Consider the following 101,198-nt stretch of genomic DNA (forward strand, 5'->3'; position numbering starts at 1 on the left):
AGATTGTTGGAAATTGTTCCACAGTGTTTAGTTTCTCACGAAAGGTCTCGTAGAAGTCTTCTTTGTTATTGCCTTCGTTATCTGAAAGGTCTTGGATATTGATATTGTTGAAATCGCTCATTTATGTTCCCTCCTAATTTTGATATAATCAATAATTGTACCTATTGTGAGTACTGACGTATTGACCTTTTCTTTCGGTAAGCTGAATTTTGAATCGATATGCTAAATTTTTTTTGCGTTATCCAGTTAGTTGCTAAAACAATTACCTTGCTTTTTTTGCTGCGTTTATCTCAAAAATGGGTTTTATCCGAAGTAAATAGGGTATTATTTTAGTAAAAAAATGTTGACAAAAGTGTCAGTCTGCTAAATATATTTAGTAGATTGCTTTTTTTAGCATTGGGTATGAAAAAACGAGTATTAATTAGCGATATCGCAAAAGCATTAGGCATTTCAGTGACAACGGTTTCCTTTATTTTAAATGATAAGGCAAAAGAAAAACGGATAAGTGACGCGTTAACCAAACGGGTTTTAGATTATGTAAAGAAAGTTGGTTACAAGCCCAATCAGCTTGCAAAAAGTTTAAGAACAGGCCAAACTAAGATATTAGGTTTGTTGGTCGAAGATATTGCGAACCCTTTTTTTTCTAATGTTGCTAAATATATCGAGAGGCAAGCCTACGAAGCTGGTTATCATATAATCTATTGTAGTATGGATAATGACGAATTGAAGGCCAAAGAGTTGATTCAGCTCTTTATGGATCGACAAGTGGACGGCTTTATTATTACCCCGTCCGAGGGATTAGAATCTACAATCCAGAATATTAAACAAAATAATACCCCGTTAGTCTTGTTTGACAGATTTATGCCGAATGTGGAAACTAATTATGTTGTGTCGGACAATAAGCGTGGTGCTTATGACGCTACAAAACATTTGCTGGAAGCTAAAAATAAAAGGGTGGGATTGATCTCATTATACTCTAACCAAACACAAATGAGAGATCGCCTTGATGGTTATATGGAGGCTATGGATGAGTTTCGTACGCAGTCTTTTGTAAAAAAGTTGGATCTAGATAGTCCAGATGAGGAATCTAAAGCGCAAATTTTAGAATTTGTTGTCGACAATAATTTGGATGCAGTTTTGTTCGCGACGAATTATTTAGCAGTCGACGGTTTAAAAGCGCTTAAAGAGAATAAGATTCCGTTGCCGAAAATGGTTGCTTTTGATGAACATACTTTGTTTAAGCTGCATGATCCTTCAATTTCTGTCGTATCTCAAGATATCGAACGTTTAACTAAGGAGTTGATTTCGACACTAATATCCGAAATCGAAGGGAAATTGAAAGAGGTTCGTCAGCTTACTATTCCTTGTAGTCTTATTGTTAGGGAATCGTCTATTTAGTTGATGGTATAAATTTCATTGAGAGCGAATTTACACAATGGCGCGTATTTTTTTTCGTAAATCGTTCGCCTTCGAAGACATGCCCAAGGTGTCCTCCGCATTTCGCGCATAGAATCTCCTCACGTCTGCCATCAGCGTCTACTTCATGACGTACAGCGCCTGCAATCTCGTCGTCGAAACTTGGCCAGCCACAGTGCGACTCGAATTTGGCACTAGAGTTATAGAGTGGAGCGTCACATCGCTTACAAACGTATGTGCCTTCGGATTTATTTTCCAGTAACTCCCCAGTAAATGGTCGTTCGGTGCCCTTGTGTACAATTATGTACTCTTCTTCTGGTGTAAGTTTATTGTATCTCGTTGTATCACTCATCTCTAGTTGTTGTGTGTTTGAAATTGTGTTGGCTCCACTGGTGTGCGGGTATTGACAGGACATGAAAACATAAAGAGCAATGACACCAATAATGTAGTATTTATACATGCTTACTAAGTTCGGAATTATTTTTAAATTCTTTGTAGATTGTTTGTCAAGAAATTGCAGGTAAATAATACCATTTTTTATCTAATTTCTTCTCTTAATTGTCCTGTAAAAAGGTGTTTTAATGCAGTTTTAAGCAAGTTATTTAGAATGGTTTTAAATTGATAATTTGAGTCATTAAATTGTCAGGGATTGCTTAAATAGTTATACTTTTGTGCATTGTTTGAAGGGATTAGACCGTTTGAACGACGTGTTTTAAATGTTTTATATCACAAATAAAAAGTATAAAGTGCTAAATATGAGAAATGTCTCATCTGTTTTGGGAAAACTTGCAAAGACGATGTCAATCAGTTTGATGTTGTTGTTTGCCGTTACTATGGCGCACGCGCAGGATATTAAAGAGGGGCAAACGCTCTTTAAGTCTAAATGTACAACGTGTCATGCGGTGTCTAAGAAGTTGGTCGGGCCGGCGTTAGCTGGAATGTCGGAAAGACACTCTGAAGAATGGCTAGTTAGTTGGATCCACAATTCGCAAGCAATGATTGCTGCGGGAGACGAAACTGCTGTCAGATTATTCGAAGAGAATAATAAACTTGTGATGACATCCTTTACGGATTTGTCCGAAGATCAAGTTAAAAACATCATTGCGTATGTAAAAGACGAGGAAGCAAAAGCTGCTGCTGGTCCAGCTGAAGGTGCTGGAGCCGCTGGAGGAGCTGCTAAGTCTGAAGGCGCAAACACTTTGATGATTGTCGGTTTAATAGCTATTGTAGTATTAGCTATCGCGATTATTGTTGTATTAAACCGAGTTATTCGTTCTTTAGAGAATGTAATAGTAAACAACCAAGCTGCAATTGAAGCCGCGGAGGCTGCAAATGCCGATTATCAAGAAAATCGTTTAGCAAAATTTGCTAAAGCATTTGTAAAGAACAAAAAACTGGTTGGTTTTACGGTGTTGTTATTGGTCGTTTTGTTGTCCTTCGCTGGATGGAACACACTGTGGAACGTTGGTGTTCACCAAGGTTACGAACCTGTACAGCCGATAAAATTCTCTCATCAAATTCATGCTGGTGCAAATCAAATTGATTGTCAATATTGTCATGGAGGAGCGTATAAATCTAAGAATGCGTCCATTCCGTCTGCGAACGTTTGTATGAACTGTCACAATACGGTAACTGCTTCGGACCATTACGATGGGGAGATTTCTCCAGAAATCGCTAAAATTTATAAGGCGGTTGATTTTGATCCAGAAACACGCACCTACGGAGACGCCCCTAAGCCTATCGAATGGGTTAGAGTTCATAATTTGCCTGACTTTGCTTATTTTAACCACTCACAACACGTTGTCGTAGCGGGAGTTGAATGTCAAACTTGTCACGGTCCGGTTGAGACGATGGAAGAAATTTATCAATACTCACCTCTTACTATGAAATGGTGTGTTGATTGTCACAAGACAACTGAAGTTAATTCGGATAATGCTTATTACGATCAATTGATCCAAGCACACGAGAAACTTAAGAAAGGTGAAAAGATGACTGCAGCCATGATCGGTGGTCTGGAGTGTGGTAAATGTCACTATTAATAATTAATTTAGGAATACGCAATCTTATATATAGCTTAAATGGATAGCAATAAAAAATATTGGAAAGGTTTGGAAGAATTGCAACAAACGCCTGCTTTCGTAGAAAAAAGCAAAGGTGAGTTTGCCGAGCCTATTCCTGTAGAAGATGTCTTAAATGAAGCAGGCTTAAACACGAAGACACCTCGTCGTGACTTCTTGAAAGCTTTGGGATTCGGTTTAGGCGCTGTAACATTAGCGGCTTGTAATCGCACGCCGATACATAAAGCAGTCCCTTACGTTATCAAACCAGAGGAAATAACACCAGGTGTGCCGAATTTTTATGCTTCTTCCTTTAATGGTCAGAGTGTTTTAGTTCGTACGCGTGAGGGTCGTCCGATTTCAATTACAGCCAACCCTAATTCTATAGGGTTATCACAGGGAACTGACGCAACAACATCGGCCGCAGTCTTAGACTTATATGATATGTCTAAGTTGCAAAATCCTCAAATTGGTGGGAAAGATGTTGAGTGGTCGAAACTGGACAGTACGGTTGTTGCGGCTTTAAACAAGGCAGCTGGAGCGGGTAAGCAAATATCTATCGTTTCGAATACAGTGAACAGCCCGTCATTACTTGCGGCGATAGCACTTTTTAAATCGAAATACCCAACTGCAAATCATATACAAGTAGATGCAGTATCTTATAGCGGTATTATTGAGGCAAATAAGTCGAGTTTCGGCAAGGCGGTAGTTCCTTCTTATCATTTTGACCAAGCTAGTGTCGTTGTTTCTGTAGCAGCAGATTTTTTAGGAACTTGGTTGTCAGGCGAGGAACATACACAAGATTACATTAAAAATCGAGACAGTAAATCGCTGAAAAGTGGTAAAATGTCACGTCATATACAATTTGAGTCAGGTTTAAGTATGACCGGTTCTAATGCTGACGTGCGTATCGCTATTAAACCTTCGGAAGAAGGAGCTGTATTGATTTCATTATTTAACGCCATCACGGGGCAATCTGTTTCGGGAGGAGTTTCAAATAAGAAAGCACAAACAGCGATTACTCTGGCGGCAAAGGAATTAACGGGTAATAGAGGAAATGCACTTGTAGTTGCTGGTTCTAATGACGTTAATGTTCAATTATTAGTAAATGCGATCAACAGTTCCCTTGGTGCTTACGGTTCAATTATTGATTTAGATAATTTTTCAAAGCAATATCAAGGTTCGGATACTGATTTCCAACAGTTCTTGGCGAATGCTAGTGCAGGTCAAGTAGGAGTTGCATTTTTCTTAAATACAAATCCCTTATACGATTACATCAAGTCAGAAGATGTAACGAACGCTTTAGCGAAAGTTGATTTTACTCTTTCCTTCTCAGACCGTGCGGATGAAACGGCGTCGACTCTTAAAGCAATTGCACCAACTTCGTCCTTTTTAGAGTCGTGGGGTGATTCTTCTTCGAAAGAAGGTTTCTATACAATAGTTCAGCCTACAATCAACCCAGTATTCAACACCCGCCAGGCAGAGCAGAGCTTGCTTGTTTGGACTGGAAATACCACTAACATATACGAATTTGTTAAAGGAAACTGGGAAGCTAATATCTTAGCAGGAACCGGTAAAACTTGGAATGATGTTTTGCAGAGTGGTTTTGTATATAAAGGCACCAATTCAGGTTCAGCATACTCAGCGAATGTCGACGTAAATGCTGTTTCAGGTGCGATTGTGTCTGCAGCGAAAGCGGTCTCTGGCGATGTTGAGTTGAAATTATATGAGTCAACCGGTCTTCGCGATGGACGTTATGCAAATAATGCTTTCCTTCAAGAGCTTCCTGATCCGGTTTCTAAGGTAACCTGGGACAACTATGCAGCAATAAATCCTCGATTTGCTGAAGAGTTGGGTTTAGGTGAAGATGGGCGAGTAAAAGTAGAAGCAAATGGTTACTCAATTGAGCTTCCGGTGCTTTTGCAACCTGGCCAAGCATTAGGAACTGTTTCTATTGCATTAGGTTACGGGCGTACAAAGGTAGGTAAAGCTGGGAACGATGTGGGACAGAATGCGTTTCCATTCGCTCGTTTGGTAAATGGTTCTAAACAATTTGAGAGTAAAGCTACTGTTACTAAGGTAAGTGGCACATACCAACTGGCGCAAACGCAGACGCATCACACAATTGAAGGACGTAACATTGTCCGTGAGACAACATTTGCGAAATATCTAAAAGATCCAAATTCAGAATCTGGTCGCTTCTCGGATACACATAAAACATACGATTTATGGAATAAGTTTGAGTCTCCTGGTCACAAATGGGTTATGGCTATCGATCTCAATGCCTGTACTGGGTGCGGCTCGTGTATTGTTGCTTGTAGCGTAGAGAATAATGTTCCTGTTGTCGGACGTGACGAAGTTCGTCGCCGTCGTGAGATGCATTGGTTGCGTATTGACCGCTATTATACTTTGGAAACTTCGGAAGGTAAGTTAACGAAAGAGAAAGAGATTGCGAAAGCTAACGAATACGATTACGAGGATGTCACGGTTGTTCACCAACCAATGTTATGCCAACACTGTGATCACGCTCCTTGTGAAACAGTTTGTCCTGTTTTAGCAACGGTGCATTCCTCAGAGGGCTTGAATCATATGGCTTATAACCGTTGTTTTGGTACTCGTTACTGTGCAAACAACTGTCCGTATAAAGTTCGTCGTTTTAACTGGTTTAATTATTGGAATGATTCCCGTTTTGATAATTACTTGAATAACGAATTTACACAGTTAGTACTTAATCCTGATGTAACTACGCGTTCACGTGGTGTTATGGAAAAATGCTCTATGTGTATTCAACGTATACAAGCTGGTAAATTACAAGCTAAAGTTGAAAATCGTAAATTAAAAGATGGTGATGTTCAGATGGCTTGTCAACAAGCTTGTTCTGCGAACGCGATTATCTTTGGAGATGTAAACGATCCAGAATCAGAGGTTTCAAAAGCCTTACGTAACGAACGTGTTTATTATGTGTTAGAAGAAATCAACGTTCAACCGAACGTGGGTTACATGACGAAAGTTAGAAACACATTTGAAGCGTAAATTTTACTCTAATTTGAAATTAAAAAACTATGTCATCGCATAACGAATCAATATTAAGAGAACCTTTAGTAACCGGCAAGAATATCACTTATGCTAAAGTAACAGATGATATCTTATTACCGGTTGAAAATAAACCTAACAAAGCTTGGTGGATTGGATTCACAGTAGCGGCATTGGGTGCTATGCTTTGGGTTGTCAGTGTTGGATATACCTTTTGGACAGGTATCGGCGCCTGGGGCCTAAACAAAACAGTTGGTTGGGCTTGGGATATCACTGACTTTGTATGGTGGGTAGGTATCGGTCACGCCGGAACGTTGATCTCAGCCGTACTTCTAATCTTCCGCCAAAACTGGCGTAATTCTATTAACCGCTCGGCAGAAGCAATGACTATTTTTGCCGTTATTTGTGCCGCTACTTATGTAGTTGCCCATATGGGTCGGCCATGGTTAGCTTATTGGATTTTCCCGTTGCCGAACCAATTTGGATCATTATGGGTAAACTTCAATTCTCCATTAGTTTGGGATGCTTTCGCTATCTCTACGTACTTTACAGTGTCTTTAGTTTTTTGGTATTGTGGATTGTTGCCGGATATCGCGTCAGTACGTGACCGCGCCACGGGGTTGAAACAAAAAGTTTATAGCATATTGTCTTTCGGATGGAATGGCTCTGTAAAAACTTGGCAACGTTTTGAGATTGTCTCTCTAATATTGGCAGGTATTTCGACACCATTAGTACTTTCGGTTCACACGATTGTATCTATGGACTTTGCAACCTCAGTTATTCCTGGGTGGCATACTACTATCTTTCCGCCGTATTTCGTGGCAGGGGCAATTTTTTCTGGGTTCGCGATGGTACAAACGCTATTGCTAATCCTGCGTAAGGTGATGAATTTTGAAGATTACATTACGATGTTCCATATCGAATCGATGAATAAGATTATCATGGTAACTGGTTCGATTGTCGGAATTGCTTATTTGACTGAACTATTTATCGCTTGGTATTCTGGTTCTGAATATGAGATGTATGCTTTTGAGAATCGTATCGCTGGTCCCTACGCGTGGGCGTACTGGTGTATGATGACTTGTAACGTGATTTCGCCACAGTTATTCTGGTTCAAAAAAATCCGTACAAGTATCCCTATTTCTTGGATACTATCTATTGTAGTAAATATTGGGATGTGGTTTGAACGTTTTGTAATCATCGTCACTTCATTACATCGTGATTACTTACCATCTTCATGGGCGATGTTCTATCCTACATGGGTTGACGTAGGTATCTTTGTGGGTTCAATTGGGTTATTTTTTACTTTATTCTTATTGTTCTTACGTTTTTTACCGGGTATAGCCATTGCAGAGGTAAAGTTATTATTGAAATCATCATCACTGCAACAAAAGACCAAATTGGTTCAGGAAGGTGCTTTCCCTGCAGAGCAAGTGGAATTCTTTGCGAATTCACTTGAAAAATATGATTCAGTATCAAAAGAAGATATTAACGCATTAAAACAAAAATAATAGCAATGAGCAATACAAAATATATATTAGGTAGTTTTGCTGATCCCGACGAAATGATGCATGGGATAGATAAATTGCAAGCAAACAATATCAGCATATATGATTGTTTCACCCCAATGCCTATCCATGGAATTGAAGCAAAATTGGGTGTTAGACCGTCACGTTTACCTATTGCAGCATTTATTTTCGGTGCACTAGGAACTTGCTTAGGTTTTAGCTTGTTGTATTTCACAATGTCATACGATTGGCCGATGAACATAGGCGGAAAACCTTCGATGCCATTACCGAATTTTGTTCCTGTTACATTTGAGGTCACGATTTTATTGTGTGCGCTGGGTATGGTCGCTACCTTTTTCTATAGAAATCACTTATTTCCCGGTCGTGCCCCACGTGTAATGGATTTAAGAGCATCCGACGACCGTTTTATTGTAGCTGTTGATGCGAATGAGAATACAGACCACGCTCTTATCGATTCTTTGTTAAAAGAGGCTGGTGCTGTTGAAGTTAAATACAATGAAAGAAAATATGTTAGCTATGAATAAGAAGAATTTTCTTGGATCTGTATGCGCTGCCCTCGCTTTGGCGGCAGTAGTTTCTAGCTGTGGCGATGGTAAATCACGCGGTACAGGATGGGAATTCTCCAGAAATATGTACGATCCGATTGCATACAACCCGGATCAACCGAATAATAACTTTGAAAATAAAATTACAGCGCAGCTGCCGCCAGCAGGAACCAACCCTATCGGGTTCGAACGTTTTGAGTTCGCGAATTCCATAGAGGAGTATGAACGTGCCGGACGTGAACTAGTAAATCCACTAGTTATTACGGAGGCAAACGTGGCGCAAGGTAACGCTTTATATCAAACTCACTGTGCCGTTTGTCATGGAAAAGAAGGTAAGGGTGATGGACCAATAACAAAAGAACGCTCTGTTGAGGATTCACGTGGATCACGTCAATTGGAAACATTCCCACCTCCACCGTCGTATCAAAAATCGGATGCTGCAAATTCATCTAGAGGAGGAGCAATGAGTGACTTAACAGATGGTAAAATCTATCACACGATTTACTATGGTCACAACTCGATGGGATCACATGCTTCTCAATTGTCTCCGGAAGAGCGTTGGAAGGTTGTTATGTACGTACACGAATTACAAAAAAAATAATCTAACATCAATATAGTAAATGGGAACTCACAATCATCATCACGATTATAATTTCGGCGAAAGATTTCAATTTGCTGGTATCGGTAAGATACTTAGTCTTCTTGGAATTGCTGTAGGCGTTATAGCCATTGTTATAGGCCTAATGTCAAGTGACCATATTATGGTTGAACGTACATACGCAAACCTGTTATTGATGGGTTATTATTTCACATGTGTGTGTGCAGCAGGAGCTTTTTTCGTGGCTCTTCAAATTGTAACGCAATCATCCTGGTCTGCCGGATTGATTCGTATACCACAGGCGATGGCCAGTATTTTGCCTATCGCGTCAATTGTTTTGCTTATCATTGTTGGACTAGGGTTGTCCAGCCATAATTTATATCACCATTGGAATGCAGACGGAATTACTGATCCAAATAGCGCTAATTTCGATAAATTGGTTGCTGGGAAATCTTCTTTCTTAAATGTGCCTGGATTTTTGATTCGCCAAATCATTTTCATGGGGTCATATAGCATTTTCGCTTTTATTTTAGCGAAACTATCTTACAAAGAAGATCTGGAAGGTGGGCTAAATTCTTATAAGAAGAGCTTTAAATTATCCGCAATCTTTTTGGTTATTTTTGGTTTTACAACACCGATTTGGTCATTCGATACAGTTATGTCATTGGAAGCTCACTGGTTCTCGACAATGTTCGGGTGGTATAATTTCGCCGCAATGTGGGTAAGTGGATTAGCTGCTATTACAGTGATCGTTATTCTTGTAAAGAAGGCAGGTTACCTCGACTGGGTTAATGAAAATCATTTGCATGACTTAGGAAAGCTGATGTTTGGTTTTTCTATTTTTTGGGCATATGTTTGGTTTGCCCAATTTATTCTGATTTGGTATTCGAACATACCTGAGGAGACTGTATACTTCTACAAAAGATTTGAGCCGGAATATAAACCTTGGTTCTGGTTAAATATCATCCTTAATTTCGTAGCGCCGTTACTGCTTTTGGTCGATCGTGACACGAAACGTAAAGCTAACATAATGCTATTTGTTTCGATATTACTTTTGTGTGGGCATTGGTTAGACTATTATGTAATGATAATGCCAGGTACAGTAGATACTCACCGTGGTTTTGGTTATATAGAGATTGGAACAGCGTTAGGATTTGTCGGATTATTCACTTTCTTAGTTATGAGTAAACTGAGCAAGCATCCGTTAGGTGCTAAGCATCATCCACTCTTAGATGAGAGTTTACATCATCAGTTATAAGTTCTAGTCATTAGCAATACTACGTTTAAACGTTTTTAGAAGAAATGAAATTTAAAATTAATAACAGATTCAAAGCCGTGTTGGGATGCTTATTAGCCGTAGGGTTACTTTTCTCTACACCTAGTTTTGCTCTTCAGCAAGATTCATTAGCGCAGGATTCTACGGTTACTGCAGTTGTAGATTCGTCTGCGTCAGCTGTAGTTGATTCCGCGGCGGCTCCGACGACGGATGCCACGACAGTTGCTACAGGTTCGACTGCTACTTCGGCGTCATCCAGTTCAGCGACTGTTGAACCAGTAAAACAAATTGATCCTCAGGTCTACAAAGACCTTACTTATTATGTTTTACTGTTTCTGATCATTTGTACTATTGTTGCAGTAATTGGGAAGGTATTATCCGTTTACGAGCTAACTCGTAAGATGAACGGTAGATACAATCCGTTTAGTAATAATAAGTTTCAAGGCAGTCTTTTTATTATTTTCCTTGTAGCATTTTTAGCATTCGTATACTATGGGTATGCTGTATGGGGTAGTTGGGCGTGGCGTGATGCCGCAACCGAACATGGTAAAAGTGTTGACACAATGTTTATTATCACTACCGTAATCATTACGGTTGTATTAGTGCTGGTTCACATTTTACTACTTAGTTTCCCGTACATTTATCGTATGCGCGCAAACACGAAAGCGTTTTACTACCCGCATAACGATACAATTGAAAAAATTTGGACAATTGTGCCCGCTGTCGTTTTGACGGTTTTAGTATTGTTTGGTTTCTTTACCTGGAGATCGATTACTAATGTTCCTGAGGATCTTCAAAAGTCGGCAATCCAAGTTGAGGTTATGGGAGAGCAATTCCAATGGCAAGTGCGCTATCCGGGCAATGATGGAGTAATTGGTAAACGTAATTACAAATTGACAACTCCTACAAACTCCTATGGTATTGATTTTAATGACCAAAGTTCTTGGGATGATATTCAAGCATCGGACATCGTCATACCAGTAAATAAATCGGTAAGATTCCATATTATTTCGAAAGATATTATTCACTCTTTTTATATTCCTGATTTTCGTGTCCAAATGAACGCTGTACCAGGAATGACTAACTATTTCCAGTTTACACCGACTGTAACAACCGAAGAGATGCGTGAGCGTATGAACGATCCGAAATATGATTTTATTATGTTGTGTAATAAGATATGTGGTTCGGGTCACTTTAACATGCAGAAGAAAGTTGTTGTTGTAACCGAGGCCGAGTACAAGGAATGGTTAAGTACACAAAACAAGTATTTTACTGAAGATTTGCAGAAAGAATTTGCGGGCTTAGAGGTTCAAGAGTCGAGCCAACTTGCTTCAGCTTCACTAAATTAATTGAAATAAGAAATTATTAAAAGAATATGTCAAGTACAGTTATATCGCACGGCGCAGCGCATCATGATGCACACAATCATCATCATGAGACATTCTTAACTAAATATATTTTTAGTCAGGATCATAAGATGATTGCGAAGCAATTTTTGATCACAGGTATTGTGATGGCGGTTTTCGCAATGGTGCTTTCTATCTTATTCCGTATCCAACTCGCTTGGCCGGATAAGGATTTCCCAATCTTAGAAGTTTTCTTAGGAAAGTGGGCAGAAGGTGGTCGGATGAAACCCGAATTTTTCCTTTCATTAGTTACCATTCATGGTACGATGATGGTATTCTTCGTATTAACAGCTGGTCTTTCCGGTACCTTTAGTAACTTATTAATTCCCTATCAACTCGGTGCTCGCGATATGGCATCACCGTTTATGAATATGTTATCGTATTGGTTGTTCTTTACTGCCTGCGTGATCATGGTTGCGTCTTTCTTTGTTGAAAGTGGACCAGCATCCGCTGGTTGGACGATTTATCCTCCGCTGTCAGCGGTGCCTACTTCCATTGCAGGTTCTGGCTTAGGGATGACATTATGGTTGATTAGTATGACTTTGTTCATTGCCTCTCAGGTTATGGGCGGTGTAAACTACATTAGTACCGTTTTGAATATGCGTACTAAAGGAATGGATCTTTGGAAAATGCCTCTTACGATTTGGGCGTTCTTTTTAACAGCGATTGTAGGGTTGTTGTCGTTTCCAGTTCTTGTATCAGCGGTTGTTCTCTTGTTTTTCGACCGTTCGGTGGGTACGTCATTTTACTTATCAGATCTAGTTGTTCAAGGACAGATTCTTCCAAATGAAGGTGGCTCTCCAATTTTATTCCAACATTTATTTTGGTTTTTAGGTCACCCAGAGGTTTATATCGTTGTAATGCCGGCACTGGGGTTAACCTCCGAGGTTATTTCTACTAATTCCCGTAAACCGATTTTCGGTTATCACGCGATGGTTTATTCATTGGTTGGTATCACAGTTCTTTCATTCATTGTATGGGGGCACCATATGTTTGTTACTGGTATGAACCCATTTCTAGGTGGCGTGTTTATGATCACTACGTTGATTATTGCTGTGCCTTCGGCGGTTAAAGCATTCAATTATATAGCGACGCTGTGGCGTGGTAATATACGGTTCACACCAGCAATGATGTTTGCAATTGGGATGGTTTCATTCTTTGTTTCTGGGGGATTAACCGGTCTCTACTTAGGTAATGCAGCATTAGATATTAACTTACACGATACATACTTTGTTGTTGCTCACTTTCACCTTGTAATGGGTTCTGCATCAATTTTTGGAATGCTTTGTGGTGTTTACCACTGGTATCCGAAAATGTTTGGTAGAATGATGGATACCAAGTTAGGTTATCTACATTTTTGGTTGACGTTCATTGGAGCCTATTTAGTGTTTTTTCCAATGCACTTTATGGGGATCGATGGGGTGCCACGTCGTTACTACTCGTTTACTGCGTTTCCATTTATGGAAAAGTGGGTTTCTGTTAACTTGTTAATCACATGGGCTGCTATTGTCGCCGGTTTAGCGCAGGTTGCTTTCCTTTGGAACTTCTTTAGTTCGATTTGGAAAGGCAAGAAGGCGCCTCAAAATCCTTGGGGTTCCAACACGCTTGAATGGACGACACCTGTAGAGCATATTCATGGTAACTGGCCCGGAGAAATTCCAACCGTTTATCGTTGGCCTTATGATTATAGTAAGCCAGGTCACGATAGCGACTTTATTCCGCAAAACGTTCCACATTCAGAAACGATGAGCTCTAACATGGCGCATGATTTTGAAGGTAATGAGGATGCAATTCGTATTCAGAACGAATGGAACAAAGCTAATAATAGAGAAACTATAGAAGAGTAGGTGTAATACCTACTCTCCGTACAGTATTTTGGTAAGATAAAAGGAGAGGGTGCATGTATCCAAGTGGGGAAAAGCGATTCATAAATATAAACAGACTGTCAATAGTCGTTTTATTTCTAGTCATTTTGGCAGGAGGGGTCGTTAGAAGCACGGGATCAGGCATGGGCTGTCCAGATTGGCCGAAGTGTTTTAACCGTGTCATTCCTCCGACAGATGTTTCTCAGTTGCCTGTGGGCTATGAAGAACATTATGTTAAGGGTAGAATACAGAAAAATTTACGCTTTGCTAAGATGGTTGATTTCTTTGGATTTCCGGAATTGGCAAATAAAATTCGACATGATGAATCTATTTTGGTTCATGAAGAATTCAACGCAGCTAAAACTTGGACTGAATATATCAACAGACTAGTCGGTGTAGTGACTGGTTTCTGTTTATTAGCCACCGCGATTTTTTCTCTTACCTATAGAAAGGTTAAACCGACAATTGTCTGGTTAAGCGTTCTTAATCTTTTTGTAGTAATTGTACAAGCCTGGTTGGGTTCGATAGTGGTTTCAACGAATTTAATGCCTTGGATAATTACAATACATATGCTTTTAGCTTTAATTATAGTGGCGATAAGTATATATACGTTCTATTTGGCAACTACATTACGGAATTGGGACATATTGGCCAACAAACATTCAGGAATATTAAAGGCGCTTGCGATGGTTTCTTTGATAATTACGATTGTTCAAGTAATTTATGGTACCGCCGTTCGCGAGGCTATTGATCACCTAAGTGATCAAGGGGTCAGTCGAGCTTTTTGGATCGCTAATTTACCCGAAGCTTACTTTGTACACGGTATATTAGCCTATGTTGCGTTAGGGCTGACAGTGATAATGTTTTTCCTAGTAAAGAATAAATTTAGTTCATTGACATTACAAAGTAGATACGCTTGGATAGTACTAATTTTGGTTGGAATCCAGATGCTTTCTGGTATTATTCTCGCTCGTTTTGATGTACCGGCGGCAGCGCAGACAACACATTTGGTTGTAGCTAGTTTGTTTTTTGGAGCTCAGTATTATTTGATGCTTTTAATGACAAAATTGAAACGATAGTTTGGGCAAAGATGTGGAGATTTGCGTTTTCGTATTTTAAGTTCAATAATAGATAAGGAATAGTATATTCATGAAGCAATTCATTTCGGATTTTAATAAATTAGTAAAGCTAAGGCTAACGCTAACTGTGGTTTTCTCCGCTTCAATAGCATTTTTGATTGGAGCTAAACAACAAGAGAACGTCATTTGGTTGAATTGGCTGATTCTAACTATTGGCGGATTCCTGGTTACAGGCTCTGCGAATGGTTTTAACGAGATCATAGAAAAGGATCTAGACAGACTCATGAAACGTACAGCTGATCGTCCATTACCAACCGGACGAATGACAACAGGTCAGGCGCTAGTGTTGAGTTTATTTATGGGGTTGTTTGGTACGTTGTTGCTCGTTCGATTGAACTTTTTAGCCGGCTTGCTATCTGTATTTTCGATTATTTTATACGCTTTTGTGTATACACCGTTGAAGCAAAAATCGCCGATAGCTGTGTTTGTCGGAGCATTTCCTGGAGCATTACCTCCGTTGATTGGATATTATGCAGCGTTTAAATCTGCGGGTTTTGGTTTTGAGTATACAGCGGTAAGTGAAGCCGCTATTGTGATAACACCGTGGGTCCTTTTTTTAATTCAGTTTTTCTGGCAATTTCCCCATTTTTGGGCGATAGCATGGGTAGCTGATGACGATTACAAAAATGCCGGTTTTAGGTTACTACCTACGACCAAAAAGGATTCGATTTCAGCCTGGATGATTTTTATTTCAGCGCTGATAATGGTTCCTGCGGGATTTTTGCCATGGTACTACGGATTTGGAGGTACACTGTTTACGATTGCTTCATTGGTCGGTGGGCTGGTGTTTACGTACTACGGATTCCAACATTTGCGTCACAAAACGGATGAAACTGCAAGAAAGGTGATGTTTACGTCCTTCTTGTATCTACCGTTGACGCAGTTAATTTTATTATTTGATTTTATTCCCTTTAAATAGATGGAAAAGACGGGCTTCAGTACGGAAGAGGTGATTCAATCGCGTAAGGCAAAGAAATTTAATCTTTGGCTGGGAATGATTGGAATGTTTATGATGTTTGCCGCATTATCTAGTGGTTTTATTGTATATACTGCTAGCGGCGTGGACAAAGGGATTAAAACTATTTTACCAAATATTTTTATTTGGAGTACTATAGTAATCGTTGTGAGTAGTATAACATTGCACCTAGCCTATCAGGCGGCAAAAGCTGAAAAGCTGGGGAAGCAGAGATTGCTATTAATTGCCACTTTCGCGCTAGGTGTTGCCTTTTTTTGCATGCAATATCATGCATGGACTGTATTAGTATCTAGGGAAATCTACTTTATAAACAGCAATGCTTCGCAATCCTTTATTTATATATTTACTGGACTGCATCTTGCACATATTGTTGCGGGTTTGATCGTATTGGTTAGATGTTTTATCGGGGCGACGAACGCAGTTCCCTTTCAAGACAACCAATTCCGCATGAATTTAGCCGTTATTTTTTGGCATTTTCTCGATCTTCTATGGATTTATATTTATGTTTTCTTACTTTTGAATCAATAATAGTAAAAAATGAGTACAACAACTGTATCGCAATTAGATAAGGTAAAAGACGGCCCTTGGAATGGTGGGAAGTCACCTTGGAACTTAGAGTATGGAAAAATCATGATGTGGTTTTTCTTGGTGTCGGATGCATTTACCTTTTCAGCGTTTCTACTTTATTACGGCGCGCAAAAGTTTGCACAGCCGACGTGGATTGACGCAGATAAGATTTTTCAATCTATCCCCGGTATCGCCGAATCCGGACAACCACTGGTGTTTGTCGGTATTATGACCTTTATTTTGATTATGTCGTCTGTGACGATGGTTTTGGCTGTAGACGCTGGACATCGAAATCAAAAACAAGAGGTCGTAAAATGGATGTTGTGGACTATCTTGGGTGGTCTTTGTTTCTTAGGTTGTCAAGCTATTGAGTGGACCCACTTGCATCATCAAGGTTTTTGGTTTGGTAGAAATCCGGGTACTGGTCTTGAAGGTGATGCGTTAGTTGAAGCATTGTCTCCGTATTTTACGAAAGATATATCTTATACCGCTGCGCTGCAATTTTCCAATTTGTTTTTTACAATTACTGGGTTCCATGGTTTTCACGTGTCAATCGGCGTACTATTGAATATTATTATACTATGTATGACGTTAAATAATACGTTTGAGCAGCGCGGAACCTATTTGATGGTGGAGAAAGTTGGTCTATATTGGCACTTTGTCGATTTAGTGTGGGTATTTGTATTTACGTTCTTCTACTTAATCTAATTGATTTATCTTATTAAAATTTAAACAGCAGACATGTCACACCATAACGAAAATATAGCGTCAGCGCACGATCATCACGAACATGCGGGAATGGATAAAAAAGGAATATGGAGAGTATTCTTCATACTACTAGCATTAACCGCACTGGAGTTTTTAATTGCGCTTGGTTTTGTTCACCATTGGGGTATTCTTGAAAAAGGACCGGTTTTAAACGCTATTTATATTGTACTTACGCTGATTAAAGCGTTCTACATTGTAGCATACTTTATGCATTTGAAATTTGAGAAATCTGGATTTATTGTTTGTTGTAGTATTGGATTCTTGTTTATCGTTTACTTTATAGTATTATTGTTAATAGAAGGCGAGTACCTACTACATCATTTGCAGTCACATCCACTTTTTCCGCATAGTTAACTTATAGAGGAGGAGCTAAGTGAGTAATAAAACTCAACGAAGTAATTCAAAATTAATTATCCTGGCATTAATATTACTAGTGCCAGGATTTTTATATATAGCAGTCAATAGACTTGGCTCAAATCAGTACGTTTCTTTGCCCATTTTTGGAGAAAAATCGCTTAGTGGAGAGATGAAACGTAACTGGGGGCGCGAATATCCTGATACAATCTATCATACAGTGCCGGCCGTGAAATTTTTAGATGCAAGTGGGAATTCAATTTTGTTTCCTGCGCAAGACAGCTGTGTTTCTGTGGTACACCTTTTTTACACGCAGGATTCCTCGTTTTCTAGGTTGATTACGGATAAGGCGTTTCAGATTGCTGATAAATTCAAGGAGAATCCTTATGTAAAGGTGTATTCAATTTCGGTATCTCCGAAAGATAATAAATTTACAGTCGACGCATTTATTACACCTTATCGAAGCCATATAGCAAAAAACTGGAATGTATTATATGGATCGTCTGTCGATATCTTCTCATACGCCCGAAAATCGCTGTTGATAGATGCGATGAGCGACCCTACCGACAGCGAAAGGTTTCTCATCAGTAACAAGTTGGTGCTTTTAGATTCGAAATCTAGACTACGTGGATTTTATGATTCGAGCCTAAAGGGAGAGATAGATAGACTTGAGGACGAAATTAAATTATTGATGGTAGAGGAAATAAGAAATAGACCTGCGAAATTAAAATTGAAACAACATGGCGATGACTGAAGAGGAAAAAAAGTATAAAAATTGGATTATCGTATTATCTATCGTTATACCAGTAGCAGTTGCACTTCTTTTTGGAATTAACCTACCCAAAATGGGTTATGATGTAGAACCTTTGAGTTTTCTTCCCCCCATCTACGCGACGATTAACGGGGTTACAGCGGTTTTACTCGTAGCTGCTGTTACGGCCATTAAGCGCGGCAATCAAAAGTTACATGAACGGTTGATTAAGTTATGCATAGGGTGTTCGATTGCTTTCTTATTGATGTATGTAGCCTACCATATGACCTCTGAGTCAACGAAGTATCTTGGACAAGGTAATATGAAGTATTTATATTATTTTATTCTTATTAGCCATATTATATTATCGGTTGTGGTTATACCTTTTGTGCTTATTACATTCGTTCGTGGAATTGCAGGTGCATATGAGAGACATAAGAAATTAGCTCGTATTACCTATCCACTTTGGCTGTATGTCGCCGTAACCGGAGTAATCGTTTATATCATGATTTCGCCGTATTATGTACATTAAGACCTTATATTTGTAGCATGAAAAGAGTCTGGATTTACCAAAGTGATCGATTTTTTAGTCTATCTGCAAAGAAGCGAATAGAAGAGATATTGATAGATTTTGTAACCCAATGGACAGCCCACGGTAATCAATTGGCTGGATCCTTTGAGATCCGATATAACATGTTTATTGTGTTAACCGTAGATGAGTCAAAAGCAATGGTTACGGGCTGTTCGATTGACAAATCTGTACATTTATTAAAAAAAATTGAAGACGAGTTAGGAATAGGGCTGTTTGATAGGCTTTCTGTTGCTTATCGGAATCCATTAGACCAGGGTGAGATAAAATTGGTAAGTCGTAGTGAATTTGAAAAATCAATAGAGGATGGAGAAGTCAATCAAAATACGATTGTTTTTAATAATATGGTTACTACGCGGGAGGAATTGGCTACAAATTGGGAGATTCCTCTAAAAGATAGTTGGCATAGTAAGGTGTTTTTATAACCTAGTCGACAATTATTATATGGAACGTCCCCACTTGATTGAAAAGTGGGGACGTTATTTTATATAGGTATGACGCTGGTTCTAGGGGAGGCAGTTTTGATCTCTTCACTAGCTACGGCATTATATTGATCAAAATTCTTTATAAACAACATAGATAATTTCTCAGCTTGTAAATCATATGCGGCTTTATCCTCCCAGGTATCTCGCGGATTCAAGACTTCCGATGGAACGTTTGGACACATTTGAGGGATCAAAATACCGAAATTTGGATGTGGTTGATACATCTGGTTTTCCAGTTCACCATTTAATGCGGCCTCCACCATTGCTCGGGTATACTGTAGGCTTATCCGTTTTCCAGTTCCATATGCACCGCCGGTCCAACCTGTGTTGACAAGCCAAACGTTTACTTCGGGATGTTTTTCTAATTTTTCACCTAGCAATTCAGCGTACTGAGTCGGGTGCGCCGGAAGGAAAACCCGTCCAAAACAGGCCGAAAATGTCGACTGGGGTTCCGTAACCCCCACCTCTGTGCCAGCTACTTTTGCAGTGTATCCTGAAATGAAATGGTACATCGCTTGAGGTACGGTGAGTTTTGAAATTGGAGGGAGTACACCGAAAGCATCACACGTCAGGAAAAATATATTTTTTGGAATTTGGCCAATTGAATTCGGTTTTGCGTTGTCTATATGTGTGATAGGATACGCTGCACGAGTGTTTTCGGTAATACTGGAATTTTCGTAATCCACTTCGTTGGTGTTTGGATAAAAACACACATTTTCAAGTAAGGTTGGGTGTTTAATTGCGGCGAATATCTGTGGTTCTTTTTTTGCACTTAGGTCGATGCATTTGGCATAGCACCCGCCTTCGAAATTGAAAACCACTTCTTCTGCCCACCCATGTTCGTCGTCCCCGATAAGCCGTCGATTTATATCTGCCGAAAGGGTTGTTTTTCCTGTGCCACTGAGTCCAAAGAAAAGTGCGACGTCTCCATTAGCTCCTTCGTTTGCTGAACAATGCATGGGGAGTACCTGATACTCGTGTGGCAATAAAAAATTTAAGACTGAAAATATCCCTTTTTTCATTTCACCAGTATAGGCTGATCCAGCGATCAAAATTATCTTTTTACTAAAATTCACAATCGTGAAGTTTTCCTGGCGTGTACCATCTAGTATCGGGTCCGCCAAAAATTCGGGAACTTGTAACACGACCCACTCTTGTTGATAGAATTCAAGATCTTCTATTGATGGCCGTAAAAAGAGGTGGTGACAAAATAAATTAGCCCAAGGTGTAGTATTAATAACGGTTACGTTTATCCGATAGGCCGGGTCAGCTCCGGCATAACAATGCCGTACCCAGACGTCTTTGTCCTTGATGTACGTACTCATTTTATCGAGTAACTTATCGAATATTAACCCCGAAATTGGAATGTTAACTTCTCCCCAGTCAATGATGTCTTTCGAGTAGTCATCGTTGACGATAAATTTATCTTTTGGAGATCTGCCGGTGAATTTTCCGGTTTGAATACAAAGTGCACCTGTGTCACTTATCTCGCCTAACTGACGCGCTAACGTTTGTTTAACTAAGGTGTCAGCGTCAAGTTGAAAAAAAACGTTTTTAGCTAATGTTTGTATTTCACTTGTAACGCTAAGCGGATTTGGATTTTGGATGTCCATAACCATATCATAATTTGTTTTATGGCGCTAAGTTAGGGAGAATATAAACACGAAAAACGTGTTGGATCGTTTTCGTTAAGAATTGAACAAAATCGATGAATCGTTAAAAATTGCTCATTAAAACCGCTTGTTGATAAAAAACATGTTAACGCTACCAACCAACGATTGTGAACGTTTTAATGAAAAAATACTAATAATAATTTTTTTTATAGATATTCGAGCGAACTTTCTTCGTTTTTTACCGTTAATGATGCTTCGAGTCCAAGGATTATTGCGCGATTATCACTGATATGTCCGGCGGGAAAAGAGAAGCAGACAGGGTAACTATATTCCTGAACTTTATCCATAATTATTTCTTCGATCCTTTGGCCGAATGGAGGGTCACTATCTTTAAGTGAAGTAAATCCTCCCACTATCAATCCTGCGAGGTTAGACAGCTTACCCGCTCGTTTTAATGTCCACAACATTCTATCAATATTGTAGTGTGGTTCGCCCACGTCTTCAATGAACAAAATCTTCCCGTCGTAACTTCCGTCTGAAGGTGAAGCGAGGATGCTATGCAAAATCGCTAAATTTCCGCCGATAAGACGACCCTGAGCGCTGCCGTTTCTATTTGGATAATCTGTCTGTTTATATTTTATGTCCACGGACTCTCCAAATAGCGCGTTATGGAGTGTGTTTAAAGCTTCTTTACTACTGTCTTCGAAGGATTTGGGCATTTGGCCGTGAATCGTTGCAACCTCTACCACGTTATGGAAGTGCGAGTGCAGAACCGTTATGTCACTGAATCCAATTAGCCATTTGGGGTTCTTTTTGAATCGCTCAAGGTTGAGTGAGTCGATAATGCGGACACTACCGTATCCTCCGCGCGCGGCGAAAATTGCTTTCATCTCCGGGTTATCCAAAGCATGTTGTAAATCAACAGCGCGTTCGGTATCAGTACCTGCAAACTGATTAAACTGTGCCGAAACCGTAGATCCGATATGGACCTTTAAGCCCCAATTTGTTAGCACTTGAATTGCATTTTCAATATTACCTTTTATGTAGCTCGCAGGACATACAATTGCGACGGTATCTCCCTTTTTAAGAAATTCAGGTATTTTCATTCTGTTCACTTATTTTACCCGCAAATTGAGTTATCTTTGTCAAACAAACAAGTTTTTTGTTTTTTTTAGTCGTTTATAATATATTAAAATCGTTATACGTTGAGTATCTTATCTAAAAATCGCTTTACTGTTACTTCTGCCTTGCCCTACGCAAACGGACCACTTCACATAGGACACCTTGCTGGAGCATATATACCCGGAGATATTTTTGTTCGTTTTTTACGGTTAAACAATAAGGATGTTGTCTATGTCTGTGGTTCTGACGAGCATGGTGCTGCAATTACCATAAAAGCTAAAAGAGAAGGGGTAACACCAAAAGAAATTATTGATAAATATAACTTTCAAATAAAGGAAAGTTTTGAAGAGTTTGGTATCGATTTCGATATTTATCATAGGACTTCGGAGCAGATTCATCATCAGCTTTCTCAAGAATTCTTTTTGAACCTTTATGAAAAGGGTGAGTTTATAGAAAAATTCTCGGAGCAATATTACGATGAGGAATATAATCAGTTCCTCGCCGATCGATATATCGTCGGTACTTGCCCGCATTGCCATAATGAAGGTGCGTACGGGGATCAATGTGAGAAATGTGGTACCTCCTTAAATCCCACAGATTTAATTAATCCTAAATCAACTTTGAGTGGACGAACACCAATATTAAAAGAAACAAAACATTGGTATCTACCGCTGGATAAGTATCAACCCTGGTTGGAAAAATGGTTGATTGAAGGTAAAAGAAGTCAACTAAAATCCAATGTTTTCGGTCAATGCCAGTCATGGCTCAAATCCGGCCTGCAGCCTAGGTCTATGACTCGCGACTTAGATTGGGGCGTTGATGTTCCTTTGGAAGAAGCAAAAGGTAAGAAACTTTATGTTTGGCTAGACGCTCCTATTGGCTATATCTCTGCGACCAAACAATGGGCATTAGATAACGGTAAAAACTGGGAGCATTATTGGAAAACTCAAAGAGATAGCGAAAAAGATTCTACGCTAATACATTTTATTGGTAAGGATAATATCGTTTTTCATTGTATTATCTTTCCTGCAATATTACACGCGCATGGTGATTATATTTTGCCTGAAAATGTACCGGCAAATGAGTTTTTGAATTTAGAGGGAGATAAATTATCAACCTCCAGAAATCACGCTGTTTGGTTGCATGAGTATCTCGAAGAATTTCCGGGTAAACAGGACGAGCTACGGTATGTCCTTACGTCGATTCTGCCGGAGACCTCGGATAGTGAATTCACGTGGAAGGATTTTCAGTCACGTGTTAATAATGAACTCGTAGCAATACTAGGGAATTTCGTTAATCGCGTCATGGTTCTTTCTCATAAGTATTTTGGAGGAGCAGTGCAAATTGGATCACCCCTTACCCAAACCGATAATGAAGTACTTTCAACTCTTGCTATTTTTCCTAAAGAGATTGAGCAGTCTGTTTCACAATACCGTTTCCGAGAGGCGTTGTCCAACTTTATGAATGTCGCGCGATTAGGCAATAAATACTTAGCTGACGAAGAACCATGGAAGGTTTATAAAGACGATCCAGATCGTGTTAAAACGGTGCTTTACGTAGCCTCGCAGATTGTAGCGAACTTAGCGTTATTCGCACAACCATTTTTACCCAAAACAGCTAAAAAGCTTTTTGCAATGCTGAACGTGTCTCCAAAAGGATGGGATCTGGCTGGCAATAAGGAAATTATTCCGCAACACCATATCTTAGGGGAAGCACAGTTATTGTTTGAAAAGATAACAGACGATCAGGTGGAACTTCAGCTGCAAAAGTTGGCTACCGCAAAGGCAGCAAATGTTGTAAACAATACTCCAGCAAGTGATGCAAAGAGTAATATTAGCTACGAAGAATTTCTGACGATGGATATCCGTGTGGGGACTATCCTAGATGCAGAAAAAGTAGCTAAAACTAAAAAGCTTCTAAGATTAACTGTCGATACTGGAATCGATCAACGAACCGTTGTTTCGGGAATTGCAGAATATTTTACTCCAGAAGAAATTGTGGGGAGACAGGTCTCTATATTAGTGAATTTAGAGCCGCGAGAGATCAAAGGCATCCAGTCCCAAGGTATGATTCTTATGGCGGAAGATGCTGACGGAAGGCTGGATTTTGTCGCTCCTACTACGGCAATTAAAACTGGAAGTACGGTGCGTTAACAGCGGCTCACGTTAATAATATAACACCATCTTCGTTTATACGAAGATGGTGTTTTTATTTAATTTTTTTCATAAAAAAACCTGAAGCGGGGAGCTTCAGGTTTTTCACTAACTAACCAATTATTAACCTAAATTATGAATTACTATTATAACTGCAATTTAGGCTCCTATATTGTATATGGTACCTTCTATTAACAAAATTTAACAAAAACGAGCCATGATTACATGTTTAATAATGTTTTTGTGTGAAGCGGGACAGATTATTTGACATGTTGCATGTCATTTTTTCTTCTAAAAAATAGCGCCAAAATAAAAAATAGGAGTGAGGGCATGACCCACCCCAGATCGTATTTGAAAAGTGGTATTTTGTTAAGGATCAAAAGTTGGGAATCACCTAGAAAGCCTAATATTTTCAATAAATTTAATACGGCGATAATCGTTGAAGCACTAATCGCAGCGATATAAGGCTCTTTTGATTTGATCCAACGTCCGAAGACAACAATATATAATACGAGGGTTATGACTATGGGGTAAACGAACGCCAGAGGAGGGTATGCAAACCTGATTATATCATCCACGCCGATTACAGCTAATATTCCTGAGATTAGGCATGATACCGTCACTAAAAATTTGTATCCTAACCTGCCATTTGTCAACTCACTGAAAAATGTGCCCACAGCTGACGTTAATGCTATTGCTGTAGTTAAACAAGCTAAAGCAATACTAATTGAAATAGCCAAAGTTCCATTGTCGCCAAAAATACTTCTAGAAATTAGGAGCAGCAACTCTGACCTGGTTAAAGAATTGTCTGTTACGCCGGAAGTTGCTCCCAGGTATATTAAGCCTCCATATATGAAAAGTAGGCATGCTGCGGCAAGTACTCCTGAAGCGATGACAACTTTGTTCTTATCGTTAATAGACTTGTATCCCTTTGCCTTGGCGGCAGAGATAATAATACCAGCAAAGATGACAGATGCCAGTACGTCTAAGGTTTGATAACCTTCAGTGAACCCCAACGTGAAAGACTGTACCGCTGTGATACCCTGTTCGGTAGAAGTAGACACGGGATCTATAATACCTTTGACAATTAATACACTCAGTATAATTAATAGGAATGGGGTTAAGATGTTCCCAACTAAGTCGACTACTTTACTAGGTACAATGGAGAAACACCAGACTACGATAAAGAAGATGACGGATGCCCAAATCGAACTGCTTTGTGGAAATGAGGGAAGAATTCCAACCTCAAAAGTTGTCGCTGCTGTTCTCGGTATCGCGATTAGCGGTCCTATGCACACCATAATGACAGTCCCTAGAATGGCTGCCAGCTTTTTGTTTACGCGATGTCCGAGGTCGTTAAAATTTTCCCCAGAATTTGTAACGGCTAAAACGCCTGTAAATGGAAGAAGGATTCCCGATATACCGAATGCGAATATCGTCACCCAAATATGGTCGCCGATCTGCAGCCCAATATAAGGCGGAAGAAGTAAGTTTCCTGCCCCAAAAAACATGGCAAAAAGAGCAAAACCTATTGTTAGTATATCTCTAATTTTTCTCAAAATATAATATTAATATGTTAATAATTTGGTTAGAATAACAAATCAACGAGTTGTTTTGCTTCTTTGACATCGTGTACGCGCAATAGTTGAACGCCTTTGTTAAGCAAAAGTGTGTTTAAGGCAATGGTCCCTGTTAATGCTTCTTGTGCAGTAATACCAAGCTTTTTGTAGATCATCGATTTACGTGAAATACCACCCATTATCGGAAAGCCAAAGTATTGTAATTCATCTACTCGATGTATTAGTTCAAAGTTCTGGTCGATTGTTTTTGCAAATCCATAACCAGGATCTAGAATGATATCACGAACGCCTAGTGAACGAAGTTCGGCAATCTGTTCGCCAAAAAACGTTGCGACGTCCAAAACTATATCATTATAGGTGGTAAGCTGTTGCATATTTTCAGGTACTCCTCGCATGTGCATCAACACATAAGGAACTTGTAACCTCGCCACTGTTGAGAACATATTTTCATCAAGAGTCCCTCCCGATATATCATTAATAATGTGCGCACCTGCGCGAACGGATGCTTCTGCGACATCTGCGCGAAACGTATCTATGGATAATATAACATCGGGATAACGCCTTGTTAGTTCTTCAATAATAGGTAGTGCGCGGTGAGCTTCTTGTTCTGAGCTAATTAGTTTTGCCCCAGGGCGTGACGAATACCCACCAATATCTATGATGTCTGCACCATTTTCTAATAATTCCTGTGCTTTTTGTATAGCTTGTTCTGTTTCGTTATGTTGCCCTCCGTCGAAAAAAGAATCTGGCGTTACATTTAATATGCCCATAATTAAGGGCTTTTCAAAAGTAAGTAACTTTCCGTTTGCTACAATAGATTGGGAGGAAGTAGTGTTAAGATGTTTCATCACATATATATAACAAATATATTGAAAATCGGCGTACACCGTTTCCAAATTAAAGGGGGGGACAAAAGGTTATTTCCTGCTCGGAAATAACCTTTGTAAGATTTTCTGTTTACAAATAGAAGCTTAATTCAATACAACGACCCCGTCGGCCACAATACTAATGTCTTCACGTGGTTTGTCTATTTTCGCGATCTCATCTTTTGAAGCTCCTTTATCTTCCGCATAATGTTTTAACCATTCTACAGAAGTTTGTTTTACTTTTGCACGGCCTTCAATTGCAATATTTTTTCCTACCAGATCTTGAGGTACAAAATAAGCATAGTCTGTAAAACGTACGAGAACTGTCTCCCCGCTTTCACGTTTTAATGTCAGAAAACAACCTTTTTTTTTGCACACTTCAACAACTTCACCTTTTATCTTGCCATTGAATTTGTCTGCCGATTTCAATTTCTTAGCTAACTCTACAACGGAAATCGCTTCAGTAGAATCTATTTTTTTGCCGTATTGTACACCTTTTTTAGCGGGCGTAAGTGCTTGCTGAGCGAAGCTTAATTGCAAAGTTGCGATTATAGAAACAATTAGAGTCAAATTTTTTTTCATTTGTACCTTTTATTTACGTAAAAACTCGAACTTCCCACTTGGATCGAGCTTCATAACGGTTGAAGATTTTCCGTCTACAGTGATATCTTGTCCGTATTGTACAACATAATCGACCCCGTTGATTATTTCCTGAGAAATTTCATCGAAATTTGCGGGAGACCTATCGCCACTGATATTTGCAGAGGTAGACACTATTGGTTTTCGAAATCGTTGGAGCAATTGTTCGCAGAACGGATGATTTACGATTCGTATACCAATGCTACCGTCTTCTGCTATTACGTTCGGAGCAAGGTTCTTTGCGTTAGAGTAGACGATTGTCAGTGGTTTTGAGGAATACTCAATTAACTCGTAAGCAACTTCCGGGATCTCTCGTACGTAGCTCGTTAATTGGTTGTCATTATGTAAAAGGATGATCATGCTTTTTGTGCTATCTCTGCCTTTTAAAGCGTATACTTTACGTACTGCTTCTTCATTAGTCGCATCGCAGCCAATTCCCCATATCGTATCGGTTGGACAAAGAATTAAGCCACCATTTCTTAATGTATCCAGGGCTTGGCTCAGATCTTCTTTACCTACTAATGCGTGGTCCATTAAACAGCGACATTATGTTCACGTAAAGCATCATTTAACGACGTCTTCTTATCGGTTGATTCTTTACGGGTTCCTATGATCAACGCACAAGGTACTTGGTATTCACCTGCTGGGAATTTTTTAGTGTACGATCCTGGTATAACAACAGAACGGGCAGGTACATAACCTTTGTATTCAATAGGCTCGTCACCAGAGACATCGATGATTTTTGTGGAGGCCGTTAACACGACGTTGGCCCCAAGTACGGCCTCAGTTTCGACACGAATCCCCTCAACGACAATAGCACGTGAGCCAACAAAAACATTGTCCTCGATTACCACAGGAGCTGCCTGGACAGGTTCAAGAACACCACCAATGCCCACGCCACCACTTAGGTGTACGTGTTTACCGATCTGAGCGCAAGATCCTACCGTAGCCCAAGTGTCAACCATGGTGCCTTCGTCGACAAATGCGCCAATATTCACGTATGACGGCATCATAATCACACCTTTAGCTAGATAAGCTCCGTAACGAGCGCTCGCTCCAGGAACCACACGAACGCCTAATTTTTTGAAGTTCGTTTTTAGCTTCATTTTGTCGTGATAAATAAAAGGACCATTGTCTATTTCCTGCATGTCGCGGATAGGGAAATACAAAATAACAGCTTTTTTAATCCAATCATTGACGTGCCAACGCGTTCCGATCAATTCAGCGACGCGAAGGTCACCTTCATCTAACCGGTCGATAACCATATTGATGGCTTCGAAGTATTCCTTATAAGTTAATAATTGCCTGTCTTCCCAGGCCTCCTCAACAAGTTTTTGTAATTTTTGTACTTCCATTTCTAATTGATGCGCTTCGCGGTGTAAAATATTCATGCATGTTGGAGCCCTGAGCGCAAAGTTGTAGGGTACCGACATACATACAAATATTATAATTTTTTGTTTAATCACAGCCTATATTCGTTAATATTACGCTATTTGACGTATTTTTGTGTATGGCAGCGGAAACCGAAAAACTTCGTATTGATAAATATTTATGGTCCATTCGTCTATTTAAAACACGCAGTTTAGCGACAGACGCTTGTAGGGCTGGAAGGATTAAACTTAATGGGCAGAATATTAAGCCGTCTTATTTGGTGAAAATTGGAGAGGTTTATAGCGTTCAAAAAGGTATTGAACGAAAGATAATAAAAGTAATTGGACTGCTCGAACGTCGAGTTGATGCTAAAACAGCGGTCCAGTTTTACGAAGATCAAACACCTGAGGAAGAAACATACGCCTTTAAATCTGTGTTCCACGCGCCTGTACTCAAAAGAGATCGGGGGACAGGTAGGCCAACCAAAAAGGACAGGCGAGAAATCGACGATCTCACTTCAGACTGGCTCGGTGAAGACCAAGGGTAGGCCAAGCTTAATCTGGAATCTTATAATAGTTTAAGTAACGAACGATACTATTTGCTCTGCGGTTAACGTATGCAGATGGACGTCTAGCATCCCATTTATTGGGACTCGGAAGAATCGCTATAATAAGAGCCGCTTGTTTTTTACTGAGGCTAATTGCCGATTTATAGAAATAATACTTCGAGGCGGCCTCGGCACCGTAGACACCTTGTCCCATTTCAATTACGTTAAGGTAAACCTCTAAGATGCGTTTTTTGCTCCAAAAGACCTCAATCAATACTGTAAAATAGCTTTCTAAACCTTTTCTTAACCAAGATCTTTCTGGCCATAAAAAAACATTTTTTGCCACTTGTTGACTTATAGTACTACCTCCACGTAGTTTTTTGCCAGCTTTATTTTTTAGGAATGCTTCTCTTATTGCTTGCGTGTCAAAACCATGGTGTGTTAAAAAATGAGCATCTTCTCCAGCAATCGCTGCTCGTTTCAAGTTGTCCGAAATATTCTCATAATCTACCCATTTCTTATCGATTTTCCATTCTTTTCCTGTTGATTTACGTTCAAAGCCTCGTTTGAGTTGTAAATAAGTGATAGGTGGATTCATGAAAATCAAAAGAACGACCCAAAAGATGCTAAAGATGAAAAATGCTACTGTCACGCGAGCAATCCAGAGACCAATTAACTGTAGTCCGTTATGTCGCTTACTCGTTTTTTTTCTATTGTTTCGTTTTTTTGTGTTGCCTCGTTTAATAGCCATCCCTATTGGTTTGTACCACAAATCTAGGGCATTTTTTTTATAAGAAAGAGATAATGCAAAAGATTTGGGCTTTCTGTTTTTGGTAGGAACTAAGTTTTCTTTTTAATATACAAAGTGTATTTTATGATTTTATGCTGCGGAAAACATCGTCGTGAATGTTTGTCAAAGCGATGCATTTAGCGTATTTTTACGGCTTACTAAAAATGGAGTTCAATTGGCCAAAGCGAAGAAACAAACGCCTTTAATGCTGCAATATAATACGATAAAGGCGAAATATCCCGGCACGTTATTACTGTTTAGAGTTGGTGATTTTTATGAGACATTTGGAGAAGATGCAATTAAAGCATCAGGAATTTTAGGTATCGTTCTCACAAAACGCGGGAACGGATCTGAATCCGAAACCGCATTGGCAGGTTTTCCTCATCATTCGCTTGAAACCTATCTCCCTAAATTGGTGCGTGCAGGGCAGAGGGTCGCTATATGTGATCAGTTAGAAGATCCAAAACAAACCAAAACAATTGTTAAACGAGGTGTTACCGAACTGGTGACGCCAGGTGTATCCTATAACGACAACATCATAAAACAAAAATCGAATAACTATCTTGCCTCTGTGTTTAGTGATAAAGGTGGTGTCGGTATTTCTTTTTTGGATCTCTCCACGGGTGAATTTTTGGTAGCTCAAGGGGATGTTAATTATGTTGATAAATTACTCCAGAGCTTTAAGCCAAGTGAAGTAATAATGCCAAAAAAGCAGTATAAGGAGTTTCTAGAACAATACGGGAGTCACTATTATACATACACCTTGGACGAATGGCCTTATACAGGTGATTACGCGATCGAGGGCTTGCTGAAACATTTTCAGGTGAATTCGATGAAGGGTTTTGGAATCGAACGGATGCCAATAGGTACGTTAGCTGCGGGTGTTGCTTTACATTATTTAAATGAAACAGAGCATCGAAATCTTCAACATATATCGAATATATCCAGAATTGAAGAGGACAAATATATGTGGCTCGATCGTTTTACTATTCGGAATCTCGAATTAATAGGATCAACTAACGAAAATGCAGTTATTCTTTCCGATGTATTGGATCAAACCGCATCTCCGATGGGGGCGCGCTTGTTAAAGCGTTGGATGGTTATGCCGTTGAAAGATACGACAGCTATTCAGCAAAGATTGGATATTGTAGAATATTTTGATAATGATAGAGATCTTCGCGACAAGTTAATAAAGGAGATTGCGCAGGTAGGTGATTTAGAACGCTTGATTTCGAAAATTGGACTTCAGAAGGCAAATCCTCGAGAAATTATTCAGTTGAAGCGAGCGCTATACGCTGTTGAGAAGTTAAAGGTTTTGACCAATATTGAAAATTCTAACGTGTTGTCTTCGATGTCCGCACAACTGGATATTTGTGAAGTTATCCGTCAAAAGATCGAGGAAAGAATGCAGCCCGATCCTCCGGTCGCACTGAACAAAGGGAAAGTAATTAGTGACGGTATTGACGAGGAATTGGATTACTTACGTAAAGTGGCTTTTGGTGGAAAAGGTTATCTGTTAGAAATTCAAAAGCGTGAATCAGAAGCTACTGGGATACAGTCGTTAAAAATTGCGTTTAACAATGTTTTTGGTTATTATTTAGAAGTGACTAATACGCACCGAGATAAGGTGCCTGCCGAGTGGATTAGAAAGCAGACCCTTGTTAATGCTGAGCGCTACATCACCGAGGAATTAAAAGAATATGAAGAACAGATTTTAGGAGCAGAAGAGAAAATACAAGCAATAGAAAATCGTCTGTATGCTGATCTTTTGGTTGAGATCGCTTGCTATATTAAGCCAATACAGCTCAACGCTCAAGTTATTGCTAAATTAGACGTTCTATTGAACTTTGCATGGATCGCAGAAAAAAATTACTACACAAAACCTTTCGTGTCTGATAGTAAGACACTTGATATAAAAGGAGGGAGACACCCGGTTATTGAGAAAAATCTTCCCATTGGTGAAGAATATATTACTAATGACACTTTTCTAGATCCCCAAACGCAACAGGTTATAATTATCACGGGGCCGAACATGGCTGGTAAGTCAGCTTTACTTCGGCAGACTGGGTTAATCGTGTTGATGGCACAAATAGGAAGTTTTGTACCAGCGAAAGAAGCGAATATAGGTGTAGTGGATAAAATATTTACGCGTGTTGGTGCTTCTGATAATCTTTCTTCGGGTGAATCGACTTTTATGGTTGAGATGAACGAAACGGCCAGTATTATGAACAATCTTTCCGACCGGTCACTAATTTTGCTAGATGAAATTGGGCGAGGGACAAGTACTTATGACGGGATTTCGATCGCCTGGGCAATCGCCGAATATTTGCATAATCACCCTACTTGTCGTGCGAAGACGTTGTTTGCCACGCATTATCATGAGCTCAATGAACTTACTAATTCGATGTCCCGGATAAAAAACTACAATGTGTCGGTCAAGGAATTGAATAACAAAGTGATTTTCCTTCGAAAGCTGGTGCCTGGGGGATCGGAACATAGTTTTGGAATTCATGTTGCCAAGCTGGCTGGTATGCCTAATAAACTTTTGGGACGCGCTAATGAGATTTTAAAACGTCTGGAACAGGAACGGACGGGTGGAGAGCAAATTAAAGATAGTATGCGGAAGATGCAAAAGCAGGCTTATCAGTTACAGATGTTTTCTATTGACGATCCAATTTTGGCGAAAATTAGAGATATGTTAAATAATTTAGACGTTAACGTGTTGACACCTGTGGAAGCATTGATGAAACTTGATGAAATCCAACGGCTTTTAAAGAATTGATTTCTATCATTTTATTTGCGACGAGGGAACTATTGAAACGAAGAAATAAATAAGTTAACATGGCAGCGTTACACTTCTTTAAAACCTTAGGAACATTTGTAAACTTGCGTAGTTTGGCTGAATGCTCGTTAGGAGATTTTTATCCCAATCGTACGGGATGTAATGGTAAGCACCCTCAACACCTATATATTTCTTTTTTGCAAGGTGTCTCATAAACGATACCCCTAGCGTAGTACGCATGGTGTTTACATTGTGATAGCGGATACTACTTGTTCCTTGATCGTAATCATCATAGTAGTAATCGTCATAGTAATAGCTATCTGTCACCTCCGATAAGCCTGTGTTGGTCGTTTCATAATATAAACCGATTTTTGGGGCAATAATAAATTTGTCATTGTCAAATATTTTATAGCCTAAGTTTCCCCCAAACCCAAGGCTGACGGTAGAATTAACTGTTTGTACTTCATCATACAGCACATAGTCAAATGCTCGATCGTTTGAATTTACGCGGAATTTCACACCCAATTCATAAAGGAATTGAGAAGATAACTTGGAAGAGTACATAAAAGAAAACGTCGGATTTGTTTTGAAAAGTGGATCCTTCCCTGTGATAGGAAATTCTATCCCACCGTATATAATTAACCCGCCTCGTTCTTTATAGGTCTTGTGTTCTTTGGGTTTGTTGAGCGTTGTTGATCTTGGTGTTTCAGTATGATAAGATTGATAAAATGCTTCGATATTGTCAGAAAATAATAGCGCTATTTTTCGCTCCTGGTCTGTAAGGTTATAAGCTGTAGAGTTTAGTAAGGCGGCCGATTTAAGCTTTACGAGTGAATCGATAGGATGATTTAAAGGGACGTGGTTGAAATCCGATTTGTTGTTTTTATAGATCGATCTATATTCCGGTTCAACACTATAATCCCAACGCATGACGAGGCTTTCCTGATAGTTCTTGCTAAGATAATCAGCAATCAACGCGCCCGCAGAAATTTTTTCTATTAACGCTCGCAGGATACGTAATCGTTGGGTGAATTCACTTTGCCCACAACTACTTTCTATAGTTCCTAGTACAGATTCTAAGTTAGAAAAGTCATTTTTGTCAACCATAATAACAAGCTTTTCCAAAGAGATTTGTGTGATTTGATCGCAGTCCTGTAATGGCACAGTCGTTCTGGCTTGAACAACCGTCGACAAAATGACGAGATTAAAAAAAAGAAGGAGCGTTACAAATTTGTTCATATTGAGTAATTCAATGCTAAAGTACTGATTATATTCGAGTTTTTTTACGTTCGTTATCTCCGTTAGAGTTCTAATTTAATTATAACTTTGACGTAATGAAATCAATTTTTCGTTTTAAGCAGTTTCAGGTTGACCAAAGCAATTGTGCTATGAAAATCAATACCGATGGTGTTTTACTTGGTGGTATGATTGAACCGTATAGTGCGGAACGTATTCTAGACATAGGAACCGGTACGGGGGTAATTGCAATGATGCTTGCCCAAAAGTTCCCAGGGGCGGTTGTCCATGGTGTGGAGATAGATACTGCGGCGAGCAGGCAAGCGGGGTTGAACTTTGAAAACTCAATCTTTAATAATAGATTGGAGGTTATTTCCGGTTCTTTTCAAGATATGCGTCCCGATTCGGATTATGATTTAATCGTATCAAATCCTCCTTTTTATACGAATTCCTTACATACCCCCGATGCTAGAAAAACGCAAGCAAAGCATGCTGACAGCATTTTCTTTGAGTCCTTAATTGATTTTGTTGATCAGAATTTGTCTTCCAACGGGAGGTTTTATTGTGTTTTGCCAACTTTAACGGCGCGATACGTTACTGAAGTGTTGCTGCCAAAATCAAAATTGTATTACCGCGGAGCGACTAATATCTCGTCGTTTCATGGAGCCCCAAGTATACGTACCGTGATCCAGCTTGGTAAGGAAGAATCCTCTTTTGAGAATGGTGAACTGGTTATCTATGCATCCAAAGGTGTTTACACGGTTGAATATAGAGAGTTACTGAAACCGTATTTTTTAAATTTTTAGCTATGAGAAAAATTGGACTTCTGTCTGATACACATGGATTTCTGGATGATGCAGTGTTTAAACACTTTGAAAATTGTGATGAGATTTGGCATGCAGGCGATTTTGGAAATTTGGAGATTGTCGGTAGACTGTCTAGATTTAAGTCCTTTCGAGGTGTGTGGGGGAATATCGACGACAAAGCAATACGGATGGTATGTCCGGAACATCAACGCTTTCAATGTGAAGATGTCGATGTGTGGATAACGCATATAGGGGGGTACCCTGGTCGTTATTCGTCGTTGATTAAGGATGAATTAGTTAAGAACCCGCCTAAATTATTCATTTGTGGGCATTCGCATATTTTGAAGGTCCAATACGATCCAAAATATGATTTATTACATATTAACCCTGGCGCTGCCGGAAAGGTTGGTTGGCATACGGTGAGAACTTTAGTCAGATTTGATATTGATAGGGATAAAGTTTCGAATTTGCAGGTGATTGAAATTGGCCCACGATAGATTAGAGACTGTCGCGAACTTCCACTAAGAACGATTTAAGTCGTTCAAGAGAATCTATCACGCGTTGATTCTCTTTTACTTCGTTTTTGTTGGAACGTAAAAATTCACGAGCACCTTGAAGTGTATATCCCTTATCTTTCACGAGGTTAAAGATAATTTTTAGATTAGAGATGTCATCAGGTGTAAACAAACGGTTTCCTTTTTTGTTTTTCTTTGGCTGAAGGATATCAAACTCGCGTTCATAAAAGCGTATTTGTGAAGCATTGACCTCGAACATTTCAGTAACTTCACCCATTGTGTAGTATAATTTATTTATTTCACGTTCTTTGTACGGCATAGTTTTGTTATCTCCTTTAACAAATATACAATGTATGTTTGGTATTCAAAATTTTTCCGAGAATGAATATTTTTTTTGAATTTTGAGAAAACCAAAGCAAGGAAATAGATGGCTGTCGTTAAAAAAAATGTGGGTTTAAAAAAGGGGATAGTGGTCGTTAGTCCGTTTTGGACCAATTTGTTTTCTGCAGGCAAAGCCTCGGCAGTAACAATATTTCCTTTTATTTTTTTACAAAGCGAATCATTCACGAAGGATTTGGTCTTACTAAATCATGAACGCATCCACATTAAACAAGCTATCGAATTGATGATAATTCCTTTTTATATTTGGTATCTACTGGAGTTTTTGATTCGTTATAGTCAGTTTCGAAACTTCAGGCGTGCCTATTATAATATCAGCTTTGAGCGGGAAGCTTATAGAAATCAAAACAATATTAATTACTGTGAAGGTCGAAAAGTCTGGGGTTTTTTGAAATATTTAAAAGAGCAATTCTGAATATCAGGAAGTAAAAAGAAAAACCCGCATCGTCAGAGTAGAATGCCCCCAGAAAGTGTCTAACTTTTTGGGGGCATTGCATTTCTGTGATATGTATATTTTTAGTTCAGCATTCTTAAAAACGCTGCGACCTTCGATTTTAGATGACGACGATCAACAATGAAATCTAAAAAGCCGTGTTCCAATACAAACTCTGAAGTCTGGAACCCTTTAGGTAAATCTTTCTTGATTGTCTCTTTAATAACCCGCGGTCCTGCAAACCCTATAAGAGCCCCCGGCTCGGCGATATTGATGTCACCCAGCATCGCATAGGATGCCGTAACCCCACCTGTCGTGGGATCCGTTAGTAAACAGACGTATGGAAGTTTCGCTTTTGATAATAGAGCCAATTTAGCAGATGTTTTTGCCATTTGCATAAGCGAGAAGGCGGCTTCCATCATACGTGCTCCGCCTGATTTCGAAATCAACATAAACGGTAGTTTGTGTTCTATACAATAATCGATTGAACGAGCAATCTTTTCACCCACCACTGACCCCATCGAACCACCGATAAATGTAAAGTCCATACAAGCGATTACGATGTCTTTCCCTTCCATTTTACCATGGCCACACCGAATCGCGTCTTTGAGGCCTGTTTTTGCTTGACTATCGGCTAACCGCGTTGGGTAAGGTTTCGTGTCTGAAAATTTAAGAGGATCCCCTGAGGTAAGGTTTCCAAATAGTTCAGTGAAATTATTATCGTCAAATAGAACAGAGAAGTATGCCGTTGAACCGATACGAATATGGTAATCACAATATTGACAAACATATTTGTTCTCAATTTGTTCACTATTCAGTAATGGCTTTTTACAGTTTGGGCATTTATTCCACATACCGTCAGGAGCTTCCTTTTTATTTTCGGTTGCAGTGTTAATACCTGCTTTATTTCTTTTAAACCAACTCATAAGTTTTGCTAATTCGGACTACAAATAAACGAAAAATATCGTAAAAAGTAATATTGCGAGTTATCGAACGTTTTTATAAATATTTTGGAGTTCTTCAGGTGGTCAACCGATATACTGTTTTCCGAAACTTGTTGGTTTAACCGGTTTTCACGATAAAAAATCGGTGTCGCTTTTCTCATGTCATTATTAAAAAGTCACAAAAAAAGCGCAACTAAGCGCTAAAGAACCCTCTTAAAAAAAGAAGGGCAAGCTACTCCTATCGCACCGCTCAACCAAATACCCTTGCTTTGTTCCCAACCTGGGGGAGTCAATGGGAGCTGGTCGTAGGAGACTTGCCCAGCACAAAAGTAGCAAAAAATTAGATGTATGGAAAATTTTTTGAATGACTTTCTGTACAGGCTTGATTGTCAGTCTGCAAAATTACATTTTGGTCTTGTCGTATTCTCCTTTTAAAGCGTAATAGCCGAATATAGCCATGCCTATACTTATAATTGGGGTAAGGATAAACAAAATAATAATTCCAAATACTAAGTCTTCCTGGTGCCCAGTACTCAATTTGGGCACACCGAACTGGAAAATGCAGAAGTAGGCCGTGAGGATTGCAAGAATGATCCAAAGGACTCCAAATATTTTTTTTATACTTTCCATATTAATTAGTCTTTAACAGTATTAGCAGTCATGTTTTTAGTGATATAAAGTGCCCCGATAATAAAACATACAGCCGATATAATAATAGGATACCACAGTCCCTCCAAATAGTATGTCGGATTTCCTTGTGATTGTGCATTACTAGCAAGATATGTTGATACCGCCGGAAGTAAACCACCAAAGATTCCATTTCCAATGTGATAGGGGAGTGACATAGATGTATAACGTATCTTTACGGGGAAAATTTCAACAAGAAATGCCGCAATTGGTCCGTAGACCATAGTAATATAAAGAATCTGGACAAAGATCAGAGCAACCAGCAGGGCATATTTGCTACCGGAAATTGTTACTAAGCTTTTTGTTGTGATTTGGGGGGCGGTCTCGTTTAATTCTGCGTCACCGGGGTTCAAAAGTTGTTGACTAGTGGTAACAATTAGCTTGGTTCCGTCAGTATATTCTGTAGTATATTTTTTTATTTCTTCCTTTCCTTGGGCTGTGGAAAGCGTTTCGGAGCTTTCTGCACGAGCATCAATAATTTCAGTTTTGTGCTCGATATTGGTGATTTGATACATGGCTTCATATATCGGTCGGTAAGTGAGCAAAGCCAAGAGCATCCCCGTTAACATGATCCATTTTCGGCCAATTTTGTCACTTAGACGGCCACAGACAACAAAAAATGGGGTTCCAATAAGCAAGGCAATTCCTAGTATGAGATCCGCTTGGTCACTATCTAAAAACATAACCGTTTTCATGAAGCTCATTGAGTAGAATTGCCCAGTGTACCAAACGACACCTTGTCCCATTGCAGCTCCGAAGAGTGCTAATAAGACGAATTTTAAATTATATTTATTGCCGAAACTTTCCTTTAGCGGGTTTGTCGCAGTTTTGCCTTCGGATTTCGCTTTCGCGAACTCTGGCGATTCATCCATATTTCTACGTATAAGGTAGGACACATATACCATGATTATCGACAGTATAAAGGGGACACGCCAGCCCCAATTATCGAATTGCTCATCTGTCAAACAGAATCTTGTTAATAAAATGACAACTAGGGAGATGAATAACCCGAATGTTGCAGTAGTTTGTATCCATGAGGTCCAGTATCCTCTTTGGCCTTCAGGACTGTGTTCTGCAACATAGGTTGCCGCTCCTCCATATTCACCGCCGAGAGCCAATCCTTGGAGAAGTCGTAATACCAAGACAATCAAAGGTGCGAAAAAGCCTATAGATTCATAGCTTGGTGTGATCCCGATGAGAAACGTAGCTCCTCCCATCAGTATTAAAGTGACCATAAAGGTGTATTTCCGGCCGATTAGATCTCCTAAACGGCCGAAAAATAGTGCGCCGAAAGGACGGACAACGAAACCGGCTGCAAAAGTTGCTAACGTCGATAAGAATGCGGCCGTAGGGTTTTCTGCGGGGAAAAATTTTGTTGAAAGCACTACGGACAGGCTTCCGAAAATGAAGAAATCGTACCACTCAATGAGCGTACCCAAAGAGGAGGCTCCAATTACTTTCCATAGGGATTTCTTATTAGTTTGCATACACAGGTTAGGTTTACTTGTTATTTAACAGTTTATATTTTTATAAGGATGTTACTCCGAGAAATAATTAGGGGGAATGCGTATAAAACAAATAGGTTTTAAAATATTTATATCGATCCCGTCCGTAATTAGACTTGTTTATAATCGGAACTCTAAAATTAAGAATTTTGATTAAAAATCCTAACTTTGAACAAAAAAATAGATATGGAATTAAAAGGAGCTGAAGAGCCATTTGATATAGAGATAGATAACGTCGTCTATTCTGTATTCCCCGAGGAGAAAGATGTGTATGTTGTTTTTAAAGAGGGGCGGGAATATATAAAGCTCTTGAAGGACACGGAAAATTCTTGGTTGATGTTGAATCCCGAAACTGAACTTCCGATGTTTGGAATGGATGAAGAGGTAGACCGAATAGGAAAAAAAATTAATGAGGAACTGCGTCTGGGTTCTGATCGCAAGTAAATTATTAAAAGCGCTTTACATTTGTAGAACGCTTTTTTATCCAATGAAGTTCTTGTAATTACATTGGAATGTATACTATATATTTAGTGTCAAAGAAATCTTCCTGAAAGTAATCGGCTAGTCGGTGTAGCTCAGCTTTTAAGTTGGCTTCTTTTATTTCTTCTTTTAAATCTCCGCCCTTGAGGTATAAAATTCCGTTAGGTAAGGCATTTTTATCTTTTTTTTCAAACTTATTTCTAACCCAGGGGATAAAATCAGCTAAACGTGTAACAGCTCTGGAAACAACAAAATCGTATTTGTAATCCAATACTTCTGCACGTATGTGATCTGCTTCGATATTTTTGAGCCCGATAGCGGCGGCTACCTCGCGCACGACTTTTATTTTCTTTCCGATCGAATCTACCAAATGGAATTGAACTTCAGGGAAAAGTATAGCCAGGGGTATACCCGGGAACCCTCCGCCGGTACCGACGTCTAGAATTCTAGTGCCGGAAGTAAATTCGCTTACAAATTTTGCAATGCCTAGGGAGTGTAGTACGTGGTGTAAGTAAAGACTCTCGATATCTTTCCGGGACACAACATTTATCTGGTCATTCCAAAATGGATATACCTCCGCTAGTTGTGCAAACTGTTCTTTCTGGTCGTCTGTTAATTTTGGAAAATACTTATAAATGATATCTACTGTAGGATTCATATGTTTTTAATTAAATTGACGTGGAACTAAGGAGAATTACTTCCAAGCTATTTCTTTTTTATTGCGGTTAAATACCCCGTTGATGCAAATATAGAAATAGTAAAACAGATCTAATATCGGCAGCCAAAGTAAAAGATCATGAACCCCCAATTTTCGGTAAATACTATTGAAAATAATAAGTTGGCCGAGGAGCCGTATTAAATACGCGCCAACGGGAATATACCAAAGGGAGGGGTAAATAAGAACGCATACGACTATCATTATATAAAATAATAACGCTGAAACAAGTTGTGCAGCTAGCATGCGTTTATGGCGGCCTTTGTATAGCGTCGATGCTCCAGAGTGCCGTGCTTTTTGTCTATAATAGGCTTTCCATGTTTCCTTGGGTCCAGAGTAGACATGAGCATTCTGATGGATTGCAAGGTTGACGTTGTTGCGGGTAGCATTTTGGTTAACAAACAGATCGTCGTCTCCAGATTTGATATGCATGTGTTTTGTGAAACCTTTAGATTTAAAAAACAGCGATTTTTTATAAGCGAGGTTTCGCCCAACAGCCATATAGGCATTTCTTTTCAAAGCGTACGAAATGTAGCTCATTGCGGTGTGTGTGGTTTCGAACCGTATTATCTTGTTAAGAAAGCCCGGAAGTTTAAAATATGGTGAATATCCCAAAATAATTTCCTTTTCCTTCGTGAAAGCACCTGCCATTTCGCTAATCCATCTTGAATTTATCGGCTGGCAGTCCGCATCGGTAAAGAGAAGATGGTCGTATCTCGCTCCTTTTATTCCCATAGTGAGCGTAAATTTCTTGGTATTCTTCAGTCTTATATGTTCTTTAATCTCAATTACTTTTAATCTTTCGGGATATTTGCTAATAAATTCCTTTAGAACCCACTTCGTGTCGTCGCTCGAGCAATCGTCGACAACTATAACCTCATATTCTGGATATTCTTGTTGTAAAATGTCTGGTAAAAATTGTCGTAAGTTATCCTGCTCGTTGAAGGCTGAAATAATAATGCTTATCGGTGGTTTAAAATCATTTTCCTGATGGGATTTGATTTTATGTACAGCAAGTTTGCCGTATACGAATAAGATATAATAAAGCTGTACAAGTAATAATAGTCCTAGTATTCCTAATGGAATATAAGGTATATACGGAGTAAATTGTTCGAGTTCTACCATAATATAGGCTCAAAGATAAGGTGTTATTTGAAGATATCGGGGGGAATTAGTTAAGTTTTATTAAGAAATTAGTCCATGCTCGTTTCCTTCTGTTTTTTATCCTATTTTTGCAGTGATTAAAAAAAAGAGGGTACCACTAGATATATGAAATTTACGCTTCAAGCACAAGATAATGGGTCCAAGGCTCGTGCAGGGATTTTGGAAACTGCGCACGGGAATATCCAAACGCCAATATTTATGCCTGTAGGTACCGCCGGTACTGTTAAAGCAGTTCATCAGCGTGAACTTGTGGAAGATATACAGGCACAAATAATTTTGGGCAACACTTACCATTTGTATCTCCGTCCGGGTCTTGACGTATTGAATAAAGCAGGCGGATTACATAAGTTTATAAATTGGGAGCGGCCTATTTTAACGGATTCAGGTGGATACCAAGTGTATTCCTTAACCGAAGTACGTAAGATTAAAGAAGAAGGGGTGACTTTTCGGTCGCATATTGACGGGTCGAAACACTTATTTACTCCTGAAAATGTAATGGACACGCAGCGTATAATCGGTGCCGATATCATAATGGCTTTCGACGAGTGTACGCCATATCCCTGCGATTATAGGTATGCTCGCCGTTCGTTGGACATGACTCACCGTTGGCTTAAACGGTGCGTAGATCGTTTTGATACCACTGATCCTCTTTATGGATATGAACAAACATTATTCCCTATCGTGCAAGGCTCCGTCTATAAAGATTTACGGGAGAAATCCGCGGAAGTAATTGCTTCTTTCAATAGAGATGGTAATGCGATTGGAGGGCTTTCTGTAGGAGAACCTGCTGAAGAGATGTATGCGATGACCGAAGTTGTCACCAATATTCTGCCGGAAGATAAACCAAGATACTTGATGGGGGTCGGTACTCCAGTGAATTTGCTGGAAAATATTGCTTTAGGTATCGATATGTTTGATTGTGTGATGCCCACTCGAAATGCCCGGAACGGGATGTTATTTACACAAAATGGTATCATCAACATAAAAAATGAGAAGTGGAAAGACGATTTTTCTCCGATTGAGGCAGAAAGTGACCTATTGGTCGATCAAATCCATACGAAGGCATATCTACGGCATCTAATCAGATCTCAAGAGATACTTGGTGCGCAAATTGCTTCCTTGCACAATTTGCATTTCTATCTTTGGTTAGTAAACCAGGCACGGGAAAAAATTATAGATGGGACTTTCTATCCGTGGAAGGAAAAAATGGTGAAAATATTAGGGCAAAGATTGTAACTTCGGAAACTGTAAAGAAGGTTACGGAACAAGATTTATGAATATCATCGATCGCTATATCATTAAAAAATACCTCAGTACGTTTATATTTACTGTAGGTATCTTTATTGTTGTTATTGTCGTTTTCGATGTGTCGGAAAAGCTTGATGATTTCTTAAAAAATAAGGCGCCAATGTCGAAGGTCTTTTTCGAATATTATGCCTTAGGGAGTATTCCTTTTTTTCTTAATATGCTCACCCCTTTGATTAACTTTATCGCGGTAATTTTTTTTACTTCGAAAATGGCGGATCAGACAGAGATCGTTCCTATTTTAAGTGGTGGAATGAGTTTCAATCGTTTCTTGCGACCTTATCTCTTTTCGGCAGGAATAATTTTCGCGTTTACTTTTGTTTCAAATATTTGGATTATTCCATATACGAATAAGATCAAGGTTAATTTTGAAAATGTATACGTAAAGCCTCAAAAAGTAAGTACCTCGACGCTATCCACACATATGCAAATTGATTCTAATACTTATGTGTACATCGATAATTTTGATACTAAACGGAATATCGGTTATAATTTCTCGATGGAAAAATTTGAGGGCGATAGACTAATAGAGAAGTTGATGGCCCAGCGAATAACCTGGGATTCTACAGCTACGAAGTGGAAGATAGAAGATTACAGTATTCGTTTTATTGACGGTCTAGATGAAAAAATGGAGAAGGGTAGTTCACGTGATACAACATTAGATATGTTACCGCGCGATTTTGAAGTATATGACAATGTTTTCACTGCAATGGATACGAAGGAACTGAATCAGCGAATTCGAAAGGAGGAAACGCGAGGAACGGGAATGATGACGGACTTACTGCTGGAAAAGTATAAACGTTATATTGGTCCATTCTCTGCTTTTATTCTAACTTTAATGGGGGTATCTCTTTCTTCGAAAAAAGTACGAGGAGGAATTGGCCTTTCATTAGGAATCGGAATTGCCCTTAGTTTTACATACTTGGTGCTCGTACAGTTTTCGACTATGTTTTCCTTAAAGGGAGGTTTGCCACCACTTATTGCAATATTAATCCCCAATGTACTATTTCTACTGCTAGGATTGTGGCTGAAATATAAAGCTCCAAAATAATCATGATTCTTCCTTCCGTTAATAAGAATGTCCTTATTTTACATTTAACCGTGTTAGTCTGGGGATTCACCGGTATACTTGGTGAACTTATATCTGTGTCCGCGCTCCATCTAGTCTGGTACCGGGTGGTTATCGCGGCACTTTCTTTATTTATTTACTTTATTATAATTGGAAAATCAGTTCAGGTTACTAAGCAAAAGCTTATTCAAATTGTATTGGTTGGAGGAATTGTCGGATTGCATTGGGTACTGTTCTTTTATGCGATCAAGATTTCGACCGTTTCGGTAACCTTGGTCACATTATCTGCAACCACACTTTTCACCTCGATTCTTGAGCCCATTATTAATCGGAAAAAGATAGCGAAAACAGATGTTGGTGTTGGACTTATTATCCTTTTCGGTATTTATCTGATATTCAAGTTCGAGTTTCAATATGTTTGGGGGATAGTAAGCGGATTATCTTGTGCACTCTTTGCTAGTATTTTTTCAATTTTGAATGCACGCATGGTTAAACACACGAGTCCAACCATTATAACATTCTATGAAATGTTAGGTGCATTTCTTTGCGTTTCACTAATTATGTTGGCTACAGGTAAGTTCGATGAGAATATGTGGTTAATCGGAATGGACTGGGTATATTTATTACTTTTAGGGGTTGTATGTACAGCTGTCGCCTATGTATTAGGGGTAGCAGTGATGAAGGAACTGAGTGCATTTACAGTGGCTCTAACCACAAATATGGAGCCGGTTTATGGGATAATATTAGCTATTCTCGTTTTTGGAAATAAAGAAACGATGAGTACTGGTTTCTATGTCGGGGCGGTAATTGTTTTAGGCGCGGTCTTCTTATATCCATACATCAAAACTAAACTAGAAAATAAGGAACGCTCATTAATAAATCGAAAATTACATTGATTCAGAAAAAAACCGGAATGAATCCGGTTTTTATTGATACTAAATATGAAACTAAGCGTATGAGACTGATTTATCCTTGCATTCAAGTTCTGAGTAACCCATAAGGTACTCATCCACTTTTCTTGCACATTCTCGACCTTCAGAAATCGCCCACACTACAAGTGATTGGCCACGACGCATATCGCCTGCTACGAAGACATTGTCTACTGAGGTCTTATATTCTCCTTCTTTTGCATCCACATTTCCTCGATCGCTAAGTTTTACACCCAACTGTTGAAGTAATCCATCATGCTGAGGGTGGAGAAAACCCATGGCTAATGTAACAAGCTGACATGGAAGTTCACGTTGTGATCCTTCTACCTCTTTGAATTTTGTTGGTCGTCCGAGATGGTCCACCTCCCATTCTAAATCTACTACTAAGGCGGCCCGTACATTTCCGTTTTGGTCGCCAAGAAATTCTTTAGTACTAATGCTCCAATGTCGTTGGCAGCCTTCCTCATGAGAGGTTGTTGTTTTTAACAACATCGGATAGGTCGGCCACGGCATAGCATCAGTCCGCTGTGTTGGAGGCTGTGGCATTAGCTCAAACTGTGTTACGCTTGCTGCCCCATGACGGTTTGAAGTTCCTACGCAATCAGATCCAGTATCGCCTCCGCCGATTACTAAAACATCCTTTGCCGCGGCATGAATTTCTTCGACTTCAATGGGTGAGTTACCGACACGTTTATTTTGCTGTTTTAAGAATTCCATTGCATAATGGACGCCTTTTAGATCGCGACCCGGAATTGGTAAGTCGCGTGGAATAGTCGAACCACCAGATAAAACGACAGCATCGTATTCCTTAAGCTCACTGGTAGGAACATTCGCCCCCACTTCCGAATTGGTTCGGAATTCAATTCCCGATCGTTCCATGATTTCTATCCGACGATCGATTATCGTTTTATCAAGTTTAAAGTCAGGTATCCCGTAACGTAATAATCCTCCAACTTTGTCATCACGTTCATAAAGTACAACGTCGTGACCTGCTTTGTTCAATTGTGCAGCAGCAGCTAGACCAGCCGGTCCTCCACCCACTACGGCAACACGTTTTCCAGTTTTGATGTATGACTGGTTTGGTTGTACAAAATTGTTCTTATAGGCGATCTCGATGATATGTTTTTCTATTTCTTCGATCGCTACCGGAGATTTGTTAATACCGAGTACACAAGCCGCCTCACATGGTGCCGGACAAATCCGGCCAGTGAATTCCGGAAAGTTATTTGTCGAAACGAGTATATTATACGCTTCTTCCCAACGTGCATCATAAACGGCGTCATTGAACTCTGGAATAACGTTGCCTAGCGGGCACCCAGAATGGCAAAAAGGGATGCCGCAATTCATACAACGTGCCGCCTGATCGTTTAATTGTTCTGTGGAATATGGTTGGACAAATTCCTGATAATTTTGTTTTCTATTTTCTACAGAGTCTTTCTGAGGAAGTGCTCTCTCAAATTCTAAAAATCCTGTTGGTTTTCCCATTATATGTTCCTCCTCTTAGATTAAGCTTCGATTAATTTTTTACGCAATACATTTTTATATTCGCGAGGGAAAACTTTTACAAATTTACCCTTCTGTTGTGTCCAGTTTTCCAATATGAAATTCGCCCTGTCACTGTTTGTCAAGTTGGTGTGTCGTTTTAATAATGCAATAATCGCTGTCTCATCTTCTGTGTCCAGAGGGTCAAGGTCAACCATCTCTTGATTACAGTTTTCACGGAAATCGCCAGCGATGTCATATATCCATGCGATTCCTCCGCTCATACCTGCCGCAAAGTTTCGACCGGTTTGTCCTAATATTAATGCACGTCCACCTGTCATATATTCGCAACCATGGTCCCCGATTCCTTCAACGACGGCAGTAGCTCCAGAGTTTCGCACAGCAAAACGCTCACCAGCCATACCGTTAATGAACAAGTGACCCGAGGTCGCCCCGTAAAGAGCTACATTGCCGATGATAATATTATCGTGGGCTGTTAAAGGGCTGTCCGCGGTCGGGTAGATAGCTAGCTGTGCGCCCGATAAACCTTTTCCGACATAGTCATTAGCTTCACCTTCAAGTTCAAAAGAAAGGCCTTTTGCACCAAAAGCGCCGAATGATTGACCAGCGGATCCTTCGAATTTAAAGTTGATGGTATTGTCTGGTAAACCTTCTGCGCCATAATTCTTGGAAACTTCGTTGGAGAGCATGGTTCCAATAGTACGGTCAGTGTTTTTTACCTTGAACGTTCCAAATACTGGTAATTTTGATTCTAACGCGGTTTTCGCTTGTGTTAGTAATCCCCAATCGAGGATCATGCTTAATCCGTGGTCTTGTTCCTGTGTGTTATGCAAACTTTCTGAGGGTTCGTTTCTTGCAACATAAAGGATTTTCGAAAAATCGACTTTTGATGCTTTCCAGTGATCAATATTTTCGCGTTTTTTTAAGAATTGTGCACGACCAACCATTTCGTTAATAGTACGGAATCCCAATTGTGCCATTGTCTCGCGTATTTCTTCAGCCAAGAAGCGGAATAGATTTACAATATCTTCGGGTTTACCTGAGAATAATTTTTGTAGTTCAGGATCTTGTGTGGCTACGCCAACAGGACACGTATTCAAATGACATTTACGCATCATAATACACCCACCTGCAATTAGTGCTGCAGTAGCGACTCCCCATTCTTCGGCTCCAAGTAATGTGGCGATGACAATGTCTTTTCCTGTTTTCATTTGGCCATCAGCCTGTAAAACAACACGGCTACGAAGTTTGTTGTGAACCAACGTTTGGTGAGCTTCAGCTAGTCCTAGTTCCCACGGTAATCCGGCATGTTTGATCGAACTTACAGGAGATGCGCCTGTCCCTCCATCGAACCCGGCGATTAAGATCACATCAGCATGCGCCTTAGCAACACCTGCAGCGATAGTTCCAACACCTGCCTTGGATACTAACTTCACGTTTATTCTTGCTTTTCGATTTGCATTCTTTAAATCGAAGATTAGTTGGGCTAAGTCCTCGATGGAATAGATATCGTGATGAGGGGGAGGAGAGATTAGACCGACTCCTGGAGTTGCATGGCGAAGTCTAGCAATAAAATCGTTAACCTTGTGCCCAGGGAGTTGACCGCCTTCTCCTGGCTTAGCACCTTGTGCCATTTTTATTTGTATTTCATCAGCTTCGGTAAGGTAGTGGGAAGTTACTCCGAAACGGGCCGAAGCAACTTGTTTGATAGCTGACCGCATAGAATCTCCGTTCGGTAAACGCTCAAAGCGGGCGGCGTCTTCACCTCCCTCACCAGTATTACTTTTTGCACCGATGCGGTTCATTGCAATGGCTAACGTGCTATGAGCCTGAGTCGAAATCGATCCCATGGACATCGCGCCAGTAGCAAACCTTTTCATGATGTTTTCAATAGGTTCTACTTCATTAATTGGAACCGGTGTGCGGTGTTTTGCGAAGTCTAGTAACCCCCGTAGGGTGAACATGCGTTCTTTTTGATTATTTATGATCGAAGCATATTGTTTGTATGATTCGTAGTCATTTCCACGACAGGCCTTTTGTAGTAAATGTACGGTCTCTGGGCTCCATAAATGCCCTTCGCCGCGACGCTTCCACTGATAGATACCACCTTCAGGGAGTAGTTTCTTCTCTGTACGAGATTCTCCAAATGCACGCCAGTGTTTTGCAAGCGATTCTTTCGCTATATCATCAAGCGTTAGCCCACCAATACGAGAAACCGAGCCACAGAAGTATTTGTCAACTACCGATATGTCGATTCCTAGTACTTCAAAAATTTGTGCGCCGTGGTAGGACTGTAACGTTGAAATGCCCATTTTAGAAAAGATCTTCAAGAGCCCTGAACATATTGCCTTAACATAGTTCTTCTTTAAATCTTCCCAATCCAACTCGGTGTCAATTTGTCCAAGTTCTTTCATTGTCCGTATAGAGGCTAAAGCCATATAGGGGTTGATTGCTGTGGCTCCAAAGGCTAAAAGGCAAGCAAAATGATGTACTTCCCAAACATCACCAGCCTCCACCACTAAACCGACAGCTCCTCGATTTCCGGTCTTTATTAAGTGATGGTGTACAGCGGATACCGCGAGTATAGATGGTATCGCTGCGTGTTGTGAATCTATGGCACGATCGGAAAGAATAATCACTTCGAATCCATCACGTACTGCATCATCTGCATAACGGCAAAGACGTTCAATTCCGGCTTCCAAAGAGCCGGGTTTCCCATCTGCCTTGAAATATAACTGTAAAGTTTTTGCCTGGAATATTCCGGTATCAATGGAACGAAGTTTTTCTAATTCACTCGAAGTTAGAATTGGATGCTCCAGTGTAACGCAATGACAGAATTTTTTATCCTCAATTAAGATGTTACCAGCGTTCCCTATAAACGTCGCTAAACTCATAACTAGTCGTTCACGAATAGGATCTATCGGCGGGTTCGTTACTTGAGCGAAAAATTGCTTGAAGTAGCTAGAAAGGTGTTGTGGTTGATCCGAAAGTATCGCTAACGGAACATCGGTTCCCATGGAACCAATCGGCTCATAGCCAGTTAAGGCCATCGGTGTAAGGATAGTTTCAAGATCCTCTCTCGAGTAACCGAAGGATTGTTGGTATTTGAAAACGGACTCTTTTTTCAGATAGGTATAAGTAACCCGAGGAGTTTCCAACTCGTCCATTCGAATCTTATATCGATCGATCCAATCACCGTAAGGTTGTTTATTTATCAGCTCGTTTTTGATATCTTCATCGGAACGTATACATCCTTGTTGCATATCTACAACGAATATTTTTCCAGGTTGTTGACGTCCTTTTTTTATGATAATACTTTCAGGAATAGGAAGTGCACCCGCTTCGGAGGCGACGATTACGCGTTCGTCAGATGTGACTGCATAGCGTAAAGGACGAAGTCCATTGCGATCGAGCGTTGCACCAATAATTTTCCCATCCGTGAAGCATAATGCAGCAGGTCCGTCCCAAGGTTCCATCAATGTAGCATGATATTCGTAAAATGCTTTTTTTAGAGGATCCATTTGTGTATTGCCATCCCAGGCTTCTGGTACCAGCATCAACATGACGTGTGGTAGACTGCGACCCGTATGTAATAAGAGTTCAACGACATTGTCCAAACACGCTGAATCCGATTGTCCGCGATCAACTACAGGAAGTAGTATTTCCATCTCCTCGTCGGAAAAATAAGGGGATGATAATGATCGCGCTCCCGCGTAAAACCAGTTTAAGTTACCGGTAAGTGTATTGATTTCTCCATTATGGGCAATGTTGCGAAACGGCTGAGCCAATGACCAAGAAGGGAAAGTGTTCGTTGAAAATCTGGAGTGCACAAGTCCAAAAGCTGAAACAACGCGAGGGTCACGTAGATCCTCAAAGTAGGAACCAACCTGATATGTTGTCAACTGACCTTTGTAAATTATTGTTTGACACGATAACGAAGCGATATATAATGGTAACGGATATTCTTGGTGTTCTTTTACTTTTTGGATGATCAAACGTCGTAATACAAATAATTTTCGTTCGAAATCTTCAGTGGTTGAAACGCCATCTGGACGAGAAACAAAAAATTGAACGATTTCCGGTTCTGCACCCAACGCCGTAACTCCAATTCCGTCGCGATTCACCGGTACATCTCGGAACCCAAGAAATTTCATTCCACGGTCTTCTGTCGCCTCGATAATAGCATTACGACAAATCGCGTTCGTTTCTTCATCTTTGGGAAGAAACAACATTCCTGTGCCGTAATATCCCGGTTCTTCTAGTTGAATTCCAATGTTGATACATTCCTCCCACAAAAATTCGTGTGGCAATTGGATCATTATACCTGCACCGTCTCCGCTTTCAGGATCACAGCCACAAGCGCCTCTGTGCTCCATGTTTTCGAGCATAGTTAACGCATCTTTTACTTGTTGATGTGATTTTTCTCCCTTGATGTGTGCCACAAAACCTACTCCACAAGCGTCGTGTTCAAAGTCGGGATTATACAATCCTTGTTCCGGTAATCTTTCGTTTATCATCTTCTCCTCAAAATATTTGGTTGCTAATATACGAATAAAAATTAGTTTTTATTGTAAATATTGTAAATTAAATTCGATAATGTTATTTTATTGATAAATTTAGCCTGTTTTTTTATTGATATTGTATTCTCTTTTGCTGGAATGTGGTTCGAGTGAATATCCTTCTGCTATTAGACTAGCACAGCGAATAAACCTAGGCGCAGTTTATCCTTAATTTAAGGGACGTAGTTTGAACCAACTGCGGAGGACTAATAACAAGGGGAATTTGTATATTAGCTCGTTCAAAAAGTATTCATTTTTATGAAAATCACAGAAGTAAAAGTCTTTCGTTTAAGCATACCAATGGAGCCATTTGTTATTGCAACAGGAACGATGGATTATGCACAAAACATATTTATTCAGATCCGCACCGATACGGAACATTACGGCGTAGGGGAATGCTCTGCCTTCCCGATGATCGTTGGAGAAACGCAGGATACATGTTTGGTGCTAGCGCGTGATTTTGGTAGGATATTAAAGGGAAAAAACCCATTAATGATTCATGAGCGTATGGCTGAGCTGGCTTTATATATCGCTGGGAACAGTACAGTGAAGTCTGCATTTGACATGGCTTTGTATGACCTTGCTGCAAAATACGCTGGTGTTCCCTTGTATCGGTTTTTAGGAGGAAAGCCTCGAGAAATTATTACAGACATTACATTAGGAATCGGTGAACCATCGGTAATGGCTCAAAAAGCCTCTCTGTTAAAGGAGCGAGGTGCTGAAGCTTTAAAAGTTAAACTAGGTAAATATCCGCAAGATGATATTATGCGAATTCGTGAAATTCGAAAAGCCGTTGGATTTGATATTCCTATTCGCATCGACGCAAATCAAGGATGGTCCTATGAGGATGCTGTTGAAACTCTTCGAGGGCTAGAGCCGTTTAAGATCCAATTTTGTGAACAGCCAATGCGTACTTACAATGATCATCGTTTATCCGAATTACGTACCCAAACCATTATACCGATTATGGCGGATGAATCTGTATACTCCTGGCACGATGCCGAACGCCTCTGTCGGCAAGATGGTTGTGATTATATAAATATTAAGTTTTCCAAGTCATCTGGAATAGCGGAGTCGTTGAGAATACAAACTGTGGCTGCGGAGTATAACGTGCCATGTATGATCGGAGGAATGCTTGAATCCCGTTTAGCCTTAGCTGCAAAAGTTCACTTTGCATATGCTGCGCCCAATGTGAAGTTTTTCGATCTTGACACGTGTATGGTTGGTCACTTGGAGGATCCAGTTATTGGCGGTGCGCAATATGACGGTTATCGTGTTTCTATAAAAGATTCCCCAGGAATAGGTGCTGATGTTGAGCAATCGTTCCTTGATAGGTGTGAATCCTGGACTGTATAAACGTGTCCATAAAGTGTTTGTCTTCTCTGAAGATCTATTAACTTTCTAAAAGGGAGATCTAATGATCAGTATGAGTATGTTCACTCCAGTATTGTATGGCAAATCGTTCCGATTATGTATCTTTGTTTCAGAATTGAAAATTTGAAACTATGAGTACACAAAAAGGTCCTATTTCCCAATTTTTGGAGAAAAATTATCTGCATTTCAATGCCGCCGCGATGGTTGATGCGGCTAAAGGATATGAAACTCACCTATTAGAAGGTGGAAAGATGCTAATTTCGTTGGGCGGTGCAATGAGTACGGCAGAATTAGGGATTTCACTCGCTGAGATGATTCGTCAAGATAAAGTTCATATTATTTCATGTACAGGGGCGAACTTGGAAGAAGACGTAATGAATCTAGTTGCACATTCACACTATAAGCGTGTTCCTAACTACCGTGATCTGACACCAGAACAAGAACGGGAATTGCTTGATCAGCACTTTAATCGTGTAACTGATACTTGTATTCCAGAAGAGGAAGCGTTCCGTCGCTTGCAAAAGCATTTGGAACACGTTTGGAATACAGCGGAGCAGAAAGGTGAACGCTATCTTCCACACGAATATCTCTACCAAGTCGTAAACTCTGGTGTGTTAGAGCAATATTATGAGATTGATCCGAAGGATTCTTGGATTGTTGCTGCCGCCGAGAAAAACTTACCTATTGTATGTCCAGGATGGGAAGACTCTACGACCGGTAATATTTTTGCTTCGAACGTAATTAAAGGTAAATTAAAAGCAAGCACCGTGAAGTCTGGTATCGAATATATGATTTATTTAACGGAATGGTATCGCGCTAATTCTGGAGGTAAAGGAGTGGGGTTCTTTCAAATTGCAGGTGGTATTTCCGGAGATTTTCCAATTTGTGTTGTGCCAATGATGTACCAAGATTTGGAGTGGGAAGACGTTCCTTTTTGGGCTTATTTCTGTCAAATTTCAGATTCTACAACCTCATATGGGTCATATTCTGGAGCAGTTCCAAATGAAAAAATTACGTGGGGAAAATTAGATATTGATACGCCTAAGTTCGTAGTTGAGTCTGATGCAACAATCGTTGCCCCGTTGATTTTTGCTTACGTATTAGGACAATAATTTTTTAATTTATAGAATTGGAGCTCCTTAGTGCTATCTACTTGAAACTAGGGGGTGCTTTTTTTGAAAAAGGATTGGTTGATGAACTTAATAACAAAAAACCCTATTGCACTCCAAACTTTAATGAGTGAAGCTCTGTTTTCAATTAGGGAAGAGGTTAAAGACAGTTCGACTGGTCAATCATTACAGACTGCCTCTGTTGAGCCGTTGAGCGCAAAGGATCTTTTTGAGTACCGTGGCGATCGGACCACAGGGGTATTGTTTATTCTTCGTTATCCTCAATATCCTTATTTTTCTCCTGAAGCTGAAGCTGCTTTCGTGAAAACCATTGGCGCCCTGAATTTGACGATGGCAAACGTCGCTATCGTGAATTTGGCTAATCCTGATAATCCAAATGATTGGAAGCTTATCATGGAATTTTTTCAACCCAAGAAAATAACTTTACTTGGGGTTGATCCTAGGTCGTTAAAATTACCGTTAATAGCGCATAACTCTTATATGAAGGGTCGCGTGTCCGTTGTTTTTAACACCTTTAGTTTCGAAGAAATGTTTTCTGACCTGTCCAAGAAGAAGCTTTTCTGGAATGAATTTAAGACATTTATTGGAGCCTAAAATTTGAGGAGCATCGACTAACTTATAATTACAATTTCAAAAAAATGCTCGAATTAGTATTTGCGACTAACAATGCGCATAAACTTCAGGAAGTACAAGCCATTATTGAAGATAAGTTTTTTTTAAAATCGTTGGCCGATATTGGTTGTACAGACGATATCCCCGAAACTGGAACAACGTTTTTTGAGAACGCAAAGCAGAAGACCGATTTTTTAGTGAATAAATACGGTTTTTTTTGTTTTGGAGATGATTCGGGTCTCGAAATTGATGCTTTAAATGGTGAGCCCGGAGTTTATTCTGCGAGGTACTCAGGGACGCGTGATATGGACAAAAATATAGGTTTAGTGTTGTCTAAGTTACGAGGGGTGACAAATAGAGCAGCGCGCTTTAAAACCGTAATTTCCCTTTATTTAAACGAACAGCAATATTTTTTCGAAGGATCAATTGAAGGGGTGATTATTGATAGGCTACGTGGAACTTCTGGTTTCGGTTATGACCCTATTTTTATTCCAGACGGGCATGATCAAACCTTTGCTGAGATGTCTGCAGAACAGAAAAATTCAATAAGTCATCGGGCAATTGCAGTTCAGAAATTAGCTGACTTTTTAAAGCACTTCTAAGAGTCGTTGTGTTGAAATTTGAAATTCAAACGGCAAAAAACAACTAATTTAATAGCTGTTTTTTGCCGTTTTTCGATGTATCAGATTGTTGCTTTATTTTTATTGGAGGTTTGGCTATGATTGTTTTTCTTGTTAATGTATCGGAGTTTAGCAATTCTGCTGAACTATGATCCGACGTAGTGTCTTTGATAGATGACTTTTGTGATTGATCAGGAACGTCGTCGTTAAGGTCTATCTCTTGCGGTTCAGGAGTGTTTTTTGTATTGTCTGAGGCTTCCTGCATAGGGCTACGGACGATCTCTCGTTTTCGATTGATCATGTCTTCTTTTGACTTTGGTCTATCTTGAGGTCGCCAAGTAAATCCGGGTAGGACCTCGTTTTCTTGTGTCACGAGTCTAAATGGATATACCCGTTGATCAACTTTACGGATTGTTATATAGTCAATTATTTTTTTGTTTTCCATCTTTATCTTGATACGGGCTCCGCGATCGTGAAACATCTCTGTGATGGTATTCGTCGAATCATTGGTTGAAAAAATTAGATTTTCAGCATTTCCGTCAACATATAAGCGATCGATTGCGTTATTGGCAAAGAACGCTGTAATTTTCCTACCTTTTAATTGGTTAAATTTCAATGTGTCTAGCACCGCGTTTACCATGAATGCATTGCCAACCAACAGTGCATTGTCTAACCTCTGGTTTAATGCTTGCATGTAAATGGTGTCCGATGAAATCTGTGACCCTTCTGCCCAGATCATCGGTCGACCCATAAATCGGAACATGGAATCCGCCATGCCATAATATACCGAATCCGCAACGGCTTGGAGATCTGACTTGAACATTCGAACGTTATAATACGCCTTGACAATTCTTGTGCGTGCTGTGTCGAGATAGGCTGGATTACTGGTGTCCGGAGTGACTGTATCTGTCGTCTGTGCAGTAATAAGGGCGTTGTTGATTATGCTGTCAGCCTGTGCCGCGTGTGGGATTATCGCTTTTCTTCTGATGATGGAATCTTGTTTCATCGCCGAACTTATTGCGATATCTGTGTCTTTTGCGACATGAACTGGTGGAGTGGTTTCTGTTTTAGTGATACTCTTATTTTTTTCGTTGTGAGTCGTATCTGATTGAGGTTTAGATATAACGTTTGAAAGGTTGGCATCTAGATGAACACTATCAGTTCGTAACGTATACGCCGTATTTTTTGTTGTTGAATCTGTTGCTAGGCTATCATTCTGAAAATCTGTATAATCGTCCTCGTTTCCATAATCAATTTCGTCATCGATTTCAATGGCTCCGCCATTTCTGTCTAAATTGAAATTGAGTGCCACATAGTCTTTTAGCATGATCATCTGTGAATACAGGGTGTCCGCGGTCATATATACCGAATCTACTGTGCTTGCCTCTTTTTTCACGCTGGACACAGCTAAAGTGGAACTTTTATTACTCACGCTGTCTTGCGAAATTTCTATTGGAGGGGGGGGATTAGCTTCGACCGTCTTGTTTTCCGGTAAACGCAAACTTGCCGTGGTATCGATAATGGTTTTATTGGAGTCAGTTCCTGGCGAGTCATTTTTAACGACAGTAATAATTAATGGTTTGTCGGTCATTGTAATGGACTCGCTTGATTGATCATATAATCCGTAGCCTCCATAAGCGTAGAATTTGTCGATGGTGTCTACAAAAACAACATTATTATAGGCCTTACCAATCCCTGTAGCTCGATCGTAATATAAACTATCTCCCTTAAGGAATTTAGAGCCGCTGTTATACAGGTTATTTAATGAAAATTTTGCGATACCATTCTCTGTTTGATAATTTCCTTTTTCTGTGTATAGGTTCTCGCCTGCGTTTCCTTTGATGTCTGTCGGGCCGAAAAAATAGGTAGTTCGCTGTGTAGAATTATAACGCATGGTATCTGTATAGATTTTTACGTCTGGAGAGCGAACAACAACTTTATTTCTAAAATACGCATCTTGAGAGCGCTCGAAGTAATATCCGTTTTTTGAAGTGATTGTGTCAGTGCCGGTGATTATACGTCCCCCACCGGTATAGGTGCCAATCTGATCACGCATTTTGTATACCAAATGGTTGGTGGTTAGCGTCGATCCTTTATCCACCATTCGTACACTATTGGTTAAGGTTGCGATTTGTGGCGCTGCATTATAATGCAATTTATCCGAATAAATAACAGTTCCTGAAGGTTGTGTAATTACAACATTTCCAAAGGCTTCGAAAAACTGTCTTTTTAACTCGTCTTCATACATGTAACTGCTGTCTGCGGAAAGCGTGCTTCCTTTATGCTCGAAAACACCATTATAGTATATCGAACGCCCCGTTTTGGAGTTGATAATTACGTTGCGGGATGAAATAAGCGTGAGACGATCCTCTGTTGTGCCGGGACGTTGAGAGCCAGGGTTCTGAGCGTAGGCGCAGAAAATACTGAATACGCAGAGGATCGAAAGTATATAATGATTCACGATGGCAAAAATAACTAATTAATTAGCAAATTTTTGTTAAAGGATAAATTTTCATAAGAAATACTTTTGGTCAAATTTAAAATTTTAACTTTGGTATATGCACATCATGACCCGGTTTCGAAAATATCTACAGAACCCACTTTCAGTGGGGCTTAAAGATAAGATTTTACTTGCGGTCAGTGGTGGCCGTGACTCGATGCTCATGGCCCACCTTTTCTTGGATGCAGGATATAATTGTATAATTCTGCATTGTAATTTCGGTCTACGAGGACTAGATTCTGACTTAGATGAGCAGTTGGTTGTTGATTTTGCTAAAAAGAGGGGAGTGAGCTATGTGATTGAGCATTTTCAGACGAAAAAATATGCTGCCGAGCGTTGCCTTTCTATACAGATGGCTGCTCGTGAGTTACGATATAAGTGGTTTGAGCAAAAGCGTCAGGAGCTACACGGGGAATGGATTGCTGTGGCCCAGCACCGTAACGATCATATTGAAACAGCATTTTTAAACTTATGTCGTGGGACAGGACTTGTTGGTTTGCAAGGGATATTGCCGCGACGAGGACATATCATTCGACCCTTACTGTTTGTTGGGTCCCAAGAGATTACTGAAGAAGTCAATCGTCTCGAAATTCCTTTCCGAGACGATCAATCCAATTTCTCTACTAAGTACTTGCGAAATAAGCTTAGGCTAGACATTCTTCCAAAATTTAAAGAGCTTACTCCGGAATTTGAGAACATTATGGTGGAGAATATGGATAGATTTCACCAGTCTGTTCAGCTTTTAGAATATTTCGTTAAACCAATTCGCGTAAAGCTCTTTCAGAGGGATGGCGAGTTATACACGATCAACAGAGAAGCTTTACGTGACTATATTGACAACACGCCGCTGATGTATGAGCTATTTCGTGAATTTGACTTCGCTCCTGAAGTGTTAAAGGATTTACAAGTTAATTTCGATGGAATTGCAGGAAAGGTTTTCCAATCGAGAAAATACGAACTTTTGCTCGATAGAGAGTATTTGAGGATGCGTCCCAGGCAGAGTGAGCTTGTCGAAAGCCCAACGATATATTTGAATGAAAACACGAATCAAGTGTCTTTCTCCGGTGAGCGTTTTTTCGTAACCACGAGTGAAGATCGACATATTCTATCTGACAAGTCTATCGCCCAAATTGATTATGATCTTCTTATATTTCCACTGCAGTTACGGTTATGGCAATTTGGGGACGTATTTTATCCCCTAGGAATGACAGGAAAGAAGAAAGTAAGCGATTTTTTTGTTCAGCAAAAGTTAGATTTGTTTCAGAAGAAACGTGTTCCGATATTAGTAAATGGAAATGGTGATATAATTTGGATAGCCAAATATCGGTTAGATAATCGATATCGCATTACCGAACGCACAAGAAAAGTATATATTATAGAATCCAATTAGGCATTATGGGTGGACATTATCTTTTTCAGGAAAAGCAATATTTAGGGCGAGATGCAACATGGATTAGTGTACGTTTAATCTTAGTATTGTTTTGTTTTATCGCAAGCTATTTGAATATAGAGCACCTACCATCTCAGCAATTATTCTTTATTGTTGGAGTAGGAATTATTATCGTGTCAATGCTGATGATATATATGGTGCATTACAAAACGGTTATAGATGGTAAATTTTTAATATTAAGTGGACTTTGGTCATCGAAATTGGTTAAAATTGATCTCTTTAATATAAAGAAGGTCGAGCTCAGACCCTATAGCACATTTATTTTTAATAATCCTGTATATAACTTACATAAAAACGGTAAAATCCGGTTTTACTCTGGAGGAAAAGATGCTATTTGGCTGACAGATAAGGATGGATTGGTGTATATTATTGGTTCTCACAAAGCTGAGGAATTCGCACGAGCGATACAGGAAGCTATACGAAAGTTAAATAGTTAACGCTCGTTCGGGCAAATGACATGTGATTTTTCGTGCTAGATCGTTGATAGTGGTTAATTAATGTTAACCAAGCTCTTGCTGACATTCTATTGACGGAACTTTTATCGGATTTTTATTATTTTTGGTACAAAGGTTTTAGATATGGCATTTTTGAAATTTATAGCAATTTTCTTTATTATATTTTACGCAGTCCGATTTTTATTGCGCTTGGTAATGCCCTTTGCATTACGTAAGGTTACTGAGCGATTGATGCGTAACGCTCAACAATCTTCTGCAGGTGGGAGAACTGGACAATATCAGTATACTAGCAGCGATCCTTATAGTCAATTTAAACAGCAGGCTAAACCCAAACATGAAGGAGAGGTTCGCGTTGACTATGTACCAGTTGAAGAAAGCAAACCGCGAAAAGGTACCGAAACTGCCGGCGAGTTTGTTGATTTTGAAGAAGTGAAATAATCCGCGTTATACATAGATTCAGCTATTTGTTTTAAACTTAATAGATAGTGGTATACATTTGTTAATTTTGCTACTTATTTTGGTATACCATGTGGTTGAAGCAACTCTCTGTTTTAAATTTTAAAAATTATTCGGAAACTTTTCTTGAATTTATACCTCAGGTAAACGCCTTTTCCGGTGCCAACGGTGCAGGAAAAACGAACTTACTCGACGCTATTCATTACTTGGCGCTGTGTAAATCCTATTTTAATCCTATCGACTCTCAACATATCAAAAAAGGTTTAGACTGGTTCATGGTCCAAGGTACCTTTCAGAAGAACGACGTGTCGGATATCGTTGCTTGTAGCTTAAAGCGGAATCAAAAAAAACAGTTTAAAAAAAACAAAAAGGATTATATCCGCTTAGCCGATCACATAGGACAGTTTCCAATAGTTATGATTTCCCCGAATGACACTTCTATTATTGTTGAAGGAAGTGAGGAACGTCGAAAATTCATAGACAATGTAGTTTCACAGACGGATAATTTTTATCTAGACCTATTAATACAGTATAACAAGATCCTCTTACAGCGTAACACGTTGCTAAAGCAGGTTCGTGAAAAAGGTATGCTGGACTTAGGACTATTTGAGATATTAAACTTTCAACTTACGGAAGTGGGGGAACGTATTTTTAATAGAAGAAAGGAATTTATGTTAGAGTTCCTTCCAGAATTTCAGCGTTACTACCAATATTTGAGTGCCGATGCCGAACTGGTTACCCTAACTTACGAATCCCCACTGATGGAGAATGATATGGAATCACTTCTTCGAATTAATTTTGAGAAGGACCGTGCTTTAGAACGGACATCTCAAGGAATCCATAAAGATGACTTATTATTTACGATTCACGATGGAATGCCGCTTAAAAAATTTGGTTCCCAAGGCCAACAAAAATCATTTTTGATTGCTCTAAAACTCGCTCAGTATAGTTATCTACGTGACAAGAAGAGTACAAAACCTCTATTGCTCTTAGACGATATATTTGATAAGCTTGACGAACATCGTACTAAAAAACTTATGCAGTTGGTTTCTGACGACGAATTTGGGCAGATCTTTCTTACAGATACGGATGGGAAAAGAATTAAGCGAATTTTTGACGAAATAGCTCAGCCAATTTGTATTTTTGAAGTTAAAGGAGGTGCGATCGATGTATAAAAAGAAATTTGATGAGATCCCGACACGAGATGACGTTGGAATTAAGGTAGCGATTGAAAAGTGGATTGACGTATATCGTTTACGGTCGAAATTTGACGAATCCTCTATTGTTGGCGCTTGGCCAGCTATCATTGGAAAAGCGATTGCTAATCGTACACAAAAAATATATATTCACGAGAAAAAGCTTTTTGTAAAGGTGGAATCAGCGGTTATAAAAAACGAGCTTGCTATGATGCGTAGACAAATTATTGGTCGGGTTAATGAATATGTTGGGCATGTTATCATTGAAGAGTTTATAATTTTATAGCCCTCTGATTAACTATTACTGAAGGAGCGAACATAGATCCGCGGCGTCTTAACAAGAATATTTTTGCCTCATTACAAAAGCCATAATCTACTTTTGTTTCAAATGAATTTGTTATATTCGGGTTTAAAGGTAATCTTCGATATCGCCCTTACCTTCACGAATAACTTCGAAATCACCAGAGGTAACATCGATCACCGTTGAAGCGACGTTGTCACCATAACCGCCGTCTATAACAAGATCTACCAATTCTTTATATTTTTCGTGTATAAGTTCCGGATCAGTCGAATATTCGATTATCTCATCCTCGTCATGAATGGAAGAGGTGATGATAGGGTTGCCCAATTCTTTTACAATTTCCCGAACAATATTATTATTTGGAACGCGAATACCAACTGTTTTTTTCTTAGAACTAAGTAGTTTCGGTACTTGCCCACTGGCATTGAAAATAAACGTAAAAGGACCTGGTAAAGCCTTCTTTAACACTCGAAAGACAGTTGTGTCAAATGGTTTTGTGAAGCTTGATATCTCGGTAAGATCATAGCAGATGAACGAAAGATTTGATTTATCAGGATTTAATCCGCGTATTTGGCATACACGTTCAATTGCTTTATGGTTGGTTATATCACAGCCAATTCCATACACGGTATCCGTAGGGTAGATAATTACTCCTCCTTTTTTTAATATGTCCACAGCTTGAGCTATTGCTTTAGCGTTCGGATTGTCTTCGTATATTTTTATTAGCATGGTTTGTTGTTTTTATAATAACAAAGATCCCCATGAAGTGTTTTTCATGAGGATCATACTTTATTCGTTAAAACTCCGCATTTTTAGGGGATCGTGGGAATGGGATAACATCTCTTATGTTTGTCATTCCTGTCACGAAAAGAACCAATCTTTCAAATCCGACCCCAAAACCTGAGTGCGGTGCTGAACCAAAGCGGCGTGTATCAAGAAACCAGTCCATTTCTTCCTCTGGAATTCCAACTTCTTCCATCCTCGCTAATAATTTATCTAAGTTTTCCTCGCGTTGCGAGCCTCCAACCATCTCTCCAATTCCCGGAAACAAGATATCCATCGCACGAACAGTATGGCGTCCCAAAGCGTCCGGTTCATTTTGTTTCATGTAGAACGATTTTATTTCTCGAGGATAATCGGTTAAAATTACGGGCTTTTTAAAATGTTTCTCAACGAGATAGCGTTCGTGCTCAGATTGCAAGTCAGCTCCCCATTCGTTGATTAAATATTTGAATTGTTTCTTTTGATTCGGTTTGCTACGTTTCAGAATTTCTATAGCGTCTGAATAGGTAACGCGCTCAAAATCGTTCGATAGGACGAAATTTAATTTTTCTACCAAGTTATATTCTGAGCGTTCAGTTTGTGGTTTAGATTTTTCTTCTTCCAGCAATCTGTTTTTTAATAATTCGATTTCATCTGGACAATTTTCTAAAGCGTATCTGATGACATACTTTAATAAATCTTCGGCGAGATCCATGTTGTCGTCTAACTCATAAAATGCCATTTCTGGTTCTATCATCCAGAACTCCGCTAAATGGCGGGTTGTGTTTGAATTTTCGGCACGGAAAGTAGGGCCAAAGGTATAGATATTTCCAAATGCCATCGCAGCTAGTTCGCCTTCAAGCTGGCCTGAAACGGTAAGGTTTGTAGATTTGCCAAAGAAATCTTCTTTAAAGTCGATTTCTCCAGTTTCCGTTCGTGGTGGATTATCAAGGTCTAACGTAGTTACACGGAACATTTCGCCTGCACCTTCAGCGTCAGACCCCGTAATTATTGGAGTGTGCATATATACAAACTCTCGGTCATTGAAGAATTTATGTACCGCAAACGAAAGGGCATTGCGTATTTTGAAAACTGCATTAAATGTACCCGTTCTAAAGCGTAAGTGAGCAATTTCGCGTAAAAATTCTAAACTGTGTTTTTTGGGTTGAAGTGGATATTTTTCCGGATCTGAATCGCCTAATATTTGTAGGTCTACAACTTTAATTTCGACCCGTTGACCTTTTCCTAAAGATTCGATTAGTCGACCCCGTACACGAATAGCCGCACCGGTAGTGATACGTTTTAATAAGGCGTCTTCTGTATTTTCAAAATCAACCACTGCTTGTATATTATGAATTGTAGAGCCATCGTTGATCGCAATAAACTGATTATTTCTGAAAGTTCTTACCCAACCTTTAACAATAATGTCTTTGTCAAACTCTTCTGATTGTAATAGTTTTTTAATACGTGTGTGTTCCATTTTAAATAATAATAATCGTCGATTCTCTAGATTTCACAGGTTACAAAAATAGCGTATTATTTCCTAAATACGCCATTGGTGGGTTAAAAGAATACAACGGTTGTTTAATTTAAATTTAATTTCGGCTGAATGATGTTTCGCCAATTGATGGTTTTTATGTATATCAAAAAAAGCCCTTGGAATTTCCAAAGGCTTTTTAAATATGTGTTTTGAGATTAGTTCGCTAGAACCTTTGTTACAAGTTCCGCAGCTTCTTTTAATTGGATAGCTGAATAAACTTTCAAACCTGACTCATCAATTAATTTTTTAGCTTCTGCAGCATTTGTACCTTGAAGACGTACAATAATCGGTACTGGAATGTTTCCAATCTCTTGATAAGCATCAATAACGCCTTGTGCAACACGATCACAGCGAACAATTCCACCGAATATATTTATCAAGATTGCTTTTACATTTGGATCTTTCAAAATAATGTTGAAACCGGCTTTTACAGTTTCTGCATTTGCAGTACCACCAACGTCTAAGAAGTTTGCGGGTTCACCACCAGCAATCTTAATGATATCCATCGTCGCCATTGCTAAACCGGCCCCGTTTACCATACAACCAACGTTACCATCAAGTTTAACGTAATTTAGGTTTGATTCACCAGCTTCAACTTCTGTCGGATCTTCTTCTAAAACGTCACGTAATGCTGCGTAATCAGCGTGGCGATATAATGCATTTTCGTCGAAATTTACTTTTGCGTCAACAGCTAGAATTTTGTCGTCAGATGTCTTAAGGACAGGGTTGATTTCGAAAAGAGATGCGTCTATGCTGTCGTATGCTTTGTATAATGAACTGATGAATTTCACCATCTCCTTTTGTGCTGCACCCGATAGGCCTAGGTTAAATGCAATCTTACGTGCTTGAAAACCTTGTAAGCCGGCTTTAGGATCTATTTCTTCTTTGAAAATCAAATGAGGAGTTTTCTCTGCTACCTCTTCAATATCCATTCCACCTTCCGTAGAGTACATAATAATATTGCGACCCTTCGCACGATCTAATAAAACCGAAACATAAAACTCTTTGGTTTCACTTTCACCAGGGTAGTAAACATCTTGTGCAACTAATACTTTGTGTACTTTTTTTCCTTCTGGCCCAGTTTGTGGAGTAACCAATTGCATACCGATAATGTCGGTAGCACGTTGTAAAACCTCATCGTGGTTTTTTGCTAGTTTTACGCCACCACCTTTACCTCGGCCACCAGCGTGGATTTGTGCCTTTATCACAACCCAGTCTGAGTTAAGATCTTGTTTCAACGTTTGGGCAGCTTGTACAGCCTGCTCTGGAGTTTCTGCAAGAATTCCTTCTTGAACTCTTACGCCAAAACCTTTAAGTATTTCTTTTGCTTGATATTCGTGAATGTTCATCTTAAAAAATTTGTGGTAAAAGTAGCATTTTTTAATGGAAGGGTCAAGTAATTATTAGCTAAAATAAAGATAACTTTTTGACTTTAATGAGTACTAAAGTATTGCTGAAGTTTTTGCGGCATTTTCACTACCTTCGCATTATGATATTGAAGGCAAGTCATATTAACAAATCGTTTGGAAAGTTGCCGATTTTACGTGGCGTAGATTTATCGGTTAAAAAAGGAGAAGTTGTTTCTATTGTTGGTGCTTCGGGTGCAGGCAAAAGTACATTGCTGCACATTATAGGTACCTTAGATAAGCCGGATAGTGGGGACCTGGTAATAGATGGTGTAAATATTGCTGGATTGAGTGAAAAGAAGCTCAGTTTGTTTAGAAACCAGCATATTGGATTTGTATTCCAATTTCATCATCTCCTTCCGGAATTTACGGCGTTGGAAAATGTTTGCATTCCCGCCTTTATTAATGGCATAAGTAAAAAGCAAGCTGAAGACCGCGCCATAGAGCTTCTGGCGCGCCTAGGGGTAGAACACCGGGCTCATCATAAGCCGTCGGAAATGTCAGGTGGAGAGCAACAACGCGTTTCTGTAGCGCGTGCCCTTGTAAACAACCCTTCCTTAATATTAGCCGACGAGCCCTCAGGGAATTTAGATTCGGAGAATGCGGCCTCTTTACACAAACTGTTTTTCGAATTACGTGAGTCACTAAATCAAACTTTCATTATAGTTACACATAACGAGGAACTTGCGGGAATTTCAGATCGAACAATCCACATGAGAGATGGTAAGATCAGTTGAAAATATGGATAAAATATTGATTACTTACGGAACACGACCACTCGCACAACGTGTTAGCAAATTACTCGCTTCAAAGTATGCTGTAGTGTATGGAAGCAGTGAGATATTTCCCGATGTTCTACTTAAAGGCGATTATAGAAAAATTCCAACAGGTGTGAATCCAACATTTGCACACGAGTTACTTAAATTGTGTCTAGACGAAGGGTGCCGATTTATTTTACCTCTCGGAAAACAAGAGTTAGCGGCGCTTCATCAAGCTCGTGTTTTATTTAGCGAATATGGAGTGAATGTTTTAATTCCCGAGAATATTGATGAAATGCTAATTTTAGAAAACCCCGAACAAGGGTTACCGCTTCAAGTTTTTAACGATGGTGTAGACCTCGTTTCCGGAAGGAAAATTGATATCGACAATTTTTCAGGTATAGGTCTTCTGTCAGACGATCAGCGTTCTGTAATTTTATGTTTAACATAACGTTTTTTTATGGTTAGCGATACTTTAGGTAATGATCCCGCGATATATGCTTTTGAGATCGACGATGTGCTTTATCAGAAGCGCGACTATATTTTACAGGTCTTTTACCTATTTGCAAATTTTCTCGACTATACAGAGGGGACAAGTCAGGCGTCAGCTTTGGTTGAGTATATGAAAAAAAGATATGAAGAAAATGGTCCTTTGGATGATATTGTTGTTGTGACAGAAACGTTGGCTCATTTTGGGTTGTCTGACTCATTTCTTGATAACTATCAGCGCTTACGGGCTAACGCAACTTTGCCTTTAAAACTATATCTAAAACCATCAACGAAAGCTCTATTTAAAACGATTCTTGCTGGAGATAAAGCTATAACTATTCTCACCGATGGGAATCCCGTAGAACAGCTTAATAAGTTAAAACATATTGATTGGGAAGAATTTTCTTTTTATTTGCCCTCACTTAAAGTTTATTTTATACAAGAATTAACATTTAGGAATATCAATCCGATTGATTATATTGGACAAGAATACAATGTACGGACAGCCGATATTCGTGTTATACGTCAGCTCAAATAGTCGAATTAAATTATGAAAAAATACCTTCCATTAACGTTTGTAATGCTTTTATTGCTGGCTTTCTCAGCTTGCAAGAAAGACAACACAATACCAGACACCGATGACGATGATGATGAGATCGCTGTAAAAGAGGATACGATAAAAGACTCTGTCTTTTATTATAGCAAGATGCTTTCTTTATGGCAAGATTATTTACCGCCCCGCAATTTAGATGATATCGATGATGCGGAACTTGTGCGTTCATATACCAAGAATTACGAAACGGCTGAAGAGGTTTTAGAATGGTTGAAGGGTCTTACAAAGTCGGGCTCAACCGGAAAAAACTATGATTGGTATAGCTTTTTAGACCGTCAAGGTGTTGTTAGTGGGGAGATTCAAGATGCGGTCGCCACGAGTTTTGGTATGTATGTTTTCTATCTTCAAACGGAAAGCTCGGGTAGTAATGCGGATTTATATATTCGTATGGTAGATTACAAATCGCCTGCGTACAATGCAGGTATTCGCCGCGGTACTCGAGTCATTAGTATCAACGGAGATACGAAGATCGATTATGATTCGCAGTCTGCGCAAGATTTCAAAAAAATTAATGAATATCTCAGTGCAAGTAGTTTGCAAATTGAGTTTGTGAAACCGGACGGTACGGTAGAGAAGAAAGATGTTGGGAGCGTAAAATATAATTTAGATCCAGTTCTAGATCATCGAGTGATTGCTCTGGACGGAAAAAAAGTTGGATATTTAGCATTTAGTTCATTTGTCTCCACACTCAGCAATCAAGGAACGACAACTGCAATGTATAACCGTTTCGAAGAAATATTTAATGGTTTTGAGAGTCAGGGAATTAATGAATTGGTAGTTGATTTAAGGTATAATGGAGGCGGCGCTGTTGTTACTTCGGAATACTTAGCGGATCGGATAGCACCATCCAGTGCAGATAAGAAGCTTATGTATGAATACAAGACAAATTCACTATTAGAAGGTTGGGGATGGCTTGAACCGGATTCAGCTTTTGGTCCTGTTTATTATCGTAAAAGAGGGTCTTTAGAGGTTCCTCGAGTTTATTTTATTGTAAGTTCGTCAACCGCCTCGGCAAGTGAACTGTTAATTAACTCACTTAAACCCTATATGGAAGTGAAATTGTTAAGTACATTCTCCGTTGGGAACGATGGTCAGGTGGTTGCCGAAAAAACTTATGGAAAACCTGTTGGTTTTTTTGGTCTCCCTATAGTAGAGGATGATATCGAACTCTACGTAACCTCGTTCAAGACGCAGAATGCAGATGGAGAAAGTGATTACTTCGAAGGGTTAGAGGTGGATGGAAATGTTTGGGAATATAACAGCTTTGAGGATTTTGGTGACCAGGATGAAAGTATGCTAGCCGCTGTACTTAATCATATACGATCGGGTAGCTTCGATATGAGTCCCTCTAGCTTAATTGCAGCGCGGAGCGGGCGTGCACAACCAAGTAAAGCGAGAGCGGTAACTAAGATAGTTCAAGGTCATTTTAGGAATGGAATGTATAAATTTCCAAAAGCCGGGTTAACGTTCTAATAGAATACTAAATTAAAATAATTATTACGCATGAAGAAAAAACCAGCTACGATAAAGGAAATAGCACGGAAATTAAAGATTTCACCATCTACCGTTTCTCGCGCATTGAATGATCATCCGAGCATTGGTTTGGTAACCACTATGCGTGTAAAGAAAGTCGCGGAGGAGCTCAATTACGAGCCGAATCAAACTGCTATTTTTTTTAAGCAACGTCGTACTTTTACCATAGGTGTTATTTTACCGAGTTTGTCAGAACCATTTTTTTCTTCGGCAATTAGTGAGATTGAAAATGTTGCTGCAGATCAAAACTATACTGTTTTGATGGGACAGTCGCACGATGATGCCGAGCGTGAACTTCAAATTATTCAGACGTTTAGAAAACATCGCGTAGATGGTATCTTGATGTCTTTGGGTAAAAATACGGAAGATCTTAGTTTTGTTGAAATGTTGAATGAATCGGAAATACCTATTGTGTTTTTTGATTGTGTTCCTAAGATTGACGCGGTGAATAAAGTATATAGTGATCTTTCTTCCGGAATGAAAGAGGCGATTCAAGCATTCGCATCTATAGGACATCAAAATATAGCGTTGATTAATGGGCCTGAAAATTTACTTGCATCTCAAGAGCGGAACAAAGCGTATCGAGTGGCTTTAGAAGGTGAAACGCTTCAGTATGATGAAAAGTATGTTGTTAATACGGATCTTACAGAAAGTGGTAATATAGAGGCAATTGAAAAGTTGTTAGCCATACCTGATCGTCCTTCAGCAATTGTGTCATTTAATGATTTTGTGACGTTAGATGTAATGAAATACGTTCGCCAGAAGGGGTTAGTCCAGAAGAAAGATATTTATTTTATCAGTTATGCTAATTATCCTTTGTGGAAGTATATGGAGAATCCACCAATGGGGAGTATAGAGCAAGATCCTGACAAACAGGCGAGAAAGGCGGCTGAGATTTTATTCGAACATATCGGTACGAAAGAGGATATTGCGCCGGAAACCGTTGTTTTTAAATCGAAATTGGTTTTGAAGTAAAAATCTGTTTTTTGAAAAGGGTATAGTAATTATCGGATCGTTGGAGATTCATTAAGATTCGTATATTAAAAATGGGATGTTCACAATACAATGTGGCATCCCATTTTTAATATATTAGCAAATTGTTATAAGTGAATTACTTCACCGTAAGCATCTGCGGCAGCTTCCATAATTGCTTCACTCATAGTTGGGTGAGGGTGAACGGCTTTAATCATTTCGTGGCCAGTCGTCTCAAGTTTTCTTGCTACAACAATTTCTGCTATCATTTCGGTTACGTTTGCACCAATTAGATGCGCTCCTAATAATTCACCATATTTAGCATCAAAAACCAGTTTAACAAAACCATCTTTTACGCCGGCAGCCGATGCTTTACCCGAGGCCGAAAAAGGAAATTTTCCTACTTTCACTTCATGTCCAGCATCTTTTGCTGCTTTTTCCGTGTAGCCAACAGATGCAATTTCTGGCGAACAATAGGTACACCCAGGGATGTTATTGTAATCGATTGGTTCCACGTGTAGACCTTTAATCTTTTCAACGCAAGTAATACCTTCAGCAGAGGCTACGTGGGCAAGGGCTTGTCCTTTCACGATATCGCCAATAGCAAACACGCCATCGACATTTGTCTTATAAAAATCATCGACCAGTACACGACCCTTCTCCGTTTTGATTCCGACCTCTTCAAGACCCAAGTTTTCAATATTAGGAGTGATTCCGACCGCTGACAATACAACTTCTGCTTCTAGAGTCTCTGTGCCTTTGGCAGTTTTAATAGATACTTTACTTAACGCTCCTGATGTATCAACAGACTGTACCTCTGATTTAGTAAGAATGTCGATTCCAGCCTTCTTCAATGACTTTTCTAATTGTTTAGATACTTCTTCGTCTTCAACAGGGACGATCCTGTCCATGAATTCCACGATAGTTACCTTCGTCCCGATCGCGTTATAGAAATAAGCAAATTCAACGCCAATGGCTCCTGAACCGACCACAACTATTGACTTTGGTTGTTTTTCTAGGTTCATAGCTTGACGATATCCGATAATCTTTTTGCCGTCTTGTGGTAAATTTGGCAATTCACGAGAACGAGCACCAGTTGCAAGTATAGTGTGTTTTGCCGTATAATCCTTTACTGATCCATCTGCAGCTTTTACTTCAATTTTACCGCCTTTTTTTACTTTGGCTGTACCCATGATCACGTCGATCTTGTTTTTCTTCATTAAAAACTGGATGCCTTTACTCATACCATCGGCTACACCACGACTGCGTTTTACAATGGCAGGAAAGTCGGCTTCGCCACCCTGTACTTTGATGCCATAATCTTCCGCGTGGTTTAGATATTCAAATACTTGTGCGCTTTTTAGTAATGCTTTGGTAGGGATACAGCCCCAGTTCAAACAAATCCCACCTAAGGCGTCTCGCTCGATGATTGCCGTTTTGAAACCTAATTGGGATGCGCGAATTGCTGCAACATAGCCTCCAGGACCACTACCGATTACAATGATGTCGTAATTCATAAATATTAATTTTTTTGATGGTCATACTGTTTTAGGCTAAAAAAGCCTAGAGCATATGATAATAAAATATTTGTAGTTCAGACTTTTGTTCTTAGTATGATAACCTCCCAAAAATACATATTTTTTTGGGTTTCAAGTAACGCTTTTTTAGGATAGTGCGTTATTTTGTGAGGTATTAAGTATGAGATGTCAAACTTCAGTCAATTGACGTTTTATATACACTAATTTATTTTTTTTGGATGTATGTTTGCAGAAACATATTTTCATTAATATCATGCTTCGTATTTTTCAACAGATTGCCCTTTGGGAAGCAGTTTCGACTGTGATTTTATTTTTCGTTGCTATGCCGTTAAAATATATCGCCGGAATTCCGGAAGCGGTTCAAGCTGCAGGTTCAATACATGGATTTTTAGTTGTATTGTTTGTTATATTCCTGTTGTTATGTTGGAATGAGTATAAGTGGCCATTCTCTCGAGTTGCAAAGTATTTTTTTATTTCTTTAATACCGGTCGTTTCTTTTTGGGTAGAGAAAGATGTTAAAAAACAACTACGGCTAAATAGGTCCTGATTATTTCGTTACGCGTTCTATCCCCATATATGCGTAGGTAATTTCACTTTTATTATGTGGGGCCGGATTGCCTTCTTTGTCTAAATTGACAAATACCAATTTGTCTATAGAAAGAATCGTCTTTCTGGTGATTTTGTTCCTTACCTCGCAGCGCATCGTTAGCGAGGTGCGTCCGAAACTTACGGCCTCAATACCTAGCTCGATGATGTCTCCCTGTATTGCGGAACTTACGAAGTTTATTTCCGAAATATATTTTGTGACGATTAAAGGATTCCCCAACTGTATTATAGCGTATATAACAGCTTCTTCGTCAATCCAGCGCAAAAGCGTTCCTCCAAATAATGTGCCGTTGGGATTTAAATCTTCTGGCTTTATCCACTTACGAGTATAAAAATTCATATGTTGTTAGGTTTGGGTCTGTTAATATACATAAAAGGCAAGGCCTAGACAGGTCTTGCCTTTTATGTGGCTATTTATGCGTGGATCGCTCTATTTGCAGAAGCTGCTAGAGCGGCCTCTTTTGTTGCTTCCGTATATGTCGGGTGAGCATGACAAATTCGACCGATATCTTCCGCCGACGCGCGATATTCCATAGCGACGACACATTCCGCGATCATATCAGCAGCACGCGGTCCAATAATATGTACCCCTAATACTTCATCAGTATTTGCGTCAGCTAATACTTTTACGAAACCATCGGTATCTCCAGATGCTTTCGCTCGACCTGATGCTTTAAACGAAAATGAACCAGATTTATACTTCACTGCAGCATCTTTTAATTGTTCTTCAGTTTTACCAACCGATGCAACTTCAGGCCACGTGTACACTACTCCAGGGATGAGGTTGTAATCAATATGTGGTTTCTGGCCAACAATGTGTTCAGCGACATAAATCCCTTCATCTTCTGCTTTATGTGCCAACATCGCACCGCGTACAACGTCACCAATGGCATACACACCAGCGATAGACGTTTCCATGTTCTCGTTTACAGTGATTTTGTTTCCGCGTTCTTCAGGTTTAATACCAATGTTTTCTAGTCCTAAACCCTCAGTGTAGGCCGTTCTACCAACAGCTACAATACAATAATCACCTTCGAGCTGAATAGTTTGACCTTTTGAATCCTCCGCTGTAACGGTAACTTTTTTACCTTTCGTAGCTGCGCTGGTTACTTTGTGGCTCATGAAAAAGTCCATGCCTAAGTTCTTTTTTAAGACACGTTGTAATTCTTTACCAAGACCTCCGTCCATTGTTGCAATGATAGATTTAGCATATTCTACTACGGATACTTTGGCGCCTAAACGAGCATATACCGAACCTAATTCAAGACCAATGACTCCACCACCGATTACGATTAGATGCTTAGGTATTTCTTGTAAGTTAAGGGCTTCTGTCGAGGTGATAATGCGCTTTTTATCAACCGGTAAGAAAGGTAGTGCTGTCGGTTTAGATCCTGTAGCGATAATAACGTTTTTAGTTTTTAGTTCTTCTATTGAACCATCTGTTTTGATTACTTTGATAGTGTTTTTATCAATAAACGAACCTATACCTTCTAAAGTATCAATTTTATTTTTTTTAAAGAGATAAGTGATGCCGGCAGTGTTTTGCGCGATAACGTCGTTCTTTCGATCGATCATTTTTTTGACATCAATTTTTAAGTTACTCAAAGCGATACCATGCGCTTCGAAATTATGTGCTGCATTGTGAAAGTGCTCTGAAGTATCCAACAAAGCTTTCGAAGGGATACAACCCACGTTTAAACAGGTACCACCAAAAGTACTATATTTTTCAATAACAGCCGTTTTAAGTCCGAGCTGTGCGCATCGGATAGCGGCTACATAACCACCTGGGCCACTTCCAATAACGATTACGTCGTATTGCATAAAAATATTAATAAAGTTTCGACTTCAAAGTTAGTTAATTAAATAAACTTAATTGTATTTAAGTTGTAAAAATGGATGCCTAAATATCAATAAAGGCACTTGCCGTAAAACAAGTGCCTTTAGCAAATTTGATAAGTTTTGAAGATTATTCTGCAACAATCTTACCTTGCATCACGCCGTAATGTCCAGGGAAACTACAAATGAATGTATATACACCAGCTTCTAGTGTGAAAGTGATTTTATCTTCTTCTCCAGGACCCAATAATTTGGTGTGTGCTGCAACAGAAGATAGGGATGTTTTTGGTAAGTAATCAGCGTCAACTGCAGCGACCGCTTCGCTAGCGAAAGTAGCGACATCGACGCCTGGCTTCAACACGATAAGATTATGACCCATTGATTCTTTTGGAAGTGTACCAACGTTTTTTAATGTTAGTTCAACTGGCTCTCCTGCTTTCACTTTTAACAAGTCGGTATTAAACTTCATTTGATCGTTTGCTTCGACCGTTATAGTATTCGACGATTCAACATTCTCAATCCCCGGTACTGTCTCTGTAGGAGTGGTAGTCGGTTCGGCTGTAGTTGATTGCTCCGCCGTCTCAGTAGCGGAATTGTTTTCTGAACCACCGCCACATGCTGCGAATGTTAGCGCAATCGCGATCGCAGGTAGTATAAATAATTTTTTCATTTTAATTTTATTGTTTTAAACAAACTTAATAAAAATATACGATAATTACGATAGTTGAGTGGTAAGCTTCGGCGTTTTTTCCTGCGGTAGGGTGCGATTTTTACGTGGGATTGATTTTTTTGTTATGCTTCGTATAAGGCAAAAATTATAGGGTGAACGTAAAGAATTTCACTAGATTTGGAGTATGTCAAGTGAGCTTAGCGCCTTTACCAAGCGTAACGCGGATTTTCTGATGTAGATCTGACGGGTCGAACGGTTTTCCAATTACGCCGTCTGCACCAGCCTCGTACGCAGCGGCCTGTTCGTGTTCAAGTACCGATGCCGATATGGTGATGATAGGGATGTAAGCTTTTTGTATGTGATCCATTTTTTTAATTGCACGAATCGCTTCAAAACCCGACATCACTGGCATATGTGTATCCATCAATATAAGGTCATATTGTTCTTGGTTTACATGTTCTACAGCTTGACGGCCGTTTTGAACCATGTCGACTACGCAACCCCAGGATTTCAAAATATGGGCAAGCATAAAGCTATTTAATTCGTTGTCTTCGGCGACTAGAATTCGTAAAGCACCTAACGGTTCCAACTTATTTATAGAGTCTTTTTGTTCTTTTTTGTTTTTTCCTAAATCGTCAACCTGTTCAAAAGTTGCTTCGAATGCGAATATAGAACCTTTACCATAGTCACTAGTCGCAGTAATCTCACCTTTAAGGAGTTCGGCGAGCTTCTTTACAATGGCCAGTCCGAGCCCCGTACCACCATATTTCTTTGTAATCCCATCATCGCCTTGTTCAAATGCTAAAAATATTTTCTCTATTGCCTCAGTTTGGATTCCGATACCGGTATCAGCGACGGAAAATTTTATCGTATATTTATTACCTATATGATTAGTCACCTCTGCTTTTAAAGTGATTTTTCCAGCGTCAGTGAATTTTAAACTATTGGATATAAAATTATTGATTATTTGCTGTATACGCAACGAATCACTTTTTATAAACTCTGGTAAATTAGGATCAATTTCTAACAAAAACGCTAGTTTTTTTTCTTCAGCTCGATTCCTAAAAATGTGACTAATATCTTCCAGCTTTTGTCGTATTGAAAAATTCTCCTCTTCAATTTTCATCATCCCCGAATCAATTTTCGAAATATCAAGAATGTCGTTGATAATTAATATTAGCGAGTTTGATGCGGTATCTAAGCGATTGATCCAGTCACGTTGTTCTGTGCTTAAGTCCGAGCCCCGTAACATGTGAATGATACCCACAATGCCATTAATTGGCGTGCGAATTTCATGGCTCATATTTGCTAGAAAATTCTCTTTTGATTTTTTAGCTTCTTCAGCAGACTCTTTTAGTTTTATCAATTCTTTTTTAGATTCTTCAAGCGCGATATTCTTTAGTTTTAATTCTTCTTGTATGTGTAATTGTTTGACAAATGATTTTACTTTAGCGACGGTAATTTCTGGATTCAAGGGCTTATAGAGATAGTCCACAGCTCCACTTTCGAGCCCTTTTAGTAAGTATTTGTCTTCCTTCGAGATTGCAGTAACCATAATAGCAATTATATGGCTAGTTTTGGGGTTTGATTTTAAAAGCGAGACGAATTCAAAGCCATTTATTTCAGGCATTTGAACATCAACCAGAGCTATAGATACCTCTCTTTTCCAACAAATCTTTAATGCTTCGTTCGGATCTGTCGAACTAATAATATTGACATACTCTAAGTCCTCAAGCAGTGCCGACAAACTGATAATATTCTCTTCTTTATCATCTAAGATCAGTAGATTTATTTTTTGCATAATTACTATTTTAGATTTTTGAAAAAAGTGATAATTTGTATATCGTTAAATATCTCAAAATCTTCATTGGACTGAATTGCGTGTGAAGGCATAAACGATATACGAGCATCCTGGGGTAATTGTACGATAGATTTCCCCCCCAGAGCGTGAATGCGATGTAGCCCATCGCTTCCATCTTTATTCGCGCCAGAGAGCAGGAACGCAGTACAGCGATTTTCGTAAACTTCTGCAGCGGTTTCAAACAGCACGTCAATCGAAGGCCGTGAAAACTGAATGCGTTCAGAAACATCTAAGGAAAAAAGATAATTAGGTTCGATAAGTAGATGATAGCCCGGCGGCGCAAAGTACACGTTCCCTGCTGATATTTCTCCCTTATCGGAAGCTTGATGTATTGTTCTATCAAGTTTTAGAGAGAGCGTTTCTTCAATTTTGGTGCTGAAACGTTCATTTCTATGCAATATTACAATAATGGCGGGTTTAAAAGAAGAAGGTAGTGCAGTCAAAATCTCTACGATTAGTTCATATGCGCCAGCACTGCCTCCAATGAGGATGATTTCTTTTGCTTTGACCATCACTTAATCTTTTGATAAATGTTATGTGTCTTGTTAACAACTTTGAAATTCGCCATAATGTCTCTGTTAAATAAGGTTTCCTTTGCCCCTAAGCACAAAAAGCCGAATTCACTTAATGATTCATAAAGAAGTCTAAAAACTCGGTTTTGGAGCTCCAAATCAAAATAAATCAATACGTTTCTGCAGGAAATGAAATGAAATTCGTTAAAAACAGAATCTGTTGCCAAGTTGTGTTGCGAAAACAAAATGTTTTTGCGTAAATCTCCTTGTATAATTGCGGAATCATACATCGCGGTATAATAATCCGACAAACTATACTTTCCTCCTGAAATGAGATAGTTTTCTGAATATTGTCTCATCTTTTTTATTGGATAAATCGCTTTCTTTGCGCTGTCAATAACATTGAGATTGATATCGGTGCCATAAATAAAACTACGATTGTATAAACCTGCTTCGTAAAGCAAAATTGTAAGAGAGTAGACTTCTTCTCCAGTAGAGCATCCGGCACTCCAAAATTTGAGTTGTGGAAAAGTTTCTAAATAAGGAAACACCTCCTCTCGAATTGCTTCGTAATAATTCGGATCACGGAACATCTCTGTTACGTTCACCGTTATTTCATTCATAAAGTAAGTTTGAAATCCCTCAAGATTGATGATCGCATGTTTCAGCTCATGGAAATCCAGATTGTCCAAATCCATTACTCGTTGTACACGACGTTTCAGGGAAGACTTGCTGTAGCCGGAAAGATCGAATCCTGAGATGTGTGATAGCAGTTCAATAACCTGTTCAAGCTGTTCGAATGTAATATGCGAATTACTTAACTTAGCCATACACGCATTAATGAGACGAGCTTATCTACGTCAATAGGTTTACTGATATAATCATTCGCTCCTGATTGAATAGTTTTTTCACGATCACCCTTCATAGCTTTCGCTGTGACGGCAATGATTGGAAGATTACTGTTTTTTTTGTTTTCTCTGATTTTAGCTATTGCTTCATATCCGTCCATTTCGGGCATCATAATGTCCATGAGTACTATATCAATATTGTTCGGCTCTTTATTAGCTATTTCTACAGCCTCGTGTCCATTGTTTGCAATCTCAACTTCCATGTTGAGTTCTTGCAGTGTGTTCGTGAGGGCGAAAATATTTCGCATATCATCGTCTGCGATTAAGACTTTTTTCCCTTGCAGACTATCTGATTGATTCTTAACATTTGTCAGGTTCGTTCTCGTGTTAGTCGAGCCATAGCCATCTGTGCTCAGCTTATTCAGAAATAGAGTCACCTCGTCAATTAGTCTGTTTGTGCTTTTCTCAGATTTTAGAACCATTGCCTTTGTATATTGTCGGATATGTTCTATCTGCTTTTTTGTTAAATCGTATGCCGTGTTGATAATAATCGGTGTGTCTTGATATTTCGCGATCGATTTTATTTTGTCAAGTATGTCTAAGCCGTCGGCGTCAGGAAGTTTTACATCTAGAATAATACAATCGATGTTCTCCTCTGAAGCCAATTTCGATAATGCATTATGTCCTGAGAAAGCTTGAAGTACGTTAATATGCCGTTCAGCAAATGCTGATTTGATGATTTCGCTTTGAAATTCTTGGTCCTCAACCAATAGTACTTTTTTGATGTTCTTGTTGATGTTTAGGTTGATGTTTTTAAATGTCGAATTCAATGAAGATTCCGATACCGGTTTTGAAATAAATCCTATAGCCCCATTTTCAATAAATTTTCGTTGACTAAAACTTGCTGCTGACATCATGTGTATTGGAATGTGCTTGGTTTGTGTGTCGGCTTTTAGGGTTTTTAACACTTCCCAGCCGTCGGCAGTTGGCAGCATTACATCGAGTATGATTGCATCTGGTTTAAATTGCATGGCCTTTTGAATGCCTTCCATTCCATCATGAGCTAGCATTACTTGGAATCCACGTCCTTCCGCGAAATCACGGAGAATATGGGCGAAGTTTACATCATCTTCGACGATCAAAAGATGGTTCTTGTTTTCAAGATCCGATTGTTCAATTTCTGTAAAGGTAGATAGTTTGTCGTCAGTCGCTTCGTTTAACACAGGTTTATCTTGTTTTACTGCAACTGGGGCACCGTTTTCTTGAGGAATGTGTTGATATGGAATCAACAACGTAAAGCTACTTCCTTTGGTCGGCTTGCTTTCCAAGATGATTCTTCCTCCAAGAAGCGATGCGATTTCTTTACTGATAGAAAGACCTAATCCAGTCCCGCCGTATTTTCTACTAGTGGAGCCGTCTTCTTGTCTGAACGCCTCGAATATGAGTTTTTGCTTTTCTTCGGATATGCCTTTCCCGTCGTCACTCACGGTGAACTTGAAATGATCATTGTCCGCGTTAATCTTTAATGCAACGTGTCCGCCTTTATCGGTAAATTTAAGGGCATTGGAAAGAAAGTTCCTAAGAACTTGTTCGATTCGAGTTTCATCACTTATGAAAAATGGTGGAACTTCTTTTTCTATCTCAACTGTCAGTTTGATCTCCTTTTCTTGTGCCGGGGCCGCAAATAAATTTGAGATAACCTCCGTGAAAGTTTTGATGTTAATCGTTTCATAATTTAATTCGACTTTTCCCGATTCAATTTTAGCTAAATCCAATAAATCATTAATTAGCTCAAGCAGATCGCTCCCCGCACCGTGAATTACCGAAGCGTATTTTACTTGATCTGAATTGAGGTTTTGACCTTTATTATCTTGAAGAAGTTTCGCTAATATGAGTATGCTATTCAAGGGCGTGCGTAACTCGTGACTCATATTTGCCATGAATTCTGATTTATACTTGCTCGCTTGTTCTACCTCGTGAATTTTTTTATTCACTTCGCGCTGTGATATTGATAGTTCTTCATTCGTCTTCTCTAAAAGTTTCGCTTTTGTGAGAAGTTCAGTGTTTGCTTGCTGTAATTCTTCTTGCTGCACACGCAACTCTTCCTCCGATGCTTCGAGCAAATTCGTTTTGTAAAGCAGTTCTTCATTAGTAATTCGTAATTCCTCTTGTTGAGCTTCGAGCTCGGAAGTTTGTTGCTGGGTTTCCTCTAATAACGCCTCTACTAGCATATGACTTTGCCCGAATTTGATTGACATAGCTATGGTACGTGATACTCGTTCCACGTATGCTAATATACGTGTTAGCTCCGCGTCTTGATAGTTTCCCCCGATTTCTAAGAAACCGAATGTGTGATTTTCGTAGACCATCGGTGTGAGGATATTTGTGCTTATTTGATTCTTAAGTAGAGTACTTGATGAGTGTACCGAGTTGTTCTCGTTTGACGAAATAACTTTCGTTATTTGGGTTTTCGTTACATTGCCCATGAGTCCTTCCCCTTCGCTAAATACTTGCGGTATCTTTATCGTTTTGTCAATCCCAATTTTTTCTTTTAAGTGATAAATGTCGGAATCTGTTTTTCGGATATACAATGTTCCGGCATAAAATTTTAAAGAGTCTTTCACACAGTTGAAAGCTACTTTGGCAATTTCTGTTTCGTTGTCTACGCCTTGAATTTTTTCATTCAGTTTACTCGATTCGGCCAGAACCCAGTTGAAGTTTTCTATGTCTTGTTTTGTACGCTGGATATCTATATTGAGTTTCGTCGTTTCTTTTGCACGTTTAGATAATTCTCTGATAGCTCGTGTGATCCGGTTATAAACATATAAGAATAAAAACAATGGTAACGCTATAAAAACAAAACATTTGGTTTTTAGTCGCGCAATACGATTATTTGCATCGGTAGCTAAGTTTTCTCGTTCCTGTGTGATGTTAGTTCGAACGACCATCAAAGATTCGTTGATATCTGCGCGTTGTTGAAGGATGATGTTTTGAGCTTTCTGGTCGTCGAGATTTTCTTCTGTATCTAAGGTGAGCGATTTTTCATAACTGTTCTGCAAAGACTCGATTTCTTTTAAGAGAACACTATTTTTATCCAAAACAGTTGCCAGCTCGGCGAACGAACGATCAATATGTGTTTGAAGCTCCCTAAGTTTGGTTAGGTCTTGTTGATTGCGGTTTAATAGATAACTTGTTTTTGCTTGTAGTGCTGCAAAAATGTTCGTGTCGATTTCAATTACTGTTTCCTTGATGTTAAGCAAGTTTTCAGTTTTCGTTTCCATTGTCTCTAGTTCAACTGATACTGTATTGAAAAAGTATATAGTGGTACCAATTATAAGTAGATAGGCAATAATGACTCCAATGAACAATTCCCATTTTAGGATTGATTCGCTTTTTAGTTTCATGTTATTAAAAATAATAAAAAGTTACTTTTATTCGTGAACGACAATCTCAAGTTCCCCTATAGTTGGTTAACTTTTTTCTTGGCTATAACAAATTTAGTTATTAAAAGATTAGTTTATTGTTAGCGGTGTAAACTTTCTAAGAAACTTCAATGTTCCGTGTGCGATTAGTCATTTTTTTGACGGATCAGCGATCGATAAGCAAATATGTCTTTTTTTCGCTCGGGAAGGAAATTATATTTGTATATGTAAGCGTAAAATGCACTTTTTTTGGATAAATATTTTAACTTTAGCCTATTACTTAAAACCGTGAATTTATGGATCCAGGAATTAGTTTGATATTGATTATCGTTGGTGGTGTTGTAGCATTTTTTTTATTGCTTTATCTGCTACCCGTAAACCTCTGGTTTACCGCCCAACTCTCTAATGTGAAAATAAGCCTATTGAATTTGGTATTAATGCGTCTACGGAAAGTACCACCGTCGCTTGTTACTAATGCGATGATTACTTCTACCAAAGCGGGATTAAAAATTACTTCAAATGATATTGAAACACATTTTTTGGCGGGTGGAAATGTAAATAAAGTCATTAAAGCACTTATATCTGCAGACAAAGCAAATATTCCACTGGATTTTAAATTAGCTACCGCGATTGACTTGGCAGGGCGTGACGTTTTTGATGCTGTCCAGCTGTCTGTGAACCCTCAAGTGATTAATACGCCTCCTGTCGCGGCTGTCGCAAAAGATGGTATTCAACTTATAGCAAAAGCTCGTGTAACGGTCCGTGCAAACATTAATCAACTTGTCGGCGGCGCTGGAGAAGAAACGATATTGGCTCGTGTAGGTGAGGGTATTGTTACAACAATCGGATCTTCGGTTGATCATAAAGCTGTTCTTGAGAATCCCGATCGTATTTCCAAGACCGTTCTCTCAAAGGGGCTTGATTCAGGAACAGCGTTCGAGATTCTATCGATTGATATCGCAGATATAGATATTGGTGAGAACGTTGGCGCGAAGCTGCAGACTGATCAAGCCGAAGCTGACCTTAAAGTAGCGAATGCAAGGGCAGAGGAAAGACGTGCGATGGCAGTTGCTACGGAACAAGAGATGCGTTCCAAAGCTCAGGAAGCGAAAGCGAAAGTTATAGAAGCAGAATCACAAGTTCCTTTAGCAATGGCAGAGGCATTTAGAAATGGAAACTTGGGAATCATGGATTATTACAAGATGCAGAATATACAATCAGATACGGAAATGCGCAGTTCAATCGCAAAACCACCAAGTGGCGACAAAGGGAAGTAGTCGTATTTTTCATTAACGAAATAATGACCGATTGATTTTGAATAAATCAATCGGTTTTTTTTGATAGTTGAATATAAATATTTTTAAAATATTGAAAATAAGATGTGTATGACTATGTAAAAAAGTTGTTGTAAAAACAAAACCCTGACGATGGGCGCCAGGGTTTGCTACTAACCAATTATAAACCTAAATTATGAAAAGACAATTTTATGTGTAATCATTAATATCTCTTTGATTACAGTACAAAGGTACATCAATTCGCGACATTGACAAGGCTTTTTCGTTAATTAGTTTCCTCCACAACTAACTTCTGACATTTATCTGATGGTTTGCCTTATTTTGATAAAAACATGGCCGAAACGGATTAGTAAGTATCGGTGTTGTGTGTATATGCGTTGTTTTAGTTATTTTTGACTGATATGATTTTAGAAAAATTTACGCGAATAAAAGGATTATTTCTAGATGTTGACGGCGTCCTTACAGATGGTACAGTAATGGTAAATGAAAGCGGGGAGCAATTGCGTTCTTTCTCCATTAAAGATGGTTATGCGATACAACTCGCCGTTAAGGCAGGTTTGAAAATCTTTGTAATCAGCGGTGGAAAATCGCAGGGTGTAAAACATAGACTTAATTCGCTTGGAGTCACCGATGTATATTTGGGAGTAAGTAACAAGCTGCAGCTAATGAAAGAAATATTAGATGAAAATTCTCTTCATGCTAGCGAGGTTGCTTTTATGGGTGATGACATTCCAGATCTGGCGTGTATGCAATACGCCGGGCTCGCTTTATGCCCACAGGATGCTGTGGAAGACGTAAAGACGATTTCAGGATATGTTTCTCCGAAGTCCGGAGGTCTCGGTTGTGTACGTGATGTAATAGAGAAAATGTTGCGACTACAGAACTTATGGTCGAACGAATTAGGTATTAAAAGTATTTGAAAAGTATGGTGTTAGAAGCTTTAGAAAATATACGTGTGGTGTTAGGATCGCAATCACCTAGAAGAAAAGAGCTTCTAGCTCGATTAGGTGTGGATTTTCAGGTATTGGTTCTGGAAACCGAAGAATTTGTCGATCGTCGGTTAAGCCCTGCTGAGGTTGTCGTTGATATTGCTCAAAAGAAATCAGAAAAATTTGCTTCTGAAGAATTTTTTGATTCACTAGTAATTACCGCTGATACAGTTGTCGTTCACCGGAATATCCTTTTAGGGAAACCAAAAGATTCAGCGGACGCGTTTCAAACTCTTAAATCGATGCAAGGGGAGAAGCATTCAGTATATACCGCAGTGGCACTGCGCTTTCAACAGAAAACATATACCTTTATGGAAGAGACAATTGTTGAATTGTATCCGCTTTCAGATCAGGAAATTCATTATTACATAAATAAATTCGAGCCGTATGATAAAGCTGGATCGTATGGTATCCAAGAGTGGATTGGTTTGATCGGTATTAAGTCTATTGAAGGGTCGTATGAAAATGTCGTCGGACTCCCTACAGCGAGATTATACCAAGAAATAAAAAGCATTCTTTAAAAAAACGCAAACGCCCGTTGTATACTTTCGATGCGGGCGTTTGTGTTATTAGTTATTTGATTGTATATCGTAGTCCTGCGTAAAATAGTCGTCCCGATATTGGACCCCATAGCAGATTTGTGTCGAAATATTGGCCAAAAGGATCATCGAACGCTAAAATAGGGTCCTTTTGGTAGAAATTTGTTAAGTTTTCTCCACCAATATATATAGTGAAGTTTTTAGTTACCCCCAAAGATTTGCTTATTTGTGCATTCATTGTTATATAGGCATCCGAATAATTTGATAATTGATATTGTTCCGGATTTGCTGCAGTTGAAGGCAAACGTTTTTTACCCACGGTATTTAGTGTATAATCGAAACTCCATCCATTATGTAAATTATATCCCAAGTTCATAAAACCACGATGTTTTGCTGTTAACGCTTTTTGCAGACGTCCTTGATTATAATCGGTTTGTACGTCGAGAAATCTATAGGCAAAGCGAGCCTCTAAGTGCGCTAGTGGCATGAATCGGAACTCTGTTTGCAAGCTATTGGAGTAAGACTTGCCCTCTAAATTATAGAATGATACAGTTCTTGGGTTTTCTAAATCTACCACGACCTGGTTGCTGAATCTATTATGAAATAATTCTGCAGAGAGACCAGCTTCGCGGCCAAATAATCGTAGGTCCTGATCGATTGTAAATCCAGTATTCCAAGATACTTCGGGATTCAACCCATATGCTGTGCCTTTTGTGCTAGTGAGATTTACTGGATCAATCGTTCTGCTAGAGGCAAAAATTCCCATATTCTCTGCAAATATATTGGCGGTGCGTTGTCCTCTTCCTGAACTTAAACGTAGTGTGGTACCTAATGCTGGGGCATACCGGATCACGGCTCTTGGAGTTGTAAACCACCCGTAAATACTGTTGTAGTCTTGGCGAAGTCCCAATACAGCATCAAAATTTTCGTTTGGTGCATAGGTATATTCCGCAAATACACCAGACACAGTTTCTTTTCTATTAAAACCGTAGTTAAGAAGGAGTTCTTTATATTTATCGTAAGAAATCGATGCGCCCGCCCTGTATTTGTGTTTTACACTGCCAAACACGTCTTGGTATAAAAAGTTCACGTACCCACTTTGTTGCTCGTTATCGTATGTTGTAAGTCCAAAATAACTATCTTGTTCGTAGTGTGACCCCGATACTTGAAGCCCTATGCTCCGTAATTTATGATTAGGAAAAATATAACCAATTTTGGCGAAACCTTCAATACGCTTAATATCGAAACCAAGACCGTAGCGATTCTTTGTCCCTTTGTCTGTCCTCTCGTTAAACTCAATTTCACCTCCTATACGATCGTCGCGAAGATATTTTAGCCCAAATTGGGTAATTAGTCCTTGACCATTTTCGTAGGTCCACCGATTGACTCCCGAAAAGACATTTCCAACCGGCATGTCTCTAAATCCATTGTTGCTGAAATTCATGTTCTTATTGTACATAAAATTGTCGTGCAAAAGCAGACCAACGGACCACCTGTCGCTGATTTTATGGGCCAAGTTTAAATTTACATCGCCACGCCCCATATTATTGCCATAAATATTAAAGTGCAATTGGTCCGTGTTATTCGGCTTTTTTAGTTCCACGTTGATTTGTCCTGACATACTTTCAAACCCGTTTGCAACAGATCCCATACCTTTGCTAATTTGTATCGATTCTATCCAGGGGCCTGCCATGCTGTTTAAGCCAAGCGAGCCTGCGAACCCTCGAGGACCAGGCATGTTCTCAACAGTGAGTTGAGTGTATACACCGCTCAATCCAAGAAGTTGGATTTGCTTACTTCCAGTGACAGCGTCACTGCTCACAACATCGACTGAGGCATTGGTTTCGAAGCTTTCACTTAAATCACAACAAGCTGCCTTGAAAAGTTCTTTTGCGGTGATCGTTTCCACACGATTGGGGTTAAGTTTAGAAATGTAATTTGTTTTCTGTTTTCGAGAAACAACGACTTCTTCCAATACGTTATCTTTAGCATGAATTACAAGAATATCGTGTAGGTTTTTGACCAGTATTGTATCTGGCTGCATGCCGACAAAACTGACGACGATGTTTTTGTACTCTTCCTCGTGTTTCAGATCAAAGACTCCGTTTTGGTTTGATTGAACGGCAATATTTTGGTTTTCGAGCCAAAATATATTGACACCCGGAATCGGGGTAAGTTCGCCTTTCTGATTTTCTTTAACCACGACACCACGAATCATATGATCGTGGTCTTCGTGTGTCATTGAATGTGCGTTTGATTCTGATTTTTTTGTGTTTGTCTGTTCTCTTTCGTACTTACAACAGTCAGGAAGTTTGTCGTATGTATCGTTCATCGTCTTAAACTCGTCCGTATCGTGCCCCTTGTTCACGATAGCTTGTTTGATTTGCGTGATAGTTGTTTTTGAAACATCAAAACGGACAGTCGTTATTCTACTTTTCGCATCCCATTTTGCGTCTTGAACGCCATCGATACGAGCTGCATCTTCAATTCGCTTCTTGCACATTTCACACACACCGGCCGTATTAAAGGATATTGTCTGGATACCGGTGGTTAATAGATTAGATGTTTTCGAACTTGTACTTCCTTGTGATTGGCGCTCATAAAGACAACATTCATGAAGTTTTTCATAAACGTTATCGTCAGCACGTATCTCATCGGTGTCGTGACCAACCGCAGCAATGGCTTGTTTAATTTCACGAACAGTCGCTTTTGATGAATCGAAATTTATATTTGCGACTCCTGTTGAAGGATCCCAATCTGCCGAAGAGACACCTTTGATTTTTGCCGCTTTTTCAATTCTCTGTTTGCAGAGGCCACAGTTTCCGGCAACTGTGAAGTTTATAGTGGTATCTGTTTGCGCATATGTTAACATTGTTAAACATAATAGAAAAGCAGATAAACCGAATTTAAATAGATATTTCATTTAATTGATTTTCATTTAACAGTATATTTCTTAGGCATGGTCGAGAGACCTTGCGTCAACAATTTACTATCAATGAATCAAATTCTGAAATTACAATGAAAAAGGTAGGTAGGGGGTTTGTAGGCGACTAATGGTTTTTCGGAATACGTTTTTTCCAGATTGTCTGGATTCACTATGAAATTCTGAAATATCGAAATCCAGTAGATCGTAGTTATAGCGGGAGCTAAGTTGAAAAAAGAAAATATAGCAGCAGTATTCTCCGCTTCGTTATCAGATTTTTTCAGTTCCAGTGTAATGTCTTTGCAACAGGTTTGCAGAGCTAGGTCACATGTATGGCTCATTTGATCGTTATGATCGTTGCCTTTGTGTTGCAAACACATCGTGCAATTTTGTCGCTCTTTTAATGATTGCCCTTGAATGCTAACGTCCGAAGTTCCATGGCAAAAATGCATGTAAACAGTAGCTCCCGAACAAGTTACCGTATAGAAAAATAATAGTATGTATGCTATTAATACACGCATGTTCACAAAGATAGGAAAACAAAATGTATTTAAACAATTTCTTGACGAATGAACCAGGTATATTGATATTAATCTAATAATGTGAATTGTGGAAAAAAAAAATTTTAACGGTAGCTAAACATTAAATACTTTTATGGTGAACATTATAAACCGCATAACCATGGAAAAATTACTTATTCAGCCTGAAATCTCACTGTGCGTTGCGGCGATCCTTCTCGTTTCTGCCGTTGTGCTATTTAGAGTATATTCGAAATTTGTCAAGCATTATTAGTAATTCGCTCAGTAGTATGAGCGGTTATAAAATGGGGCGTAAAACCCACTGATCACGACCGATCCGAAAGGGTGGGTGAGATAACTTTGGCACATACCTTTTAAAAGAACATTTGTACTTGCGATGGTTCTTTGAGGTGATCGCAGGATTGTTAGGCTGGCGTTAAGCCATAAAGTGCAAAGACTCTGCTTTACGGCTACTAAGGGTTGCATAATCGAAATATTGCCCCTTTGAGAACCAATTCGCGCGTCACCCAAAATGGAGCAATGCAATGCATTGTCAATATGTGAGCCTTTGACTACGAAGTCTTATCTATCAGACTATACTGCGGGAGGGTAGCCTAAACGCTTATTTTTATTGGTATTCGCGAAAAAGACGCAACTGAAGTTAATTGCGTCTTTTTAATTGTTAAAAATATCAATATCGAGCTATGTTAAAGTTTGGTTGTAACTCTACGACACTTATTAAGGGTTCACGATCGATTTGATAAACTTTTCGATCTTATCCTCATAATTTTGCTGTGCGAGAATATTTACAAAGGCAGTTCCTATTATTGCCCCCGCAGCATAGTCTGTCGCTTTTTGAAATGTCTTTGCGTCAGAGATACCGAAACCAATGACCAATGGACTTTTGAGATTCATTGCTGCCAAACGTTTGAAGTACAATTCCGCCTGGTTGCTGACTTCAAGATTTTTGCCGGTAGTAGCATTTGAAGACAGTAGATAAATAAAACTATTACTAAGGCCATCGATTTTTCGGATCCTTTCATCTGAGGTTTGTGGAGTGACTAAAAACACATTGCTAATACCATATTTGGTAAATAGATCTTGATAGAGTTCCTCATATTCATACATAGGCAGATCTGGAATTATAACGCCCGTGATTCCGACTTCTTGACAAGATTTACAAAAATTTTCTACACCGTACTGAAGAACAGGGTTAAAATAACCCATCAGAAATACAGGAATCGTTACTCGTTTAGGGAGCCCTTTTAGCTGTTCGAATAACGTTTTAAGCGTCATTCCATTTTCCAGGGCTATTTGAGAGCTTTTTTGAATGACTGGTCCGTCTGCTACTGGGTCGGAGTATGGAAAACCGATTTCTAAGAAATCAACTCCAGACTTTTCCAAGCGTTCAGCAATATCCACCGTTGAATTGAGTGTAGGATACCCAGCGGTATAATAGATTGACAACAGACGTTTGTCAGCATTTGCTTTGGTTAAATTTTCTTTTTGCATTTTCTTAGAGTCCAAAATATTTTGTGTAATTGTCAAGATCCTTGTCGCCTCGACCTGATAAACAAATAACGACGGTTTCATCTCCTTTAAAGGACATTTTTTCTAAATATGCCAGTGCATGAGAACTTTCAATCGCCGGGATAATGCCTTCCAGTTGTGTTAGCCTTAATCCAGCTTGCATAGCTTCATCGTCTGTAATACTAACGTATGATCCTCTTCCGTTTTTAAATAACCAGGCATGCTGCGGTCCGATGCCAGGGTAATCTAATCCCGCGGAAATCGAGTACGGTTCAATAACCTGTCCGTCATCTGTTTGCATAAGAATAGAACGGCTACCGTGAAGAACGCCCTCTTTGCCAAGCGCAGTCGTTGCTGCAGATTCTCCGCTTTCCACGCCATGACCGGCGGCTTCTACCGCAATTAGTTTTACTTCTTCTTGATCTAGAAAATGATAGAACATTCCAGCAGCATTTGAACCGCCGCCTACGCATGCTATTACATAGTTAGGAGTGTCGCTATCGGTTTTCTCTAAAAGTTGCTTTTTTGTTTCCTCAGAAATGATGGATTGGAATTTGGCAACCATGTCTGGATAAGGATGTGGCCCCACAACCGAGCCAATGATATAGTGCGTGTCGACGGGATTATTAATCCAATCACGAAGCGCTTCGTTTGTGGCATCTTTTAGTGTACGGCTTCCTGACTGCGCTGCTATAACTTTTGCCCCCATCATCTTCATGCGAGCAACGTTAGGTGCTTGTCTTGCTATATCCACTTCTCCCATATAAACGATACATTCAAGTCCCTTGAGGGCGCAGACTGTTGCAGTGGCGACTCCATGTTGGCCAGCACCTGTTTCAGCGATAATGCGTTTTTTCCCCAACCGTTCTGCAAGCAGGATTTGTCCTACGGTGTTGTTTATTTTATGTGCCCCAGTATGGTTTAGGTCTTCACGTTTTAGGTAAATATTAGCTCCATAGCGTTGAGAAAGACGTTTTGCTAAGTATAATGGTGACGGACGTCCTACGTAATCTCGTAATAACTCTTGGAATTCCTGTTGAAAACTTTCGTCTTGTATAATATCAAGGTATTTCTGTTGAAGCTCCTCCACATTTGGATAGAGCATTTCCGGTATGTAGGCGCCACCAAATGGTCCATAATACCCTTTTTCGTTTACGTGATACTTATTCATCATTTGTTATAATAGATTCAGTGCGTTTTGTAGTTCGTTAATGTTTTTTAATCCAGGCTTTAATTCAAATTTGGAGTTTAGATCCAATCCGATAAGCCGTTTGTCTCCGATAAGGCTAGCTGCCTTGATATTCTGCTTTGACAACCCACCACTTAAAAAATAGGGAATATGTAATTTATACCCTTTGAGTACTTCCCAATTGAATGTTTGGCCTGTGCCACCATGTTGTTTACTTCGTGTATCAAATAAAAAATAATCTACGTGTGAGACGTAGTTCTCTAAGGTTGCCCAATTGAACTCTTCATGAATACCAAATGCTTTAATAACAGGGACACCCAAATCTTGAATTTCTTTACAAAATTCTGGAGTTTCTGCGCCGTGCAGTTGTATGACGTGAAGGCCCTCGTCGAGTTTCTTTCTAATATTGTTTACTGTATCATTTACAAAAACACCAACTTTTTTAATTGATCCGGGAATTTGTACTGTGGGAATTTTTAAAACCGACCTGGGGGATTGATCATAGAATATAAACCCGATATAATCGATCGGGAGTTTGATTAACTCTGAAATGTTCTGGTCGTCTTTCATGCCACAGACTTTGACTTGTAACTTCATTTTAGTTTTGTATTAATTTTTGGAAACTAGCTAATGCTTTTAATCCTAGTAGGGATGTTTCTGCTTCATAAAAACAATCACCAAAACTCTTGTTGGGGTGTATCGTTTTTATTGCGAAAGCAGCATTGGCTAATACGACTTTGTTCTGGACATCGGTGCCATTTCCTCGCATTATTTTTTGGAATATGTTTGCTGCTTCTTCCACAGTGTCTCCCCCAGTAAGTGTTGCGGCCTGAATAGGTGTGAATCCTAAATCTTCGACTTTGAAGTATTGTTCGCCCCGGTTGTCTATTAGTTTGAAATCTCCAGTTAATGAGATTTCATCATAGCCGTCTAAAGCATGGATGATACTGTATTGTTTGTCTGTGTTCTGATATAAATAATTATATAATCTGGCAAGCTCTAAACTAAAAACTCCGACTGCTTGATACTTTGGGCTAGCTGGATTTGTTAGAGGGCCCAGCATATTGAAAAAGGTCTTTACGCCTAATGCACGACGTATCGGCGCTACCGTCTTCATCGCTGGATGAAATAAAGGCGCATGAAGAAAACATATGTTGGCTTGATCTAGTTGACGGCGGAGCTCGCTGACATCGTTTGTAAATTTGTATCCCAGATGTTCCATGACATTGGAAGAACCGCATCCTGAGGAAACACCTACATTTCCATGTTTCGCAACTTGATAGCCAGCACCTGCGACAACGAAAGAAGCTAAAGTAGAAATATTAAAGGTGTTTTTACCATCTCCTCCTGTCCCACAAAGATCGATAAGGTCATACCCCGGAAGATCGACTTTATTGCATAGGTCATACATCGCATTGCGGAAGCCACTCAGTTCCTCTACACGAATGCTACGCATACCGTAAATTGTCAAAAAAGCAGCGATTTGATGACTATCATATTTCCCTGTCGCGATGTTCGTTAAGATGCCATACGCTTCTTCTTTTGTAAATGTTTTGTATTCAAATAAATGAGCTAATATCTTCTTCATGACTTTGATGGACTAAAATAAAAAAAGCTTGCCTATTTAGGCAAGCTACTATTCTTTGAGATGAAAAAAATCAAGCAATAGGTTTTTGCCACAACATTAATTGTTGTGCCACCACCATGCTCTACTTTTCATTGTTAAATTCATTTGTATTATCGTTGTGAACAAATATCTAATATTTATTGCTTAGCTCCAAATATTTATCAAAAAACTAATAGGTTACGAAATGCGCAATTTTATTTCCTTTAGAAACTAAGGTGAACGACGCAATTCTATCGTTCTCTATATATACAGCGAGCATTTGTCTGTTTTTATAATAAAGAAAATACATTTTGTTCGTCGGTTTTCCTTCGGGGTCGATGTCGTCGGTTTCTCTGCGGGAGAGCTCATCGAAAGGAATATAGGTAATGTTATCGACGTTTTTAGTTTGTAGGTTTAAGCGGATTTCGTTAATGCTTGCTTCTAAGTAGTCGTAACCTTCATTCGAAGTAGTTTTTTCAATCTGTACGTGTTTTGCTAGAATTACGTCGGCTCTTATTGATGGATTATTTACATCAGAAATAAAAGCTTGCACAATTGCAATATCCTTATTAGCGGCATCATTTTTCTGAGCCCTGCTTGAGGAAATTATGGTTAACACTAGTGCAAATGTGTATATAACTCTATTCATGTCTAGTCTTTAAAATAAGACACGAGAAATACTCTAAGGATTAATAGTGCGTTCAGTAATTTGCATTTCGGTACTAAAAAAACGCTTATAAATTGAAGTTTGTTAATTAATTAAAAAATAAAAAACGCCCAATTTTGGCGTTTTTTATTTTTTAATATTCGTCTTCGTTGAAAAAGAAGTCATCCTTTGTAGGATAGTCTGGCCAGATCTCCTCAATGTTTTCATAAGGCTCACCGTCGTCTTCTAATGCTTGAAGATTTTCGATTACTTCAACGGGAGCGCCGGAACGAATAGCATAATCGATTAATTCATCTTTGGTTGCTGGCCATGGAGCATCTTCCAAATGAGATGCCAATTCTAGTGTCCAATACATACTCTAATTTATTTAAATTGCTATTTTCCGCAAAAATAATATAATTATTCACTAAAACAAGTCAAAACAATGTTATTAAATTGAATTGTTTTTAAGTACCTGTTAATCAGGTTAATAAAATTAAAATTTTTCGAAATCTGATCCTTTTTCGTTTAGGGCGTCTAGCCTTGGATCGACAGATTTGATAGAAGGGTTGGGGTAGTCGTCTTCGATAAGCCCGTCACGCATACGTACAATGCGGTGTGCATGTTGTGCAATATCTTCCTCATGAGTAACCAGGATAATGGTATTACCTCTAGAATGGATGTCTTCTAATAGTCCCATAATCTCGATTGAAGTTTTTGTATCTAAATTTCCGGTTGGTTCATCTGCTAAAATTATTGAGGGATCGTTGATAAGTGCTCGTGCGACAGCAACTCGTTGTCGTTGACCGCCTGACAATTCGTTTGGACGGTGATCAACTCTATTGCCCAAACCCACGTTTTCTAACGCATTTAATGCGCGTTCATTGCGTGTGGATTTATTAAGTCCTGCGTAAATTAGGGGAAGAGCGACGTTTTCAAGCGCAGTACTTTTAGGTAAGAGGTTGAAAGTTTGAAATACAAAGCCTATTTCTTTGTTTCGAACTTCTGCAAGTTCATCTTCTGTCATATCCGAAACGTCAATTCCGTTGAGAACATAAGAGCCTCTTGTTGGGGTGTCTAAACAGCCTAAAATGTTCATTAAAGTAGATTTTCCAGAACCGGATGGTCCCATTAACGCCACAAAATCTCCCTTTTTTATCTGTAGAGACACGGACTTTAGAGCATAAATTTTCTCGGCGCCAATTATGTATTCTCTGCCAATATCTTCGATTTCTATTAAAAAGCTTTTGTCCATCTGATTCGGATTATAACAGCGATGAAGTTACAAAAATATTGCGAAAAGCGTATTTGATTTTGACTTCCGTATTATTCAATATTTAATTGTGCCGATTCCAAACGCTTTTCATGCGATTATATACGATGTTCTCTAGCGTGCTATTATCATTCACCAGATACTCATTAATTTCAATTGGTGCTAAAATTCTCACATGTATAGTTCCTGGTTTAGAACCAAATCTTTTGCCGTCATCCCATAGGATTTTCCATGCATCTTGTATAACAATAGGGAGGATAGGGATTTTGTTTTCGGTCGCCATACGAAACGCGCCCGACTTGAAAGGATGCAACACTGGAGGATACCTATCGTCAATTTTTCCTTCAGGGAAGATCACAACAGAATAATTCTTCTTTAGGAGTGCCTCAGCTTTTTTATAGGCTTTAAAAGACGATATTTTACTGTCGCGTTTGACAGGGATATCGATCGTTTTGAAGAATATTCGGGTAACGGGATTACTTAAAAGTTCTTCTTTTCCCATAAATGAGAAGGGTTTGTTGCATAAAAAAGTGAGAATAGTGATGTCTAGTATCGAGGTATGGTTGGGGCACAGGACAAATGTTCGATTCCAGTCGACTGGATGGTCGTATTCTACTTCGATTTTTATGCCGACCAAATAAAGACTCCATACGCTGATAATCCGTCTGAATGACGCGATCTTGGCATAATGTTTATCGGGATTCTTCGCTAAGAAATATAAGACAGGAAAACACAAGCAAAAGACTGCGAAAACGGTGCCTAAGTATAACAACCGGTGAAGACTCTTAAACAAGTTTCTCATTGCTGAATCCTAAATTGATCTTTTAATTAAAGGAAGAGGAAGGTGACTTTTGAATCGGCATTACGAATTAGACAACTCGTAATGCCGGCTAATTTATTTGCTCAATTCTGCATAATATTTGAAGAATGCGGGTATTGTTTGGATACCCATTAAGTAGTTTTCTATTCCATATTTTTCGTTTGGAGAATGGAGGTTGTCACTATTCAATCCAAAACCCAACAAAACCGTTTTTACCCCTAGTTCTTTCTCGAAAAGTGCGACGATAGGAATAGAACCTCCGCCACGTGTCGGTATAGGCTTTTTGCCGAAAGCTTCTTCAAGCGCTTTTTCAGCGGCTTTATAGGCTACACTATCCGTTGGTGTTACGACAGGCTCGCCGCCGTGATGAGGTTTTACTTCCACTTTTACATATTTTGGAGCAATTTTTTCAAAATGGTTTTTGAATAGTTCCGTAATACGATGAGAATCTTGATTCGGGACAAGACGCATTGAAATTTTAGCGAAAGCTTTCGATGGGAGCACTGTTTTAGCACCTTCGCCAATGTAGCCTCCCCATAGCCCGTTAACTTCTAAGGTCGGTCGAATACCGGTTCGTTCAATAGTGGTATATCCTTCTTCACCCCACACTTCATCGACGCCTAAATCCTCTTTGTATGTACTAATATCAAAGGGTGCTTGGTTTAACGCTTCTCGTTCTTGTAGGCTCAATTCGATAACATCATCATAGAATCCAGGGATTGTTATATGGTTATTCTCGTCATGCAATGAAGCGATTAATTTCGCTAATATAGTGGTAGGGTTTGCGACGGCTCCTCCATATACACCCGAGTGTAAATCGCGGTTTGGTCCGGTTACTTCAACTTCTACATACGAAAGGCCACGTAGGCCGGTCTCCAGCGATGGCTGCTCCAAACTTATCATCGAGGTGTCAGAGATTACAATAACGTCATTACGTAATCGGTCACTATTTTGTTTGACAAATGTACCTAGGTTTGCTGACCCAACTTCCTCTTCGCCTTCGATCATGAATTTGACGTTACAGCTTAATGCATTGTTGATCATCATGTACTCAAAAGCTTTGATGTGCATATAAAACTGACCTTTGTCATCGGCGGCACCGCGAGCATATATTTTTCCCTCACGAACAGTCGGTTCAAAGGGAGGCGTATCCCATAATTCGAGTGGATCGGCGGGTTGAACATCGTAGTGACCATAAACTAACACCGTAGGTAGATTCGGATCGATTAGTTTTTCTCCGTAAACGATCGGATTACCCGCGGTTGGACATATTTCTACATTTTCAGCTCCAGCCGATTTTAATTTTTCTGCAACAAATTCGGCGGTTTTCAAGATATCGCTCTTGAATTTAGGATCTGCACTGACGGATGGAAAGCGCAGCAATGCGAATAACTCTTCTAAAAATCTATCCTTGTTGGATTGGACATATTCTTTTATTGTTTGCATGTTGTTGTGTTTTTACAAAGCTACCAATTAATATTTAATCCGAGTTGTTGTTTTGGTAGCTCCGACTTCGTTCTCGATAATATCCTGTTGATGTGAAAAAAGGTTAAATTTTTTAGTTTGTTTTCTATTTCGATTGAAATTTAATTATACTTGAATTATTAACTTATATTTAAATGTGAATTGAACCTAACAAACCTATGAAGAAAATCCTTTGTATATTGTGCGTATGTCTTTTTTTTGTTCAGGAGCAGGTAGGTGCTCAGAGCATTATAAAAGGAGAGGTCGTCGAAGATGGAGACATAACAAAAAAGCTGGGAAACTCCTCGGTAATGCTTTTACAAGCCAAAGATTCCATTTTGATTGATTTTACGCGAGCCGATGAGAATGGAAAATTCTCGATGTCAAAACCGGATAGTATACCTACTATATTGATTGTGAGTTATCCTAAATTCGGAAGTTTCTTTCAAAAATTAAGCGAACCTGGTGATGTTAATCTTGATAAAATTGCTTTATCCAGTGTTAGTCATTTAATTGAAGAAGTCATGGTAACAGGAAAGATACCGGTCGTGGTGAAGGGAGACACAATTGAATACGATGCTGGAAGTTTTACGGTGGAAAAGAATGCGAAAGTAGAGGATTTATTGAAAGTATTACCAGGTATTTCGGTTGATGCTGATGGGAAAATCACAGCACAAGGGAAGACGGTTGAGAAAGTTTTAGTCGACGGAGAAGAATTTTTCGGCGATGACCCTACGCTTGTTACTCGGAATATTCGCTCTGACATGGTTGATAAGGTACAGGTTTACGAAAAGAAATCAGATGATGCTGAACGTACAGGAGTCGACGATGGTACAAGGACGCAAACCATCAATGTCACACTTAAAGAAGATGCTAAGAAGGGAGTTTTTGGAAAGGTCGAAGGCGCAGGTGGAAAAGGCGGTGAGCGAGAGCAGTATCTTGGAAAACTTGCAATAAATAAATTTAACGGAAGTCAGAAAATTGGTGCGTTTTTTCTGATGGCTAACGATGGGAACGTCGGTTTGGATTGGCAAGAAGAAGAGAAGTTCGGTTTATCAGGGGGTAACATGGAAGTTTCCGAGGATGGCGGAGTATATTTTAGTGGAGGATCTTGGGATGAATTCAGCAGGTGGGACGGTCGCGGAAATCCCAAAGCATTAAATACAGGCTTTAACTTTAGTGACAACCTCAATGATGGGAAGCATAAAATTAATTTTGGTTATAAGTATGGTACAATTGAGAATCAACTTACGGAAGCAAGTATTTCTCAAAATAACCTAGAGAGCGGCCAAATAAACAGTGAAAATGCAACGGATCGGAATTCGGAGTTACAAAAGCATCGTTTCAATGGAAAGTATGATTGGAAAATTGACTCCTTGAGTACTATTACATTTAAAGTGTCGGGCTCTAAGGGAAAGCTAGATGTAGACGATATTACGGAAGCGTCCACCAGGAATGCAAACATGGACCTTGTTAATAGCAATGAAAGGATGCAAAATTCTACATCGGAAAACTCGAATTTCTCCTACGACACTTATTACACCCGGAAATTTAGAAAAGCCGGCCGTTCGATATCCTTACGCGTAGCGGGGAACCATACTGATGATAAAGGAGAGAGCCTGCTAAAGTCGCAGACATCTTTTTATGAAACAGGAAGGGACTCAAGTTCGACCTCTATTGATCAATTAAAAGATTTGCACAGTAAATCAAATAACCTTCGTACCTCTGCAACATATACCGAACCATTTACAAAATCTCTAAGCTCGTCAATTGGCTATGAATATAATAATTCACGCTCAAGTTCCGTTAACAACTCATACAACAAGGGGGCGGACGGCGCATATACGGAGTTTGACAGTGAGTTTAGTAACGATTTCGATTATCGAACGATAAGAAATGCGGTGAATTTAACGCTTAAATATAAAATCGAGAAATTCGAAGCAACATTTAATAACTCGTTGCGTAATGATAATATGTTTCAAGAAAATAACTATGAGGATCTTTCTGTTAACCGAGACTTTTTCACTTATAATCCCAATTTGCGTTTACGTTATAATATCACTAAAAACAAATCTATAGGCGCATATTACTCTAGGTATAATAATTTGCCTTCACTATCACAAATTCAACCCTTAAAACAAAATACTGATCCTTTAAACATTGTTATAGGAAATGAGTCGTTGACACCGTCAAATACCGACAGCTACACTCTTTATTTTAATAATTATAATATGTTAAAAGGATTTTATGTTTACGTGAATGGTGGATTAAGCCAAACTAGGAATTCAATTCAACAGAATGTTGATATTGATCCAGTGACCGGCGTACGCTATCTTACATACCAAAATCTTGATAATTATGTTGATAATAACGGTTGGGCTTGGGCCGGAATGGGATTCGATTTAATAAAGAAATACAAGATCAAGGGAAACGCAGGGCTTAATACTAATTACCGTAACAATTATAATTTGATAAATGGAGATCTGAACGAAAACACAAGTTATGATTACGGTTTCGATTTTTCTATTCGGAAGAACACAACAAAAAATATCGACTTTAATTTGAGTTTTAATCCTGGGTGGAGAAAAATAGAAACCTCTTTGCAACCGGAATATAATAGTTCAGGGTTTACATACGCATCCGACTTATGGTATAATTGGCACCTTCCATTTAAGTTTAGCCTGTATGGAAACCTTTCTTATAATTATGAAGCACCAACGAAAGCCTTTGATGAGAAATTTGAAAGAGTTTTGTTTAAACCAGGAGTTTCTCGAAAATTTTTAAAGGATGAAAGTTTGGTTGTAGATTTTTATGTTAATGACCTGTTTAACCAAAATGTTGGATTTAGAAGATATCAATCTGGAAGTATGATAACACAGAATACCTATAATACTATTTCACGCTACTTCATGTTGAAAGTTAGCTGGGATTTTACTACTATGAAAGGGGGGGCACAATAATGAGAGCTTATTGCTATATTTCGATTCTAATGCTAGTATTGTTCGCCGGTACAGCTAACGCACAATATGCGTATTTTCCACTAGAAGGGACTATCGATTATGATAAGACTGTTCACGTGAGAAATCTTCTCCAACGTCATATTGGGACCTTGAAAGAAGATGATTTTACAAAAAAATATTACGAGGGAATTTTGGAGAAAGTTGAAGAGACAGCTGTGTTTAAAAAGAAATTATCGTTTCGAACCGATGAAATGAGTCTTGAAAGTATAGAGGGCACCTATTCGCCTTTAGTGAACAATTTATTAAATGCAGGTCTGTTAGATAATAAGGGGAACCTTTATCAAGATTTAAAAAAAGGTCAGCTCACTTCAAAATTCGATATCGCAGGATCAACCATATTAATTCAAGATTCACTTCTCGATGTAAAATGGAAGATTACTAATGAATACCGAGAAATTGCTGGTTACGAATGCCGAAGAGCTAACGGCGTAACCTTGGATTCAGTCTACGTGGTTGCATTCTATACCGACCAAATCCCGGTGTCTGCAGGGCCAGGTGCAGTTCATGGCTTACCCGGAATGATTCTGGGGCTTGTTATCCCTGAACAACATTATAATATATACGCGACGAAAGTAAGTGTAGCGCAGGCGGAGATAAAGACAGTGACGGGCAGGAAAAAAGATAAACCAATGACACGCAAAGAAGTGCATACCACTTTTAAGGATATAGTCGGACGTTGGATGACTGATCGACAGTTTAATTTATTCATTGCACCGATGTATCTATAATTCGGAAACTCATATTTAATAGAAAGGGGCTTTCTTCTAGAAGAAAGCCCCTTTCTATTAAATATGAAAAACTATTTCTTTACGTCGTTTTTCTTACTTGTTACTTCGTTACGAATTTCTTGAGCTAATGTTTTGATGTCTTGTAGGCCTTTGCGTACGCGAGTACCTGCAGCAGAATTACCATTGTTGAAGAATTTGTCAGCGTCAGCTTCGATACCCGCAACCAAGCTTTTTAATTTGTTGTAATTTTCCATTTTTTAAATATATAATTTTAACTTCTATTAACTACTGTTCTAATATATCATAAATATACAAAAACAACGAAGTAAAGCGTAATTTTTGTATCTAAAACGATAAAAAAAATTGTTTTACTGCTTCTATTCGACGATATTCAGTTCATCGATGATATTTTTTGCATTTGCAAACTTGTCAATAATGAATAGTACGTAACGGATATCTACCGATATTGTCCGCTGTAAAATAGGGTCAAAAATAACGTCTCCAGCCATTGCTTCAATGTTACCATCGAATGCCAAGCCAATCAGTTCCCCTTTTCCATTTAATACAGGGGATCCTGAATTACCGCCAGTAATATCTTGGTCACTCAAGAAATTTACAGGCATGTATCCTGCCTTATCTGCATAGCGTCCAAAATCTTTTGCTTCGTACAGATCTTTTAGTCGAGTCGGTAAATCAAACTCTTCGTCTCCAGGTTGGTATTTCGCAATTGTGCCTTTGAGTGTTGTGTAGTTATTAATGGCTGCATCGTTACGAGTGTCTTTTGGTAACGCTCTTATAGTGCCGTAGGTTAAGCGTAATGTGGAATTGGCATCTGGATAATATTTTTTGTTGGGATTTGATTCTAAAACACCGGCGATATATTTTCTGTACGCCCCCTGGTATTGGTTTGCTAATTCTTCTGTTTCAGGGGATGATTCGCGATATTTGTCCATTAATGATTTTGAAATCAAATACAATGGATCCTTATCAATAGTTTCCGCCGAAGGGTTATTTAAATATTCATTTATTTTGTCTAGAGATGAAAATAAACTTATATCAAACGCGGTTTCTATCGCATTTTTGAATTTGCCGTCGTTTTTATCCGCCAATTCCTTGATATAAGAAGCTATTTGTCCCCCTTTGTTTGCGTATAAAGCCAATTCATCCGATAAAACGTCAACTTCCAGAGGGAGGTGTAGATTGTCGTATTGTTCCTGTAACTGCGCAGCTATTTTAGGTCGAATCTCATCTCGTTTTGCTTGATTGGCTTGTTCATATTGTTTTAAAGCTGCACCCAAGCTGTATGGAAGAGCTGCGAAAGTGGAAGAACGTAACATACCGATTAGGTAATTGTCATGCCGCGCTTTTTCATTGGTTGCTTCATAGTAGGTATTGATGGTTTCTAGGACATTTCCATATTTAGCACGATTAGCTTTTTTATTTGCCCATTTTTGAAATTTCGCTTCTTGTTTGCGCTTCGCATCTGCTGTTTGATGTTTTGTTAATGCATCGATCATTCCTTGTCTGTTTTTCCAATAGTTGGCGACGCCAGAATAAGTTGAAGCGTAATTTAGTTTGACTTCTTGGTCCTGATCCATGTGCTTTTTCATTGCATCCATACCTGTTTTTGAAGCTTCAACCCAAGCAGGATATGCGAAGTTGACATTTTGATCAATACCCGCAGCTGGCATCCATCGGTTCGTACGTCCAGGGTAGCCCAATATCATAGAGAAATCCCCCTCTTGGAAGCCTTTAATACTAATCGGAAGGAAATATTTCGGTTTTAATGGTACATTCTCGGACGAATACTCCGCAGGGTTACCGTCTCTGTCGCCGTATACGCGAAAAATAGAAAAGTCTCCGGTGTGACGGGGCCATTCCCAATTGTCTGTGTCTCCTCCGAATTTACCGATACTGCTTGGCGGAGTACCAACTAAACGTACATCGGTGTAGTCTTGGTAGACGAAATAATAATATTCGTTACCATTGTAGAACGATTTTACAGATACGACATATTTTCCTCCTTCACTATTCTCTTGTTCGATTTTTGCAATTTCTTGATTAATAACCTTTTCCCTTTCTTTTTCTGTCATTTGATCGTTAACAAGTCCCATGATTCGTTTCGACACATC

At 39.2% G+C, this 101,198-nt stretch carries 89 protein-coding genes and 1 other RNA gene; 46 read left to right on the plus strand and 44 right to left on the minus strand.

Translation table 11 applies throughout. From position 1 onward, the window contains the following. Nucleotides 1–402 precede the first annotated feature (402 nt). A complete protein-coding gene (locus HP439_RS00005) occupies nt 403–1,398 on the plus strand; it encodes a LacI family DNA-binding transcriptional regulator (protein ID WP_172388276.1) in 996 nt (331 codons plus the stop codon). Here the strand turns inward: HP439_RS00005 and HP439_RS00010 are convergent. After that, the gene (locus tag HP439_RS00010; RefSeq protein WP_172388353.1) at nt 1,391–1,831 is read right to left on the minus strand and encodes a methionine-R-sulfoxide reductase; all 441 of its coding nucleotides are present in this window, start codon (nt 1,829–1,831) and stop codon (nt 1,391–1,393) included. The genes HP439_RS00005 and HP439_RS00010 overlap by 8 nt on opposite strands. Before the next feature lie 340 nt (nt 1,832–2,171). Here HP439_RS00010 and HP439_RS00015 point away from each other — a divergent pair, with 340 nt between their 5' ends. The 16 genes from HP439_RS00015 to HP439_RS00090 all read left to right on the plus strand — a co-directional run bounded on the left by HP439_RS00015 (nt 2,172) and on the right by HP439_RS00090 (nt 19,294). Beyond that, nucleotides 2,172–3,455 carry a cytochrome c3 family protein gene (locus tag HP439_RS00015; protein ID WP_172388277.1) on the plus strand — a complete coding sequence of 428 codons (1,284 nt, stop codon included), beginning with the start codon at nt 2,172–2,174 and terminating at the stop codon, nt 3,453–3,455. A 39-nt stretch (nt 3,456–3,494) separates the two neighbouring features. Next, on the plus strand, nt 3,495–6,506 hold the full coding sequence (locus HP439_RS00020) for a TAT-variant-translocated molybdopterin oxidoreductase (RefSeq protein ID WP_172388278.1): 3,012 nt from the start codon (nt 3,495–3,497) through the stop codon (nt 6,504–6,506). A gap of 29 nt (nt 6,507–6,535) precedes the next feature. Then, a complete protein-coding gene (gene nrfD / locus HP439_RS00025; RefSeq protein WP_172388279.1) occupies nt 6,536–8,017 on the plus strand; it encodes an NrfD/PsrC family molybdoenzyme membrane anchor subunit in 1,482 nt (493 codons plus the stop codon). A 5-nt stretch (nt 8,018–8,022) separates the two neighbouring features. Beyond that, complete coding sequence (locus HP439_RS00030; RefSeq protein WP_172388280.1) at nt 8,023–8,559, plus strand: DUF3341 domain-containing protein; 537 nt, start codon at nt 8,023–8,025, stop codon at nt 8,557–8,559. Further along, a complete protein-coding gene (locus HP439_RS00035) occupies nt 8,552–9,181 on the plus strand; it encodes a c-type cytochrome (RefSeq protein WP_343043488.1) in 630 nt (209 codons plus the stop codon). Before HP439_RS00030 ends, HP439_RS00035 begins: the two co-directional genes overlap by 8 nt. Before the next feature lie 19 nt (nt 9,182–9,200). Then, nucleotides 9,201–10,436, plus strand: a complete 1,236-nt coding sequence (locus HP439_RS00040) for a quinol:cytochrome C oxidoreductase (RefSeq protein WP_172388282.1) — start codon at nt 9,201–9,203, stop codon at nt 10,434–10,436. Nucleotides 10,437–10,480: 44 nt separating this feature from the next. After that, nucleotides 10,481–11,803: a cytochrome c oxidase subunit II gene (locus HP439_RS00045; RefSeq protein WP_246229097.1), complete on the plus strand. Its 1,323-nt coding sequence runs from the start codon at nt 10,481–10,483 to the stop codon at nt 11,801–11,803. A 26-nt stretch (nt 11,804–11,829) separates the two neighbouring features. Next, nucleotides 11,830–13,707: a cytochrome c oxidase subunit I gene (locus tag HP439_RS00050; RefSeq protein WP_172388283.1), complete on the plus strand. Its 1,878-nt coding sequence runs from the start codon at nt 11,830–11,832 to the stop codon at nt 13,705–13,707. Nucleotides 13,708–13,760: 53 nt separating this feature from the next. Continuing rightward, nucleotides 13,761–14,804, plus strand: a complete 1,044-nt coding sequence (locus HP439_RS00055) for a COX15/CtaA family protein (protein WP_172388284.1) — start codon at nt 13,761–13,763, stop codon at nt 14,802–14,804. Between the two features lie 70 nt (nt 14,805–14,874). After that, on the plus strand, nt 14,875–15,783 hold the full coding sequence (gene cyoE / locus HP439_RS00060) for a heme o synthase (protein WP_172388285.1): 909 nt from the start codon (nt 14,875–14,877) through the stop codon (nt 15,781–15,783). Then, a complete protein-coding gene (locus tag HP439_RS00065) occupies nt 15,784–16,368 on the plus strand; it encodes a cytochrome c oxidase subunit 3 (RefSeq protein WP_172388286.1) in 585 nt (194 codons plus the stop codon). A gap of 9 nt (nt 16,369–16,377) precedes the next feature. Then, nucleotides 16,378–17,115 carry a cytochrome c oxidase subunit 3 gene (locus HP439_RS00070; protein ID WP_172388287.1) on the plus strand — a complete coding sequence of 246 codons (738 nt, stop codon included), beginning with the start codon at nt 16,378–16,380 and terminating at the stop codon, nt 17,113–17,115. Nucleotides 17,116–17,148: 33 nt separating this feature from the next. After that, nucleotides 17,149–17,529 (plus strand): cytochrome C oxidase subunit IV family protein, encoded by a 381-nt coding sequence (locus HP439_RS00075; RefSeq protein WP_172388288.1) that lies wholly within the window; start codon nt 17,149–17,151, stop codon nt 17,527–17,529. 172 nt (nt 17,530–17,701) lie between these two features. Beyond that, nucleotides 17,702–18,283 (plus strand): SCO family protein, encoded by a 582-nt coding sequence (locus tag HP439_RS00080; RefSeq protein ID WP_246229100.1) that lies wholly within the window; start codon nt 17,702–17,704, stop codon nt 18,281–18,283. Next, nucleotides 18,270–18,812, plus strand: a complete 543-nt coding sequence (locus HP439_RS00085; RefSeq protein WP_172388290.1) for a DUF420 domain-containing protein — start codon at nt 18,270–18,272, stop codon at nt 18,810–18,812. Before HP439_RS00080 ends, HP439_RS00085 begins: the two co-directional genes overlap by 14 nt. Nucleotides 18,813–18,829: 17 nt before the next feature. Next, nucleotides 18,830–19,294 (plus strand): ABC transporter ATPase, encoded by a 465-nt coding sequence (locus tag HP439_RS00090; RefSeq protein ID WP_172388291.1) that lies wholly within the window; start codon nt 18,830–18,832, stop codon nt 19,292–19,294. 59 nt (nt 19,295–19,353) lie between these two features. On the opposite strand, the gene pckA is transcribed toward HP439_RS00090, so the two are convergent. After that, nucleotides 19,354–20,973, minus strand: coding sequence for a phosphoenolpyruvate carboxykinase (ATP) (pckA, locus tag HP439_RS00095; RefSeq protein ID WP_216657713.1), 1,620 nt, complete (start codon nt 20,971–20,973; stop codon nt 19,354–19,356). Between the two features lie 200 nt (nt 20,974–21,173). Next, a complete protein-coding gene (locus HP439_RS00100; protein ID WP_172388292.1) occupies nt 21,174–22,073 on the minus strand; it encodes a S66 peptidase family protein in 900 nt (299 codons plus the stop codon). A gap of 99 nt (nt 22,074–22,172) precedes the next feature. Between HP439_RS00100 and metG the strand changes: the two genes are divergently transcribed. Next, a complete protein-coding gene (gene metG / locus HP439_RS00105; RefSeq protein WP_172388293.1) occupies nt 22,173–24,242 on the plus strand; it encodes a methionine--tRNA ligase in 2,070 nt (689 codons plus the stop codon). A gap of 260 nt (nt 24,243–24,502) precedes the next feature. On the opposite strand, the gene brnQ is transcribed toward metG, so the two are convergent. The 5 genes from brnQ to HP439_RS00130 form a co-directional block, all read right to left on the minus strand. Then, nucleotides 24,503–25,801, minus strand: a complete 1,299-nt coding sequence (brnQ, locus tag HP439_RS00110) for a branched-chain amino acid transport system II carrier protein (RefSeq protein ID WP_172388294.1) — start codon at nt 25,799–25,801, stop codon at nt 24,503–24,505. A gap of 29 nt (nt 25,802–25,830) precedes the next feature. Continuing rightward, nucleotides 25,831–26,670: a dihydropteroate synthase gene (folP, locus tag HP439_RS00115; RefSeq protein WP_172388295.1), complete on the minus strand. Its 840-nt coding sequence runs from the start codon at nt 26,668–26,670 to the stop codon at nt 25,831–25,833. A gap of 123 nt (nt 26,671–26,793) precedes the next feature. Further along, complete coding sequence (locus HP439_RS00120; RefSeq protein ID WP_172388296.1) at nt 26,794–27,270, minus strand: DUF4920 domain-containing protein; 477 nt, start codon at nt 27,268–27,270, stop codon at nt 26,794–26,796. Between the two features lie 9 nt (nt 27,271–27,279). Beyond that, nucleotides 27,280–27,861, minus strand: a complete 582-nt coding sequence (locus HP439_RS00125; protein WP_172388297.1) for an L-threonylcarbamoyladenylate synthase — start codon at nt 27,859–27,861, stop codon at nt 27,280–27,282. Beyond that, nucleotides 27,861–28,682, minus strand: coding sequence for a 2,3,4,5-tetrahydropyridine-2,6-dicarboxylate N-succinyltransferase (locus HP439_RS00130; RefSeq protein WP_172388356.1), 822 nt, complete (start codon nt 28,680–28,682; stop codon nt 27,861–27,863). Before HP439_RS00130 ends, HP439_RS00125 begins: the two co-directional genes overlap by 1 nt. Before the next feature lie 155 nt (nt 28,683–28,837). On the opposite strand from HP439_RS00130, the gene HP439_RS00135 reads away from it, so the two are divergent. Continuing rightward, nucleotides 28,838–29,245, plus strand: a complete 408-nt coding sequence (locus HP439_RS00135; RefSeq protein ID WP_172388298.1) for an RNA-binding S4 domain-containing protein — start codon at nt 28,838–28,840, stop codon at nt 29,243–29,245. 7 nt (nt 29,246–29,252) lie between these two features. On the opposite strand, the gene mtgA is transcribed toward HP439_RS00135, so the two are convergent. Continuing rightward, nucleotides 29,253–29,996 carry a monofunctional biosynthetic peptidoglycan transglycosylase gene (gene mtgA / locus HP439_RS00140; protein WP_172388299.1) on the minus strand — a complete coding sequence of 248 codons (744 nt, stop codon included), beginning with the start codon at nt 29,994–29,996 and terminating at the stop codon, nt 29,253–29,255. 214 nt (nt 29,997–30,210) lie between these two features. On the opposite strand from mtgA, the gene mutS reads away from it, so the two are divergent. Continuing rightward, nucleotides 30,211–32,817, plus strand: coding sequence for a DNA mismatch repair protein MutS (mutS, locus tag HP439_RS00145; RefSeq protein ID WP_216657716.1), 2,607 nt, complete (start codon nt 30,211–30,213; stop codon nt 32,815–32,817). A gap of 78 nt (nt 32,818–32,895) precedes the next feature. Here mutS and HP439_RS00150 read toward each other — a convergent pair whose 3' ends face one another. Continuing rightward, nucleotides 32,896–34,056 (minus strand): hypothetical protein, encoded by a 1,161-nt coding sequence (locus HP439_RS00150; RefSeq protein WP_172388300.1) that lies wholly within the window; start codon nt 34,054–34,056, stop codon nt 32,896–32,898. A gap of 149 nt (nt 34,057–34,205) precedes the next feature. On the opposite strand from HP439_RS00150, the gene HP439_RS00155 reads away from it, so the two are divergent. Both HP439_RS00155 and HP439_RS00160 read left to right on the plus strand, forming a co-directional pair. Then, nucleotides 34,206–34,859 carry a tRNA1(Val) (adenine(37)-N6)-methyltransferase gene (locus HP439_RS00155; RefSeq protein WP_172388301.1) on the plus strand — a complete coding sequence of 218 codons (654 nt, stop codon included), beginning with the start codon at nt 34,206–34,208 and terminating at the stop codon, nt 34,857–34,859. 2 nt (nt 34,860–34,861) lie between these two features. Further along, the gene (locus HP439_RS00160) at nt 34,862–35,356 is read left to right on the plus strand and encodes a metallophosphoesterase family protein (RefSeq protein ID WP_172388302.1); all 495 of its coding nucleotides are present in this window, start codon (nt 34,862–34,864) and stop codon (nt 35,354–35,356) included. 1 nt (nt 35,357) lies between these two features. On the opposite strand, the gene HP439_RS00165 is transcribed toward HP439_RS00160, so the two are convergent. From HP439_RS00165 to HP439_RS00185, 5 genes are all read right to left on the minus strand, one after another. Further along, nucleotides 35,358–35,693 (minus strand): MerR family transcriptional regulator, encoded by a 336-nt coding sequence (locus tag HP439_RS00165; RefSeq protein ID WP_172388303.1) that lies wholly within the window; start codon nt 35,691–35,693, stop codon nt 35,358–35,360. A gap of 596 nt (nt 35,694–36,289) precedes the next feature. After that, on the minus strand, nt 36,290–37,132 hold the full coding sequence (gene accD, locus HP439_RS00170) for an acetyl-CoA carboxylase, carboxyltransferase subunit beta (RefSeq protein WP_172388304.1): 843 nt from the start codon (nt 37,130–37,132) through the stop codon (nt 36,290–36,292). Nucleotides 37,133–37,372: 240 nt separating this feature from the next. Beyond that, nucleotides 37,373–37,470, minus strand: an RNA gene (ffs, locus tag HP439_RS00175) — signal recognition particle sRNA small type. Nucleotides 37,471–37,552: 82 nt separating this feature from the next. After that, on the minus strand, nt 37,553–37,780 hold the full coding sequence (locus HP439_RS00180) for a DUF6814 family protein (protein WP_172388305.1): 228 nt from the start codon (nt 37,778–37,780) through the stop codon (nt 37,553–37,555). 5 nt (nt 37,781–37,785) lie between these two features. Next, complete coding sequence (locus HP439_RS00185) at nt 37,786–39,324, minus strand: MFS transporter (RefSeq protein ID WP_172388306.1); 1,539 nt, start codon at nt 39,322–39,324, stop codon at nt 37,786–37,788. Nucleotides 39,325–39,510: 186 nt separating this feature from the next. Between HP439_RS00185 and HP439_RS00190 the strand changes: the two genes are divergently transcribed. Then, nucleotides 39,511–39,786, plus strand: a complete 276-nt coding sequence (locus tag HP439_RS00190) for a hypothetical protein (RefSeq protein WP_343043490.1) — start codon at nt 39,511–39,513, stop codon at nt 39,784–39,786. A 58-nt stretch (nt 39,787–39,844) separates the two neighbouring features. Here HP439_RS00190 and rsmG read toward each other — a convergent pair whose 3' ends face one another. Both rsmG and HP439_RS00200 read right to left on the minus strand, forming a co-directional pair. Next, nucleotides 39,845–40,480, minus strand: coding sequence for a 16S rRNA (guanine(527)-N(7))-methyltransferase RsmG (gene rsmG / locus HP439_RS00195; protein WP_172388307.1), 636 nt, complete (start codon nt 40,478–40,480; stop codon nt 39,845–39,847). 36 nt (nt 40,481–40,516) lie between these two features. After that, complete coding sequence (locus HP439_RS00200; protein ID WP_172388308.1) at nt 40,517–41,662, minus strand: glycosyltransferase; 1,146 nt, start codon at nt 41,660–41,662, stop codon at nt 40,517–40,519. Between the two features lie 144 nt (nt 41,663–41,806). Here HP439_RS00200 and tgt point away from each other — a divergent pair, with 144 nt between their 5' ends. From tgt to HP439_RS00215, 3 genes are read left to right on the plus strand one after another with little or no spacing between them, the layout of a single operon-like run. Beyond that, nucleotides 41,807–42,937, plus strand: coding sequence for a tRNA guanosine(34) transglycosylase Tgt (gene tgt / locus HP439_RS00205; RefSeq protein ID WP_172388309.1), 1,131 nt, complete (start codon nt 41,807–41,809; stop codon nt 42,935–42,937). Nucleotides 42,938–42,974: 37 nt separating this feature from the next. Continuing rightward, the gene (locus HP439_RS00210) at nt 42,975–44,057 is read left to right on the plus strand and encodes an LptF/LptG family permease (RefSeq protein WP_172388310.1); all 1,083 of its coding nucleotides are present in this window, start codon (nt 42,975–42,977) and stop codon (nt 44,055–44,057) included. 2 nt (nt 44,058–44,059) lie between these two features. Further along, nucleotides 44,060–44,971, plus strand: coding sequence for a DMT family transporter (locus HP439_RS00215; protein ID WP_172388311.1), 912 nt, complete (start codon nt 44,060–44,062; stop codon nt 44,969–44,971). A 51-nt stretch (nt 44,972–45,022) separates the two neighbouring features. On the opposite strand, the gene HP439_RS00220 is transcribed toward HP439_RS00215, so the two are convergent. Together HP439_RS00220 and gltB are read right to left on the minus strand one after the other, a co-directional pair. Continuing rightward, complete coding sequence (locus HP439_RS00220; RefSeq protein WP_172388312.1) at nt 45,023–46,489, minus strand: glutamate synthase subunit beta; 1,467 nt, start codon at nt 46,487–46,489, stop codon at nt 45,023–45,025. A gap of 20 nt (nt 46,490–46,509) precedes the next feature. Continuing rightward, nucleotides 46,510–51,024: a glutamate synthase large subunit gene (gene gltB / locus HP439_RS00225; protein WP_172388313.1), complete on the minus strand. Its 4,515-nt coding sequence runs from the start codon at nt 51,022–51,024 to the stop codon at nt 46,510–46,512. A gap of 300 nt (nt 51,025–51,324) precedes the next feature. Here gltB and HP439_RS00230 point away from each other — a divergent pair, with 300 nt between their 5' ends. From HP439_RS00230 to rdgB, 4 genes are all read left to right on the plus strand, one after another. Beyond that, entirely contained in the window at nt 51,325–52,422 is a 1,098-nt protein-coding gene (locus HP439_RS00230; RefSeq protein WP_172388314.1) for a mandelate racemase/muconate lactonizing enzyme family protein, read from the plus strand. 149 nt (nt 52,423–52,571) lie between these two features. Continuing rightward, nucleotides 52,572–53,552 (plus strand): deoxyhypusine synthase family protein, encoded by a 981-nt coding sequence (locus HP439_RS00235; protein ID WP_172388315.1) that lies wholly within the window; start codon nt 52,572–52,574, stop codon nt 53,550–53,552. Between the two features lie 81 nt (nt 53,553–53,633). Further along, on the plus strand, nt 53,634–54,164 hold the full coding sequence (locus HP439_RS00240) for a hypothetical protein (protein WP_246229110.1): 531 nt from the start codon (nt 53,634–53,636) through the stop codon (nt 54,162–54,164). A gap of 44 nt (nt 54,165–54,208) precedes the next feature. Further along, nucleotides 54,209–54,784, plus strand: a complete 576-nt coding sequence (gene rdgB, locus HP439_RS00245; RefSeq protein WP_172388317.1) for an RdgB/HAM1 family non-canonical purine NTP pyrophosphatase — start codon at nt 54,209–54,211, stop codon at nt 54,782–54,784. A gap of 43 nt (nt 54,785–54,827) precedes the next feature. Here rdgB and HP439_RS00250 read toward each other — a convergent pair whose 3' ends face one another. After that, complete coding sequence (locus HP439_RS00250) at nt 54,828–57,263, minus strand: OstA-like protein (RefSeq protein WP_343043492.1); 2,436 nt, start codon at nt 57,261–57,263, stop codon at nt 54,828–54,830. Nucleotides 57,264–57,360: 97 nt separating this feature from the next. Between HP439_RS00250 and tilS the strand changes: the two genes are divergently transcribed. The 5 genes from tilS to HP439_RS00275 all read left to right on the plus strand — a co-directional run bounded on the left by tilS (nt 57,361) and on the right by HP439_RS00275 (nt 61,145). Next, on the plus strand, nt 57,361–58,692 hold the full coding sequence (gene tilS, locus HP439_RS00255; protein WP_172388318.1) for a tRNA lysidine(34) synthetase TilS: 1,332 nt from the start codon (nt 57,361–57,363) through the stop codon (nt 58,690–58,692). Nucleotides 58,693–58,697: 5 nt separating this feature from the next. Further along, entirely contained in the window at nt 58,698–59,189 is a 492-nt protein-coding gene (locus HP439_RS00260; protein ID WP_172388319.1) for a hypothetical protein, read from the plus strand. A gap of 141 nt (nt 59,190–59,330) precedes the next feature. Beyond that, on the plus strand, nt 59,331–59,645 hold the full coding sequence (locus HP439_RS00265; protein ID WP_172388320.1) for a DUF4834 family protein: 315 nt from the start codon (nt 59,331–59,333) through the stop codon (nt 59,643–59,645). 89 nt (nt 59,646–59,734) lie between these two features. Beyond that, nucleotides 59,735–60,838: a DNA replication/repair protein RecF gene (gene recF / locus HP439_RS00270; RefSeq protein WP_172388321.1), complete on the plus strand. Its 1,104-nt coding sequence runs from the start codon at nt 59,735–59,737 to the stop codon at nt 60,836–60,838. Continuing rightward, nucleotides 60,831–61,145: a DciA family protein gene (locus HP439_RS00275; protein ID WP_172388322.1), complete on the plus strand. Its 315-nt coding sequence runs from the start codon at nt 60,831–60,833 to the stop codon at nt 61,143–61,145. The genes recF and HP439_RS00275 overlap by 8 nt, the downstream gene beginning before the upstream one ends. A gap of 123 nt (nt 61,146–61,268) precedes the next feature. On the opposite strand, the gene HP439_RS00280 is transcribed toward HP439_RS00275, so the two are convergent. From HP439_RS00280 to sucC, 3 genes are all read right to left on the minus strand, one after another. Beyond that, on the minus strand, nt 61,269–61,889 hold the full coding sequence (locus tag HP439_RS00280; protein ID WP_172388323.1) for an L-threonylcarbamoyladenylate synthase: 621 nt from the start codon (nt 61,887–61,889) through the stop codon (nt 61,269–61,271). Nucleotides 61,890–61,956: 67 nt separating this feature from the next. Beyond that, a complete protein-coding gene (gene asnS, locus HP439_RS00285) occupies nt 61,957–63,402 on the minus strand; it encodes an asparagine--tRNA ligase (RefSeq protein WP_172388324.1) in 1,446 nt (481 codons plus the stop codon). Nucleotides 63,403–63,617: 215 nt separating this feature from the next. Beyond that, nucleotides 63,618–64,811: an ADP-forming succinate--CoA ligase subunit beta gene (gene sucC, locus HP439_RS00290; RefSeq protein ID WP_172388325.1), complete on the minus strand. Its 1,194-nt coding sequence runs from the start codon at nt 64,809–64,811 to the stop codon at nt 63,618–63,620. A gap of 140 nt (nt 64,812–64,951) precedes the next feature. Here sucC and HP439_RS00295 point away from each other — a divergent pair, with 140 nt between their 5' ends. The 5 genes from HP439_RS00295 to HP439_RS00315 are packed head-to-tail and all read left to right on the plus strand — an operon-like array spanning nt 64,952 to nt 69,236. After that, nucleotides 64,952–65,605 carry an ABC transporter ATP-binding protein gene (locus tag HP439_RS00295; protein WP_172388360.1) on the plus strand — a complete coding sequence of 218 codons (654 nt, stop codon included), beginning with the start codon at nt 64,952–64,954 and terminating at the stop codon, nt 65,603–65,605. Nucleotides 65,606–65,609: 4 nt separating this feature from the next. Next, the gene (locus tag HP439_RS00300) at nt 65,610–66,077 is read left to right on the plus strand and encodes a hypothetical protein (RefSeq protein ID WP_172388326.1); all 468 of its coding nucleotides are present in this window, start codon (nt 65,610–65,612) and stop codon (nt 66,075–66,077) included. 9 nt (nt 66,078–66,086) lie between these two features. Continuing rightward, on the plus strand, nt 66,087–66,653 hold the full coding sequence (locus HP439_RS00305) for an HAD family hydrolase (protein WP_172388327.1): 567 nt from the start codon (nt 66,087–66,089) through the stop codon (nt 66,651–66,653). Between the two features lie 12 nt (nt 66,654–66,665). Next, nucleotides 66,666–68,201, plus strand: a complete 1,536-nt coding sequence (locus HP439_RS00310) for a S41 family peptidase (RefSeq protein ID WP_172388328.1) — start codon at nt 66,666–66,668, stop codon at nt 68,199–68,201. Nucleotides 68,202–68,231: 30 nt separating this feature from the next. Next, nucleotides 68,232–69,236 (plus strand): LacI family DNA-binding transcriptional regulator, encoded by a 1,005-nt coding sequence (locus tag HP439_RS00315; RefSeq protein WP_172388329.1) that lies wholly within the window; start codon nt 68,232–68,234, stop codon nt 69,234–69,236. A gap of 125 nt (nt 69,237–69,361) precedes the next feature. Here HP439_RS00315 and lpdA (HP439_RS00320) read toward each other — a convergent pair whose 3' ends face one another. Next, the gene (gene lpdA / locus HP439_RS00320) at nt 69,362–70,750 is read right to left on the minus strand and encodes a dihydrolipoyl dehydrogenase (protein WP_172388330.1); all 1,389 of its coding nucleotides are present in this window, start codon (nt 70,748–70,750) and stop codon (nt 69,362–69,364) included. A 274-nt stretch (nt 70,751–71,024) separates the two neighbouring features. Between lpdA (HP439_RS00320) and HP439_RS00325 the strand changes: the two genes are divergently transcribed. Next, nucleotides 71,025–71,318: a DUF3817 domain-containing protein gene (locus tag HP439_RS00325; protein WP_172388331.1), complete on the plus strand. Its 294-nt coding sequence runs from the start codon at nt 71,025–71,027 to the stop codon at nt 71,316–71,318. Here the strand turns inward: HP439_RS00325 and HP439_RS00330 are convergent, their stop codons facing one another. From HP439_RS00330 to HP439_RS00360, 7 genes are all read right to left on the minus strand, one after another. Then, nucleotides 71,319–71,717, minus strand: coding sequence for an acyl-CoA thioesterase (locus HP439_RS00330; protein ID WP_172388332.1), 399 nt, complete (start codon nt 71,715–71,717; stop codon nt 71,319–71,321). It abuts the gene before it with no gap. A gap of 74 nt (nt 71,718–71,791) precedes the next feature. Beyond that, entirely contained in the window at nt 71,792–73,198 is a 1,407-nt protein-coding gene (gene lpdA, locus HP439_RS00335) for a dihydrolipoyl dehydrogenase (protein WP_172388333.1), read from the minus strand. A gap of 145 nt (nt 73,199–73,343) precedes the next feature. Next, nucleotides 73,344–73,883 carry a plastocyanin/azurin family copper-binding protein gene (locus HP439_RS00340; protein ID WP_172388334.1) on the minus strand — a complete coding sequence of 180 codons (540 nt, stop codon included), beginning with the start codon at nt 73,881–73,883 and terminating at the stop codon, nt 73,344–73,346. Between the two features lie 187 nt (nt 73,884–74,070). Continuing rightward, entirely contained in the window at nt 74,071–75,684 is a 1,614-nt protein-coding gene (locus HP439_RS00345) for a response regulator (protein ID WP_172388335.1), read from the minus strand. Nucleotides 75,685–75,689: 5 nt separating this feature from the next. Continuing rightward, complete coding sequence (locus HP439_RS00350; protein ID WP_172388336.1) at nt 75,690–76,256, minus strand: chemotaxis protein CheB; 567 nt, start codon at nt 76,254–76,256, stop codon at nt 75,690–75,692. Then, the gene (locus HP439_RS00355; RefSeq protein WP_172388337.1) at nt 76,256–77,086 is read right to left on the minus strand and encodes a CheR family methyltransferase; all 831 of its coding nucleotides are present in this window, start codon (nt 77,084–77,086) and stop codon (nt 76,256–76,258) included. Before HP439_RS00355 ends, HP439_RS00350 begins: the two co-directional genes overlap by 1 nt. Beyond that, nucleotides 77,074–80,508, minus strand: a complete 3,435-nt coding sequence (locus HP439_RS00360) for a response regulator (protein WP_172388338.1) — start codon at nt 80,506–80,508, stop codon at nt 77,074–77,076. The genes HP439_RS00355 and HP439_RS00360 overlap by 13 nt, the downstream gene beginning before the upstream one ends. A 314-nt stretch (nt 80,509–80,822) precedes the next feature. On the opposite strand from HP439_RS00360, the gene floA reads away from it, so the two are divergent. From floA to HP439_RS00375, 3 genes are all read left to right on the plus strand, one after another. Then, nucleotides 80,823–81,803 carry a flotillin-like protein FloA gene (gene floA, locus HP439_RS00365; protein WP_172388339.1) on the plus strand — a complete coding sequence of 327 codons (981 nt, stop codon included), beginning with the start codon at nt 80,823–80,825 and terminating at the stop codon, nt 81,801–81,803. A gap of 419 nt (nt 81,804–82,222) precedes the next feature. Then, complete coding sequence (locus tag HP439_RS00370; protein WP_172388340.1) at nt 82,223–82,741, plus strand: KdsC family phosphatase; 519 nt, start codon at nt 82,223–82,225, stop codon at nt 82,739–82,741. A gap of 5 nt (nt 82,742–82,746) precedes the next feature. Further along, nucleotides 82,747–83,331: a Maf family protein gene (locus tag HP439_RS00375; protein WP_216657714.1), complete on the plus strand. Its 585-nt coding sequence runs from the start codon at nt 82,747–82,749 to the stop codon at nt 83,329–83,331. Nucleotides 83,332–83,383: 52 nt separating this feature from the next. Here HP439_RS00375 and HP439_RS00380 read toward each other — a convergent pair whose 3' ends face one another. The 11 genes from HP439_RS00380 to HP439_RS00425 all read right to left on the minus strand — a co-directional run bounded on the left by HP439_RS00380 (nt 83,384) and on the right by HP439_RS00425 (nt 95,300). Further along, entirely contained in the window at nt 83,384–86,272 is a 2,889-nt protein-coding gene (locus tag HP439_RS00380) for a TonB-dependent receptor domain-containing protein (RefSeq protein WP_172388341.1), read from the minus strand. Between the two features lie 77 nt (nt 86,273–86,349). After that, nucleotides 86,350–86,793 carry an HYC_CC_PP family protein gene (locus HP439_RS19790; RefSeq protein ID WP_484592841.1) on the minus strand — a complete coding sequence of 148 codons (444 nt, stop codon included), beginning with the start codon at nt 86,791–86,793 and terminating at the stop codon, nt 86,350–86,352. A gap of 735 nt (nt 86,794–87,528) precedes the next feature. Further along, nucleotides 87,529–88,302 (minus strand): tryptophan synthase subunit alpha, encoded by a 774-nt coding sequence (gene trpA, locus HP439_RS00385; protein ID WP_172388342.1) that lies wholly within the window; start codon nt 88,300–88,302, stop codon nt 87,529–87,531. Between the two features lie 4 nt (nt 88,303–88,306). Beyond that, nucleotides 88,307–89,491, minus strand: coding sequence for a tryptophan synthase subunit beta (trpB, locus tag HP439_RS00390; RefSeq protein ID WP_172388362.1), 1,185 nt, complete (start codon nt 89,489–89,491; stop codon nt 88,307–88,309). Nucleotides 89,492–89,497: 6 nt separating this feature from the next. Then, complete coding sequence (locus HP439_RS00395) at nt 89,498–90,106, minus strand: phosphoribosylanthranilate isomerase (protein WP_172388343.1); 609 nt, start codon at nt 90,104–90,106, stop codon at nt 89,498–89,500. A gap of 1 nt (nt 90,107) precedes the next feature. Next, on the minus strand, nt 90,108–91,097 hold the full coding sequence (gene trpD / locus HP439_RS00400) for an anthranilate phosphoribosyltransferase (protein WP_172388344.1): 990 nt from the start codon (nt 91,095–91,097) through the stop codon (nt 90,108–90,110). 208 nt (nt 91,098–91,305) lie between these two features. Next, entirely contained in the window at nt 91,306–91,764 is a 459-nt protein-coding gene (locus HP439_RS00405; RefSeq protein ID WP_172388345.1) for a hypothetical protein, read from the minus strand. Nucleotides 91,765–91,915: 151 nt separating this feature from the next. Next, nucleotides 91,916–92,137 (minus strand): DUF2795 domain-containing protein, encoded by a 222-nt coding sequence (locus HP439_RS00410; RefSeq protein ID WP_002996718.1) that lies wholly within the window; start codon nt 92,135–92,137, stop codon nt 91,916–91,918. A 120-nt stretch (nt 92,138–92,257) separates the two neighbouring features. Continuing rightward, nucleotides 92,258–93,016 carry an ABC transporter ATP-binding protein gene (locus HP439_RS00415; RefSeq protein WP_172388346.1) on the minus strand — a complete coding sequence of 253 codons (759 nt, stop codon included), beginning with the start codon at nt 93,014–93,016 and terminating at the stop codon, nt 92,258–92,260. Between the two features lie 82 nt (nt 93,017–93,098). Then, entirely contained in the window at nt 93,099–93,836 is a 738-nt protein-coding gene (locus HP439_RS00420) for a lysophospholipid acyltransferase family protein (RefSeq protein WP_172388347.1), read from the minus strand. Between the two features lie 93 nt (nt 93,837–93,929). Continuing rightward, nucleotides 93,930–95,300 (minus strand): dipeptidase, encoded by a 1,371-nt coding sequence (locus tag HP439_RS00425; protein WP_172388348.1) that lies wholly within the window; start codon nt 95,298–95,300, stop codon nt 93,930–93,932. A gap of 197 nt (nt 95,301–95,497) precedes the next feature. On the opposite strand from HP439_RS00425, the gene HP439_RS00430 reads away from it, so the two are divergent. Then, on the plus strand, nt 95,498–98,278 hold the full coding sequence (locus HP439_RS00430; protein WP_172388349.1) for an outer membrane beta-barrel family protein: 2,781 nt from the start codon (nt 95,498–95,500) through the stop codon (nt 98,276–98,278). Nucleotides 98,279–98,307: 29 nt separating this feature from the next. Then, the gene (locus tag HP439_RS00435; protein WP_172388350.1) at nt 98,308–99,066 is read left to right on the plus strand and encodes a GLPGLI family protein; all 759 of its coding nucleotides are present in this window, start codon (nt 98,308–98,310) and stop codon (nt 99,064–99,066) included. Between the two features lie 71 nt (nt 99,067–99,137). Here HP439_RS00435 and HP439_RS00440 read toward each other — a convergent pair whose 3' ends face one another. Together HP439_RS00440 and HP439_RS00445 are read right to left on the minus strand one after the other, a co-directional pair. Beyond that, nucleotides 99,138–99,320, minus strand: coding sequence for a histone H1 (locus tag HP439_RS00440; RefSeq protein ID WP_172388351.1), 183 nt, complete (start codon nt 99,318–99,320; stop codon nt 99,138–99,140). A gap of 123 nt (nt 99,321–99,443) precedes the next feature. After that, nucleotides 99,444–101,198: S46 family peptidase (locus tag HP439_RS00445; RefSeq protein ID WP_172388352.1), on the minus strand; the 1,755-nt coding region annotated here is incomplete at its 5' end.

This window comes from Sphingobacterium shayense (assembly GCF_013179575.1).
GTDB classification, from domain to species: Bacteria; Bacteroidota; Bacteroidia; order Sphingobacteriales; family Sphingobacteriaceae; genus Sphingobacterium; species Sphingobacterium shayense.

Bases quoted from the DNA above. Each gene is read 5' to 3' on its own strand.
- HP439_RS00005 (WP_172388276.1), top strand. From the start codon at position 403: ATGAAAAAACGAGTATTAATTAGCGATATCGCAAAAGCATTAGGCATT.
- HP439_RS00010 (WP_172388353.1), bottom strand. From the start codon at position 1,831: ATGTCCTGTCAATACCCGCACACCAGTGGAGCCAACACAATTTCAAAC.
- HP439_RS00015 (WP_172388277.1), top strand. From the start codon at position 2,172: ATGAGAAATGTCTCATCTGTTTTGGGAAAACTTGCAAAGACGATGTCA.
- HP439_RS00020 (WP_172388278.1), top strand. From the start codon at position 3,495: ATGGATAGCAATAAAAAATATTGGAAAGGTTTGGAAGAATTGCAACAA.
- nrfD (WP_172388279.1), top strand. From the start codon at position 6,536: ATGTCATCGCATAACGAATCAATATTAAGAGAACCTTTAGTAACCGGC.
- HP439_RS00030 (WP_172388280.1), top strand. From the start codon at position 8,023: ATGAGCAATACAAAATATATATTAGGTAGTTTTGCTGATCCCGACGAA.
- HP439_RS00035 (WP_343043488.1), top strand. From the start codon at position 8,552: ATGAATAAGAAGAATTTTCTTGGATCTGTATGCGCTGCCCTCGCTTTG.
- HP439_RS00040 (WP_172388282.1), top strand. From the start codon at position 9,201: ATGGGAACTCACAATCATCATCACGATTATAATTTCGGCGAAAGATTT.
- HP439_RS00045 (WP_246229097.1), top strand. From the start codon at position 10,481: ATGAAATTTAAAATTAATAACAGATTCAAAGCCGTGTTGGGATGCTTA.
- HP439_RS00050 (WP_172388283.1), top strand. From the start codon at position 11,830: ATGTCAAGTACAGTTATATCGCACGGCGCAGCGCATCATGATGCACAC.
- HP439_RS00055 (WP_172388284.1), top strand. From the start codon at position 13,761: ATGTATCCAAGTGGGGAAAAGCGATTCATAAATATAAACAGACTGTCA.
- cyoE (WP_172388285.1), top strand. From the start codon at position 14,875: ATGAAGCAATTCATTTCGGATTTTAATAAATTAGTAAAGCTAAGGCTA.
- HP439_RS00065 (WP_172388286.1), top strand. From the start codon at position 15,784: ATGGAAAAGACGGGCTTCAGTACGGAAGAGGTGATTCAATCGCGTAAG.
- HP439_RS00070 (WP_172388287.1), top strand. From the start codon at position 16,378: ATGAGTACAACAACTGTATCGCAATTAGATAAGGTAAAAGACGGCCCT.
- HP439_RS00075 (WP_172388288.1), top strand. From the start codon at position 17,149: ATGTCACACCATAACGAAAATATAGCGTCAGCGCACGATCATCACGAA.
- HP439_RS00080 (WP_246229100.1), top strand. From the start codon at position 17,702: ATGAAACGTAACTGGGGGCGCGAATATCCTGATACAATCTATCATACA.
- HP439_RS00085 (WP_172388290.1), top strand. From the start codon at position 18,270: ATGGCGATGACTGAAGAGGAAAAAAAGTATAAAAATTGGATTATCGTA.
- HP439_RS00090 (WP_172388291.1), top strand. From the start codon at position 18,830: ATGAAAAGAGTCTGGATTTACCAAAGTGATCGATTTTTTAGTCTATCT.
- pckA (WP_216657713.1), bottom strand. From the start codon at position 20,973: ATGGTTATGGACATCCAAAATCCAAATCCGCTTAGCGTTACAAGTGAA.
- HP439_RS00100 (WP_172388292.1), bottom strand. From the start codon at position 22,073: ATGAAAATACCTGAATTTCTTAAAAAGGGAGATACCGTCGCAATTGTA.
- folP (WP_172388295.1), bottom strand. From the start codon at position 26,670: ATGAAACATCTTAACACTACTTCCTCCCAATCTATTGTAGCAAACGGA.
- HP439_RS00120 (WP_172388296.1), bottom strand. From the start codon at position 27,270: ATGAAAAAAAATTTGACTCTAATTGTTTCTATAATCGCAACTTTGCAA.
- HP439_RS00125 (WP_172388297.1), bottom strand. From the start codon at position 27,861: ATGGACCACGCATTAGTAGGTAAAGAAGATCTGAGCCAAGCCCTGGAT.
- HP439_RS00130 (WP_172388356.1), bottom strand. From the start codon at position 28,682: ATGGAAGTACAAAAATTACAAAAACTTGTTGAGGAGGCCTGGGAAGAC.
- HP439_RS00135 (WP_172388298.1), top strand. From the start codon at position 28,838: ATGGCAGCGGAAACCGAAAAACTTCGTATTGATAAATATTTATGGTCC.
- mtgA (WP_172388299.1), bottom strand. From the start codon at position 29,996: ATGGCTATTAAACGAGGCAACACAAAAAAACGAAACAATAGAAAAAAA.
- HP439_RS00150 (WP_172388300.1), bottom strand. From the start codon at position 34,056: ATGAACAAATTTGTAACGCTCCTTCTTTTTTTTAATCTCGTCATTTTG.
- HP439_RS00155 (WP_172388301.1), top strand. From the start codon at position 34,206: ATGAAAATCAATACCGATGGTGTTTTACTTGGTGGTATGATTGAACCG.
- HP439_RS00160 (WP_172388302.1), top strand. From the start codon at position 34,862: ATGAGAAAAATTGGACTTCTGTCTGATACACATGGATTTCTGGATGAT.
- HP439_RS00165 (WP_172388303.1), bottom strand. From the start codon at position 35,693: ATGCCGTACAAAGAACGTGAAATAAATAAATTATACTACACAATGGGT.
- accD (WP_172388304.1), bottom strand. From the start codon at position 37,132: ATGAGTTGGTTTAAAAGAAATAAAGCAGGTATTAACACTGCAACCGAA.
- HP439_RS00180 (WP_172388305.1), bottom strand. From the start codon at position 37,780: ATGGAAAGTATAAAAAAAATATTTGGAGTCCTTTGGATCATTCTTGCA.
- HP439_RS00185 (WP_172388306.1), bottom strand. From the start codon at position 39,324: ATGCAAACTAATAAGAAATCCCTATGGAAAGTAATTGGAGCCTCCTCT.
- rsmG (WP_172388307.1), bottom strand. From the start codon at position 40,480: ATGAATCCTACAGTAGATATCATTTATAAGTATTTTCCAAAATTAACA.
- HP439_RS00200 (WP_172388308.1), bottom strand. From the start codon at position 41,662: ATGGTAGAACTCGAACAATTTACTCCGTATATACCTTATATTCCATTA.
- tgt (WP_172388309.1), top strand. From the start codon at position 41,807: ATGAAATTTACGCTTCAAGCACAAGATAATGGGTCCAAGGCTCGTGCA.
- HP439_RS00210 (WP_172388310.1), top strand. From the start codon at position 42,975: ATGAATATCATCGATCGCTATATCATTAAAAAATACCTCAGTACGTTT.
- HP439_RS00215 (WP_172388311.1), top strand. From the start codon at position 44,060: ATGATTCTTCCTTCCGTTAATAAGAATGTCCTTATTTTACATTTAACC.
- HP439_RS00220 (WP_172388312.1), bottom strand. From the start codon at position 46,489: ATGGGAAAACCAACAGGATTTTTAGAATTTGAGAGAGCACTTCCTCAG.
- gltB (WP_172388313.1), bottom strand. From the start codon at position 51,024: ATGATAAACGAAAGATTACCGGAACAAGGATTGTATAATCCCGACTTT.
- HP439_RS00230 (WP_172388314.1), top strand. From the start codon at position 51,325: ATGAAAATCACAGAAGTAAAAGTCTTTCGTTTAAGCATACCAATGGAG.
- HP439_RS00235 (WP_172388315.1), top strand. From the start codon at position 52,572: ATGAGTACACAAAAAGGTCCTATTTCCCAATTTTTGGAGAAAAATTAT.
- HP439_RS00240 (WP_246229110.1), top strand. From the start codon at position 53,634: ATGAACTTAATAACAAAAAACCCTATTGCACTCCAAACTTTAATGAGT.
- rdgB (WP_172388317.1), top strand. From the start codon at position 54,209: ATGCTCGAATTAGTATTTGCGACTAACAATGCGCATAAACTTCAGGAA.
- tilS (WP_172388318.1), top strand. From the start codon at position 57,361: ATGCACATCATGACCCGGTTTCGAAAATATCTACAGAACCCACTTTCA.
- HP439_RS00260 (WP_172388319.1), top strand. From the start codon at position 58,698: ATGGGTGGACATTATCTTTTTCAGGAAAAGCAATATTTAGGGCGAGAT.
- HP439_RS00265 (WP_172388320.1), top strand. From the start codon at position 59,331: ATGGCATTTTTGAAATTTATAGCAATTTTCTTTATTATATTTTACGCA.
- recF (WP_172388321.1), top strand. From the start codon at position 59,735: ATGTGGTTGAAGCAACTCTCTGTTTTAAATTTTAAAAATTATTCGGAA.
- HP439_RS00275 (WP_172388322.1), top strand. From the start codon at position 60,831: ATGTATAAAAAGAAATTTGATGAGATCCCGACACGAGATGACGTTGGA.
- HP439_RS00280 (WP_172388323.1), bottom strand. From the start codon at position 61,889: ATGCTAATAAAAATATACGAAGACAATCCGAACGCTAAAGCAATAGCT.
- asnS (WP_172388324.1), bottom strand. From the start codon at position 63,402: ATGGAACACACACGTATTAAAAAACTATTACAATCAGAAGAGTTTGAC.
- sucC (WP_172388325.1), bottom strand. From the start codon at position 64,811: ATGAACATTCACGAATATCAAGCAAAAGAAATACTTAAAGGTTTTGGC.
- HP439_RS00295 (WP_172388360.1), top strand. From the start codon at position 64,952: ATGATATTGAAGGCAAGTCATATTAACAAATCGTTTGGAAAGTTGCCG.
- HP439_RS00300 (WP_172388326.1), top strand. From the start codon at position 65,610: ATGGATAAAATATTGATTACTTACGGAACACGACCACTCGCACAACGT.
- HP439_RS00305 (WP_172388327.1), top strand. From the start codon at position 66,087: ATGGTTAGCGATACTTTAGGTAATGATCCCGCGATATATGCTTTTGAG.
- HP439_RS00310 (WP_172388328.1), top strand. From the start codon at position 66,666: ATGAAAAAATACCTTCCATTAACGTTTGTAATGCTTTTATTGCTGGCT.
- HP439_RS00315 (WP_172388329.1), top strand. From the start codon at position 68,232: ATGAAGAAAAAACCAGCTACGATAAAGGAAATAGCACGGAAATTAAAG.
- lpdA (WP_172388330.1), bottom strand. From the start codon at position 70,750: ATGAATTACGACATCATTGTAATCGGTAGTGGTCCTGGAGGCTATGTT.
- HP439_RS00325 (WP_172388331.1), top strand. From the start codon at position 71,025: ATGCTTCGTATTTTTCAACAGATTGCCCTTTGGGAAGCAGTTTCGACT.
- HP439_RS00330 (WP_172388332.1), bottom strand. From the start codon at position 71,717: ATGAATTTTTATACTCGTAAGTGGATAAAGCCAGAAGATTTAAATCCC.
- lpdA (WP_172388333.1), bottom strand. From the start codon at position 73,198: ATGCAATACGACGTAATCGTTATTGGAAGTGGCCCAGGTGGTTATGTA.
- HP439_RS00340 (WP_172388334.1), bottom strand. From the start codon at position 73,883: ATGAAAAAATTATTTATACTACCTGCGATCGCGATTGCGCTAACATTC.
- HP439_RS00345 (WP_172388335.1), bottom strand. From the start codon at position 75,684: ATGCAAAAAATAAATCTACTGATCTTAGATGATAAAGAAGAGAATATT.
- HP439_RS00350 (WP_172388336.1), bottom strand. From the start codon at position 76,256: ATGGTCAAAGCAAAAGAAATCATCCTCATTGGAGGCAGTGCTGGCGCA.
- HP439_RS00355 (WP_172388337.1), bottom strand. From the start codon at position 77,086: ATGGCTAAGTTAAGTAATTCGCATATTACATTCGAACAGCTTGAACAG.
- HP439_RS00360 (WP_172388338.1), bottom strand. From the start codon at position 80,508: ATGAAACTAAAAAGCGAATCAATCCTAAAATGGGAATTGTTCATTGGA.
- floA (WP_172388339.1), top strand. From the start codon at position 80,823: ATGGATCCAGGAATTAGTTTGATATTGATTATCGTTGGTGGTGTTGTA.
- HP439_RS00370 (WP_172388340.1), top strand. From the start codon at position 82,223: ATGATTTTAGAAAAATTTACGCGAATAAAAGGATTATTTCTAGATGTT.
- HP439_RS00375 (WP_216657714.1), top strand. From the start codon at position 82,747: ATGGTGTTAGAAGCTTTAGAAAATATACGTGTGGTGTTAGGATCGCAA.
- HP439_RS00380 (WP_172388341.1), bottom strand. From the start codon at position 86,272: ATGAAATATCTATTTAAATTCGGTTTATCTGCTTTTCTATTATGTTTA.
- HP439_RS19790 (WP_484592841.1), bottom strand. From the start codon at position 86,793: ATGCGTGTATTAATAGCATACATACTATTATTTTTCTATACGGTAACT.
- trpA (WP_172388342.1), bottom strand. From the start codon at position 88,302: ATGCAAAAAGAAAATTTAACCAAAGCAAATGCTGACAAACGTCTGTTG.
- trpB (WP_172388362.1), bottom strand. From the start codon at position 89,491: ATGAATAAGTATCACGTAAACGAAAAAGGGTATTATGGACCATTTGGT.
- HP439_RS00395 (WP_172388343.1), bottom strand. From the start codon at position 90,106: ATGAAGTTACAAGTCAAAGTCTGTGGCATGAAAGACGACCAGAACATT.
- trpD (WP_172388344.1), bottom strand. From the start codon at position 91,097: ATGAAGAAGATATTAGCTCATTTATTTGAATACAAAACATTTACAAAA.
- HP439_RS00405 (WP_172388345.1), bottom strand. From the start codon at position 91,764: ATGAATAGAGTTATATACACATTTGCACTAGTGTTAACCATAATTTCC.
- HP439_RS00410 (WP_002996718.1), bottom strand. From the start codon at position 92,137: ATGTATTGGACACTAGAATTGGCATCTCATTTGGAAGATGCTCCATGG.
- HP439_RS00415 (WP_172388346.1), bottom strand. From the start codon at position 93,016: ATGGACAAAAGCTTTTTAATAGAAATCGAAGATATTGGCAGAGAATAC.
- HP439_RS00420 (WP_172388347.1), bottom strand. From the start codon at position 93,836: ATGAGAAACTTGTTTAAGAGTCTTCACCGGTTGTTATACTTAGGCACC.
- HP439_RS00425 (WP_172388348.1), bottom strand. From the start codon at position 95,300: ATGCAAACAATAAAAGAATATGTCCAATCCAACAAGGATAGATTTTTA.
- HP439_RS00430 (WP_172388349.1), top strand. From the start codon at position 95,498: ATGAAGAAAATCCTTTGTATATTGTGCGTATGTCTTTTTTTTGTTCAG.
- HP439_RS00435 (WP_172388350.1), top strand. From the start codon at position 98,308: ATGCTAGTATTGTTCGCCGGTACAGCTAACGCACAATATGCGTATTTT.
- HP439_RS00440 (WP_172388351.1), bottom strand. From the start codon at position 99,320: ATGGAAAATTACAACAAATTAAAAAGCTTGGTTGCGGGTATCGAAGCT.